Here is a 115,343-nt window from a genome sequence, read left to right as displayed (position 1 = left end):
ACTGGCGCGACGGCGGCGCGAAGCGACGGCACGCGCCTGACTACTTCGTACGGCTGGCCGACGGTCGCGCCCGGATCGTCGACGTCCGCGCCGAGGACTGCCACGTTTGTTGGCACCGGCGCCATGGTTCAGCGCGGCAGCGAGGCCGGCGCGCATGGGGTTGCAACGGCGACAGTCTCGTCGCTTGGTTCGTTGCCGCTTTCACGTGACCTTCGGCGATTTCTACAGACCATCCAGTCGCCTGGTCACTGTGTCGAGTGTCGGCCAAGGAGGACCCTCGCGCAGCAAGCGCAGGAGTTCCTCTCCGAATCGCCTCCCATTCGGAAACTGGTCGCCAAGCTCCCAACGCCACGCGGCGACCATCGCGATAACGAGCTGCCGACACTCGTCCAGCAGCCCTTGGTCAACGCTTGGGTAGTGCTCGCAGACCGCCTCGGGAACATGGGCGAGATCGAACTCGACGGGTCCACGGCAGCACGTCTCAAGGTCGATGAACAACGGGCCGTTCTTCGTGCTGAGCACATTGCCTGGATGCGGCTCGCCGTGGAGCAGCTGCTCCACGGCGCCGCGGTCGTCGATCGCTCGTCGCAGGCTTGCCAGCCTGCCGCTGAGGAACACGCGGTCCGCGTCGGTGAGCTCCGGCGAGCGATCCGGGTCGGCGACAACTTCTTCCGCCTCCGTGATCCGGTCCGTGAACCTCGGGCTCGGCACATCGACCTTGCGCATGTCGGCGTGCAGCTGCTCCAGCGCCTTGGCGTAGTCGACTGGTGAGGTGTGAGGTGTCACGGGCTCGTAGTAGGTCCACAGCGTCACTGCGAAGCCATCGCGCGTGTACACACGCGGGTCCGCCCGAGGCTCCAAGGGACACACCGGGCATCCGATCTCGGTGAGCCGCTGAGCGAGATCGACTTCGAACTGTGCAACCTCTTGTCCCACAGGGGCGACCCGGGCAAAGACGTCGCATGGCGTCAGCCGCAGTGCCAGCTTGTTCGAGTTGTGGAGAACGATTGCATCGTTGGCTGGCAGGTCGAGCGATGCGGCGACCGAAGTCGCAGCCGCGATCGCACGCGTGACGTCGGTCATATCCACCCTCGAATCTTGGCATAGATGAGCGAGGGCGATGCCAACCAGCGTGGCCAGGTGCCAACTGTCGTGGCTCGGCACACCAGCGGAGATCGATCACTCAACCTTCGCTGAGAATCGCTCAACCTTCACTGCAACAGGTCAGCCACTGACCGCTGTCATCCAATCGAGGCGTTTGACAGCGAACCCAGTCGTTTCGGCTTCCTTGCCAGCGAACCCAGTCGTACGAGGTGTCGCGCTGGGGGTGCTGGATGGCCGTACCGGTCGGGGTGGATCTCGCGGAGCCGTACGTCGAGCTGTCGTACGTGGATGCTGTACGCGAGCGTCGGCGGCGTCCGCTGCTGGACTGTGTGACGGCCCGGTTCGAGGACGTGGCCGCCGTACGGCCGTTTCGCTGGGCGCGCGGTGAGCGTCACTTCTCCGGCTGGTACTGGGCGGCAACGACCGGGCAGCACGTCGGTTTCGAATCGTGGCTGGAGCGGGACCGGCTTCTGCTGATGGACTTCGATCCCGAGGTGGCGGGAATCGCCTCGCAACCGTTCTGGCTGCACTGGCACGACGGCGAGCGGGAGCGTCGGCACGCTCCGGACTACTTCGTACGCCGCACGGACGGCTCGGCGGTGGTCGTCGATGTCCGCGCCGATGAACGGATCGAGCCGAAGGACGCGGAAGCGCTCGAGGTCACCCGCCTGGCCTGCGGCCAGGCAGGACGGGGCTTCGAGCGGGTCGGGGTGCCGGATGCGGTGCTTCTGGCGAATGTTCGGTGGCTGTCGCGCTACCGGCACCCGCGGTGCCTGCACGGACCGGTCGTGAACCGGCTCCGGGCAGGACGGACACGGAAGAACCGAAGCTCTACGTGAACCCGCTGGGGCGACACATCAGATCCAGCCCCGGAGCGGCGGGGGCCCCGCCAGGACGCTGCTCGTGCTTCGACCAGTCCAGGCCGCACCCGCGAGCCCGCGTCGGATTCCACACCGAACGGCAGGAGACCTCTGCCCCGGGCTGGCAACACCTGCTGGAGCTGGTCGATGAGGCCGCCGCCGACGGGCGCGAAGAGTTCCGCCCCCTCACCGAGCTGAGCCCGGAAGAGCGGCGGCAGGTAATCACCCTGCCGCCGAGCATCGCCAGGCTGACAGCGGTCAAACACCTGGTGCTCTACGGCAGCAACGTGGTCCGCATCCCCCGCCCGAGATCGGATCCATCACCAGCCTGGAGGACTTCACCCCATACACCTCATACCGACTTCACTGGTTCCCCTACGAGATCACCCGATTGAGAGCCGAAGCTCAGAATGAGAGTGCGGACCCCAACCTGGTAGTGCACTTTCATAGTGTGAACCCCTAGATGAGAGTGATGGGGTCGCCTTCGGGGGGTGCGCGCGTGTCGCCACGGCGACTAGCGCTGGTCACGGCTCCTCGGGCGGGCGAGGCGTTCGAGCGAGCTGATGCGCAGCTCCTCGCACGGCGCGGTCCGGCGTTCATCTCCGTCGACGACACGCGTCTTGGTCCCCGCCGACGCATCGTCATCTCGGCGGCGGAGGTCCAACACTAATGATCACCGGAGTCACCAGGGGGGAGCCCGCAGCATGACCGGCACCACGGAGGCCCTTGGCGGATCGGCTGCAGTCGACGATGCAGCACGAAGCGTCACGCGCCCCTTCTACGTATACGCCGTGCTCGCCAACACGCTGTTCCAGCGCGGCGTATTCGTCCTCTTCCTTTATCAGCGAGGCTTCTCCGCCGGGCAAGTGGCCCTACTGCAGACACTGCTCTACCTGGTCAGCGGGCTTGCGGAGTTGCCGACGGGAGTCATCGCCGACCGAATCGGCAGGCGTGCCAGCATCGTGATCGGCCAGGTGCTGATAGCTGGATGTCTGCTCGGTCAGGTGGCGTTCTCCAACTACTGGGTGTTCCTGGCGCTGTTCATCGGGCAGGGCGTGGGCATGGCATGTGTGTCCGGTTCGGACACCGCCCTGCTGTACGACCTGCTCGTGCGTCGTGGTGCAACGGCCAGCTACGTCAAGATCAAGTCCCGGTTCACCATGCTCGGGACGGTCGCCTCGGGAGCCGCCATCGTCTTCGGCGGCCAACTGCAGCAGATTTCCTGGGGAGTCGTCTACGTCGGTTCGGCGGCGTGCCTCGTCCTGGCCGTGGTGGTGCTGATGTCACGGGTGCCCGAGATCCGCGGCGCGGACGCGGTGGACGAGCAGGACGGAGCCGAGGAGGAGCACGGCGACGCCACAGCATGGCGGGCGATGCTTCGGGTCGCCACGCCGGCGCTCGTGACGCTTGTCGTGGTGTCCGGATTGATGCATGCGACTTTGACGCCGTACATCATTTTTACGCAGAAGACCCTCTCCGATCAGGGAGCGGGCACCGCATTGGTCGGCGTGGTCATATCGGCGGGATTCTTCGCCGGCGGGCTCCCTCCATTGCTGTCGGACCGCGCGGACCGGCGCATCGGGTATCGGGTCATCGTCCCGGTGTCTCTCCTGACGCTCGCCGTGGCGCTCGGCCTGAGCGGCCTCGGCCTTGTCTGGGTCACCATCGCCGCGTTCCTGGCCCTGGTCGGAATTCCCGAGATCACCGCCGTGATCGTGGACAACGTGTTCAACGAGGCCGTGCCGTCGCGCCACCGGGCGAGCCTGCTGTCGATGATCGCATTCGTGGAGTCGGCGCTCATCGGCATCGGCTATCTCGTCCTCGGCGCGCTCATGGACGGGTTCGGCTCCAGTGTGGGCATGGCCACCTACGCCGCGGTCCCCCTGCTGGCATGTCTCCTGTGGCTCCCGGTGCTCTTCCGAGGAGCACGGGTGACCACCGAGATCGAGAAGCCCGCCGACCAAAAGGCATCCTGAAACAGACCATCTCGAGCAACGCCCCTGCCCGATGGCGGGGGCGTCGAAAATGGCCCCTCGAATGGAGCCGGTGCGGAAACGTAGCCGGAAGGGAGTGGCGTGGACGGGCTGGACACGTTGCTGGTCGCTGCCTGCCCGGTGCTGGAGTGGCAGGCCATCGTCCACGACAACAGCGTCGGCGTGATGGCGATCTGAGCTCACACGCAGCGAGAACCCCCTGGTCAGCTCCACTCTCATTTCCCATGCCCCAGAATGGCCTCGATTAGATGTTCATCAAATCAACAGTCGCCAGGTCAGAGGGCATGTCAAGTCTCATCTTCAGCGGCGGCTCTCACCGATGCCGGGCGGTGACGCCGACGGCGGTGTAGCCCGCAGCCTCGTTCAGGCCGGTGGCCAGGCCTCGACGCGAGGGGCCGACGAGGTCGATCTTCATGTTGACCGTCATCAACCAGGTCAGGCCCCGATTGAGGCCGAGCAGCACATTCGCGGCGACGATCCAGCCCCAGGACGGCGCCCAGGCGAGGGCGAAGGGTACGGGGATGCCGATCAGCCAGCCGGCGACGAGCAGCTGTTTGCGGCGGAATCCGGCTGTCAGGGCTCCGGCAGCCAGGTTGGTCATCGCTTTGGCGAGGCCGAAGGCAATGATGAAGGAGAAGACGGCCAGGTCGCTGGTCAGGCCGAAGGTGTCGGTGCCGATGAGCGGAACGGTGGTTCGCTCCAGGCCCACCAGGCCGCCTACGGCGACGTTGACGACGACGAGCAGGGAGAACTGAGGCCAGTTCTCCCGCAGGCCGAGGCGGACCGGACGCCCGGAGGCGTCGGTCGGCGTGGTGGCTGCGAGCGTGGTGTTCACGAGCGGAGTCCTCCGTTGCGTGGCGAGCAGAGGCAGAAACGCGGGCGCCGGGCAGAGGGCCCGGCTCCGTGGGCGGGCGGACCCGCTGGACGCACCTCGGCCAAGCCGCCACGCGCCGCTCCAGTGCGGCATCCCACGTGGTCTTGTTCTGCCGGGAGGCACAGACCTGCAGTTCAAAATACCCCTGCGGGTATCCACAGGCGAGCATCGAGGTGTGCACTCCACTGTGACTCTGGATACCCATAGGGGTATTTGACTTCCCCGCGGGAGTCGACTTACGGTCAAGTGCGTAAATACCCGAGGGGGTATCGAGAAGGGATATACCCCGATGCGTGAAACAGGTCTGGACGCCGCCTTCGTCGCGGGCGGCACGCGGGCTGGGTCCGCACCGGTCGTCCGCTCGTGCGCGGCTCCGACGTGCACGCCGCCTGAACACCCTGGCCCAGGACGGGTCCCGTCACGCCGGGCGTGCAACAGCCCAGCGGCCCAACACCCTCGCACCCACCTCGGGGTGCGCACTCCTCAATGAAGGGATTGCCGTGTTCTTCAACCAGTACTACCTCGACTGCCTCTCCCAGGCGTCGTACATGATTGCCGACGAGCGCACGGGCCAGGCGGTGGTCGTCGACCCGCGCAGGGACGTCTCCGAGTACCTGGCCGACGCCGCCGCGCACGGCTTCACGGTGGTCGGCGTGATCAACACGCACTTCCATGCGGACTTCGTCGCCGGCCACCTGGAGATGGCGGACGAGACCGGCGCCTGGATCGCTTACGGCCGGCGGGCCGAGACCGAGTACCCGGTCCGCACGCTCGCCGAGGGCGAGCGGATCTCCCTCGGTGACGTCACCCTGGAGATCATGGAGACGCCCGGGCACACCCCCGAGTCCATCAGCGTCCTCGTGTACGAGCACGCCGACGACTCCGTCCCGTACGGCGTCCTCACCGGCGACGCGCTGTTCATCGGCGATGTCGGACGCCCCGACCTGCTCGCGTCCATCGGCGTCACCGCCGAGGAGCTCGGCGCGATGCTCCACGACAGCGTCCAGAACAAGCTGATGGGCCTTGCCGACGAGGTGCGGGTCTTCCCCGCGCACGGTGCCGGCTCCGCCTGCGGCAAGAACCTCTCGACCGAGAAGCAGTCGACCATCGGCGAGCAGCGCGCCACCAACTACGCCTGCGCTCCGATGGGACGCGAGGAGTTCGTCGCGCTCGTCACCGCCGGCCAGTCCGCGGCGCCCGGCTACTTCGCCTACGACGCCGAACTGAACCGCAAGGACCGCGCCAGGTACGACGCCTCGGCGGCCCCTCGGCCGCTGACGCCGGCCGAGTTCACCGAGCTGCGTGACGCGGGAGCTGTCGTCGTGGACGCCCGCGACCCGCAGGAGTTCGCCGCCGGACACCTGCGCGGCGCGGTGAACGTACCCGCGGACGGGCGTTTCGCCGAACAGGCGGGCACCGTCCTCGACCCGGCCGACGAGCTGGTCGTCATGGCGCCGCAGAACCGGGAGGAGGAAGTCGTCACCCGTCTCGCCCGGATCGGTTTCGATCACGCTGTCGGTTACCTGCGCAACCCCGACGACGCACTGGAAACGCTGGCCGACGAGGTCACCCCCGCCAGCCGTCTGACCGCCGCGCACCTGCGCACCGCCCTCACCGGCGGCACCCCTCCCCTCGTCGTGGACGTCCGCACCTGCGGCGAACGCGAGGCGAACGGCTTCATCGAGTCGGCCCTGCACATCCCGCTCAGCGAGCTGCCGCAGCGCTCCGACGAGCTGCCCGCCGACCGGCCCCTGGTCCTGCACTGCGCCGGCGGCCACCGCTCCTCGATCGCAGCGAGCCTGCTGCGCCACCGCGGATTCCAGGACGTCTCCGACATCCTCGGCGGATACGCCGCCTGGGCGCTGTCACCGGAGTCGACCGAAGCCGTCGAGATCGTCGGCGCCTGACCGCCCCAGCCCCACCCCTCACTCACCCCCGGGGCCCCGACGGCAGCCAGGGCCCCTCACAACTCCACAGATACCCCTTGGGGTATCTGTGGTCGATCTGAACGGACCTCCCCATGAGCACCACCCCCGCACCCGCCTCCTCCCTCACCTCCACCGTTCTGCACCGCCTCGTCCAGGAAGGACGGGCGCCGCGCCTGCTCGACGTGCGCACCCCCGGCGAGTTCCGTACGGCACACATCCCCGGCTCGTACAACGTGCCCCTGCACACCCTGCGCGAGCACCGGTCCGAGCTCCTGGCCCACCTCGACGAGGACGTCGTGCTCGTCTGCCGCTCCGGGGCCCGCGCCGCCCTGGCCGGGAAGGCCCTGGCCGACGCCGGCCTGCCCAACCTCCGCGTCCTGGAAGGCGGCATCGTCGCCTGGGAGACGGCCGGCGCACCTGTCGACCGGGGCCCCGAGCGGTGGGACATGGAGCGCCAGGTCCGGCTCGTGGCCGGATCGATCGTCCTGACCACCGGCCTCATCGGTGTGTTCGTGCCCGGCGTCCACCTGGTCGGCACCGCGATCGGCGCCGGCCTGACCTACGCGGCCCTCAGCAACTCCTGCACCATGGGTGTCCTGCTGTCCAAACTGCCGTACAACCGCGGGCCGCGCCCCGACATCCGCACGGTGATCGCGGAGCTGAGGAGCACCTCCTGACCGCCCTTGTCGTCGCCGTCTCCCTGCTCATCGGCGTCGGCCTCGGCATCCTCGGCGGCGGTGGGTCGATCCTGACGGTGCCGATCCTGGTCCACCTGGCGCGTGCCGGCGAAGCAGCTGAGCCCGAAGTCCTTCACGTGGTCGAAGTAGTACACCTCGCGCGTCCGCGCCACCATCAGCTTCCCTCTCAGGACCACCACCCCGCCCCACCGTCCAAGATCACCGGATACAGAATGTCCGTATGCCGATAACGAATACGCCGAAAACGGCAACGGTCGACGACGCCGCGCAGATCAGCCGCTCCCTGGCCCTCGCCTTCGACGACGACCCGATGATGCGCTCGTTCTTCCCCGACGACTCCTCGCGCCAGGCTTCGCTGGTCAGTTACTTCACCACGATCTTCACCCGGCAGTACGTCCACAGCAGCGTGTGCGAACGCACCGACTCCGCGGCGGCCTTCTGGGTCCCGCCGGAGGCTCAGGCCAAGGCCGTGCCCGACGCGGAGACCATCCAGGAGCTGCTGAACATTCTCGGCGACCGGGCCGGGCTGTTCAAGAACACCGTCGAGACGGCCGCCGAGCACACGCCCGAGGAACCGCACTGGTACCTGGCGTTGATCGGCGCCGACCCCGCCGCCCAGGGCCAGGGTCAGGGCGCCGCCCTGCTGCGCTCGGGGCTGGCCAAGGCCGATGCGGCGGGCCTGCCCGCCTATCTGGAATCCTCCAAGGCGGCCAACCTCCCCTTCTACGAACACTTCGGCTTCACCGTGCGCGAAGAGGTGCAGCCGCCGGAGAACGGGCCGACGCTGTGGGCCATGTGGCGTGAGCCGCGCCGTCCGGCCGACGCCTAGAACCTTCCAGAGCCCGGCGGCGGATCCGGCCCGGCACTGCCGGATCCGCCGCCCCTGGTGCCCTCATGTCCGTTGCCCTGTCTATGGTTTCGCCCATGGCAGTCCCCGCGATCATCCCCATCGCCCACGAGCCGGACTACCGGACCGACACCATCGGTCGGTACACGGGCGGACAGTTCCTGGCCTCGATCACCTACGCCTTCCCGGACGGGTTCACGCTCGGCGACGGCTGGGAGGAGCACAAGCGCCTCTACACCGTCCTCCACCGGTTCGACCACGAAGGCCGCCACATCGACTCGGAGATCGAGCGCGCGGGCACATGGGCCGAGCAGTGGCAACGCCCGCATGGCGAGGACTCCGTCATGGCGCGGGCAGAGTCGCGGATGGCGGCGCTGCTCGACGGTCTTCCCGGGCGCGAGTACGGGGACATCGCGATCCGGCCCTTCCAAGTGAGGTTCGACGACGTGCTGTTCGGGCTGGTCATCGAACGCCACGACGGCGGCGAGGACGAGAACGACGAGGACGAATGGGCCGAGCTCCACCCCGACGGCCTCGGCTTCTACGCCCCCTGGGACGGCGAGTACGACACCTGACATGCGGGCCCGGACGACGGAGGAACATGAACGAAACCAGCGGGTTCAAGGGCATCTCCCCGACCACCCTCGCCGATCTCCTGGGGCGCGGGCAGGTCATGGACATCGGCATCCGGCCACTGTGGCCCTCGGTCCCGCGGGTCGCCGGCCCGGCGTTCACCGTGCGGTGCCCTCCGGGCGACAACCTCATGCTGCACGCGGCCATCCATCGCGCGGAGCCCGGCTCCGTCATCGTCGTCGAGTCGGGTGACGTGGACTACGCGCTCGCCCTTTGAGAGCGGCCTCCCGAAGGGCGCCGTCGTCACCCCTCTCCAGCCCTCTCCCGCCCCTCCCGTCCCCGTACGGACGCACACCGCGCGCGGTCGCGGCGATCCGGGTGGACCATGGAACGCACGGCGCACACCGGACCCGCTCATTTCATCGGACCCGGCCTGCAACTTCCGCGCCGACACGCGCGAGCGTCACCCGAACACCACACCCCGGCGCAGGTCTCATCTCATATCTGAGATAGCCTTTCGACATGTCAGACGATTACCTCGTACGCATCGGCAAGCTCATCCGTGACGCCCGTCAGCATCGGGGCTGGACACAGAGTCAACTCGCCGAGGCGCTCGCCACCAGTCAGAGCGCCGTGAACCGCATCGAGCGCGGCAATCAAAACATCAGCCTTGAGATGATCGCGCGCATCGGTGAGGCACTCGACAGCGAGATCGTGTCGCTCGGCTACGCCGGGCCCATGCACCTGCGGGTGGTCGGCGGCCGTCGGCTCTCGGGCTCCATCGACGTCAAGACGAGCAAGAACGCGTGCGTGGCACTGCTCTGCGCCTCGCTGCTCAACAAGGGCCGTACGGTGCTGCGCCGGGTGGCCCGGATCGAGGAGGTCTACCGTCTCCTGGAGGTGCTGAACTCCATCGGCGTGCGCACCCGGTGGATCAACGAGGGAACCGATCTGGAGATCGTCCCGCCCGCCCGGCTGGACATGGACGCCATCGACGCGGACGCCGCGCGCCGGACCCGCTCCATCATCATGTTCCTCGGCCCGCTGCTGCACCGCATGGACCGGTTCAAGCTTCCGTACGCGGGCGGCTGCGACCTCGGTACGCGGACCATCGAGCCGCACATGATCGCGCTGCGCCGCTTCGGTCTGGAGATCGCCGCGACCGAGGGGATCTACCACGCCCAGGTCGACCACTCGGTCACCCCCGGCCGCCCCATAGTGCTGACCGAGCGCGGCGACACCGTGACCGAGAACGCGCTGCTGGCCGCCGCCCGTCACGACGGCACCACCGTCATCCGCAACGCGTCCTCCAACTACATGGTCCAGGACCTCTGCTTCTTCCTGGAGGCGCTCGGTATACGCGTGGACGGCATCGGCACGACCACACTGACCGTGCACGGAGTTCCGCACATCGACGTGGACGTCGACTACTCCCCGTCCGAGGACCCGGTCGAGGCGATGAGCCTCCTCGCCGCCGCTGTGGTGACGGAGTCCGAACTGACGATACGCCGGGTGCCGATCGAGTTCCTGGAGATCGAACTCGCGGTCCTTGAGGAGATGGGCGTCGACTGCGACCGTACGACGGAGTACACCGCCGACAACGGCCGTACCCGACTGGTCGACCTCACCGTCCGGCCCTCCAAACTGGAGGCGCCGATCGACAAGATCCACCCCATGCCGTTCCCCGGGCTCAACATCGACAATGTGCCCTTCTTCGCGGCGATCGCCGCCTCGGCCCACGGCAAGACCCTCATCCACGACTGGGTCTACGACAACCGGGCCATCTACCTCACCGACCTGAACCGCCTCGGCGGCAGGCTCCAACTCCTGGACCCGCACCGGGTACTGGTCGAAGGCCCGACCCGGTGGCGCGCCGCCGAGATGATGTGCCCGCCCGCACTGCGCCCCGCCGTGGTGGTGCTGCTCGCCATGATGGCGGCGGAGGGCACGTCCGTACTGCGCAACGTGTATGTGATCAACCGCGGTTACGAGGAGCTCGCGGAGCGCCTCAACTCCGTGGGCGCGCAGATCGAGATCTTCCGGGATATTTGATCGACAAAGGCTGCCGCCCCCTTCCCGACCAGGTGGAACGCTGGTTCGGAAGGGGGCGGCGACGCCTGTGGGACTTCTCTGGGACCTTGCGCCCGAGCGGGGCTTGCGAAGGCAATGTGCGAAGCGTTCGGTGAGGCGAGGGGCGCGCATTCCGGTCACACGCACCCCGCGCCCGCCGACCGTGCTCTTCGCATACCCCCGACCGCAGCGTGGGGCGGGGTGCAGGCCGCCTACTGTCCTCGCCGGTCGGAGGTGTCCCTCGTCAGACGAGCGCCTCCCAGTCGATGATGCCCTCCGCGAGGTCGCGCACGGCGGCGAGGAGGCCCAGCCTGTTCGCCCGTACGCGCGGATCGGTGGCCATCACCAGGACATCGTCGAAGAAGGTGTTCACCGCCTCGACCAAGTCGCCCGTCTCCGCGTTGAAATGCATGAGCGAGATCTCTCCGTGGAGGACCTGCCGGCTCTTGCTCAGCGCGGCGTGCAGGGAGTGCTCGGCCTGCTCCTCGAAAAGGGCGGTGTCGTATCCGGCTTCCACCCCGGCCGGCACGATGCGCCGGACACGCTGAAACGCTGTCAGAACGGTGGCGAACCGGTCGTCGTTCCGCAGGCTCTCCAGCTCTTCCAGCGTGCGCGCGGCCAGCAGCGGCGCCTCGGCCCGCACCAGCACCGCCCGCACATCCGTGGTGGCATGTCCCGTCTCGATCAGCTGCTGTTCGAAGCGGCGCAGCACGAACTGCACCGTGCCGTCCAGCGTCTTCTCCTCGACCGGGACGACCTGGTGTTCGGCCGCGATCGCAAGCCCATGACGGATGGTGAGACCGGCGAGGTCGCCACGGCTGAGCAGGATGTTGACCGTGCCCAGCGCGGAACGCCGCAGGCCGAACGGGTCGGAGCTGCCCGTGGGTTCCGCTCCGATCGCGAAGAGACCGGCCAGCAGGTCGAAGCGGTCCGCCAGAGCCAGCAGCGCACCCGGGAGCGTGGCCGGCAGTGCGTCGCCGGCGGAGCGCGGAAGCTCGTTCTCGAAGAGTGCCTGAGCCACCGCATCGCCCTCCCCCGCCCGGAAGGCGTACTCCCTCGCCATGACGCCCGCGAGGCTCGACAGCTCCGTGACCATCTGGGAACCGAGGTCGAACTTGGTCAGGGACGCCGCCCTCTCCAGCGTCTCGCGATCCGCTCCGGAGATGCCGAGCACGTCCGCAAGCCGGCGGGCGACGGCCGAGATGCGGTCCGCGCGGTCCGCCATGGAGCCCAGCCGCTCCTCGAACGTGAGGAGGCGGGTCTTCTCCTTCATCTCGCCCAGCGGCGTCTCCAGGTCCGCCTTCCAGAAGAAGGAGGCGTCCTCGTACCGGGCACGCAGCACGGCCTCGTTGCCGCGCCGTACGACATCGTGGTCGCAGGATCCGTTGGCCACCGCCACGAAGTACGGCAGCATCTCCCCCTGCTCGTCCACGACGGGCAGGTAGCGCTGGTGCTTCCGCATGACCGTGACGAGAATGTCGACGGGCAGTGCGAGGTACTTCGCGTCGAAACCGCCCAGGATCGGGGTCGGAGACTCGACGAGGTTCGTGATCTCGTCGATCAGTCCCCCGTGACGCTCCACGTCGATGCGTCCGCCCACCTCTGCGGCGAGCCGGGTCGCGCCGTCCACCACGAGCCGCCGGCGCTCGGCCGCGTCCGCGAGGATGCCGTGCCGCTCCAGAAAGGAGAGGTACGCGTCGGCCGTCGGCACCTCGATCGTCGGGGAGGCCACGTCACGGTGCACCTGAGTCGTGCGTCCCGACGTCAAGGTGGACACCGCAAAAGGGATGACCTGCTCTCCCAGCAGGGCCGTGATCCAGCGGATCGGGCGGGTGAAGGCAAGCCCGGGGGCGTTCCACCGCATGTTCTTCTCGGCGCGGAGGCCGGTCACGACCTCGGGAAGCAGCGAGGAGAGGACCTCGTCCGCCGGGCGCCCGACCACCTGACGGGTGAGCGCGACGTGTTCGTTGGCTCCGACAAGGACACGGCCGAGGTCGGCCGGCTCCACCCCGTGGCTGCGCGCGAAGCCGATGACCGCCTTCGTGGGGTTCCCGTCGGCGTCGAAGGAGGCGGAGACCCGCGGCCCGCGCACCGTCTGCTCGTAGTCCGCCTCGCGGGGGTGCACGTCCTCGACGACGGCCACGACGCGCCGCGGGCCGGCTGAGACGGAGATGTCACCGTGCCCCAGCCGGGTAGCGGCCAGCTTCTCCGTCAGCGCGTCCCGCACCGCCTGCGAGGTGCGGGTGACCTCGGCCGGCGGCATCTCCTCCACGCCGATCTCCAACACCATCGTCGCGGGCCCCTGCTCAACGGAGCCCGCGGGCGCAGAAGCCTCGGAGTCAAAAGCCGGAGCCTCGGCCCGGACCTCGGCCGGGGCCGGGGCGGGTGCCTCGGCCCGGACCTCGGCCGGGGCCGGGGCGGGTGCCTCGGCGAGTTCGGCTGCCGGGGCATCGGACACCGCGGGTGCCGAGCTCCTGCCCAGGGGGAAGCCGAGCTCTTCACGGCGTGCGACCCACAGCGCGGCGACCTCGTGGGCCAGGCCGCGCATCCGGGCGAACGCACGCGCCCGCTCGGTGGTGGAAATGGCACCCCTCGCGTCGAGCACGTTGAAGGTGTGCGAGCACTTGAGGACGTACGAGTACGCGGGCACGGGCAGGTGCGCGTCGAGCATGCGGCGCGCTTCGCCCGCGTAGGCCTCGAACAGCGTCCGCTGGGTATCCAGATCGGCTTCGTCGAGGTAGTAGCGGCTCATCTCGTACTCGGTCTGGCCGAAGGCTTCGCCGTAGGTGACGCCGGGGGCGTACACGAGATCCTTGAAATGACTGACGCCCTGAAGCGCCATCAGGATCCGTTCGATGCCGTAGGTGATCTCGACGGACACGGGATCCAGGGCGATGCCACCGGCCTGCTGGAAGTAGGTGAACTGGGTGATCTCCAGTCCGTCGAGCCACACCTCCCAGCCGAGGCCCCAGGCACCGAGCGCGGGAGAGGCCCAGTTGTCCTCGACGAATCGGATGTCATGTGCCGCCGTGTCGATTCCCAGTGCGCGCAGGCTGCCGAGGAAAAGCTCCTGGGCGTTTCCGGGCTCCGGCTTCAGGATCACCTGGTACTGCGTGTGCGTCTGCAGACGGTTGGGGTTCTCGCCGTAGCGGGAGTCGTCGGGGCGGACGCTCGGCTCGACGTACGCGACGCGCCACGGCTCCGGCCCCTGAACCCGCAGGAACGTGGAGGGGTTGAGCGTTCCCGCACCCACCTCGGTGTTCATGGGCTGAACAGCCAAACACCCATGTTCGGTCCAGTACTTGTTCAGCACCAGTAGGGCTTCTTGCATGGTCAACACCGAGATCATTCCTCCACGGACGCGGCACAGGCTCGGAGCACCTCCCGGCCGAAGCACAGGACAGGAGACGTCAGGCCCGCCAGAGTCTACCGATCAGGGTGCCGTCGCTCGTTCGACAGCCACAGGCCCGAACTCGCCTGTGTACCGGTCGCCGTCGTCGTCCGGCAGCCAGGGGTGTTCCCGGTCGGGAAGCATCTCGGTGACCGTCAGTTCCGCGTCGGACCCTTCGGCGGCCCTCCGCACCGTGTCCGAGAACACGTACAACAACAGGGTGGCCGATGAGCGGCCGGGCTGGCTCTGTCTCGACACCAAGAACGTCACCGATCCCCTCCGGCCCAGGGACCAGGTAGAGATCTGCGACCTGCTCATGCCCGACGGCACCCTGGTCCTCGTCGAGCGCGCAAGTGGTTCCGGTCCGCTGAGCCACCTGTTCGGCCGGGCCAGGGTGGCAGTGGAACTGCTCCAGGAGTCCGCCCGGGTCCGTGCAGAATTCGCTGCGAAGGTCACCCGGAGCAGCGGAGGCGACTACGTGCTTCCCTACGACTTCACGCCCAGGCGGATCGTCCTTGCCATGCCGCTCAAGAACCGCGAGAGCCTGACCCCGGATTCCGTCTTCGGCTTCTCCCGGATCACCATGGCCCGGACCGCGAAGGCCCTGGCAGCACGAGGGGTGGCTGTCGAGGTCATCGGAATCCCGGAAGGCGGCATTGACACATTTCCCCTGCCTACGTCTCGTGTGGGGATCGGTGCGGGAGTCCCCGGCTGAGCGTGCGTCGGGCGTCGCGGGCGGCGCTAGTGGCCGATGTCGCGGGCGAGGTCCAGGCCGAGGACGCGGTCGAGATGGGCGAAGGTCTCGAACTTGGCGCCCGGCGGCACATCGGGCCGTTCCGCCACCTCGGCCAGCAGCGCCAGGACGGCGGCGACGTCGAGATTCTCGGTGAGGGCCGAATGCGACTGCTGCAGCAGGTCGGTGGGGATCGGTCTGGACGGCTGCTGCGCCCAGTCGGCGACCGATCGTCGCCAGTCGCGCAGTGTCCGCCGGGCCTCGGCGAGCGCGGGACCGGTGACCGTGACCGGAGTTGCGTAGGGGCGGCCGAGCAGCAGCAGGCGTACCGCCAGTGGATCGGCGGTCTCCGGCATCGTTGGGTCCGGAAGGTCGGCGAGGTCGGGGAGGCCGGGGAGGTCCTCCGTCGGTGGAGCCGTGGCGACGTGGCCCACCTCGATCAGGGCGCCGCCTCCGGCGTCGTCCGGGTCGGTGCCGGCGGCGGCCACGTGGACGTCGGCGGGGCCGCCCAGTGCCGCGTCCGGGCGGTGGGCTCCGACGACCGCGGGGGGATGGATGCCGAGCACCGCCATCACCCGGTCCAGGGCCCGGGCCCGGTCGTGCGTCAGCTCCGGGGTGGTGAGGACCGTGACGACCTGGAGGCCGTTCAGTTCGGCGGTGCGTGCCAGCACGTCGCCGATCAGGGGGACGCGCAGGTGCACGGGGCCGAGCCCGGTGCCGGTGTCCGGGCCCGTGCCGATGTCCGGCAGGTGGACGCAGCTGCGCAGCAGGCGGCGTGGGGCGGCGGGGACTTCCACGAGGTGGCCGGTGCGGGCGTCGGCGATACGCAGCATGATGCGGAGGCTAGTCGTGGGGGCCTGCTGTGCGTGGGAACCCGTGCGGGGCATTCGCGCTTCGTGCGGCGGATGCCCGGAGGCTCCGTGGTCTCGGTTCCCCTCCGTCAGCTGCTGGTCCGGTTCGTCGAAGAGCAGCTCGCCGTGGTCGATCCGGCCGGTGCGGCAGGCGGTTCGGCCCACCAGGTGGGCGGCGACGGGGCCGGTCATCAGCTACTTCAGGATGGCCGCGGTGGGGCTGTGCGTGACCGGTGATGCACTTGTGAGCCCACTTTCTTTTCATTTTTTCACTGTGCCTAATATCTATCTGTCGAAAGTTCTCAACGGATTTGCCCAGTCCTGAGGCTGGCATCAACAAGGAGCACGCCCTGCGCACGCGCGCCTCACGGCGGACCGAGTCGACCACCATGTCGCTGCGGACAGCCCTGCTCGTTCTGGCCATCGTTCCCGGCGTCGCACTGGCCGCCCTCTGGGCCGTCACCAGTGGTCAGACTCTGCTGGACTTCCAGCGCCAGGCTGCTCAGGGGCAGTTGGCGCAGAAGGCCGGCCAGCCGTCCAACATCGTGTACTACAACCTCCAGGCGGAGCGCCGGCTCAGTGCCGAGGCGCTCGCCCGGCACAAGGGCGCCACCGACGAACTCCAGCGGCAGCGCAAGCTGACCGACGACGCCGTCGAGAGCTTCCAGACGCTCTCCGACGTGGCGACCGACGACGCTCCCGCCGAGGTCCGTGACGCGGTGGGCAAGGCCCGCGAGGCCATCAACCAGCTGCCGGCCCAGCGCGCGCTCGTCGACGACGGCGGCAGCGACCAGCAGGAGGCCGTGTACGGCTACTACACGGATCTGATCGCGGTCGACCTCCAGCTCTTCGCGGCGCTCAGCCATGTCGACAACGGCCGGATCACCACGCTCTCGCAGCCGCTGGTCGACCTGTTCTGGACCAAGGAGATGATCTCCCGTTCGGACGCCCTGCTGGCGCGCGGCTGGCCCAAGGGGAAACTGGGCACCGAGGATCTGAAGCAGGTCCGGGAGGCGGTTTCCGGCCAGGAACTCCAGTACTCCACCAAGGTCGTTCCCCAGCTGCCCCCGGACGAGAAGGCGATGTGGGAGAAGATCACCCGCAGCGCGGCCTGGAAGACCAAGACGCAGGTGGAGAACGAGGTGCTGCGTCCGGCCGATGCCGACGCGAAGGGGTTCGTCACCCTCGGCGCCCAGGAGAAGACCTGGCGCGGAGCGATGGACGAGCTCACCCCGCAGATCGAGAAGCTGCTGGAGCACCGCACCGCCAGTGTGGTCGAGGAGGGCAAGGGCAGCGTCATGTCGCTGCTGTTCAAGATGGTGCTGACCACGGTCGTCGGTCTGGTGGCCGTGATCGCGGTCATCTGGACCACCTGGCGCCTCACCCGTAACCTCCGCCGCCGGATCGGCAGTCTGCAGGAGCGGGCCGAGGAACTGGAGAAGGCGCTGCCGGATGTCGTCGAGCGGCTCGGTCAGGGCGAGCGGATCGACGTCGAGGCCGAGGCGCGTGCCATCGAGCACGACAACAAGGGCAGCAAGAGCGACGAACTGACCCAGCTCGGCAACGCGCTCAACCTGGCGCGCACCAGTGCGCTGGCGGCGGCCGTCAAACAGGCCGACCAGCACCGCGGCTTCGAGCGACTGCTCCAGCGCATCGCCCGCCGCACGCAGCAGTTGATCGGCCAGCAGCTGAAGAAGCTGGACGAGCTGGAGCGCAAGCACGAGGACCCCGAGGTGCTCGACGGCCTCTTCGACCTCGACCACCTCACCGCCCGGCTGCGGCGGTACGAGGAGAACCTGGTGATTCTCGCGGGCGGTTCCCCGCACCGGCGCTGGCGCAAGCCGGTTCCGCTGCTGGACGTGATGCGGTCCGCCCAGGGCGAGGTGCAGGACTACCGACGGGTGGTGCTGGACCTCGACGGCAGCCCGTGGCTGTCGGAGCGGGCCGTCGGCCCGGTCTCCCACGTGCTCGCCGAGCTCATCGAGAACGCGCTCAGCTTCTCCCGGCCGCCGAGCCCGGTCGAGGTCAGGGCCGCCAAGGTGAGCCGCGGTCTGGCCATCGAGGTCGAGGACCGCGGCCTCGGGATGGACGAGGAGCAACTGGCGGCGGCCAACGAGCTCATGGTCCGGCCGCCCCGGATGGACGTGCTCGCCCACTCCGACGACATCCGTCTCGGTCTGTACGTGATCGCCCGGCTCGCGGACCAGCACGGTCTGCGGGTGGAGTTCCGCTCCTCGGCGTACGGCGGTACCCGCGTGGTCCTGCTCGTCCCCGACGAGCTGACCGTCGCCGAACCGCGGACCGGCCCGGTCGGTGTGCCGGCCCCCGCCGCACCCGCCGCGCCCGCGGCCCCCGCGGCCCCCGCGCCCGGCGACGCGCTGCCCACCCGCGTACAGGGTCAGGCGCTGGCCGGAGTCACCGCGCTGAACACGGCGGGTGTCCCGTACGCCACCACCGAGCAGCCGTACCCGGCACCGGAGCAGGAGCAGCCCTACCAGCCGGCCGAGCCCCCGTTCGCGGGCCAGGAACCGCCGTACGCGGCACCGGAGCCCGCGAACCCGGCACCCGGCGGGGCGTTCGGAGCACCGGCGAGCCCCTACGCCGCGCCGTACGCCACGCACGAGGACCCCTACGGACCGGCCGGGCAGCCCTATATGACGGCCGCCGGTCAGTACCCCGTGGACCAGCCCCCGTACACGGCGCCCGAGGAGCCGTACGGGAACCCGCAGCAGCCCTACGCCGCCCCGTACTCCTCCGGCGCCGGGGCGGACCGTACGTCCCTGCCGATCCCGGCACCACGGCAGTCCGGTCCACAGGGCGTCCGGCCCGCCCCGCTGCCGGTGTCCGAGCCGGACCACCCCGCGCCGCCGGAGCCGGAAGCCGTCCGCGCCCGGAACACCGAGCACGGGTCCGAGCCGCCCGCGCTCCCCGCCCCCGGTGCGGAACCCCCGTTGCCGCGCCGGGTCCGGCAGGCCAGCCTGGCCGACGAACTGCGCATCGCCCCGGCCGCCCGGCCCGCCGCACCGCAGCCGCCGAGCCGGCCGGAGAACCCGCTGCCACGACCGGAGCCACGCCGGGCCGGAGCCGCGATCGGGGCGTTCCAGCGCCGGTCCCGTGCCGCCCGCGCGACCGACGAGGCACCGCAGCAGCCCGCACCGCCCGCCATCCCCCAGCCCACGAGAGAAGAACGGCCATGACACGCACAACCGCCACCCACCAGGATCTCGACTGGCTGCTCGACGGCCTGGTGGACTCGGTGGCCGAGACCCAGAACGCCGTCCTGCTGTCCGACGACGGACTCGTGGTGAGCCACTCGCGCACCATCGACCGCTCCGACGCCGAACGGCTGGCCGCCATCTGCACCGGCCAGCAGAGCCTGGCCCGCGGCGTCGGCCAGCTCTTCAACGGCGGCGGCGTGCACCAGGTGATCGTCGAGCTGAACGAGCTCTGGCTCTTCATCATCGCCGCCGCCCAGGGCACCCACCTGGCCGTCATCGCCTCCCAGGAGGTGGACGCCGAGATCATGTCGCTCGCCATGCACAACCTCGTGCAGCAGGTCGGCCAGAAGCTCAGCACCCCGGTCCGTGAGTTCGACGCCTTCGGTACCGGGGACGGGCAGCGCGCGTGACCCCGTACTGGGAGGACGAGGCCGAGGAGGACGGGGCGGGCACGATGGTGCGCCCGTACACCATCACCCGGGGCCGGACCGCTCCCGAGCGGGACGACTTCAGCCTCATCACCGTGCTCACGACCGCGCAGGACCCCCGGGACGAGCACGGTGCGCCGGTCCGGCCCGGGAGGCTCCAGCCGGAACACCGGATGATCCTGGAGCGCTGCCGCCTCCCGGCCGCGGTCGCCGAGGTCGCCTCCGACCTCGGCCTCCCGGTATCGGTGACCAAGATCCTGCTGGCCGACCTCGTCGCCCAGGGCCTGCTGCTGGCCCGCGCCCCGCTCTCGGTGGCGCGGGTGGCGGGCGGGGCCGACATGGGCATGCTGGCCGCCGTTCGTGACGGACTCCGGAGACTCTGAACCAAGATGACAAGCAGTCAGGCGGCCCCCGCCGCCGTCAAGATACTTATCGCCGGAGGCTTCGGCGTCGGCAAGACCACCCTGGTGGGCGCGGTCAGCGAGGTCGCGCCGCTGCGCACCGAGGAGTACCTGACCAAGGCCAGCATCGGCGTCGACGACCTGGCCGGCATCGGCCAGAAGGACACGACCACCGTGGCGCTGGACTTCGGCCGGATCACGGTCAGTCCCGAGCTGGTGGTCTACCTCTTCGGCACCCCCGGCCAGGAACGCTTCTGGTTCATGTGGAACGACCTGGTCAACGGGGCGCTCGGCGGTGTGGTGATCGCCGACACCCGCAGGCTGGAGACGAGCTTCGCCTCGATCGACTTCTACGAGAGCCGGGACATCCCGTTCGTGGTCGCGATCAACTGCTTCCACGGCCACAACACCCGTACACCGGACGAGATCAGGGCCGCTCTCGACCTCGACCCGCACGTACCGCTGCTGATCGGCGACGTCCGCGAGCGGCCGTTCGGCCGGGACGTGCTGCTGGCCCTGGTGGACCACCTGATGAGCCTGCCCGTCGCGGCCGGCTGACCGTCCGCTCCCCCGTATCGCCCTTTACCTTTCCCGCTCTGGAGACACCTGAGATGGCAACACCCCTGCGCGTCCTGATTCACGGCGGCGGCATCGGCGGGCTCACCCTCGCCACCGCGCTGGCCCGGCGCGGCCACACCGTCGAGGTCGCCGAGCTCCGTGACGAGGTGGACGCGCTCGGCGTCGGCATCATCCAGCCGTCCAACGCACTGCACGTGATGCGGGAGATCGGGGTCCTCGACGACTGCCTGGAGGCGGGCTTCGAGTGGGAGGTCCTGACCATCGCCGACCCGGCCGGCAACACGCTCGCCGAGATACCCCAGCCCCGGATGGGCGACGCCCCCTCCAACAACGGCATCCCGCGCCCCGCCCTGGCCCGGGTGCTGAACTCCGCCGCCGTCGGCGCGGGCGCGAAGATCCGCATCGGCACCACCATCACCGAACTGACCGACGACGGCCAGGGCGTGGACGTCACCCTGTCCGACGGCTCCTCGGGCCGCTGGGACCTGGTGGTCGGCTTCGACGGCATCGGTTCGCCGCTGCGCACCCGGCTCTACGGGGACCGCTACACCCCCGAGTACACCGGCTTCGCCAACTGGCGGGTGACGGTTCCCCGGCAGCCACAGGTGCGGGGCGTGGTGATGGGCACCGCGGGCAAGGACGCCAAGGCGCTGCTCACCCCGATCACCGAGGAACTGATGTACCTGGGTGCGGTGTTCGCGGAGGCCGAGGACTTCCGGCCGGACCCGGAGCGGGCCCACGAGCAGCTCACGGAGCGGCTGTCGATGTTCTCCGGACCGGTCGCCGAGGCGCTCGCCACCGTGACCGACCCGGCCTCGGTGGTGTACTCGCGGATCTCCCAGGTGACGGTCGAGGAACCGTGGCACGTCGGCCGGGTCGTGCTGGCCGGTGACGCCGCGCACGCCTCCACCCCGCACATCGCGCAGGGCGCGGCGATGGCCGTCGAGGACGCGCTGGTGCTCGCCGAGTCGCTGGACGCCGAGGCCGAGGTGGCCGCGGCCCTCGACGCGTGGGAGGCGCGCCGCCGCCCCCGGGCCATGTGGGTGCAGGCCATGTCGCGTGCGGTGCTCAAGCAGGAGACGGGCAGCGGGACGACGTCCAAGGAGGACGAGCTGCTGAAGGTCGGCATTCCGGGTGCGGCGCACGTGCTGGTGAAGCCGTACTGATCGGCACCGATGCGCGCTGATGCGCGCATGGCCGTACGGGCCCGGATCACCGGGCCCGTACGGTGCGTTCACGGCAGTACGGCCACCCCGTCGATCTCGACCAGGGCCTGCTCGTCCCAGAGCCTGGCCACACCGATGACCGCCATCGCCGGGTAGTCGCGGCCCGCCAGCCGCCGCCAGATCCGGCCCAGTTCCTCGGCCCGTTCGCGGTAGTCGGCCACATCGGTGGCGTACACGGTGACCCGGGCGAGGTCCGTCGGGGCGCCGCCCGCCGCGCCCAGCGCGGTGAGCAGGTTGGTGAGCGCCGTCGCGAACTGCTCGGGCAGATCGTCACCGACGACCTTGCCGTCCTGGTCGAGGGCGGTCTGCCCGGCCAGGAAGACCAGGTGGCCGCCGGTCACGGTGACGGCGTGCGAGAAGCCCGTGGGCGGGGACAGCTCGACGGGGTTGATCCGGTGGACCGGACTCATACGGACGCCTCCCGGCTCGCGTACAGCTCCTTGGCGATGATGGTGCGCTGGACCTCGCTGGCGCCCTCGTAGATCCGTGGCGCGCGGACCTCCCGGTAGAGGTGTTCCAGGAGGTGGCCGCGGCGCAGGGCGCGGGCGCCGTGCAGTTGGACGGCGGTGTCGACGACGTACTGCGCGGTCTCGGTGGCGTACAGCTTCGCCATGGCGGCCCGGCGCGGCACGCCGGACTCCCCCGCGTCGTACGCGGCGGCGGCCGCGTAGACCAGGAGCCGGGCGGCCTCGGTCCGGGTCGCCATTTCGGCGACCTGGTGGGAGACGGCCTGAAGGTCCTTCAGCGGGCCGCCGAACGCGGTGCGGTGGGCGGTGTGCTCCACCGTGGCGTCGAGGGCCGCGCGGGCCATGCCGACGGCGAACGCGCCGACGCTGGGGCGGAACAGGTTGAGGGTGTCCATGGCGACCCGGAAGCCCCGGTCCGGCTCTCCGAGGACGTCGTCGGGGGTGACCGGGACACCGTCGAAGTCCAGCGCCCCGATGGGGTGCGGCGAGAGCATGTCCAGGGCGGTACCGGTCAGTCCGGGGCGGTCGGCGGGGACCAGGAACGCGGTGACGCCGCGGGAGCCCGCACCCTGGGTCGTGCGGGCGAAGACCGTGTAGAAGTCGGCCTCCGGCGCGTTGGAGATCCAGCACTTCTCACCGGTCAGCCGCCAGCCGCCGGGGGTGTGTTCGGCGCTCAGGGCGAGGGCCCCCGCGTCGGAGCCCGCGCCCGGCTCGCTGAGCGCGAAGGCGGCGACGGCGCGGCCCGCCCGCACCTCGGGGAGCCAGCGCTCGCGCTGGGCCGGGGTGCCCGAGCGGACCAGCGGGTGGGTGCCGAGGCCCTGGAGGGCCAGTGCGGTCTCGGCCTCGGTGCAGCCGCGGGCCAGGGACTCGCGGAGCAGGCAGAGGCCGAGGGCGCCGGAGTCCAGCATCCGGTCGAGGAGGCCCGATTCGCCGAGTGCGGCGATCAGGGGGCGGTTGACATGCCCGGGGTCACCTTTCTCCGCGAGGGGGCGCAGACTCTGCTCGGCAAGGGTCCTCAGCTCTTCACACCAGGCGGTTTGTGCCGGTTCGAGCGAGAATGCCGTCATACCGGCACCTCTCTTGTCGCGTCTTCTCGGTTTCTCGTGCCCGTTCTTCGCATCGGCGCTCCGGCCTGTCGTCCTGTCCGTTCCCGTGCTCGTCTTCCCACCTGTTCGAATTCCAGTCCACTCGCCTTATCGCGGACCGTTGACTACCGTCACCCGAACGATACGCTCCAGAGGCGACAAGGGGGCGATCCGTCATGGACCCGAAGACCTCAGCGCACCTCGACACCTTCGCCAGGGAGCACCTGCCACCCCAGGACCAGTGGCCGGAACTGCTCTTCGACCTTCCCGAACTGCGCTATCCGGACCGCCTCAACTGCGCGGCGGAGCTGCTGGACCGCACGGCCGACCGCCTGGGCCCCGACCGCCCCGCCTTCCGCACCCCCGACGGCGGGGTCTGGAGCTACGGGGAGCTGCGGGAGCGGGTGGACCGGATCGCCCATGTCCTCACCTCCGATCTGGGGGTCGTCCCCGGCAACCGCGTCCTGCTGCGCGGCCCCACCACCCCCCGACTGGCCGCCTGCTGGCTCGCGGTGCTGAAGGCCGGCGCGATCGCCGTCACGGTGCTGGACCGGCAGCGGTCCGCCGAACTCTCCACCATCTGCTCCATCGCCCGGGTGAGTCATGCGCTGTGCGACGTCCGGGCGGCCGACGACCTGGTGAAGGCCGAGGTGCCGGGGCTGCGGATCACGGTGTACGGAGGTGACGCCCCGGACGACCTGCTGCGGCTGGCCGAGGCCAGGACCGGGCCGTACCGCGCCGTGGACACGGCGGCGGACGATGTCGCGCTGATCGCGTTCACCTCGGGCACCACCGGACGGCCCAAGGGCTGCATGCACTTCCACCGGGATGTGCTCGCCATCGCCGACACCTTCTCGGCCCATGTGCTCCGGCCCACGCCCGACGACGTGTTCGCGGGCAGTCCGCCGCTCGGCTTCACCTTCGGGCTCGGCGGTCTGGTGGTCTTCCCGCTGCGGGCCGGCGCCAGTGCCCTGCTTCTCGAACAGTCCGGCCCGGCCCAGTTGCTGCCCGAGCTCGCCGCCCACCGGGTCTCGGTGCTGTTCACCGCGCCGACCGCCTACCGCGTGATGCTCGACCGCATCGACGGGCACGACCTGAGCGCGCTGCGCCGCTGCGTCTCGGCCGGGGAGAACCTTCCGGTGGCCACCTGGCGGTCCTGGCACGAGCGGACGGGGCTGCGCATCATCAACGGCATCGGCGCCACCGAGCTGCTGCACATCTTCATCTCGGCCGCCGACGACGCGATCCGCCCGGGCACCACCGGAGTCCCCGTGCCCGGCTGGCAGGCCCGGGTGCTGGACCGCGACGGCCGGCCGGTACCCGACGGCGAGCCCGGACTCCTCGCCGTACGCGGTCCGGTCGGCTGCCGCTATCTCGCCGACGAACGCCAGCGGGACTATGTGGCGCACGGCTGGAACCTCACCGGTGACACCTATGTGCGCGACGCGGACGGCTACTTCCGTTACGTGGCCCGCGCCGACGACATGATCATCTCCTCCGGCTACAACATCGCGGGCCCCGAGGTGGAGGACGCCCTGCTGCGCCACCCCTCGGTGGCCGAGGCGGCCGTGGTGGGCCGGGCGGACGAGCTGCGCGGCCAGATCGTGGTGGCGTACGTGGTGCTGCGCGAGGGCGCGGCGACGGCGGCCGAGGAGCTGCGCGCGTTCATGAAGAACGAGCTGGCCCCGCACAAGTGCCCGCGTGTCATCGAGTTCCTGCCCGCCCTCCCCCGCACCGCCACCGGCAAGCTCCAGCGCTTCCGGCTGCGGGACGACTGACGCGAAGGGCCGGGCAACCGGCCCGAAATACGGGTGTCCCGTTCCACGCACACCCGGCAGGATGAAGCATGACCTGGACCTTCACCGATGACGTCGATGTCTTCCTCGACGCGGCCGGCGCCTCGCTGGCCGCCCGGCCCGCCGAGAACATTCTGGTGCTGACCGTCACCGCGACGCTCCGGCGCGACGGCCCGCGCGCCTACGGCGACGCCGCCCCGCTGCTGGGCTGGTGGCGCGGGGCGGACGGCGAGGTCGCGGGGACGCTCGTGCAGACCCCGCCGTACCCGCCGCTGCTGGGAACCGTCGCCCCGGAGGCGGTCGCTCCGCTGGCCGCAGCGCTCCCCCTGACCGGGATCAACGCGGACCGGGCCACCGCCGAGGCGCTGGCCGCCAACTGGCCCGGCCACCGGGTCGACCAGGAGCAACGCCTCTACCGGCTGGAGACTCTGGTCCCGCCCTCCCCGGCACCGCCGGGCAGGCCCCGGGCCGCCACCGCCGCCGACCGGGAGCTGCTGGTGCGCTGGCATCTCGCGTTCGCCGACCAGGTCGGACAGCCCGGCACCCATGCCGAACGGATCCTGGACGAGCGGACGGCGTCCGGCAGCCTGACTCTCTGGGAGGCCGACGGCGTCCCGGTGTCGATGGCGGGCGTCTCACCCCGGATCGCGGGCACGGTACGGATCGCGGCGGTCTACACGCCTCACGAGTACCGCGGCCGGGGGTACGCGGCCGCGGTGACGGCGGAGATCAGCCGGGCGGCGCGGGAGGCCGGCGCGCAGGAGGTGCTGCTCTTCACCGACCTCGCGAACTCCACCAGCAACGGTGTGTACCAACGCATCGGCTACCGGCCGGTCTCGGACCGGCTGCTGGTCAGCGCGGCGGAGCGATGAGCGGGCCGCCGGAACCCGTCTGGCTGGTCGCCGCGAACGTGGTGCTGTGGCGGCGGTACGGGGAGCAGGGCCAGGAGTTGCGTCCCGGTACGAAGGCGTACCGGGGCGGGGCGAAGGTGTACGTCGTCGACACGTACCCGGGGACGGGGCACCGGCAGCTGACCACGGTGGGACACGGGCGGCACACCGGCCACTGGATCACCATCGACACGGGGACTCGCCATCTGCACACCTTCCGGGCGCAGTTGGTGTACGGCCCGGCTGTGCTGAAGCGGTGCGCCGGCCGGGGCTTCGGCACCCGTGAGGAGGCCGAGGTACTGGCGGCGCTGCTGGAGCGGGTAGCCCGCGAGGAGCGCCACGCCCACCACGGGGCCCCGCACCAGGACGGGTGCCGGTGTCACGAGTGTCTGTCCGTCACCCCAGGGTGAGCCGCGGCTTCGGTGCGTCCGTGCGGCCGGTCGGCGGGGTGCGGCTGCCCGCGCGGTACGGGAGCGGCCAGGGCGCGCCCGGTCCGCCGTAGCCCTGCTCGGCCGCCGCGTGCAGGGTCCAGTGCGGGTCGTAGAGATGGGGGCGGGCCAGCGCGCAGAGGTCGGCCCGGCCCGCGAGCAGCAGGGAGTTGACGTCGTCCCAGGAGGAGATCGCGCCGACCGCGATGACGGGCACGCACAGGGTGTTGCGGATCCGGTCCGCGTACGGGGTCTGGTACGAACGGCCGTACTCGGGGCGTTCGTCGGGCACGACCTGGCCGGTGGAGACGTCGATGGCATCGGCCCCGTGGGCGACGAAGGCACGGGCGGTCTCGACGGCGTCCTCGGCCGTGGTGCCGCCCTCGGCCCAGTCCGTGGCGGAGATCCGGACGGTCATGGGCCGGTCGTCGGGCCAGACGGCACGGACGGCGTCGAAGACTTCGAGGGGGAAGCGGAGCCGGTTGCGCAGTGGGCCGCCGTACTCGTCGGTGCGGTGGTTGGTGAGCGGCGAGAGGAAACCGGAGAGCAGATAGCCGTGGGCGCAGTGGAGTTCGAGCAGGTCGAAGCCGCAGCGGTCGGCGCGCCGGGCCGCCGAGACGAACTGCTCGCGCACGGTGTCGAGTCCGGCCCGGTCCAGGGCGTGCGGGACCTGGTTGACGCCGTCCGCGTACGGGATCGGGGAGGCGGCGGCGAGCGGCCAGTTGCCGTGGTCGAGGGGCTGGTCGATGCCTTCCCACATCAGTCTGGTGGAGCCCTTGCGCCCGGAGTGGCCGAGCTGCACGCCGATGGCCGTGCCTGGTGCGCCCGCATGGACGAAGTCGGTGATCCGGGTCCAGGCGGCGGCCTGTTCGGGGGTGTAGAGGCCGGTGCAGCCGGGGGTGATGCGGCCCTCGGCGCTGACGCACACCATCTCCGTCATGACGAGACCGGCGCCGCCGAGCGCGCGTGCGCCCAGGTGGACGAGGTGGAAGTCGCCGGGGACGCCGTCGGCTGCGGAGTACATGTCCATGGGCGAGACGACGACGCGGTTGCGGAGTTCGAGGCCGCGCAGCCGCAGCGGGGTGAACATCGGCGGGACGCCCGGGGCGCAGCCGAACTCCTCCTCGACGGCGGCGGTGAAGGAGGCGTCGCGCAGCCGCAGATTGTCGTGGGTGACGCGGCGGCTGCGGGTGAGGAGGTTGAAGGCGAACTGGCGGGGCGGCTGGTCGACATAGGTGCCCAGCTCCTCGAACCAGCGCAGGCTTGCCGCGGCGGCCCGCTGGGTCGATTCGACGACCGGCCGGCGCTCGGCCTCGTACGCGGACAGTGCCTGCGGCAGGTCGGGCTGTTCCTCGATGCAGGCGGCGAGGGCGAGGGCGTCCTCGACGGCGAGTTTGGTGCCGGAGCCGATGGAGAAGTGCGCGGTGTGGGCGGCGTCGCCGATGAGGACCGTGTTGCCGTGCGACCAGTGGGCGTTGACGACGGTGCGGAAGGTGAGCCAGGAGGAGTTGTTGGAACGCAGCGTCCGGCCGCCGAGCGCCTCGGTGAAGATCTTGGCGCACCGCAGCGTCGAATGCTCGACCGTGCAGCTGTCGAAGCCGGCGGCCCGCCAGACCTCCTCGCGCATCTCGACGATGACGGTGGAGGCGTCGGCCGAGTAGGGGTAGCCGTGGAGCTGCATCACCCCGTACGCGGTCTCGGCGGTCTCGAAGCGGAAGGCGTCGAGGGCGAAGTCGGCGGCGAGCCAGATGTAGCGGCAGCGGTGGGTGGTGAGGCGGGGGCCGAAGGTGTCGGCGTGGGCGGCGCGGGTGAGGCTGTGCACACCGTCGGCGGCGATCACCAGGTCGTGGGTGGCGGCGAGCTCGGCGGCCGGCGGTGCCTCGGTGCGGAAGCGGAGGTGTACGCCGAGGGACTGGCAGCGCTCCCGCAGGATCCGCAGCAGCCTGCGTCTGCCCAGCGCGGCGAAGCCGTGGCCGCCGGATGCCTGGGTGACGCCCCGGTGGACGATGTCGATGTCGTCCCACCGTACGAATGCGTCCCTGAGGGCCCGGTACACGACGGGGTCGGCGTGTTCGATGCCGCCGAGGGTCTCGTCGGAGAGGACGACGCCGAAGCCGAAGGTGTCCTCGGGGGCGTTGCGCTCCCAGACGGTGATCTCGCGGTCCGGGTCGAGCCGCTTGAGCAGGGCCGCGGCGTAGAGCCCGCCGGGCCCGCCGCCGATGACCGCGATGCGCTTCACGCCGGTCCGGGTCGCACCGGCCGCAGCCGCTTCGGGCACCATCGCGCTACCGGCCCTGCCATTTCGGGGGCCGTTTCTCGGTGAAGGCGGCATGGAATTCCGCGTAGTCCTCGCCGTGCATCAGCAGGGCCTGGGTGGCGGCGTCCATCTCGACGGCGGCGGCGAGCGGCATGTCGAGTTCGGCGGTGAGCAGGGCCTTGGTCTGGGCGAGGGCGAGGGCCGGACCGTCGGCGAGGCGGCGGGCGAGCGCGGCCGCGCGTACGTCGGCCTGGCCCTCGTCGGTCAGCTCGCTGATCAGCCCGATCCGTTCTGCTTCGGGTGCGCGGACGGGTTCGCCGAGCATCAGCAGCCGGGTGGCGTGGCCGAGGCCGACGACGCGCGGCAGCAGGTAGGCGGCGCCCATGTCGCCGCCGGAGAGGCCGACCTTGGTGAACAGGAAGGCGAAGCGGGCCGACGGATCGGCGATCCGGAAGTCGGCGGCCAGCGCGAGCACCGCCCCGGCGCCCGCCGCCACCCCGTGTACGGCGGCGATGACGGGGAAGGGGGTTTCACGTAGGGCCCGCACCACCTGTCCGGTCATGCGATTGAAATCGAGGAGCTGGGCGGTGTCCATGGCGAGTGTCGCGCCGATGATGTCGTCGACATCTCCGCCGGAGCAGAATCCGCGGCCCTCCCCCGCGAGCACCAGAGCGCGCACGCTGCGTTCGCGGGACAGTTCGGCGAGCAGGTCGCGCAGGTCCGCGTAGGCACCGAAGGTGAGCGCGTTGAGTTTCTCGGGCCGGGCGAGCGTGACGGTGGCAACCCCGTCGTCCGTCGTCAGCCGCAGATGGCACCAGTCGTCCGTGTGCGGGGCGGAGCTGGGAAACGGGCTCATGGAGGGGGCTCCCCTTCAGCCGTCGGGCCGCTGCCTGCACCCGAACTTATCACTGGTACGTGACTTCCGTCACGAGAACGCGATAAGTGGAGCGTGAGAACGCAGTGACAAACGTCCCATTCATACCGGTCGGCGGTCCCTTGCCCGTGTCGTTGCGCTTCGTAAGGTTGAAACCGAGAAGTCTTGACTGCCAGAAAGCCCCCAGAAAGCCCCAGAGAGCCCAGGAGATCCCGGGGATCCCGAAGAGTCTCCGCCCTCGTGAACCCGCACCCGCCCTCGCACCCCGGAACGGAAACCATGCCGTGCCCCCCGATGTCCCCCCTTCCGCCTCCTGGCGGATCGCGCTGCCGCACTCGACGGCGGCCGTACCGATTGCCCGTGCTCTGATCCGTACCGCACTCGCGGACATCGACGCACCGGCCGACACCGACACCGCCGAGCTCCTCACCGCGGAGCTGGTCGCCAACGCGGTCGAGCACACCCGCAGCGACGAGCCGATCGAGCTGGTGGTGGAGCTCCTGCCGACCGGCTGCCAGGTCGAGGTCCACGACCGCGACCCCGCCCCGCCTGGCGGGCTCTCCTTCCCCCGGCCCGGCGGCGAGCCGGACCCCTGGCAGGAACACGGCCGGGGTCTGCTGCTGATCCGTACGCTCAGCTCGTCCTGCGGCCACCGCACGACGGAGCACGGCAAGGCGGTGTGGTTCACCCTGCCGTCCCTCACGCCTCAGAGCTGACCCGCCGCCCTCACCGGGCGGCGCCGGCTCCGGCCAGCCGGGAGCGGCTGCGGCCGTAGAAGGCGTACACCGCCGAGCCGACGCCCAGGAAGACCGCGAACTGGACCCAGGTCGCCCAGCCCGTCCCGTACATCAGATAGAGGCAGAAGGCGACGCCCAGGAGCGGGCTCAGCGGATAGAGCGGCACCCGGAACGATCCCTTCACCTCCGGGTTGCGCCGCCGCAGCACGATCACCGCGAGGTTCACCGCGACCATGGTGGCCAGCGCGCCGATGGTCGTCAGGTTCACCACCACGTCGAGCGACGAGAAGGCCGCCGGGACCGCGAAGACGACGGCCACGATCCAGGTGTTGGCGACCGGCGTCGATGTTCGGGGCGAGACCCGCTCGAAGATCCGCGGGATCAGTCCGTCACGGGACATCGACATCAGGATGCGGGTCTGCCCGTACATCACCGCGAGCACGACGGACGCGATCGCGACGACCGCGCCGAAGGCGATGATTCCGCCGCCCACGGTCGAGTCGGTGACCTGGTCGACGACGATCGAGAGCGCCGCCGGCCGGTCGGCCACGGCCTTCGGCCCCAGCGCGCCGATGGCGGCGAGCGCGACCGCGCAGTAGAGCAGGGTGACCAGGCCGATGCAGACCATGATCGCGATCGGGATGTTCCGCCGCGGGTTCCTGACCTCTTCGCCCGCGGTGGTGATGGCGTCGAAGCCGATGTACGAGAAGAAGGCCAGCGACGCACCGGCCGTGACCCCGCCAGCGCCCTGGGCGAAGAACGGCGTGAGGTTGCCGTGCTCGAAGGCCGTGAAGGCGATGACGCAGAACAGGACCAGGATGGTGATCTTGAGGACCGCCATCGCGGCGGTGGCCCCGGCGCTCTCCCGGACACCGCGCGCCAGCAGGGTCGCGGCCATCATGACGACCAGGACGGCCGGCAGATTGATCACGCCGCCGTCGCCGGGACCCGCCGAGAGTGCGGCCGGCAGCTGCGCGCCGAACAGGCTGTCCAGCAGCTCGTTGACGTACTGGCTCCAGCCGACGGCGACCGCGGAGACCGAGACGCCGTACTCCAGCAGCAGACACCAGCCGACGAGGAACGCGACGCGTTCGCCGAGGGTCGCGTAGGCGAAGGAGTAGGAGCTGCCGGAGACCGGGATGGCGCTGCCCAGTTCGGCGAAGGAGAACGCGGTGAAGATGCAGGTGATCGCGGCGAGCACGAAGGAGAGCACGACCGCGGGGCCCGCCTCGGCGACGCTGTCGGAGAGGCCGACGAAGATGCCGGTGCCGACGACGGCGCCGACCCCGAAGCACACCAGCTGGAAGAGCCCCATGGTGCGCTTGAGGCCGTGCCCCTCCAGGTCGGCGCCGGACTCGGCGATCAGCTGGTGGGGGTTCTTGATGCGCCGCCCGGACGGATGCGGGGGGCTCGGTGGGCGCAGCGGACTCACGAGGATGGTCTCTTCTCTGGTGGAGCACGTGGGGGGGGTGTGCCGGGGCTGTGGGGGCTCCGGTGCCACACAAAAAAATGGGGTTCGAGCGTGCGAGCCCGAACCCCACCAAGAGGCAACATATTAGTCGCCTTCACGCATGTTCACCCAATCGGGCGCATGATCATGCAGCGATCAGCCTTTGGCCGCCGGGGGTGCCAGGGTCGCCACCAGAACGGCCTTGATCGTGTGCATCCGGTTCTCCGCCTCGTCGAAGACGACCGAGTGCGCGGACTCGAAGACCTCGTCGGTGACTTCCAGCTCCGCCAGCCCGTAGGCGGCCTCGACCTCCCGACCGACCGCGGTGCCGAGGTCGTGGTAGGCCGGGAGGCAGTGCAGGAACTTCACGTCGGCGTTGCCGGTGGCGCGGAGCACGTCCATGGTCACGGCGTACGGCGCCAGGGCCTCGATGCGCTCGGCCCATACCTCCTTGGGCTCGCCCATGGAGACCCAGACGTCGGTGACGACGAAGTCGGCGCCCTTGACGCCCTCGGCGATGTCCTCGGTGAGGGTGACGGTCGCACCGCTCGCACCGGCCAGCCGGTGGGCCTCGGCGACGATCCCCTCGGCGGGCCAGTACGCCTTCGGCGCGACGATCCGGACGTCCATGCCGAGCAGGGCGCCGGTGATCAGGTAGGAGTTGCCCATGTTGAAGCGGGCGTCGCCGAGGTAGGCGAAGGCGATCCGCTCCAGCGGCTTGTCGCTGTGCTCGGTCATGGTGAGGACGTCGGCGAGCATCTGGGTGGGGTGCCAGTCGTCGGTGAGCCCGTTGAAGACCGGAACGCCGCCCTGGGCGGCCAGCTCCTCGACGGCCGCCTGGCTGTCACCGCGGTACTCGATGCCGTCGAACATCCGGCCGAGGACACGGGCCGTGTCCTTCACCGACTCCTTGTGCCCCATCTGCGAACCGGAGGGGTCCAGACAGGTCGTTGACGCGCCCTGGTCCGCGGCGGCCACCTCGAAGGCGCAGCGGGTACGGGTCGAGGTCTTCTCGAAGATCAGCGCGATGTTCTTGCCGCGCAGCCGCTGCGTCTCGGTCCCCGACTTCTTGGCGGCCTTGAGCTCGGCCGCGAGCTCGATCAGGCCGCGGAACTCCTCGGCCGTGAAGTCCAGCTCCTTGAGGAAGTGGCGGCCTGCGAGGTCTATGGCCATGGGACAGCTCCTGGGTCGGGCGAGGATCGCACGTACAGTGACTCTGGAAGTCTATACGACACCATGCATCGCTATACGGCACGCCCGCCGTCCGTCCGGTGCCCTCCGGCCGCTGGGGTCTTTCGTTTGGATCAGGCCGGACCCCGCGGGCCCGGCATGATCCAAACGAGAGGCCCTACACCGGGTCGCGCACCACCGGACAGCTCATGCAGCGGGGGCCGCCCCTGCCCCGGCCGAGTTCGCTGCCTCGGATCTCGATGACTTCGATGCCCTCCTTGCGCAGAAAGGTGTTGGTGGTGGCGTTGCGCTCGTACGCGACGACGACGCCCGGCTCCACCGCCAGTACGTTGCAGCCGTCGTCCCACTGCTCGCGCTCGGCGGCGTGCACGTCCTGGGTGGCCGTGAGGACCCGGATCGAGTCCAGCCCCAGGGCCTGTGCGATCGCCCGGTGCATGTGCTCGGGCGGATGGTCGGTGACCTTCAGATCCCTGGGCCCCTCGCCGGGCTCGATGGTGTACGAGCGGAGCATGCCCAGGCCGGCGTACTTGGTGAAGGTGTCGCCGTCGATCATCGTCATCACCGTGTCGAGGTGCATGAACGCCCGGCGCTTGGGCATGTCGAGCGCCACGATCGTGCGGGCCGAACCGGCGTCGAACAGTCCGCGGGCCAGCATCTCCACCGCCTGCGGGGTGGTGCGCTCGCTCATCCCGATGAGTACGGCTCCGCGGCCGATGACCAGTACGTCGCCGCCCTCGATGGTGGACGGGTAGTCGTCCTGCCCTTCCGACCAGTGGTGGAAGGCACCCGCGTCGGGGCCGGTGAAGAGGGGGTGGTGGCGGTAGATCGCCTCGAAGTGGACGGTCTCCCGCTGCCGGGCCGGCCACCGCATCGCGTTGATGGACACCCCGTCGTATATCCACGCCGAGGTGTCCCGGGTGAAGAGGTGGTTCGGCAGCGGGTCGAGCAGGAAGTCGTCCAGGTCCATCACATGGAAGCGGACGGAGGTCGGCTCGCTGTGGCCGGCCAGGAACTCCCGCTTGGTCATCCCGCCGACGAGCGCGTCGGCCAGCTCGCCGCTGGGCAGCTCCTCGAAGGCGGCCCGCAGATGCTCGGTGGCGAGCGGGCCGTACTCCTTCTCCTCGAAGACCCGGTCCAGGACGAGCCGTCTGGCCACCGGGATGTCCAGTGACTCACGGAGCAGGTCGCCGAAGAGATGCACCTCCACGCCGCGGTCGCGCAGCACGTCCGCGAAGCCGTCGTGCTCCTGGCGGGCCCGGCGCACCCAGAGCACGTCGTCGAACAGGAGCGCGTCCTTGTTGCTGGGGGTGAGGCGCTTCAGTTCCAGATCGGGGCGGTGCAGGATGACGCGGCGCAGCCGCCCGGCCTCGGAGTCGACGTGGAATCCCATGTCTCCATCCTCACCGTGCGCAGGCGTTTCACTCCCACGAATCGCCAGCGGGTTCTCCGTTCATCGCACCGGAAACCCGCCGGCGATTCCCCGTGCCCTGCGCGACAGGCGTCAGAGCCTCGGGTCGACCGGCTCCGACTCCAGGGCCAGCACCGCGAACACCGCCTCGTGGACCCGCCACAGCGGCTCCCCGTCGGCCAGCCGGTCCAGCGCTTCGAGCCCCAGCGCGTACTCCCGCAGGGCCAGCGAGCGCTTGTGGCCGAGGAACCTGTCGCGCAGCCGCTCCAGGTTCTCCGGGCGGGTGTACTCGGGGCCGTAGATGATCCGGAGGTACTCCCGGCCGCGCACCTTGATGCCCGGCTGGACCAGCCTGCCCCTGCCGTCCCGTACGAGTGCGGCGAGCGGTTTGACGACCATGCCTTCGCCGCCGCGGCCGGTCATCTCCAGCCACCAGTCGACACCGGCGCGCACCGACGCCTCGTCCCCCGTGTCGACGACGAGCCGGCGGGTGGTCTGGAGGAGCCCGGTCGGGTCGTGCTCGACCAGCCGGTCGATCCAGGCCAGCTGCTCGTCGTGCGGTACGGAGGCCAGTGAGCGGCCCTGGACGGCGAGGATCTGGAACGGTGCGAGCCGCACCCCGTCCAGCCCCTGAGTGCTCCAGCAGTACCGGCGGTACGCCTCGGTGAACGCGGCGGCGTCCTCGGCGCGGCCCCGCTGGCGGTCGGCGAGAGCACCGACGTCCACACCGCGGGCCGCGGCCGCCGCGAGGGCCGCGTTGGCCTCCGGCAGGGCGGCGCCGGACGCGGCACCGACCGCGGCGTACTGCGAGCGCAGCAGCCCGCCCGCCTTGAGGGACCAGGGCATCAGCTCGGCGTCGAGCAGCACCCATTCGGTGCCCCACTCCTCCCAGAGCCCGGCGGCGGTGACGGCGGCGCGCAGCCTGCCGAGGATCACCTCGGTGAGCTCGACGTCGTCGAGGAACGGCCGTCCGGTACGCGTGTACAGCGCCCCGGTCGGGCCACCGGCCGAGCCGGAGGCGCCCGGCGAGCCGCCCACACCGAACCGCTCACGGGCGGCGGCCGCGTCCCTGCAGACCAGCGCCACCGCACGTGATCCCATGTGCTTCTCCTCGCACACGACCTCGGTGACGCCGTCCGCCCGGTACTGCGCGAAGGCCTCGGCCGGGTGCTCCAGATAGCCGTCCTCGCGCGAGGTGGCGGTGGGCGCCATGGTCGGCGGGAGGTAGCCGAGCAGCTGGGGGTCGACGGCGAACCGGCTCATGACTTCGAGCGCGGCGGCGGCGTTCTCCTCACGGACCGCGATGCGGCCCATGTGCCGGGTCTCGACGGTCCGGCGGCCCTGCACATCGGCGAGGTCGAGCGGCCGCCCCTCCCGGCCACCGGGTGCCTCGGTGGCCAGCGGCTTGGCCGGCTCGTACCAGACCTGCTCGGCGGGTACGTCGACGAGCTCGCGCTCCGGCCAGCGCAGCGCGGTCATCTTCCCGCCGAAGACGGCTCCGGTGTCCAGGCAGATGGTGTTGTTGACCCAGGACGTGTTGGGCACCGGGGTGTGGCCGTAGACCACGGCGGCCCGGCCGCGGTACTCCTCCGCCCACGGGTAGCGCACGGGCAGGCCGAACTCGTCGGTCTCGCCGGTGGTGTCCCCGTACAGCGCGTGCGAGCGGACCCGTCCGGAAGTGCGGCCGTGGTACTTCTCGGGCAGTCCGGCGTGGCAGACGACGAGCTTGCCCTCGTCGAGCACGTAGTGGCTGACGAGCCCGTCGATGAACTCCCGCACCTGCCCCCGGAAGGCCGGGTCCTTCTCGTCCTCCCGGTCCAGCTGCTCGATGGTCTCGGCGAGCCCATGGGTGGGCTGCACCTGGCGGCCCTTGAGGTAGCGACCGAGCTTGTTCTCGTGGTTGCCCGGCACGCACAGGGCGTTGCCCGCCGACACCATGGCCATGACGCGGCGCAGCACCCCGGGGCTGTCGGGGCCGCGGTCCACGAGGTCGCCGACGAAGACCGCCGTGCGCCCTTCGGGGTGCGCGCCGTCGACGTAGCCGAGCTTGCCGAGCAGGGACTCCAGCTCGGAGCTGCAGCCGTGGATGTCGCCGATGATGTCGAAGGGGCCGGTGAGGTGGCGCAGGTCGTTGTAGCGGCGCTCCAGCACCACTTCGGCGTGGACCGCCTCCTCCTCGGTGCGCAGGATGTGCACCTTGCGGAAGCCCTCGCGCTCCAGTCCGCGCAGCGAACGGCGCAGTTCGCGACGGTGGCGCTGGATGACGTGGCGCGGCATGTCGGCGCGGTCGGGCCGGGCCGCGTTGCGCGCGACGCAGACCTCTTCGGGCAGGTCGAGGACGATCGCGATGGGCAGCACGTCGTGGCTCCTGGCCAGCTGGACCAGCTGCTTGCGGCTCTCGGACTGGACGCTGGTCGCGTCCACGACGGTCAGCCGCCCGGCTGCCAGCCGCTTGCCGACGATTGTGTGCAGGACGTCGAAGGCGTCATGGCTGGCGCTCTGGTCGTTCTCGTCGTCGGCGACCAGGCCGCGGCAGAAGTCCGAGGAGACGATCTCCGTGGGCTTGAAGTGCCTGCGGGCGAAGGTGGACTTGCCGGAGCCGCTGGCCCCGATGAGGACCACCAGGGAGAGGTCGGTCACCGGCAGCGTGCGTGAGGTACTGGTCATGCGGCATTCGCCTCCTTCTCGGTCCGGTCGCTGCTCTGCTTCGTGGTTTCGTTCCGGTGCGGCTTCGCGGTCTCGTCGGCCGCGGTCATCGTGAACACGGCCATCTGCGTGGGCGGCCCCACCTCGGGATCGTCGGGCCCCACGGGGACGAAGTCGACCCCGTATCCGTGCCGCTGCGCCACTTCCCGGGCCCAGTCGCGGAATTCGGCCCTGGTCCACTCGAACCGGTGGTCGCCGTGGCGCACATGCCCGGCGGGAAGGGTCTCCCAGCGGACGTTGTACTCGACGTTCGGCGTGGTCACGAGCACGGTCCGGGGGCGGGCCGACCCGAACACGGCGTACTCCAGCGCGGGCAGTCTCGGCAGGTCGAGGTGTTCGACGACCTCGCTGAGCACGGCCGCGTCGTACCCCTTGAGCCGCTTGTCGGTATAGGTGAGCGAGCCCTGCCGGAGCGTGATCCGGGCAGCCTGCCGCTCCCCCATCCGGTCCAGCTTCAGCCGTCGCGACGCGATGGTGAGGGCGCGCACGGAGACGTCGACGCCGACGATCTCCGTGAAGGCCACGTCCTTGAGCAGGGCCTGCACCAACTGTCCCTGCCCGCAGCCCAGGTCGAGCACCCGGCTCGCGCCCGCGGCCCGCAGCGCGTCGAGGATCGCGGCGCGCCGCTGCTCGGCGAGCGGGACCGGCTTCTCCTCGGTGTCGGTGGTCTCGTCCACGGCGTTGTCGATGCTCTCGACGTCGAGGTCGTCCGACTCGGCGAGCCGCACCAGTTCGAGCTGCTGCATCGCCTGCCGGGTCAGTCCCCAGCGCCGCGAGAGATAGCGGCTGGTGATCAGCTTCTGCTCGGGGTGGGCGGCGAGCCAGCCCTCACCGGCCCGCAACAGCTTGTCCACCTCGTCCGGTGCGACCCAGTAGTGCTTGGCGTCGTCGAGCACCGGCAGCAGGACGTAGAGCTGCCGCAGAGCGTCCGCCAGCCGCAACTCGCCTTCGAGCACCAGCCGTACGTACCGGGAGTCCCCCCACTCCGGGAACTGCTCGTCCAGAGGTACGGCCACGGCGTCCACGCTCGTCCAGCCGAGCGGCCCGAAGAGCTTGCGCACCAGCTCCGCACCGCCGCGGGCCGGCAGCGCGGGCACCTCGATCCGCAGCGGTATCGCCGCCTGGGCGCGCTCGGGCAGAGCGCGGCACACACCGTTCAGCGCGGACTTGAAGACCGCGCTCATGGCGACGGACAGCAGCGAGGACGCCGCGTACGGGCGGTCGTTGACGTACTGCGCGAGCGCCGCGTCGGGAGCGCCGCCCCGGCCCTTGCCCTTGCCGCGGCGCACCAGGGCCACGGGATCCACTTCCAGCAGGAGCGCCGCGGTGCAGCGCTCGGCGGATGCCTCGGGATAGAAGACATGCGCGGTGCCGTGGGAGGTGGAGAACGTCTGCGCCTTCTCGGGATGCTTGTGCAGCAGGAAGCCGAGGTCGGTCGCCGGACGTTCGGGGTTGCCGGTCGTACTGATTGTCAGGAACACACGTCCGAGTATGGTCCGGTCCGCTCTCCTCCCACCAAGTATTTTCACGTGTCCGCGGACTCGTCGGCCGCCGTCGGGCCGAGCAGCCCTGCCAGTTCCGCGACGGTGTCCGGGCCGACCCGGCAGCAGCCGCCGATCAGCCGGGCCCCGGCCTCCGCCCAGGCCCTTGCCCTGCCCGGGTCGAACGTGGGGGCTCCGGCCCATCCCCGGCCCCCCGCGTCCCACCGCTCGCCGCTGTTCGGATACACCACGACCGGCTTCCCGGTCACCTCGGCGGCCACCCGCACCGCCCGGTCCGCATCCGCCGGGTCACAGCAGTTCACCCCCACGGCCATCACCTCGTCGTGGCCCGAGGCCAGCCCGAAGGCCGTCTCCAGCGGCTGGCCCGCCCTGGTCCGCCCGCCCACCACGCTGTACGAGAGCCAGACGGGCAGCCCGCACCCCTCGACCGCCCGAAGCAACGCCTCGGCCTCGTCGACGTCCGGCACCGTCTCCAGCGCCAGCACATCGGGCCCGGCGGCGGCCAGTGCCTCGATCCTGGGCCGGTGGAAGCGCTCCAGCTCCCGGACGGAGAGCCCGTAGCGGCCCCGGTACTCACTGCCGTCCGCCAGCATCGCCCCGTACGGGCCGACCGAAGCGGCGACCCACACCTCCCGCTCCACCGAACCGGCGGCCCGTCGCGCCAGCCGGACACTGCGGGCGAACAGCTCCGCCGCCTCCGATCTTCCGATGCCCCGCCGCGCGAACCCCTCGAAGGTCGCCTGGTAGCCGGACGTGATGAGCACCTGCGCACCCGCACGCACATAGGCGGTGTGGGCCGCCTCGACATGTCCGGGCCCGTCGGTCAGCAAGCGGGCCGACCACAGAGCGTCGGACAGATCGCAGCCCTGCGTCTCCAGTTGGTTGGACAGCCCCCCGTCCAGCACGACCGGCCCCGCCGCGAGAGCACTGCCGAGCGTACGGACGGGTTCCCGGGCGCGCGCGCGGAGGGACGACGGGTCGCCGGACGGCCGGGGGGCGGGGTGCACAGGTGACTCCCTTCGTCCTCTTGCCTTCTTGTCCTTCTGTCCTCAGGCCTCAGGCCTCAGGCCTCAGGCCTCAGGCCTCAGGCCTCAGCCGAGCTGGGACTGGACCTGGGAGGAGATCAGCTCCAGGTGGTCCAGATCCTTCAGGTCCAGGACCTGGAGGTAGATCCGGGACGAGCCGATCGCGCCGTACCGGCCGATCTTGTCGACCACCTCGGCGGGCGAGCCCGCCAGCCCGTTCGCCTTCAGCTCCGCCACCTCGCGCCCGATGACGGAGGCGCGGTGCGCCACCTCTGCGTCGTTCTTGCCGACGCAGACCACCAGCGCATTGGAATACACCAGGTCGTCCGGTGCACGGCCGGCCGTCCTGGCGGCCTCCCGGACCCGGCCGAACTGCTTCTCGCTGTCCTCCACCGATGCGAAGGGGATATTGAACTCGTTCGCATAGCGGGCGGCCAGCCGCGGTGTGCGCGTCGCACCGTGCCCGCCGATCAGTACCGGCACCTTGGCCTGCGCCGGCTTGGGCAACGCGGGCGAATCGGTGAGCTGGTAGTAGGCGCCGTCGAAGCTGAACGTCTCGCCGATCCCGGCCGCCCACAGCCCGGTGATGATCTCCAGCTGCTCCTCCAGCCTGCCGAACTTCTCCTTGGGGAACGGAATGCCGTAGGCCTTGTGCTCCTCCTCGAACCAGCCGGCACCGAGACCGAGCTCGACGCGCCCGCCGGACATCTGGTCGACCTGCGCGACCTGGATGGCCAGCACACCGGGAAGCCGGAAGGTCCCCGCGGTCATCAGGGTGCCGAGCCGGATCCGCTTGGTCTCACGCGCCAGCCCGGCCAGCGTGATCCACGCATCGGTCGGGCCGGGCAGCCCGTCCCCCGGCCCCATGCGGAGGTAGTGGTCGGAGCGGTAGAAGGCGTCGAAGCCGAGGTCCTCGGTCGCCCTGGCGACGGTGAGCAGGGTGTCGTAGCTCGCCCCTTGCTGGGGCTCGGTGAAGATTCGAAGATCCATGCCTCCATCCTGCACCTCCGGACACCGGTCGCCCCTCTCCTCCGGCCTCCCCGCGCGGTCACTCCCGGAGCCCCGCACGGCTGCGGCCGGCCGCGGTCGTACCCGCCGGTCCGCCGATCGCACCGTACGGCCCGTGTGCACCGTACGGGCCGTCCCGCCCCCGGCCGCGCTCCAGATCCTGCTGTCGCTCCCTGTCCTGCTCGTCGAGGCGGCGGAGCATTCCGTGCACCCGGTCCATGGACTCGTCGGCGGCGTCGATCGCTTCCATGCACTGCCAGTAGAGCCCCTGCTCATCGGTCTCGCAGGCCACCCCGACCAGCGCCATCCCCACTTCCCCGAGCAGTGTGCCCAGCCCCGTCAGCGTCGCCCGGGGCTCGGCGAGCTCGGAGAGCTGCGCGGCCCGCGCCACCCCGGCCCGCGCCGCCGGGTGGTCCAGCGCCCCGCCGCTCCGCCCGCCGATCTCGCTCAGCCCGCGCGCCTCGCCCCGTAACTCCTTGGGCCCTTCGGCCGCCAGGCGGCTGCCGATCGCCTGGGCCAGCGCCTGCGCCTGCCAGGCCTCCGCGATGATGTCCGGCGTCCCCCTGCTCTGAGCCAGAGCACGCCGACTGACTCCTACAAGCCGTTCCGCTTCCATGTGTTCCCCCGTCCGTACGAAAAGCCGCTCACCTCATCCATTACCCACAGTGAGGTCATCGGTACCGAAAAGCCAGGGGAATTCGGAAATCTGTGGACACTAACTCGATTGTGGATAAGTCGATCACTCCGAAGAGTGACGGTCACTCGATTCCGGGGAGTCCTGGCGCCCGGGCACCGGGAAGCGGGACTCGTTCCGGTCGATCTTCTCCGACAGTGCCGTGAGCGCGTCGATCCCCAGCACCTCGCAGAACTGCAGCAGATACGCGAGGACATCCGCGACCTCGTCCGCGACCCGGTGCGCCGTCTCGGGCCGCTCCATCACCCGCGCCGATTCCTCCGGCGTCAGCCACTGGAAGATCTCCACCAGTTCGGACGCCTCGACGCTCAGCGCCGCCGCCAGGTTCTTCGGGGTGTGGTACCGCTCCCAGTCCCGTGCGGCCGCGAACGCGGCGAGCCGTCTCTGCAGGGCGCGTACATCGAGTTCTGTCACGGCTCCAGGTCTACCACCGTCACCCCGGGCGTCTCCCCGGCCCCTGCCGCGCCGGGCTCCGTGACCGTCGCGACCAGTCTGAGGTGTCCGGCCGCTCCGATCGACACGGCCAGGGACAGCAGTTCGCGCAACTGCCTGCCGTCCAGGTCACGGTCGAGTCCGTCGGCCAGCACGGTGAGGGTCTGCATGGCCGACGGCACCTCCCCCGCGGCGTCCACCTCCAGCACCCCGGGGCCGGTGAGCAGCACGAGAGCGAGCGCGAGATATCGCAGTTCGCCGTCCCCCAGCCGTCCGACCGGGGTGGCCCGCCCCCCGCCCCGCCCGACCGTCGCCCGCAGCGATCCGTCCATGAGCCGCTCGACGCCCAGCGCGGTCACCGGCCCCGCGCATCCGGCGTGCGCCGCGGCGACCAGCCGGGCATGGCGCTGGGCGCACTGCGTGTGCGTACGCTCCAGCACCGCCGCGAGGTTGTCGCAGCCGCGTCGCAGCCTGCCGTCACCGGCCCGCACGGGGGCGCGCATCCACTGCGGCTGCGGTTCGCACGCGAAGACCGACCGCAGGGCCACGACCATCTGTTCGGCGGCGGCCAGCACCCGTAACTGCCCCTCGGTCCGGCCCGCGACCCGCAGCGGCAGCAGTGCTGTGCCGAGGCGGTCGTCCGGAAGCGGCGCACGCGTCACCGGTACCGCCCCGGCGGTGTGCCAGGCCGCCTGGACCGTGGAGCGCCCCGGGTCGCGCAACGCGGTGGTGAGCAGGGTCTCGCCGCCGCCGGTGAGCCGTTCGCCGACAATCCGGAGAGCGGGCTCCGCCTGGACGGCGACGTCGAGCCGCACCGGTCCCGCCGGGCCGTCCGCCGTGCAGCCGATCCGGAAGCCGCGGCGGCCCTGCGCGTCGGCCGCGGCCCCTTCCGGCACACAGCCCGCCGGGTCCGGGAACACCTCCTCCAGCGGGTCTCCGGCGCCCAGCCGCGCCAGCGCCTCGTACGCCCGCAACGCGCTGGACTTTCCACTGCCGCCGGGCCCCGTGAAGAGCGTGACCGGGCCTACGGGGAAGGCGGCGCCCCGATGCGAGGCGAAGGAGGACAGCCGCAGCTCGGTGACGACGGGTCCGGCAGGGCGCTCCGGCCCGTACGGAGGCCGCGCGGCCTTCGTACGGGCCGGCGTGCGGGCGACAGCGGGCGCGCCGGCGGGCTCGGAAGGGCCGGTCGGCAGTGGCGGGGTGGTTTCCGGGCGGAGTGCAGTCATGGGCGGACGGTATGCGGGCCACGGACCGGCGAACCGTTCCGCCTGAACGACCTTCCTACGATCGGAGTACGTGAACCGGCTCGCCCCCGCCCGCCCGGGCCACCCAGGCCTTAGGAACCGGGAAGGCCCGCCGCCGTGACTCCCTCGACCTCCATGCCGACCGGCGACAGCAGGAAGACATTCCGGTCGACCCGGTGCATTCCGCTGCCGAGGCCGAAGACCACCCCGCTGGTGAAGTCCAGGATGCGCTTGGCGACATCCGTCTCGGCGCTGGTCAGGTCGAGCAGTACCGGGATCTGGGCGACCAGGTACTCGGCCACCTCCCGTGCGTCCGCGAAGACCTGCACCCGCAGCACGACGAGTCGCCGCTGCTCCGACGCCGGGCTCTCGTCGGGGACCGTGCGGTGATCCACCCTGGACGGCCACTCGTTGCGGCTGCGCAGAGGTACGACCTGGGCAAGCCCCTCCCACTGCTCGTCCGTGACGTCGTACCTGTCGTACCTGCTCACCGGACCACCCCGTCTGTGCTTCGGTTGGCGTTGCGCCGGCTGCGCTCGCTGTTCATCGGGCAATTCTCTCGCCACTCACCCGTTCGGCGTACCACCGACACGGTTCATGGCCCGTTCGACACCGCCGGCGCCCCGTCCGCGGCATCCCCGGCGGCCCTGAGCCGGTGCGCTTCCGCACTCATGTCGACGGGGGTGAACCGTACCGGAAGCCGGACCAGCGCACGGTGGAAGGGTCCCGGACGCCACTTCAGCTCGCCGACCGGAACGGCCAGTTCCGCATCACACAGCTGACTGGTGAGCTGCTCGATCGCGGTCATGGCGATGAGCAGCGCCGGCTGCTTCGCCGGGCACCGGTGCGGACCCGCGGACCAGGCGAGGTGGGCACTGGCCCCGGAGCGGACCGCGAGGTCCGAAGGACCGTGCGTGGAACGGGTGTTGGCCGCGGCGTAGGAGACCAGGAGGAGTTGTCCGGCGCGCAGTCGCACGCCGTGGAACTCGGTGTCGTGCCGCGGGTAGTGGGCCGAGAGATTGGCCAGCGGCGGATCCTGCCAGAGGACCTCGTCGATCGCCTCGTACGCCGTCATCGCGCCGCCGTGCAGCGAACCGGCGTAGCGGGCGTCGGTGAGCATGTGCAGCAGTGCGTTGCCGATCAGATTCGTGGTCGGATCGTGGCCCGCGCTCATGATGAGGGTGATCTGACGCACAGTCTCGTCGTTGTCGAGATTCGCCGGGTGGCCGAGGAGGTACGAGGTGAGGTCGCGGCGCGGCCGGGCGCGCCGGTCGGCGACCAGTGCGGTGACGACCTCGACGAGGTCGGCGTACGCGGTGGCGGCGTTCTCGGCCGAGTTGAACATGCCCGCGATGCCGTTGACGATGCGTTCGGCGTCGCCCGGCTCCACGCCGAACCAGGTGACGAAGACGTGCAGTGGAAGGCGTCGGGCGTACTGGGCGATGAGGTCGCCGTTTCCGGTGGCGGCGAATTCGCCGATGAGCCGCTGCGCGACCCGGGCGACCTCGGCCCGCAGGACGTGCGGTTCGATCAGGGCGAGGCTGTCGTTGATGGCGTCGCGGTAGCGGGCGTGCACGTCGCCGTCGCTGAAGAGCGCGGTGGGCCGGTAGCCGAGCATCGGCAGGACCGGCGAGTCCTCGGGGACGGTGGCCTGCCAGGCGCGCGGGTCCTTGGTGAAGGTGTGGGTGTCGCGCAGCAGATCGACGGCGGCCTGGTAGTCGGTGACCAGCAGGGCGTCGATGCCGGGGGCGAGCCGGACGGGCGCGAGCGGGCCGTGTCGGCGCAGGCGGCGGTAGTGGCTCTGCGGGTCGGCGGCGAATTCCGGTCCGTACAGGGCGAGAGGCCGCGGCGGCTGTGCGTACGGTGTCATGACGGGTCCTCGGGCCTGGGCATCCGGGTGAGCACGTGCTCGGCCAGCGCGATCAGCGCGTCGATGCTGCCGCGGCGTTCGCGGGCATCGCATTGCACCAGCGGGGTCCCGGGCGCGAGGTCGAGGTGTTTGCGCAGGACCTCGTCGGGGTGGGAGGGGGCGTCGGGGAAGCGGTTGACCGCGACCGCGTACGGCAGCCCCTGCTCCTCGACCATGTCCATGACCGCGAAGGAGTCGGCGAGCCTGCGCGTGTCGACCAGGACGAGTGCGCCGAGCGCACCGCGCGCGATGTCCTCCCAGAGCGGCAGGAAGCGCTGCTGGCCGGGGGTGCCGAACATGTAGAGCACCAGGTCGTCCAGGACGGTGAGCCGGCCGAAGTCGATGGCGACGGTGGTCGTGGTCTTGTCCGGCAGCCCGGCGGTGTCGTCGAGCCGGGTGCTGGACTGGGTCATCGCCTCTTCGGTGTGGAGCGTGGCGATCTCCGACAGCGTCCGGATCAGGGTGGTCTTGCCGACGCCGAACGGACCCGTGACGACCAGCTTCATCAGGGTCCGGGCCGCGGGCGGCAGATAGCCGATGCCGGTGCGGTCAGTGGAGGGAGCGGAGTCCAACGAGCAGCCTCTCGACGAGCGACCGGTCGATCTCCCCGGCACTGGGGATGGGCGGTCGGGTGTGCAGATGTCCGGCGGCCGCGAGGTCCGTGGCCAGGAAGACGGTGGCGCTGACCGGCAGGTCCAGGTGGGCCGCGCACTCGACGACGGTGAGCGCCCCCGGTTCGAGCAGCTCGCACAGTCTGCGCTGTTCCGAGCCGGTGTCCGGGGGCAGCTCGGTGTCGGCGCGTACGAGTACGTCGAGCCGGTCGAGCGCGGGACCGGCGGGCCGGGTCCGGCCGCCGGTGACCAGATAGGCGGGTATCAGACGGCGCCCCGGGCCGGAGGTCATGGCCGGGCGGCGGTGTCCGGCCGGCGGGCGGGTGCGTTCATCGCCCGGGTCAGGGCGGTGACCTGCACCTGCATCTGGTACGCGATGTCGCCGAGCTTGGCGCCGGGTTCCGCGAACAGGGCGAGCGTGGTGTTGTTCCCGGCCGGTACGACGATGGCGAAGCCCTGGTCGGACTCGACGACCGTCTGGGCCAGGCGCGGTGCCTCGACGTCGGTGAACGCCGTGGTGAACGCGCGTGCCGCGGCGTGCAGCGTGGCGGTCATCGCGGCGACGCGTTCACCGGAGGCCCGGTCAAGGCCGGGCGACGCGCCCTCGACGAGGCCGTCTCCGGTGGCGACCACGGCGTGCTGGACTCCGGGCAGCTCCAGCAGCGGGGTCAGCACCCATGCGAGGTCACCGGTGGTGGAAGTGGGGGCGCTCACGTCTGGTCGTCTCCTTGCTCGTCCCGGTCGTCCGGGTGGTCGTGGTCGTCCGGTGCCGGTGCGAATGGCCGCCCGGCGACGCTCCTGCCGTTGAGGGTGCCCTGCTGGAGTGCCGCCCAGGAAGCCCCGGCCTGCTCCGGTGTACGGGGCACCTGTTCGCGGTCCGGGGCTGCGTCGGCGTGCGCGGGGCGGGCCGGGGCCGGAAGCGGGGCGCGTCGGCGCCGGCTGGGCAGCGCGGCAGCCTCCCCGCCGGCGGGTTGCGGCACAGGGGCGGTCTCCTGCTCGGTCGGGGCGGGATGGGCGGAAGCGGCCTGCGCCTGCACCGGTTTCGGGGCGAGGGCGGAGAGGCTGCGGTCCTCCTCCATCACGGTCAGCAGATGGGCGGGGACGCGCAGGATCGTACGCATGCCGCCGAACGGCGATGCCTCGATGTGGCAGTTGAGGCCGTACTGCAGCACCAGCCGGCCGACGACGGCGAAGCCGGTCTGCGGCGGATCGCCCAGCTCGGTCAGCAGGACCTCGGGCGGGCCCGCCAGCAGGGCCCGCGCCCGGTCGAGCGCGTCGTCGTCCATGCCGATGCCCGCGTCGTCGACCACCAGGAACGCGCCCCGGCCGCCGCTCTGCTGGACGGTGACCTGGACATCGGTGTCGGGGTGCGAGTAGGCGGTGGCGTTGGCCAGGAGTTCGGCCAGTGCGATGGCGAGGGGTTCGGCGGCGCGGGCGACGAGCGCGAGCCGTTCGTCGCGCAGATGGTTGGCGACCTTGATGCGTTCGTAACCGGCGACCCGGGACTGGGCGCCGAGCACGATCTCGACGAGCGGCGAGTTCTGGCGGGCGAGGCCGGGCCAGGCGTCGCAGAGGACCGCGGTGGCCTGGGTGCGTCGCAGCGCCAGCTCGTTGCGGAAGTCGAGTTGCAGGATCCGCGGGTCGTCGTACTCGTGCTGGAGCTCGTGCAGCAGCTGCTGGGACTGGTTGAGCAGGGACTGGATCTTGGCGGAGGTGCCGCGCATCGCCGCGCGGGCGGCCGCGTCGACACGCCCGCGCTCCTCGACGACGGCCTTGCGGGCGGCCTGCACCGCCTCGGTGAGCAGGCGCGCGGAATCGCCGTCGACCTCGGCCGCCTCGCGCAGTCCGGGGACCTTGGCGGTGGGGTGGGAGAGGGCGAGCGCGGCGGCGGGTATCCGGTTGCGGGCCAGCTGGCGGATCTCGTCGGTGAGGGCCGCGGTACGGGCGGCGGCGGCCTTCGACTGCCGTTCGGCCAGCTCGGCGCGGGCCAGGGCGATGTTCTCGGCGCGCGCCGAGTTCTGTGCGCGGACCGCTGCCGCCACGGCAGCGGCGACGGCGATCACCGCCACTATCCATCCCATGCCGTCACCGCGTTTCTGTTGTCGGATCGGTCTTCCGGCCGAAGCGGCGGCACAAGCCCCGCCTACTGCTCCGCGGGGCGGGCCGGCTCATGCGGCCCCTCCAGTTCTCGAGCGACCACGGCGACCTCGGTCATCACCTGGAGCACGCCGGGCAGTTCGGAGCCGTCGAGCTGCCGGTACTCGCTGCCGATGGTCACCACCAGCCGTTCGGGAAGGCCCAGTTCCGGGTACCGCCCCTCGCCGATGACCCGGCGGGCGGCCTCGACGGCGGGAATCCCCGCCGTGTGGAAGGCGTGGGCGCGCTCACGTACGTACTCCAGGTACACGATGTGGTCGCGGACCCCGGCCCGGTCGAGGAGCGGGCCGTGTCCCGGGACGACGGTCTCGGCGCCGGTGGCCAGCACCCGTTCGCAGGCCGCGATCAGGTTGCTCAGCGGGCCCGCCCAGTGGACCGGGTGGTCGCCCGGCTGCTCCGGGGTGGAGGAGAAGATGATGTCCCCGGTGAAGACGGCGCCCTGCGCGGGCAGATGGACCATCAGGTCGCCGGTGGTGTGCGCGGACGGCAGCGCGGAGATCTGGACCGGGTACTCCCCCAGCGTCAGTTCGAGCTCGCCGGTGAAGTAGGTGGTCGGCACCACCGGTTCGGTCTGCGACCAGTCGAAGGGGCCGAAGTGCCGGGCGAGATAGCCACCGAGCGGGGTGGCCGGATCGCCTGTGGCGACGAGCGCGTGCTGCTGCTTCGGCGTGGGTTCGTAGTGGATGTGCTCGCGGGCCTCGCGGGTGGCGATGATCTCCGCGTCCGGGAGCACGCCCGCGCCCCAGAAGTGGTCCCCGTTCGCATGGGTGACGATCACCCGGTCGATGCCGACGCCGTCGGGCAGCCGCTTGGTGGACTCGGTCAGGAACTGGCCGGCCAGCACGGCGTCGTACGGGGTGTCGATCCAGAGCGCGCCGCGGGGCGAGACGAGCAGACCGCAGTTGGCCAGCCCCCAGCCCCGTTTCGGCGGGAGCCATGCGTAGAGGCCCCGCCCCAGGTCAACGACGTCTCCACCCGTGATCGACATGGACGCGATTATGCCGACCGAATTCCGGCCACGCGTTCGAGCTCGGCCACCCCGAGATCCTATTGGCGCAAAATGATCGCTCGCACGCCCCGACGACGAGGGCGTGGTGACCCTGCGAGACCGGCGCACCCCATCCCCACCTGCCACCTTCCGGACAACTCTCCCCAATTCACCCGTCGGCGACACGCGTCGCACCAAGCACCCGTCGAGCGGCCACCAAACCGGAAAGAGCCGATTACCCACCGAGCATGGCCGAAAATAGTCGCACAGGGACCTCCGGGGACAGTGCCGGAAGGCACTGCCCCCGGAGGTCTCCCGAGCGTCGTACCGGCCGCCGGACCGCCCCTAGCGGACCTGGCCGCCCTCGAAGTAGGCGATCAGCTCCGGGTCGAGGGCCGGCACCTCGAAGGGCGCACCGCCCTCACGCAGGGAACGGGTCGCGAGCACACCGGCGGCGACGCTCATCCGGGCGGCGACCGGCGAGGTGTCGGTGACGCCCCCGTCGCGCACGAACCGGCAGAACTCCTCCATGATCCGGCTGTCCCCGCCGCCGTGCGAGCCCTTGGCCTCCGGCAGCCGGTAGGCGATGTCGGCCTCGGCGCGGTATCCGGCGGTGATCGCCGAACCCTGTCCGGGGTGGTGGGCGGAGGTCGCGATGGAACGGCGCAGGCCGAGCCCGATGACGCCGAGTCGCAGGTCTGACACGGGGGTCTCTTCTGTCTGTGCGTGCGGGTGGTGCGGGCGGAGAACACTGATGCGCGGCTGCTTGCCGGCGAGCGAGACCTCGGACTCGGCGCGCATCATGTACTCGGGGCCGGCGGCCAGGAGGGCGAACGCAGCGGTGACCGTGCGACCGTTGCTCCCTCGCGGTGACAGCCACATGGTTCACGACATGCATCCAGATGGCAAGAGTTGTTCATTTAACACGGCTAACAAACATTTAAGGACATTGAACAGTCTGGGACGTTCGTTTCGGCCGCGCCGCAACCCGTGATCGAGCGTCAGAGGCAGGGCACGGGCACGGAGGGCACGGGAAAGGAGCAGGGAGGACGCAACAGGGGTTCGACGACAATCACCGAACCTTCTCAGCCGCTTGATCGCGGTCCGGGATGCGCCTTCGTACTCGACCGCGTGTTGCCGGGCACAGGACGCAGCCTTCTCGGACACCAGCTGTGAACGGGCCGCGGAAGGCCGATCAGCGGTGGACAGCGCCCCGCGCCCAACGACCTCGCCGGGGACGCACCGGGTCACCTCACACGGCGATGACGGTGACGCCGGCCTCCGTGAAGCGGGCGGTCGCCTCGGGCGTGATCCCCTTGTCGGTGACCAGGAAGTCGACCTGCCCCAGATCGCAGACCCGGGCGAAGGCCCGCTTGCCGATCTTCGAGGAGTCGGCGGCCACGACCACCCGTTGCGCCTGCTGGGCGAGCAGGCGGTTGATGCTGGCCTCGCCCTCGTGGTGGACGTACGCACCGCGCTCGGTGTCGATGGCGTTGACGCCCAGCACGGCGACATCCAGCGTGATCTCGCCCAGCACCCCGCTGGCCAGCGGGCCGGTCAGCTCGTACGACTGCGGCCTGGCCACTCCGCCGGTCACCACGATCTTGATCTGCGGCCGGATCACCAGCTCGTTGGCGATGTTGAGGGCGTTGGTGACCACGGTCAGGGTCGGCTGGCCGCCCATGTGGGCCGCGCTGTCGCCGACGACGTCGGAGCGCACCGCCAGCGAACGGGCCACCTCGGTCAGTGTCGTGCCGCCGGTCAGTCCCACCACTTCGCCGACCGCCACCAGTTCGGAGACCGCGCGGCCGATGGCCTGCTTCTCCGGGGCGTGGCGCCCGGTCTTGTAGCGCAGGGCCAGTTCGTAGCTGACGCCGTGCGCCACCGCGCCGCCTCGGGTGCGGGTGAGCAGCTGCTGCTCGGCGAGCTGATCCAGGTCACGGCGGATGGTCGCGGCCGAGACGTCCAGCGTGGTGGCGGCGTCCTCGACGTCCACCCGGCCGTTCTTACCGACAAGCTCCAGCAGCGCGTTCCACCGGGCATCCCTGGACAAGGCAACTCTCCTTACGAACCCGGGCTTCGGGCACACATCCCCTTGGGTACGGTCACCGGACAGCGCAAAGCGTCGCACAAGGCTCCGCCCAGTCAAGCATCCTGCAAACAGAATGCTTGATAATGCTCGCAGGTCGCGTATAACGTTCGCAAACGAGCATCCCACCACGAGTACGGAGTGCAAAAGTGTCATTTGTCGAGATCGAGACAGCCAGCCAGCCGGAGTGCTGGCGTCGCGCCGCCGAGCTGGCCCAGACGCAGTCGGCCGCTCTGCCCGCCACCGGCGAGCGCATCGCGGTCGTCGGCTGCGGCACCTCGTTCTACATGGCTCAGGCGTACGCCGCGCTCCGCGAGGGGTCCGGTCAGGGCGAGTCCGACGCCTTCGCCGCCTCGGAGTTCCCGTTCGGCCGGGGCTACGACCGGGTCGTCGCCCTCACCCGCTCGGGAACCACGACCGAGGTGCTGGAGCTGCTCGACCGTCTGCGTGGTGCCACCCGCACAGTGGCCATCACCGCCGACCCGAACACCCCGGTCATGACGGCAGCCGACGATGTCGTCGTGCTCGACTTCGCCGATGAGCAGTCCGTCGTGCAGACCCGGTTCGCCACCACCGCGCTCACCCTGCTCCGCGCCCACCTGGGTCTGCACACCGAGGACGTGGTGCGCGACGCGGAGACCGCGCTGGCCGAGCCGCTGCCCGAAGGCCTGGTGGACTGCACCCAGTTCAGCTTTCTCGGCCGCGGCTGGACGACGGGGCTCGCCAACGAGGCGGCGCTCAAGATGAAGGAGGCGTCGCTGTCCTGGACCGAGTCGTACCCCGCGATGGAGTACCGCCACGGTCCCATCAGCATCGCCACCTCGGGCACCGCGACCTGGATGTTCGGTGCCGCCCCCGAAGGTCTTGAGGAGCAGGTGCTGGCGACCGGCGCCCGCTGGGTGGAGAGCGGGCTGGACCCGCTGGCGGAGCTGGTGCGGGTGCAGCGTCTGGCGGTCGCCCGCGCCGCCGCCCGCGGTCTGGACCCGGACAGCCCCCGCCACCTGACGCGCTCGGTCGTGCTCACGGACGCCTGACCGGCCGGTGCACATCGTCGAGCGCACCTTCGGTAATCCCGGCGAAGGCGCTCGCGAGGCTGCTCGCGGAACCCCTCATGAAGCCCTGTGCCAGGGCGTTCGCGAGGGGTTTCTCGCCAGGCCCGCGGGCGGGCCGGTATCCGGCTGCGAGGTCGGGGTGCTGGTGCTGTCCGGGTCCAGCGGACGCATCGAGGAGGAGCGGTGCCGGCTCCTGGCCCGGGAGGGCATGGCCGCCCTCTCGATCCGCTGGTTCGGGGGCTCCGGTCAGCCGCCGGGCATCTGCGAGGTCCCGCTGGAGACGTTCGAGTCCGCGATCGGGGTGCTCCGCGCGGGCGGTGCGCGGCGGATCGGCGTCCTCGGTACGTCCAAGGGCGCGGAGGCCGCCCTGCACCTGTCGGTGCTCCTGCCCGGTGTCGACGCCGTGGTGGCGCTCTCGCCCACCTCGGTGACCTGGGCGAACGTGGGCCCCGGCCGGGACGGGCAGGCCCGGCCGTACCGGTCCTCCTGGACCTGGCGCGGTAGGCCGCTGCCGTTCGTCCCCCTCGACGACTCCTGGGCACCGGCGCCGGGACGGCCCGAGGGCGGTCCCGTGGCCGTCCTCGGCTGGTACGAGCAGAGCCGGCGGACGTACGCCGACCGCGTCGACGCGGCGGGAATCCCGGTGGAGAGGTCCGGTGCCGAGCTCGTCCTGGTCGCGGGCGGCGACGACGAGATGTGGCCTTCGCTGCGCTCCGCCGAGGAGCTGGCCGCCCGCCGCAGAGCGGCCGGGCTGCCCGTACGGGTCGTCAGCGGCCCTGACGCGGGCCACCGCCCGCGGCTGCCGGGCGAGGGCCCTGCGCCCGCCTCCACGCAGTTCCTCTACGGAGGTTCGACCGCGGCGGACGCGGCACTCGGGGCGGCCGCCTGGCCCCACATGCTCGACGCGCTGCGCGGCACACGCGCTCCGGCCGAAGGTGCGTGAGGCGACCGACGACCCGCGGGGAAGCAGGCCATGCGTGGGAAGGCCGGCGGTCGTTGCGTCCGCCGGCCCGGGCTCTCCCACGGCACCGCCGTGGTCAGGACTCCTCGAAGTAGGCGTCCAGAACCTCGTCGAGTTCCGCCGCCCACTCCTTGAGGCTGCTCCTGGCCGGTGCCTCGACCTCGGCGTTGAACCACCGGCGGGTCGACATGTGGACCGTCACGGTGAACCGGCGGCCGAACCGGGGGGTCTTCACCTCGACCGCGCCGATCTCGTCCCACCGGAACTCGGCCTCCTGGTCGTCCAGCCGGAACCGGACGCCCTCACGGTCCACGGTGATGGAACCGCGGCGGTCGCTCACCTCGAACGAGGGTCCGTCCTCCGCCTCCTTCTCGTCCGCCGCGGGGGCCTTCCCCGCGTCGGACTCGGCTTCTGCGGCGTCGGACTCCCGCTCCTCCGTCGCGTCCGGCACCGTCTGTTCCGGTTCCGTCTGTTCCGGTTCCGTCTGTTCCGGTTCTGTCTGCTCCAGGTCTGTCTGCTCCAGGCTCGAATCCGGTTTCCCGGCCGTGACGGGGGCCGTGAGACCGGGGATGAACGCCGGGTCTGTCCCTGCGGCGTATCCGGGCTGAGTGTTCGGATCTATGCGCTGCTCCACGGCGGGCAGTATGGCCGACGAAGCTGTGCCGGGCCAGCGAGCCCGCCGCGGAACGGCCGTGGGAGCCACAGAAGGACGAGGGATATGACGCCGAGGGGGCTACGACACCGCTCCCCGTGCCGCCAGGATTTCGGTCACCTGCTCCAGCGGAAGCGCCGGTACGTGGTGTCCGGCCCGGCCGGTCATCGAGTGCGCACCGGTGAGCACATTGAGCACCGCCTCCTCCACCGACTCGACCACCGCGCCGTAGAAGGGATCCATCCGGCCCCAGGGCACGAAGCGCATCGACTCGTACGGCGCACTGCCGTCGTCCTCGGGAAACGTACTGGTCAGCGCGGTCGGGTTGGCCGTGGAGAAGGCCAGGAAGAGGTCTCCGGAGAAATGACTGCCGGTGGTTCCGGTACGGCCCAGGCCGAGCGTCACCCGACGGGCCAGCGCCTTGCACTGACCCGGCAGCAGCGGCGCGTCGGTCGCCACCACCACGATCACCGAACCCGCGCCGGGCGGCACCGGGCGCTCCCCGTCGGGCTCCGCCACTGAGGGCTGCGCCTCGACCGGGTCGGTCAGCTCGCGCCCCACCGGCACACCGGCCACCACCAGTTCGCGCCGTGAACCGAAGTTCGCCTGGACGAAGACGCCGACGGTGTACCGGTCCTCGCCGTACTCCACCACGCGCGACGCGGTGCCCGAGCCGCCCTTGAAGCCGTAGCAGCGCATGCCCGTCCCGCCGCCGACGCATCCTTCCTCGACCGGGCCGGACGCCGCCGCCTCGATCGCGGCGGCCGCGTGCCGGGACTCCACGGCCGGACCGTGGATGTCGTTGAGGTGGCCGTCCCAGGTCTCCGTGACGACCGGCAGCAGCCACTCGGGCGCCATGCCACGGCAGTTGGCGCGCACCCACTCGACCACGCCCCGGTGCACCGGGCCGACCGCGTACGTATTGGTGATGACCACCGGAACGGCGAGCGAGCCGCTCTCCTCGATCCACGCGGTCCCGGTCATCTCGCCGTTGCCGTTGAACGAGTGCCAGCCGGACGCGCAGGGGATGCCCACCCCGTCCCGGCCGCGCGGCAGCAGCGCGGTCACTCCGGTGCGTACGTCGTCGCCGTCGACGAGGGTGACGTACCCGACCTCGACACCGGGCACGTCCGTGATCGCGTTCCACGGCCCCGGCTCACCGGTCAGGGGAATGCCCAACTCACGTGCGCGCTTGCGGTCTTCGCCCGGGTGATCTCCGCTCATGCGGACAGAGGTTACGGGAACGCCTACCCGCCGCACAGCCCCTGGGTGCCGGGGGCCTTCTCGATGACGATCGCGGTCAGCAGCAGCCCCTTCTCGGACAGCCAGCGGCCGTGGAAGGCCGCGGGGACCGCCGGCACCCCCGTCCCCGGCGCCGACCGCAGGTCGCAGGCCAGCAGTTCGGCGGTGAAGCTGCCGTCGAGACGGAGCTCGATGTCGGCCTCCTCGAAGCCCAGCCACCGATGGGTGAGCGGGAACCACGCCTTGTAGACCGCCTCCTTCGCGCTGAACAGCAGACGGTCCCAGTGGATCCCCGGGTGTTCCAGGCGCAGTTCGCGCTCGCGTCGCTGTTCTGTCGCCAGGGCGATGCTGTTGTGCACGTCGCCGGGCAGCGGCGCGTGTTCCTCGGCATCGATGCCGACGGTGAGCGCATCCGGCCGGTGGGCCACGACGGCGGCGCGGTAGCCGGTGCAGTGGGTCAGGCTTCCGACCGTGTTCTCCGGCCAGAGCGGTGCGCCCCGTTCGCCCTTGAGGATGGGGACGGGAGCTATGCCCAGCGAGCCGAGCGCGCGGCGGGCACAGTGCCGCGTCGTGGCGAACTCCTTGCGCCGCTTCTCCACGAAACCACGGGTCAGCTCCTCCTCACCGGGCAGCAGCACGGCACCGGGCAGGTCGGAGAACGCTTCTGCCACCGCTACCCGGGACGGCAGGATTTTCTCGATCATGATCTCCCCTTACCGGCTGGACTCCCCCATCCTGCCTGGTGTCGGGCGTTCTCCCCACCGTCCGATGGCACGAACGCCGACTCCACAGTGTCGCATCGGACACAGCGCCGCCGTCAGCGCCCTCCTCGCCATCCTCCGCCTTCTTCAGGACTCGGCGAGCCTCGGCCAGCGGATCCGCGTGGCGCACAGGGCCACGAGGATCGCCGAGGCGGCGACGGCGCCCATTCCCCGGACCAGACTGCCGGCACTCGCGATGAACGCGATCGTGCGCTGCCCTCACGGGGCCGCCGAGCGGACCTGGGCGAACACCCGAAAGGCGTCCCCCACCAGGCCAATTGCCCTGCAGTGTACGCCTGTTGGATCGCTTCCCTTCACCCGGCCGCAACCCGGCCGTGCCTCGCCCGATCTACGGCCGGGCGCCGGCCGGAGCCTCGCGCAGGGCAGTGGCGACGGTCTCCAGAACCTCGATGGGGCGCAGCAGATCCCCGTAGCCGATCGGCGGCCTGCCCGTGCGGACCATCTCCAGGAACGCTTCGAGGCCGGGCACGCAGTAGTCCGCGCCCGGGACCAGGGTCTGCTGGGCCATGCTCTCCCGGGTGAACGTCATTGCATGGAAGGGGATCTGGTCCGTGCTGCCCGGCTTGACGAGGTTCACGACGACGCGGGTGTCACCGGCCGTGAACGACGCGACGACCGTGGTGTCGGTGATGTCCGTCCGAACGCCGGAGATCTCGCCCGGAGCGAGCCGGAGGGCGATGTCCACCGCATGAATGCCGTAGAAGAAGATCCCGCCGTGGTCGCCGGCCGGATCGGCGGGCCCGGAGACGACGACCAGTTCCGGCTTCCCTCCCGCGATCGACCGGGCCGCCAGCGCGTCGGTGCCGGGAATCCACCGGAGCGCCGAGGACGAGGTGAGCGGCGCGTCATGGGCGCGCGCGGTATCGATCAGGGCCCGGGCGTCCTCGACGGTGCGGGCGAGGGGCTTGTCGACGAACACCGGAAGGCCCTCGGCCAGAAAGGGAATCGCCTGGTCCCGGTGGTGTGCGCCGTCCCGGTCCGCGACGACGACGGCGTCGACCAGCCCCAGCAGCTCCGCGGGCCCGTCGACGATCTCCGCGATCCCTCCGGTGGCCGCCAGCGCGTCGTTGCGCCGACCGCGTCCACCACTGAGCGCCACGACGCGCGCGTCGCCGCCCGCCCCGTCGACGTTGAGGTGGCGCACGATCTGGTCGACATGGCTGTTGTCGGTGCCGACGATCCCGATGCGCATCCGGAGAGCTTTCCCTTCGAGGTGACAGGCCTGTGGAACCACACGCTCTTGGGCGTGAGGGGCGCCCCTGCGCAGCGCAGAACCGATTCTCCCACGGGGGACGAACGGGGGACGGAGCAGCGCCTCGGTCCACCTACCTGTCCCCGCGCCCATACCCATGCCCTGACGGCCCGTCCGGCACCTCGTGCCGACGCGGCCCAGATCGAGATCGTGCCCCGTCTGATTTCACCGGCTGTCGCCGGCTCCGACATGGAACCTCGTCAGCGCAAAGAGGATCACGAGGTGCTGTGACGTAGCGCACGCCGTTGGGACATGAAGGCCCGGGCATGGTCGGCGAGCGCGGCGAATCGGCTGGCCAGCACGTCGAGCGCCAAATGCGTCTTGGCCGGATCCGGCTCCTCCTCGGCAGCCAGGGCGAGAAGGGCGCGAAGCTGGGTGACGATGTCGTGCAGGGCCACGGCCTGGAGGGCTCCGCGACGCCCGAGCGCCTCGTCATAGGCGGACAGCGCCTCCTCGGCGGCTTCTCCGTCCCGCGTGAGCTGGTGGATGAATCGCTTCCGGTAGAAGTCTTCGACCGCGGTCACACGGGCGGTGTCGGGGTCCGCCCGCAGATTGCCCCAGCCGACGAGCTTGTCGAGCACGCCGGCGACGGCATCCAGCTCGGCGCGACGGATGTCCGCCGGCAGTGCGGCGTGCACGTCCTCGGGCCGTAGGTGGACCGCGAACCGTTCCTTGGCCGTCGGGACGCCCGCATCACGTGGCGGTAGAGCGGGGCGTTCGGCACGGTGAGGTGAGCGAAGGGGCCGAAGCCCGACGGCTCGGGATGGGCGGCCTGCCCCGTACCGGACCTGCTGTCGGACACCGCCGATACCCTTGCCCGTACGCACGCGACCATCGCGCGACCTTCGGCAGATCTTCGAGGTGGGGACCAGAGTGAACACAACGCCGCTGAGCCCGGACGATCCGGCCGAGCTGGGCGGGTTCACGCTGCTGGGACGGATCGGCCACGGCGGCATGGGCCAGGTCTACCTCGGCGAGTCCGCTGCCGGTGAGGCCGTCGCGGTGAAGGTGATCAAACCCACGGTCGTCGATTCGGAGACCCGGCAGCGGTTCGCCCAGGAGATCGAGGTCCTCAAGACGATCTGGGGGCCGCGCGTCGCCGCGTTCGTGAAGGCCGACACGGAGTCGGAGCAGCCGTGGCTCGCGACCGAGTACGTGGAGGGCCCCGACCTGCGTCGGCTCCTCGACACTCGCGGTGTCCTGTCGCCTCTGGCGGCCGCTTCGCTCGGAGCGACCCTTGCCGAGGCGCTGGCCGGAGTCCACAGCCAAGGGCTGCTGCACAGGGACCTCAAGCCGGCGAACATCCTGCTCGGCCCCAACGGCCCCAAGATCATCGACTTCGGCCTCGCCGTCTTCGCCGAGTCCAGCGCCTCCCTCACCGCGCCGAACATGGTGATGGGCACCCCTGCCTGCATGTCTCCGGAGCAGGCGAACGGAGAGAAGCCGCTGACGGCCCCGGTGGACGTGTACGCGCTCGGGGCGGTGCTGCTCTGCATGACCACGGGCCACTATCCGTACCAGGCCGATCACGTACAGGTGCTGTTCAGTCACATCGTCGACCCCGACAAGGCCCCCGATCTGTCGGGAGCCCCCGAGGAACTGGTCGGTCTCCTGTCGTCCATGCTCCGGCACGCGCAGCACGACCGTCCGACGATGGACGAGGTGGTCACCCAGTGCGTGGCGGTCATCAAGGCGCACGGGGCGACCGTTGCCCAGGCCCGACGGCAGCTGGCCTCCCTCACCACGGTCGCGTACGAACCGCCGGAGCCCTCCCCCGTACCGGCTCCCGCCCCGCCGCCCACGGATGCCGAGGCCTTCGCCGAGGTGTCGACCCTCCTGGCCCCGAACCCGGTGGCCGTGGCGCCGACCGTCCCGCTGCCGCAGCAGTCCGCCGCCCCCGCCCACCCGCCGGGCTACACCCCGACGGTAGCGGTGACCACCCCGGACGCCGAGCCCACAACCGAAGCCGCGCCGCAGCCCACGCCCGCGCCGCCTGCCGGCCCGCGCCGTTCCGCCGCCGCGCTCCGGATCGCGGCACAGTTGCGGGAGACGTACGCGTCGACAGCGCCGTTCTGAGCGGGCCGGCAGGCAGCGAGGCGCCAGGGCGGGCCGGACAGAGGTGACCGTCGCCCCTTGTCCCGGGCCGTGGCCCGCACGAAGATCTACACAGTTCAGCAGCTATCAGGAGGTATCGCGGGTGACCGCCCAGCAGTCCAGTCGGCAGTCCGCCCCGGGCACCGGTACGAGTCTCCCGCCCGGCGCCCAGATCGTCGTACGCGATGAGGAATGGCTGGTCAAGAACGTCACCCGGACCGATCACGACGGCGATCGCATCGAGGCCGTCGGGATCTCCGAGTTCGTCCGCGATCAGGAGGCCGTCTTCTTCACCGGCCTGGAGCGCACCCGCGACGGCGTGCCCGGCATCGAGCTGATGGACCCCGCCAAGACCACCCTGATCAGCGACGACTCGCCGAACTTCCGCCGCAGCCGGCTCTTCCTCGAAGCGATCCTGCGCAAGACCCCACTACCCCAGTCCGAGCGCGGTCTGGCCCTCGCCGACAGCTTCCTGCTCGACTCGCTCCCCTACCAGCAGCGGCCCGCGCAGCTCGCGCTCTCGGGCCGGAACCTGCGCCCCCGCATGCTGATCGCGGACGTCGTCGGCCTCGGCAAGACCCTGGAGATCGGACTCACCCTCGCGGAGCTGATCCGCCGCGGCCGCGGTGAGCGGATCCTCGTCGTGACCCCGCAGCACGTTCTGGAGCAGTTCCAGCACGAGCTGTGGACACGGTTCGCCATCCCGCTGATCCGCCTCGACTCCGCGGGCATCGAGCGGATCCAGCGGGAGATCCCGGCGGGCCGAAACCCCTTCACGTTCTTCAAGCGCGTGATCGTCTCGATCGACACCCTCAAGAACACCGATCAGTACAAGCACCACCTGGAGCACATCCGGTGGGACGCCGTCGTCATCGACGAGTCGCACAACCTGATCAACCGCGGTTCGCTGCGCAACCAGCTCGCGCAGCTCCTCGCCCCGCAGACGGACGCCCTCATCCTCGCCAGCGCCACCCCGCACAACGGCAACGCCCGCTCGTTCGCCGAGCTGATCGCACTGCTCGACCCGGCGGCGATCCGTGACCCGGAGCGGTACTCGGCCGAGGACATCAAGCACCTGTTCATCCGCCGCACCAAGGTCAGCGCCGAGGTACGGGAGAAGATGTCCGGCCAGTGGGCCGACCGGGGCCCTTCCGAGTCGGTGCACTGCCCGGCGACCCCGGCCGAGGAGAAGATCTTCGAGGAGCTGGCCCAGGTCTGGCTGCCCGCCGAGGGCCGCTCGGTGAGCGAGGTCCCACTCTTCCCGTACACGCTGCTCAAGTCCTTCCTCTCCTCGCACGCCGCCCTGAGCTCGACGGTCGAGACCCGTATCAAGACGCTGGAGAAGAAGAACGACCCGGACGCGACGGCCACCGAACTGGCCGCTCTCCAGCGTCTGCGGGAGCTGACGGCCGGTCTGACCTCGCAGGATTCGGCCAAGTTCGCTGCTCTCGTCGAGCAGTTGAAGGCGATCGGGGTCGGGCCGCGCAGCGAGACACGAGTCGTGGTCTTCTCCGAGCGCGTCCAGACCCTGGAGTGGCTGCGGTCCGCCGTGCCGGCCGCACTCGGTTTCAAGGGCAAGGCCCTGAAGGAAGCGGCCCGTGTGATGCACGGCGGCCTCTCCGACGAGCAGCAGATGCAGTGCGTCGAGGACTTCGGCCTCGCCGACGCACCCGTACGCATCCTCTTCACCGGTGATGTGGCCTCCGAGGGTGTCAACCTCCACCGGCAGTGCCATCAGCTCATCCACTACGACGTTCCGTGGTCGCTGATCCGCATCGAGCAGCGCAACGGCCGTATCGACCGTTACGGGCAGGTCCACAAGCCGCAGTTCCGCGCCCTGATCCTGACCAGCGAGGTGGACGGCGCGAAGGACGACCGCACGGTCGCCGAGCGTCTCCTTGAGCGGGAGGACGAGGCACACCGCTCGCTCGGCACGGCGGAGGCGGTCTCCGGCCTGTACCGCGCGGAGGCCGAGGAGAAGTCGCTGATCCAGGACCTCCTCAAGGGCCGCACGGTCGACGAGTCGCTCCAGCACACCGCCGATGAGGCGGGCGGGGCGGACGACTTCCTGGCCGACTTCTTCGCCCAGGTCGACGACGTGTCCGCCGAGCCCGCCTCGGAGGCCTCCACGTCCGCGTCTGCGCCGGACGAGTCCTCGGCACCGCCGAAAGCCCACGTGCCCCGTCTCTTCACGACCACGCGCGAGTTCGTCGACGAGGCGGTACGGGAGGTCTTCCCGGACGCCCAGCAGTCCCTCGGGATGGACCGCGACCCCGAGAACGGCCTGATCTCCTTCAAGCCCCCGGTCGATCTGGTGCACCGGCTGAAGGCGCTTCCGCCCGACTACCGCCGCGAGCAGCGCCTGAGCGAGCGCCTGCTGGTCACCCTCAACCGCAAGCTGGCCGACCGCGCCCTCGTACGGGCCCGCGAGTCGGGCACCTCCAGCTGGCCGGAGATCTCCCTGCTCACCGACCTCCACCCGGTGGTGGAGTGGCTGACCGACAAGGTCCTCGTGAAGCTGGGCCGCCAGGAGGCCCCGGTCATCACGGCCGACGTCGAGGCCCCCGTGTACCTCGTTCAGGGCATCTACTCCAACGCCCTTGGCCGCCCGACGGTCGTGAAGTGGATGGCCGTCACGGGCGAGGACGTCACGGACGACATGGTGGGGACACTGCGCGAGGCGGGCATCGGCCCGACGATGGCCAACCCGTTGCGACCCCACGACGTGGACGGCCTGCGGGCCGGCATCCCGACGGCCCTGGACGCCGCCGAGGCCTTCCTCTCGCGCCACAGCTCGGAGTGGGACAAGGCGCTCCTCGCCCCGATCGAGGAGTACCGGCAGCGCCTGGGCCAGTGGGAACAACCCACCCTCGCGGGCGAGGAGACCAAGGACGACCTCTCCCGCCTCGCCGACTCCCTGCTGACGACGGGCCGCCCGATGCTGCGCGTCCTGGCCGTCCTCGACTCAGCCCACGGCTCCGCCGCGCACGCCTAGGAGAATCCCCATGACGTACGACTCCCTGGTCAACCGCGGTGACTACTTCTCCGCGCACTACCTGGCCGAGGTCTTCCCGAAGGACCTCAAGTCCGGGCTCCTCGCGGCCTGGAGGACCCGCGAGGAGGAGGCCAGGTCCTCGTCCTCCGACTCCGACTCCGAGCAGGAACCGGACCCGGACGCCCTCCCGGTCACGCCCCGCCTGGGTCTGCGCGCCCTGCGCCGCCCGTACTTCCGTACCCGCGCCTTCTTCGCGGAGGCGGCGGTCACGCCCGACGACGCGACGACGTACGACGCACCCGAGTGGCGCGAGCGCGCGACCTCCCTCAACGCCTCCGTCCTCCGCGCCCTCGGCTACGACGCCAAGCCCCGGACCCTGACGGTGTCCCGGGCGGACCACACCTACGAGATCCCCGTCGCGCACGCCGAACAGGGCCTCGTGGCCGTCGACTGCGGCTGGGCTGCCGAACCCGACGCGGCCCTGGACCCGGACGGCCCCGGCCGCCTCCTCACCCCCGTACAGCTGGACGCGTCCAACTCCCTCCGTACGGGCTCGAAGCTGGCCTCGTTCCTCTTCGCGAGCGAGGACGCACCCCGGTACGTGCTGCTGCTCGCCGGCGGCGTGATCGTCCTCGCGGACCGGGCCGCGTGGGGCGAGGGCCGCTACCTGGCGGCCTCCCTGGACACGGCCCTCGACCGCAACAACACCAAGGACGGCCAGGAACTCGACACCCTGGCCGCCCTGTTCGGCGCGGACTCGCTGCGCACTCCGGAGGAGGGCGGTGAGAACCCTCTCGCCGGGCTCGTCGACAAGTCCACGAAGCATGCCGTGGGCGTCTCGTCCGAACTCCGGGACGGCCTGCGCGAATCCGTGGAACTCATCGCGAACGAGGTCCTGGAACGGATCACCAGCCATGACGGCGTCCGCCTGGAGGACGTCAAGGAACTCCCGGAACTCTCTCGGCAGCTGACCCGCGAGTCGCTCCGCTACCTGTACCGCATCCTGTTCCTCCTGTACGCGGAGGCCCGCCCGGAGCTCGGCATCCTTCCGTCCGACTACCCCGAGTACCACCAGGGGTACGGCCTCGGCCGCCTCGGCGAGCTCGTCGCGGAGCGGGACCTGGTGGGCGAGAAGGCCCGCGAGGGCGTGTACCTGTACGAGTCCCTGGACCTGCTCTTCAGCAAGGTCCAGGAGGGCTACCGGCCGCGCCGCACGCACGGGGTGAGCGCCAAGGATTCCGAAGACGTCGGCCTCCGCTTCGAACCCCTCCACTCGAAGCTCTTCGAACCGGAATCGATCCGCCTCATCGGTGCGGAGTCGGTCAAGGACCCCCGCCACGACGACGACTCGGACGAGCGCCCGCGCTACCTGGACACCCGCCTCCGCAACGCCACCCTGTACAAGGTCCTGCGGAAGCTGATGCTCACCCGGGGCAGAAAGGGCGAACGAGGCGGCTTCATCTCGTACGCGCAGCTCGGCATCAACCAGCTGGGCGCCGTGTACGAAGGGCTGATGTCGTACGCGGGCTTCATCGCCGGCGAAGAGCTGTACGAGGTCGCGAAGAACGGCGACCCGAAGGACGGTTCCTGGCTGATCCCGTCCTCGAAGGCCGACGAGTACGCCGATTCCGTTTTCGTGTGCCGCCGGGACGAGGAGACGGGCGCCGATGTCCGGGTCCGGTACCGCCCGGGCTCGTTCGTCTACCGTCTCTCGGGCCGCGACCGCCAGACCTCGGCCTCGTACTACACGCCGGAATCGCTGACGAAGGTCACGGTCCAGCTGGCGTTGCAGCACCGCCTGGACCAGGACGACACGGTCACGGAGGCCCGGGAACTCCTGGACTGGAAGATCTGCGAGCCGGCCCTCGGCTCGGGCGCGTTCCTGAACGAGGCCATCAACCAGGTCGCGGCCGAGTACCTGCGCCGCCGCCAGGAGGAGACCGGCCAGGCGATCGACACCGAGCAGTACCCGGTGGAGCTCCAGAAGGCCAAGGCGTACATCGCGCTGCACAACTCTTACGGCGTGGACCTCAACTCGACGGCAGTCGAGCTGGCCGAGGTCTCGCTGTGGCTGAACACGATGCATCCGGGCATGGAGGCGCCGTGGTTCGGCCTCCACCTGCGGCGGGGCAACTCCCTGATCGGGGGCCGTAGAGAGATCTACGGTCCGGAACGCCTGAAGAAGGGCGGCTGGCTGGGCGCCACGCCGGAACGCTTCCCCCTCAAGGATGCTGGGTCGGGCCTGCCGTCGGGCTCGGTCCACCACTTCCTGCTCCCGGCGAAGGAGTGGGGCGCGGTCGCCGCCGAGAAGGAGGCGAAGGCCCTGGCCCCGGAGGAGGCGAAGGCGCTCGGCGCCTGGCGCAAGGCGATCACGAAGTCGCCGAGCGCGAAGCAGACGGCCCGGCTTCAAGGGCTTGCGCGTCGGGCGGAGTACCTGTGGCAGCTGGTGGTCCGCCGCCTGGAGATCTCCGAGCGGGACATCAGCCGCAAGATCGACGTCTGGGGAGCGGAGCCGGAGTGGCTCCGCCAGCCGGTGGAGGCGGTCCAGCGCGAGGATGTCTTGGCCGACCTTGAGGCGGTGGACACCCCGTACTGGCGCCTGAAGACGCTGATGGACGCGTGGTGTGCGCTGTGGTTCTGGCCGGTCCAGGAGGCGTCGCTGCTGAATGGCACGAATCCTCGCTACCGGCAGGCGGCGGAGCTGGCGGAGCAGTCGGCCGCGTATGAGTTGGCCGTCTCGGGGACGGAGGACGACGAGAACGCCGGCGTCCTGATGTCCTGGGAGGAAGAGGCCCTCCCCGGTTTCGGCACGGAGGCCAAGCAGCTCTCCCTCACCCAGGAGGCCGTGGCCAAGCGTCGGATGGGCCGCCGCAAGGAGTCCATCGCTGAGCGGCGCCGCGAGGTGATCCCGCTGGCGAACCTGGACGACTGGCTGGACTTCGCGGAGTCGCTGTTGGGGACGCAGGACGTTCCGGCGGAGTCGCTGATCGCGGAGTTCGAGTCGCTTACGGAACTGACGCCGTACGAGGACGCGCTGCCGGACTTGATGGGTATGGATCGGTCATATTGGCTGGAGTCCCGCTTCCCGTGGGCAGCCCAATCGAAGGACATCGCCACCCAGCAGGGCTTCTTCCACTGGGAGTTGGAGTATGCCCAGGTCTTCGAGCAGGGTGGCTATGACTTGCAGGTGGGTAACCCGCCGTGGGTACGTCCACGATGGCAGGAAGATCTGGTTTTGGCGGAGTCGGAGCCTTGGTTCGTGCTCGCGGAGAAACCAGGGGCGGCTGAGTGGCGGCTGCGCAAGGACGAGGTGCTGATCACTGACGAGAACAGCCGGACCTCATTCCTTGGTGAGTTGGCGGTCCATGCCGGGTTCGTTGCTGCGCTGGGCAGCCCAGCCGTGTATCCCATACTCGTAGGAACCCAAGGCGACCTTTACCGGGCGTTCATGGCGCAGGTGTGGCGGCATGTGGCGCAATGCGGCATCGCGGGACTACTCCACCCGGATACGCACTTCGGCGGTGTGCGCGAGGGCACAATCCGGGCCGCCGCATACCGGCATCTGCGGGTACACGCACACTTCGTCAACTCAGCCAACTGGGCCTTCGAAGATCTCAACCGGTCGCAGGAATTCGCGATGCACATCTACGGAACGCCTCGCGACCCCGATTTCCTGCACCTTAGCGAACTGCGCGACGCGGAGGCGCTGCCCGCATCACTGGCCCATGACGGACACGGCGAGGCGCCCGGCATCAAGCACAACGGCTCCTGGGACATCCGGCCGCATAGCGAGCGCGTAGTGCATGTGGACACGGATCTGCTGGCCAGCTGGCAGACCCTCACAGACTCGGCCGGTCCGGCGGCGCAGACTCCCCTGCTGTACCCCGTCTTGCGCAGCGAGCAAGGAGCCATCGAGGCTCTCGCTGCACATCGCGGCAGCCTGGCCGACTACCAACCGCTGATCACGAGCCGATTCCACGAAGCCAGCGCGAAGCATGACGGGCTGATCCACTGGGGAAACCAGACTGTCTCGTGTCTCTCGGACGTCATCCTCCAGGGGCCACACTTCGCGGCGGCGCTTCCCTATTCCAAGGAGCCGAGGATCCCCTGTCGCAGCAACAGGGACTGGGATCTGCTCGCCACGACGGAGCTGTCCGAGGACTACGTTCCGGTGACCAACTACGTGCGCGCCACGGACGAGACCACGTATCTCACGGCCCAGGACTCCTGGCGCGGAGCGCCGTCCACCTCGTACTTCCGTCTGGCCTGGCGGGTCATGATCCCCTTCGACAGCAGCCGCTGCCTGCACGCAGCCCTCATCCCGCCTGGCCCCGCCCATGTCCATACCGTGCACTCGGCAGCCTTGACGGACGAGCGCCTGACCGCCCTCAACGCGGGCTTCTGGGCGACGCTGCCGCTCGACTACCTGCTGCGCATCACCGGCCGCTCGCACCTCCAGGTCACCGAGGCCGCCAAGATGCCAGCGCCCAACCCGAAGCACCCCCTGGCCCCCGCACTCCTCCTCCGCACTCTCCGACTCAACGCCCTCACCATCCACTACGCCCCCCTCTGGGCGGAACTGTTCGACCCCCGCTGGGCAGGATACGAAGACTGGGCCAATCCCCACTGGTCCCGACTGCATCCCCTCGCCGCCGACCTCAAGCCGACCTGGGAGTACGCCACCCCGCTCCGCACGGAGTACGAGCGCCGCGCCGCGCTTGTAGAGCTCGACGCCCTGGTCGCCGTCTGGCTCGGCATCACCGCCGACCAACTCGTCGCGATCTTCAGGTCCCGCTACCCGCAGCTGTACAACTACGAGTCGGTGACCTACTTCGACGCCAACGGCAGCAAGATCGCGGGTGACTTCAATACCTACGGCCACGGCCAGACAAAGGAGGACTATCTAGCCCTCCTCGACCATCTGGCCAGCCCCGCCACCACCCCACCGCCCGAGGGATACACCGCGCCCTTCTACAAGGCCGACCGCGAGACCGAGATGCGGGCCGCGCACGCGCACTTCTCTGCTCGGGTCGACGCGGAGATCGCTGCCGGCCGGTGGACGCCGCCCGCGAGGGCTGACGCGTAGGAAGACGAACGGGCCGCGCCAACCGAGGTTGACGCGGCCCGCGTTGTCGTACAGGTCAGTGCGCCGCGAATGCGACGAACGTCGCCCACTGCTCCGCATCGAAGCTCAGCATGGCCCCGGCCTTGTTCTTCGAGTCGCGGACGTGGGTCGAACCGACGGCGTTCGCCACCTCCACGCACTCGCCACCTGCGCCACTGCTGTAGCTGCTCTTGAACCAGGCCGACTCCGGCACAGGCCGCACAGGCTCCGTCGTGTTCATACCTCTCCCAGCGCCTTCTCGATGACGTTCAACGACTCACGTGGGGTGAGCGCCTGAGCCCTGAGGAGCCCGTACTGCTCCTCGAACTCCCGCACCGGCTTGCGCTCGGTGTACAGACGGCTGTCCTGGTGCGCTTCCACGTAAGCCATCCTCCGCGCTTCCTTTGTCTCGATCAAGGTGAACGAACCACCGAGCCCCGCATGTTCCTCAAGGCGGGTCGGCATCACCTGGATCGAAACATTGCGCCGCTGGGCGGCCAACAGGATCTGCTCCAGCTGCCCCCTCATCACTTCCCGGCCGCCAAGGGGGCGCCCGAGCATCGAATCCTCGATCACAAAGCTGATGGTGGGCATCGGCATCCGCGAGAAGATCGCCTGCCGCTCCAACCGGGCCGCGACCCGCTCCTCAATCGTCGCCTCGTCCAGCAACGGCAGCCACATCGCGAACACCGCCCGCGCGTACTCCTCCGTCTGCAACAACCCCGGCACCGCCTGCACCGCGTACACGTGCAGCTCCACAGCCTCCTTCTCCAGCTTCGCCGCGCCCCGGAAGAACGCCGGGTACTGCGCCCGCGCCACCTCCTCCTTCATCTCCTTCAAGATGCCGCGCGCCCCGAGCAACTCATCCGCCTGGTCGATGAACTTCCCCGGCGGGATCCGCCTCCCCTGTTCGAACGCCGCGATGGTCGACGCCGAGTACCCCGTCATCGCTCCGAACTCCGGCCGCTCCAGCCCCGCCCACTCCCGGAACCGCTTCAGCTGCCGCCCGAACACCTGAAGGATGCCCGTCGCCCCCTGCTCGGCCTCGTACCCGGCTTCCGCCTGCTGATCGTCCATGATCCGCGCCTCCCACGCCCAACGCCCCGGCCGTCCCGCCGGTCACGCCCCGCACCGCCGACACCCTCCGCACCGACGCATACAACCCGCACCCGTCCGCGCGTCACTCCTGGTCAACGTTACTCACGCAACGCCACCGTTGGCGGCATGAAGTCCACAACTCACCCCACCCAGCCCGCGCACGAACCCAATGCTCCCGCCCAGGAGTTCGACATGCGTTTCACTTCCACCCCACGCGGCGCACGGCTCGCCCGGCGCCTCGTCTCGCACCGTCTCCACGAGTGGGGCCACCCGTACAACACGACCACCAACGACACCGTCACCCTCCTCGCCGCCGAACTCACCGCGAACGCCGTACGCCATGGCCATGTCCCCGGCCGGGACTTCCATCTCCGCCTCACCGTCGACGCGGACGCCGACGCCACAACCATCCGTATCGAAGTCACCGACACCCGCACCGAGCGGATTCCCGCCCTCGCCTCCCCTACGCCGGACGCCGAGGCCGGCCGTGGTCTGCTCCTCGTGGCGGCCCTCGCCACCCACTGGGGCACCACACCCCGCGTAGCCGCCCCCGGCAAGACCGTCTGGGCGGAGATCAGCACTCCCCCAGACCGGTGATCCCATACGCTGCCGTCCGTGGTCTACGCAATCTCCCTCTCCGCGCAGAACTCGACGACATCGACTGGTAGTTGCAGCTGGACCAGTTCATGGGCAAGACCATGGGGGCTCCGTCACCATCGCGGCAGAGCTCGGGGACGGCCGCCACCCTGGGGAGACCGTGCGGGAGCGCCAACGGCGTGCCCACTCCCGTAAGGCCGGTAAACGCCAGGCCACAGAGTCGCCCCCGGATCCGGCCCCGGTGAAGCCTCGAAGGCGTGTGCCCGAGGGCCAGTTGTCCTTGGAGCTCGACGAGGACTTCGCGGCCTGACGGAGTCAGCCGTCCTTCGGTAGGCGCTCGTACGAGAAGGTGCACCGGACCCGGCCGTCGGCCGCAGGAACGAGGCGTACCTGCTCGGCGGGCATCTGCATTGCCGTACCCGCCGGCTCGTCCCAGAGCGACACCGTTCCTCCGGCCTCCCCGAACGACAGGTACGGGCGCTCGGGCTTCAGAACACCACCCCGACTGCCGAGTTTCGCCGCGGGAACCGTCGGCTCGACGCACATCCACTCCGGTTCCACCCCGAAGTACGAAGGTGGCACCGTCTTCCGAGCCGCGGCCGTACGGAAGTCCTCCACCGCCTCCCGCGCCGATTCCAGCGCCCCCAACCCACACACCAACACCACCGTTACCTGGGTGAGCACGTACAACGGAACCCCCAGCCGCTCGACGGGGCTGACGAACGGTGCGTGCACGTGCTTCGCGATGCCCCAGAGGGCCGGGACGAACAGGGCATAGCTGAGCAGACTCAGCAGCTTCACCGCCGACGCGGCCTGCCAGATCCCGGGGACGCCGAGGTCATCGGGTGTCACGCCGAGACTGTCCGCGTACAGCGCGTGCAGCACCGATCCGGAGGCCACCACAAGGGACACGGCAGCAGTGAAGACGAGCGGCGCCGCCCAGGCGAGCCATTCACCCCACGTCCACTGGCGGACCAGCAGCCAGATCCCTCCCACCGTCGCCGTGACGGCGAAGACCGACAGCATCTCCACCGGAGTCCAGCCTCTGCCGTCCCCCGTACCCGCGCCGAGGGAGACGGCGAGGAGGTACACCGCCATCACACCGCACACGAGGAGACTCCCCACGCGGCCGCCGACCGCGAACAGGCCATATGCAAGCCGGGCTCCCCCGACGAAGCACAGCACCGCGATGCCGGCCCACGCCCATGCCCGCACACCGCTGTGCTGCCGGGCGACCGCCGCGCAGAAGGCCATGGCGAGCAGCCAGACCACGACGCGGAACGTACGTTGCCGACCATCCTCCTCGCGACGCGGAACGATGTGGCTTCGCTCCCGACCGTAGAACGGCCGTACATCGACGGCAGCCCCGGGAGCGGAACCTCCGGGCAGGTTCATACGGGAGAGCCGACGGGCTTCCGATGCCGTACCCGTGACCACCATTCCGGTGTCGCGGTAGCCGCACCTCTCCGAGATGCGCGCACGCGACACTGCGGCCGCTCGGCTCAATCTCGCCATCCATGTCAGTGGTCTCGGGGCGGGTGCGCGAGGTGGTCTGTGATCAACCGTATGCGCCCACCAACCAGTCAGCTGCTCCCGGTCCCGGTCCACCAGCTCGCAGCGCCGGGCGTACATCTCCAGACCGGCCGCCCGTGCCAGCTGCTCCACCCGCCAGGCGGCCGCCCGCTCGGTGCGCCGGTTGCGGGCTCCGAAGAACCGCACCTCGACGGAGTACAGCCGTGCCGAGGGAGCCTCGCGCAGCACCCCCCGCGACGCGCCCTCACCACGCGTGAACCCAGTGACGACCGGCCAGCCCCGCTGGTCGAACACCCGCTCCGCCTCGTCCCAGTCGCGTTGCTCCCCCCGTACCTCGACGAGCACCAGCACACGCTGGTCATAGCGTTTCCCCAGCACCAGCTCCCCCTCTCACCGGGCTCCGAAGGTACAGCGACCTACGATGTGACGGTCACGGTGGAAGGAAGCCACTCCTACGAGGGAACGGACACGAAGACATGTCACCGGAGGACAGCGGCAGCAACCGCGCAGCCCAGCCGAAGGACCAGCTGTCCCTGTACGGCCGCTATCTGGACGATGCGTCCGCCGAGGACAGCGGGGGCTTCCTGGTGGAGATCGGGGCGGGCGGCCGGAGCACCGATGTCGAGCTGGAGCAGCCCGACGAGGAGCCGGACATTGCGGATGAGCGGATCACGGCACCGTACGACCCGTCCAAGATCGAGATCCAGACCCTCAACCCGACGATCAACCTGCTGATCTCCCGGCTGGTCAACGGGATGATCGATCTCGCCCCGGACTTCCAGCGCAAGGCGGGCATCTGGTCGGACGAGCAGCAGAGCCGGCTGATCGAGTCCCTGCTCCTGCGCATCCCCATCCCCTCCTTCTACGCCTCCGAACTGACCGACAGCTCGTGGGCCCAGGACAGTTCCTGGGCCATCGTCGACGGAATCCAGCGCCTCACCGCCATCGCGCGGTTCATCGCACCCGAAGCACTGGCGGAGGCGGGGATAGATTCGGGTCCGCTCAAGCTGCGCGGGCTGGAGTACCTCAAGGACGACTTCGAGGGCAAGGGGTACGACGATCTGTCGGGGCGTATGCAGATCCGTCTCAACGAAAGCCAGGTCGTCGTCCACCTCATCCGCCCGGGGACTCCGGAAGAGGTCAAGTTCAACATCTTCGCGCGCATCAACACCGGTGGCCTCCCGCTGACCCGCCAGGAGATCCGGCACGCGCTCGTCCCCGGCCCGGCACGGCAGCTCCTGTCCTCGCTCGCCGAATCGCCGGAGTTCGCCTCGGCCACCAGCTACGGCGTCTACAGCGAGCGGATGGCGGACCGCGAGATGGTGCTGCGCTACCTCGCCTTCCGGCTCACCGACCCCAACCTGTTCAGGAGCCAGGACTTCGACCAGTTCCTCGCTCTCACCATGCGCCAGGTCAACCGCCTCACCGAGGACGAGCGGGAGGCTCACGCCCACGACTTCCGGCGGGCCATGATCACGGCTGAAGAGATCTTCGAAGGTCATGCCTTCCGCAAGCAGTTCCCTGGTCAGACTCGGCGCTCACCGGTCAACAAGGCCATCTTCGAGACAGTTTCCGTGAATCTGGCCGTTCTCTCGGACCGTGAACGATCTGCGCTGGTAGCGTCCCGCGAACAGGTGGTCGAGGGCTTCCAGCAGCTCATGACCGACCGGAACTTCGAGCGGGCCGTGTCCGTGGGCACCGGCGACCGGGTCAAGGTGGTCGACCGCTTCGCCAAGGTCCGCGAACTCTTCCGCACCGTCCTGCAGACCAACGGGGGCAGCAACCAGTGATCGAACAGTTGTCGCTGACCAACTTCAAGGCGTTCCGGTCCGCCGACATCCGGCTGGCCCCGGTCACACTCCTCACCGGCCTCAACTCCTCGGGCAAGAGCACGGTCCTGCAGTCCCTGGCGCTGCTCCGTCAGTCGTACGACTCGGGCATCCTCATGTCCACCGACGGGGACACCGACAGCCACGGGGGTTTCCTCCTCGACGGTGACCTCGTGGAGCTGGGCACGGGCCAGGACCTCCTGCACGAGGACTTCACCACCGAGCGGCCGGGCACGGACCCGCTGATCTCCGTCGTGTTCGAATCTGCCGACAAGGAGTCGTACGCCTGGTCCGCCCGGTATGCGCCGGAGCAGGACGTACTTCCGCTCGAAAGCTCCACACGCCCGGCGGACTGGGGTGATGTCCCCCTGTTCTCCCGGCGCTTCCAGTACCTCAAGGCCGACCGGATCACGCCGGCCACCACCTATCCCCGGTCTCACCATCAGGCGATCGGCCGCGGCTTCCTCGGGGCACGCGGCGAGCACGCCGTCAACTTCCTGCGGCACCACGCGCAGGACGTCGTACCGGACGGCCACCCGCTCCGACACCCGGAGGCCGGCGGCCACACCCTGCTCGACCAGGTCGTCGCGTGGATGCAGGAGCTGTGCCCCGGGGTCAACCTCGAAGCCTCGGAGATTCCCGGGATCGACTCGGTACGTCTCAGCTTCGGGTTCGGCGGCACCGCCGGCCTGGACTCCACCCGGCGTCGACGCCCGACGAACGTCGGCTTCGGTCTCACGTACGCCCTCCCCATCGTCGTGGCGTGTCTCACCGCCGGGCCCGGCAGCCTCATCCTGCTGGAGAACCCCGAGGCCCATCTCCACCCGCGCGGCCAGTCCCGTATGGCCTCTCTCATCGCCGCCGCGGCGTCCGCCGGCGCGCAGCTCGTCGTCGAGACCCACAGCGACCACGTACTCGACGGGACCCGGCTCGCGGTCAAGCAGGGGCGGCTCGCGGCCGGGGATACGGCGGTGCACTTCTTCCGGGGCAACGGGGCCGGCGTGGAGATCATCACTCCGGCGGTTGCCGAGGACGGATCGCTCTCCGAATGGCCGGAGGGCTTCTTCGACGAGTCGGAGAACACACTCGACCAGCTGTTGGGCTGACCGCCCGCCTGTCAGTTCCGGAAGCCACAAGGGGGGCGCTTCATGGTGCTCATGTTCTTCAACGAGAAGTCCTGCGTCTCCGACTGCTCGCAGGACGAGGCCGGGCAGGCCATGCGCGATTTCGTGAAGGTCTGCCAGGCGGTCAGGCGGGTGGACAACGGAGCGAGTCTCGTCAGTGAGGTCCGGCTGGAGGACCTGGAGATCGCTCCCGGCTACTACCTCGCCCAGTGGCGGAACGAGAGCCAGAACCGAGACCACTGGCGGTTCATGCGGCTGCTCAACCGCAAGTCCCCGCACTCCACGGTGCTGCCGGCCCCTCCCGAGGATCAGGAGGTCGAGTACCGTCACGACGGCGACCGGGTTCTCGGGCTCGCCGCCGCCCATCTCATGGACACGCTGGCCGTCAGCCTTCCCACCGCCCGGCCCTGGGAGGCCTCCTGGCTGAGTGTCGAGTACGTCCTCGTCGACGAGGACGAGGTCCAGGAGGACAGCGCGGAGGTCCGGCACGCCTCGACACCCGAGCACGTGGCGGAACACGCCGACTGGATACGCGAGAGCGCGGCGAACGCCGTCACCTCCGGCGCGCAGCTCTGGGAGGAACGCGAAAGTCTCTTCGCCTCGCTCCAGTTCGCCCCTGGCGTGGAGGACGACCTGAGGAACCTCCCGGGTGTCTCCGTGCCCTCGGTCCGGACTGCGCTTCTCGGGCTCAACACAGCGGCCGAGGCCTGGAAGCCCGGGGATTCGGAACCGGTCTGGCCCATCAAGGTGGTCCCCGAGAGCGATACCCGGATCAATCTCGGGCTGTGCAACTTCACCGACATCGACGGAGCCAAGCGGCTGTTCAGCCTCCACACCCGGTTCCGGCCGAGGCCCGGCCGCATCCATCTGAGGGTGGTCACCGAGGAGGGCCGCGTGCGTATCGGCTACATCGGCCGGAAGCGCCTGGCGGAGGACGTGCCTCGCAGCTCGCGGTGAGCTACCGCTATGCGCTGCCCGGGCGACGCCAGAGGTCGATGTCCTTCTTCCAGGCCTTGTTGCCGCCACCCGTCGGGCACCGCGTGTTGTAGCAGCGCCAGTACCAGTTCTCCTTCGCACCGCGCCTGATCTCGATGTCGTCCTGCCCGCACCGGGGGCACTTCGGCGGGCGGGCGAAGATCTCGGCATGCTCGTGAGTGAGGATCTTGCGGGCGAAGCAGGCGCCGCGCATCGTGACCATCACCTCGCGGGTCCAGCTCTGCGACAGGGCGTTGAGGCTGCCGAGCATCACGGTCCTTTCGTCCACGACGACGATCTTCTGGTGCATGACGTGCATCGGTACGACCGTGTGGACGACCGCACGCAGGTCCTCGACGAGAGACAGGTTCGCCGGCTTCTTCTGGAGCTGGTCACTGGGGTCGCGGACGAAAACGGTCACCCGTACGCCTCGGTCGACCGCCGCGCGCAACTCCGGGAGGATCATGCGGACGCGCCTGGCCACCCAGGGGGTCCACAGCCACAGGGATGTCCGCGCGCTTCTGATGGCTGCGACGAAGGACGCGTAGAACGTCGTCTCGTCGTCGACATCACTGACCTCCACGTGCCGTGAGAGGACCTCCGCCAGACGGTCGCCGAACTCCCCGCGTGGCACGTTCAGCTCGGGCGGCGTGATCAGAGACTTGGCGGGGAGAACCCGCACTCCGGACGTGCCGATGAGGGCGTCCAACTGTCCGAACGGGGAGTCCGGCGCCTTCCGTGCCACCTCCCGGATGCGTGTGCCGCTCGCGATGACGTACACACGAGTCTGTACGCGGGTCATGGCCACGTTGAACAGCCTGATCCCGCTGCGCATCCAGTCGCTCGCCTCCGGTGCGCGCGATGCCTTCGCCATCCACAGCGGCCGGCTGTGTTCACCCTCGACCGTGTCGAAGACGACGATGGGGAACTCCCGGCCCTGGAACCGGTGCGCGGTGCCGACCTCGGCGCTCGGACCACCATCCCGTTCGACGTCGCGCAGCGCCTCCAGCGTGGCCTCGGCCTGGTCTCCGTACGGGGTCACGACGCCCGTGGTCTCGCCGTCCCCGCCGTGCAGATCGATCAGGGCCCGGGAGATGAGCGGGCCCGCGGGCCACCAGCCCTTGCTCGGGCCCGTGAGATGGACATGGGCGAGTTCGTGGAGCCCGTCGGTGTCGATGAGAACGATCTCCGGGTCCTCGGAGCTCCTGGAGCTCCGTACGACGGGGCCGGCCTTGAGCACACCACCGTAGGCCAGGCCGTTCACGAGGCCCATCACGGCACGGCCGAACCGGTTCTGGGTCACCAGGGTCGTACAGGCGGGGTGTGTCCGCGCCGCCGCCGGGTCGGTGATGCCGCAGTGCTGGAACACGTCCGGAACCAGCCAGCGCTGGATGTCGGGGCGCCTCTTGTCCTTCAGCGCTCGGGGGACGACCGGGCCCAGCTGCATGAAATCCCCGAGGAGCACGGCCGTCTGCTGGGCGTGGGAGACGGCGAGCAGAACCTCGGGCAGGGAAGCGGCGCCGACCTCGTCGATGAGGACCACGTCGTAGTGGCCGGAGAAGACATGCCGGTTGGTGCGGAAGCGGGCCAGGGTCGTGGCCACGAGACGGGCGTTCTTGATGATCTCGCCCTGCGTGTCGCGGGCGAGCCGCTCGTACTCCTCCTGGATCTCCTTGTGCTGCTGCTCCAGCGCTCCCTTCCGGGCCGCTTCGGCGGCGACGACGGAACGCAGCGTCGCGGCCTTCCTGTGCCTGGCCGGCCAGGCATGCTCCTCCGCGGTGGCAATGAGCGCCTCGGCGAGGTGTGCGCGCTCGGCTTCGTCCTCGGCCGTGGCGAGAGCCGTGCGCAGTTCGCCCATGGACCGGGTCAGGGTCTGGTAGCGGGTGGCGGCGTCTCGCACCGCCGTGTCACGTCGGTCGATCTCGCTGCCGGAGAAGGGGATCGCGCGTGTCATCTCCTCGGTCTGCCCAGCGATCCGGGCCCGGCGACGATCCGCGACATCGCGAGCCTTGAGGGCATGGTCGTGCGCGTCCCGGTATTGGACTCCCGCTTCACCACATGCGGCTTGAGCCTCAGTTCGCTCAGCTCGTGAGCGCAGCTTGGCGAGCCCTGTCCGATTCTCGACCTCGCGTAGGACACGCTGCGTCTGGCGCAGCCGCTCCTGGCTCTGAAGAGCGGCGGACTCGGCTGCCGTGGCCGCGTGCTCCACCCTGTCCGCCTCGTCGAGGAGGGCGTCGACCTGCTTCCAGAGGTGGCGGGAGTCCTCGGCGTCGTCCCGGTCCTTCAGCGCCCTGTTCAGGTCCTGTTCGGCCGCCGCCAGGGTCTGGCCGACCTCCCGGGCGGCCTTCCTCAGTTCCGTCACCCGTACATCGCGCGACGCCGCATCACCGAACGGCTCGGTCACCAGGGCCCTGGCCTGTGCATAGGCCTCCGCATCGAACCGTACGAGGCTCGCCTCCAGCTCCGCCAGATCCTCCGCGCGGCTGCGGATGCCCAGCAGTTCCGCCGACACCCGGGCACGCCGGCCCTCGACGTCGGCCAGCCGGGCCCGGACCATGAGGGGAAGGGACACCTGCGGGTCGTCGGCGATCTCCTTGAGCTGGGGCGGGCCTACGCGGACGATGTCGCCAGGGCTGTGGCGATGTCCTCTCAGGACGCCCTTCAGGGCGTTGTCCACGGCGATGTTGGTCGCGGAGACGAGCAGGACCTTCTTGCCCGCGGCGATCAGATCGCCGATGGCCAGTGTGAGCACCATCGTCTTCCCTGTGCCGGGTGGCCCCCACACGAGGCGTACGCCGGTCCCCAGGCAGGCCCGGTACGCCTCCGCCTGTTCGGGGAAGAGGCCGGCCGGTGCCTCGGTCCGGGCAGGCTCTCCGGCGGGGCTGCCGGAAGCGAGCAGGCTGCCGAGCGGAGTTTCCCCCAACCCGGCGATGCCGTCCCTCAGGGTTTCCAGCAGAAAGGTGGGGGGCTGTTGCAGAACCCAGAGGAAGGGGTCGACCGGGTCCGCGAACTCGGCGACCCCGACGGTCAGCGACGAACCGCTCTGCATGGTTTCGGTGACGGCGAAGCCGGCTTCCACACCCGATTCCTCGGGCCCGGCGAGGCGCAGGCTTTCGAGCTGGTCGGGGTTGAGTTCGGTGCCGCGCAGATCCACGGCATAGCGGCCCGGCTCGCCGGCCCGGGCCGCGCGGCCGATCCTTCGCCACCGCGGGCGCTGACCTGCTCCTCCTTCCACGGCGATCCATTCGTCGACCGCCGTGGTGATCTCCTCGCGCCAGCCCAAAGCTCCCCCTTCTCGGCTCGCGAATGGTAGATCTTGCGGAGGTCCCGGCACCTCCCTTTACGTGAAAGCCGTGGCCTCCACAGCGGGAATGGAAAGGTTCGAGACTCGGATCGGTTCCTATTCGGCCATGTCCCGGTCTTCGTCAACCGGACTACGGACCCGCCTGTCCGAGGCGACATATACCGTTGCCACAGCTCACCGACCTGGCACGAGGCGAAGGAGAACGTCGTGAGGCCCACGCTGGCCGCAGCACAACTGCGGGGCAGTCTCACCCAGTACCTCACGACGACGTACGCGCTCACCGACGAGGACACGCGGCGGGCGCTGGAGCGGTTCCTCGAGCATCCCGAGACCGGGATGTTCCGCGGTCCCTATCTGCGGATCAGGACCCCCTTCCACAAGGCCGATGCCGGCTGGGAGAAGCACCTGGAGTGGAACCCGGGATTCACCCCGTACCGGCATCAGGCGAAGGCGTACGAGCGGCTGAGCACGCTCCACGGGCCCGCCCTGCCGACGCTGGTCACGACGGGGACTGGTTCCGGGAAGACCGAGTCGTTCCTCGTCCCCGTCCTCGACCACTGCCGCCGCGAGAAAGCCCTCGGCCGCCGCGGGGTCAAGGCCGTGCTGCTCTATCCGATGAACGCGCTCGCCACCGATCAGGCCGGCCGCATCGGCGACTGTCTCTCACAGCCGGACCTGGCGCAGGTGACGGCGGGGCTCTACATCGGCGACCGGCCGGACACCGACTTCCGCCGGGTGATGACGCGGCGCGAGGAGATGCGGCAGTCGCCGCCCGACCTGCTCATCACGAACTACAAGATGCTCGATCTGCTGCTCCAGCGGACCGAGGACCGCGCGCTGTGGCAGGACTCCAGGATCCAGTACGTGGTGCTGGACGAGTTCCACACCTACGACGGGGCGCAGGGCACGGACGTCGCCATGCTGCTGCGCCGCCTGGCGATGACCACGGGCCGGAGCGAGCCCGGGCGTCCCCTCGGTTCGATCTGCCCGGTGGCGACCTCGGCGACCCTCGGCGAGTCCGGCCCCGGGGCCGGCCCCGGCTCCATCCTGGAGGTGGCGGCGCAGGTCTTCGGGATGCCGTTCTCCCCGGACGCGCTGGTGGGCGAGGAACGGATGACGCCCGAGCAGTTCACCGGACCGGTGAACTACGGGCTGCCCGAACCGCCTTCGCCCGAGGAGGTCATCGCCTGCTCGGGCGGCCCCGACGTGGTGTCCCGTCCGGACAAGCTCGATCTCAACGCCCTGGCGGCACGGATGCTGGGACAGCAGGGCCTGTCCGCCTTCGAGATCGGACGGCTGCTCAAGCAGCACGACTTCACTCAGGGGGTGCTGTCCCTTCTCGACGGGGACCCGCTGAGCGAATGGGAGCTCCGCGACCGCCTCGGCCGGTTCGGGTACACCTGGGGCCGGACCGCCCGGGAGAATCCCCGCCTCGCCCTCGCCGCGCTCGCGCGGTTCGTCGCCCTGCTGTCGGCCGCCCGTGATCCGGAGTCGGACGAGCGCCGCCCGCGGCCCCTGCTTCACGTGGAGACCCACCTGTGGGTCCGGCCGGTCGGCCGGATCGTGCGCGGAGTCGGCCCCGGCAAGCCCGAGTTCCACTGGTACGAGGACGATCGCGCTCGACGCTCCGCCCTGCCCGCGACGCCCCCTGAGGGCGACGAGGAGCCCGAAGCCGGTCAGATCGGGTACGTGGCGCGCTCGCATCGCGCGCAGTCGGCGATCGGCGCGGACACCGCCGTGCGACAGGCGAGCATAAGGCTGCCCGCCGTGTACTGCCGCAACTGCGGCCGCTCCGGCTGGGCGGCCGTCTCCCCGGAGGCCGATCCCCAGCAGCTGGTGATGGCCCACGACAAGATCTGGCGCGCCAGCGTGGGGCGGGAGAAGCGGCGGGTCCGCTATTTCATCGCCGCCACGCCTGCGGAACAGGAGGACACACTTGCAGCGGTCAACCAGTCCCGGCCCGCGGCGGGAGGCGGACAGCCACCGGCGCTGATCCTGGACGGTGCTCAGGGTACGTACCGGCTCCCGGTCGCCCAGGACGCCGGGAACCTCCAGGACGCCGGCTTCGTCCTGGCGATCACCGAGAAGAAGACCGCCGACCGAGCCGCCGTCGATCAGCGCTGCCCCGCCTGCGACACCGACAACGCGATGCGTTTCCTCGGCACTCGGCCGGCCGCACTGGCAGCCGCGACGGTGACCCAGCTGTTCACCGGCCAGGAGGTCGCGCTCGAAGCGGAGGAGCGCAAGACCCTCCTGTTCAACGACTCGACCCAGGACGCCGCCCACCGCGCGGGTTACGTGGCGAACCGGTCGTTCACGTTCTCGCTGCGCTCGCTCCTCGCGCGCAACCTGGACGAGTCCGGCAAGCCGTCGGCTCTCAACGACCTGATCGGGAACGTGCTCGACTCCGTCGAGGATCCACAGGCCCTCGCCGCCGTCGTCCCGCCCGACCTGTATGACGAGCCGGGCGTGGACCGGCTGCTCTCCGGGCGGGGCACGGGCGACCTTCGGACCTGGAAGCTCATCGGAGAGCGGCTCGCCTTCGCCACTGTCATGGAGTTCGGACTCCGTTCCCGGCAGGGCCGCACCCTGGAGCTGACCCGGACGGCGGTCGCCGAGGTCGTCATCGAGGATCAGCACCGGATCACCGTGCTCGCCCGCGACGTGCACATGGCCCTGCCCGGTCAGCTGCTCGGCACCGGCCTGCCGACGGCCGAGCGCTATCTGGCCTTCGTCCGCGGACTGCTGGAGCGGGTCCGGCTGCGCGGCGGGGTCCGGCACCGGTGGCTGGAGCCGTGGATGAAGGACGCCGGGGTGACCCGGTTCAAGATCTGGGGCGGCCGGCCCGACGGCATGCCGGCGTTCCCCGACAGTGTGGCCGCGCCGCGCTTCCTGCTCGATGGCGACAAGGGCAGGTCCGACTTCGACTCGATGACAGCCCGCGCCGGCTGGTACCAGGACTGGGCGCGCCGGTGCCTGGGCCTCGACGCCCCCGGAGCGGCCGAGTACCTCCGCAGGCTGCTGCCCGTCCTCGTCGACGAGGGGCTCCTCGCGGTGCGGACGGCACAGGACCGGACGACGAAGGTCTACGGCCTGCAGCCCGGCCACATCGAGGTGCGGCTGCTCGAGGACGACATCGTCAACAAGGCCTTCGTCGCCTGTGAGGCGTGCGGCTGGCAGCAGGTGGTACATCCCTCCCGGCGGACCCGCTGGTACGGCCATCCTTGTCCCCGGTACCGGTGCCGCGGGCGGATCACCGCACCGCAACCGGGCCAGGCCACGGTGCCGGCCTCCGGTTCCACCAGCTTCGGCGGCCCCCGGCCGCGCGACTACCGCGATGACTACTACCGGCACCTGTACCGGACGGGTAGCACCTTCCGGGTGGTCACTGCCGAGCACACCGGCATGCTCACCCGGCCCCAGCGGGAGCGCGTGGAGCGGGCCTTCCGCGACGGCACCCACTACACCGACCCGAACGTGCTGTCGTGCACTCCGACTCTGGAGCTCGGCATCGACATCGGAGACCTGTCCGCCGTCCTGCTGGGATCGCTTCCGAAGGGCCCTGCCAACTACGTGCAGCGAGCGGGCCGCTCGGGCCGCAAGACGGGCAACGCCCTGGTGGTGGCCTTCGGCGGCCGCCGGGCCCGCGATCTGTACTACCTCGACGAGCCGCGGGAGATGATCGCCGGGGACATCGTGCCGCCCGGCTGCTACCTCTCCGCGGTGGAGATCCTGCGCCGCCAGTACACGGCGCACCTTCTGGACCTCGCGGCCCGGGGCCGGCTCACGACGAGCGACGGTGAGCCGCTGCAGCCCGCGCCGCGCCTGGTGTCGGCGCTGTTCGGCAGCACGGCATGGTGCCAGGAGCTCGCGGACGCCGCCCTCGCCCATGGCGCCGTGCTCGTCGAATCGTTCCTGGACCTCTTCCCCTCCCTCCCGGGCCGGCCGGACACCGGGGTCTCCGACCAGGCCGCCGAAGAGCTGCGCACGTACGCGTGCGGTGGCATCGTGCGCGCGCTCCAGGAGGCCGAGGAGGAATGGACCGGCCGCGGTGAGGAACTCCGGCGCCGGATCCACGCCATCGACACGGCGATGGACCAGCTCGTACGCAGCGATCCCGAGCAGGAACGCGAATGGCGCGAGTTGCGCGCCGAGCGCTACGCGACGGGCAACCTGCTGCGCGACCTGAACCAGACCAGTGCCCACGGAGCCCTCGTCGAGCTCGGTCTCCTGCCCAACTACACCCTCTCGGACACCACCACGCAGTTGGAGGCCACCCTCTACTGGACCGAGCAGCCCGAGGCCGAAGGGGCCAAGAAGAGTTACCACAGCGAGGTCCGGGACTACGAGCGCTCACGCCGGTCCGCGCTGTCCGAACTGGCGCCCGGAAACAGCTTTTACGTCAACGGCTACAAGCACGTCGTCCGGGCCCTGGACATCGGCAGTCCGGAGCGTCGTGCCTGGTCGGTGTGGCGGCTGTGCCCCGCGTGCGGCTACATCCGTACGGAGAACGCCCAGGCCGATGCCTCGCCCTGCCCCCGGTGCGGCGGCCGGGAGATCGCCGACGCCGGCTGTGTCCAGCGCGTTCTCGAACCGAAGCGGGTCATGTCGCGCGACAAGCGGGACGACGCCCGGGTCCGCGACGACAAGGACGAGCGCGACAGCAAGAGGTACGCCGTCCTCACGACGGTGGACATCGACCCCGTGCATCTGGCCACGGGCTCCTGGCGCCACGACACCGCCGTCTTCGGCGTCGACTTCACCCGCCATGCGGTGGTGCGCACGCTGAACCTGGGCCTCGACCGCCAGGACGGCAGCAGCACCGTGCCCCTCGCCGGGGCCGACGTACGGATCAACCCGTTCTACGTCTGCACGAGCTGCGGCGGCGCCACCTCCGAGGGACGCCCGGTCGTGGACCACCACCAGGACGCACTCACCGAATCCCTTGCCGCGGCGACCAGGGCCAGCGCTCACCACCAGCTGTGGTGCCCGCGCCGCAAGGTCCGTACGAGCACCCCGGAAGGCCAGGGGAAGGGGGAGGACGTCCCCCTGCTCCTGGCCCACGAGCTGACCACCGAGGCCGTCCGTATCCTGCTTCCCGCGTCGGTCGCCCGTGTCAAGGAACGCCTCGCGTCCTTCACCGCCGCCCTGTTCGTGGGCATCGCCGCACGCTACGGCGGCGACCCGGACCACATCGACATCACCGCCGCGTCCATGCCCGACGGCAACGACCCGGAATGGCCTCGTCGTTTCCTCGTCGTCTACGACCGTCTGCCGGGCGGCACCGGCTACCTGCACCGGCTCGCCACCTCCGACGGCTTCCGCGAAGTGCTGCTGAGGGCTCGCGAGGTGATCGACAGCTGCCCGTGCATCGAGAAGGGCCTCGACGGCTGCCACCGCTGCCTGCTGCGCCGCGTACCGGCCGGCGACTACGACAAGGTCAGCCGCAACGAGGTCCGGCAGATGTTCGACGAGCTGCTGGGAGCCGACGGCGGCGACTGGGCCACCTCACCGGTCACGGCCACCCACCAGATCCCGCTGGAGCGGCAGGCCGAGAGCGATCTGGAGGTCATGTTCCTGGAGACCTTGGGCGAATGGGCGAAGCAGCCCTCGGCCAAGGCCAGCGCGGACGCCTACACGACCACGGCCGGAACGTACTCGCTGGACCTGCGACTGACCGGCGTCGACGGGGCCACCGTCAGCTGGCGGGTCTCCCAGCAGCGGGTCCTCGACGGCACCCGCCCCGACGTACTCTTCGAGCGCACCGACGCACCCGGTCCGCGGATCGCGCTCTACCTCGACGGATACGAGTTCCATGCCGGGCCGAAGCACAAGGACAGGCTGGCCGACGACGCCGTCAAGCGCACCCGGCTGCGCGCCGACGGGGTGCGGGTCTTCCAGCTCACCTACTACGACGTGAAGGAGTGGCGGACCCGGGTCCGTGACACGGGCTACGCGAGCACGGGGCCGGAGCACCCGGTCTGGGTGCCGTACGGCGAGCAGGGCCAGAAGCGTGCCCGTGACTACTACGCGGGCGTGCACGGCGGCCTGCCGGGCGAGCTGTCCGCGAACCTCTGGGTGAATCCGGCTGACCTTCTGATCGCCCATCTGCGTGCCCCGGACGCTTCCTTGTGGCAGCAGCGCGCCGAGGCCGCCGTCGCGGGGCTGCTGGGCGCCGGAGCCCGGATCGCCGCACTGCACCCTCAAGCGGTCGGCGAGCAACTGCTCACCGCGCTGCGGGGCGGCGCCCCGCAGGGGCCCAAGGGACCGGTGCAGCTGCTCTCCGCGGTCGACGCCGCAGGATGCGTGGTCACGGCTACCGCGGACGGTCGGCACCGGCCGCCGGTGTGGACCGCGCTGACCCTGCTCGACGACAGCGACCGGGCCCTCTCGGACGAGGCCGGGCACAAGCGGCGTTGGCAGGGCTGGCTCTACTGGAGCAATGTGCTGCAGTTCCTGGAGCACGGAGGCGGTGACAGTGTCCAGTTGACGGCCAGCCTGCTGGAGGGCTTCACCACCGACGGCCTCGCCGTCACCGGGGGCTCGGGCTGGCTCGAATCCCAGCGGGTCGAGCGGCCGGCCGCCGTTGCGGCGAGCCCCGCCGGAGACCTGGCAGTAGGGCCGCCCGCCCCGGTCATCCCCACATCTCGGCCGGCCCAGTCCTCCGACACGGCTCATGACACCGGCTGGGAGCAGGTACTGGAGTTCCTCGACCCCGATGAACCCGGCCTGCTCCCCCTCAGCCAGGGGCTTCGCGCGCTGGGCGTGGTGCCGCCGGAAGCCGGCTACGAGCTGGACGAGCACGGTTGGATGGCCGAACTCGCCTGGCCCTCCGCCCGGATCGCAGTGGTGACGGCCCACCGTCCGACCGACGGGGAACGGGATCACGATGCGGAGGACCGGGACAGGGCCTTCGCCTCGGCAGGCTGGTGGATCCGCACAGCCGCCTCCTGCACCCCGCTGGACATCAAGGACCTCCTCGCCGCGGCGGAGGGCGAAGACACGAACGACGGAGACCAGCAGCGATGACGACCACGGGCGTGACCCTGCGTCTGCTCGACAAGGCGGACAAGGAGATCCTGAGGCTGCCGCGTGCGGTCAAGGGCGCGATCTACGACTTCCAGCACAAGTTCAAGGAGAACCCTCAGCTCCGGGGCCTGCGGCTGAAGCAGCTGGAGGGCCACGACCGGCTCTGGTCGGCCCGCGTCAATGACGAGTACAGGGTCCTGCTGCTGCGTCTGGCGGACACCGACTGGCTCATCGTCTCCGTCAAGCACCGCAAGGAGGCGTACGAGAAGCTCGACCGGCTCTCGTACGGCATCAACCGGATCACCGGCGGCATCGAGTACGTCGATCTCCAGATCGTCGAGGAGAGCGTCCTTCGCCGAGCAGCGGCTCCCGGGCCCGCCGCCGAGCCCGCCCCGGCGCCCGCGCCCGCCCCCGTCCCGCTGTTCGCCGCGTTCTCCGACGAGCAGCTCACCGACCTCGGCGTCGCGGGACCGCTCGTACCGGTCGTCCGGACCCTGACCACCGAGGATCAGCTCCTCGGTCTGGCGGAGTACGCCCCTCAGCTCACCGCGGAAGTCCTGCTCGCACTCCACGACGGTGCGTCGTACGACGCGGTGCTGGAGCAGATCACCAGTCCCGTCTCCGTACCGGACCCCGTCGACACCGACGACTTCAGGGCCGCCGCCGAGCGGCCGGCCACCATGGTCACGACGACGGACGAGGCGCTGCGCGAAGCCCTGGAGGGCGGCGACTTCGGTCGGTGGAAGGTATTCCTCCACCCGACCCAGTCCCGGCTCGTCGAGCGCGAGTACTCGGGTCCCGCCCGGGTAGGGGGCGGGCCGGGCACCGGCAAGACCATCGTGGCCCTGCACCGGGTCAAGCACCTGGTGGACCGGCTGCCTCCCGGCCGTAACAAGCCCGTCCTCCTCACCACGTACAACAAGAACCTTGCCGCCGACCTCAGGTCCCGGCTGCTCCAACTGGGCGGCGAGAAGCTGTTGGCGCGCGTGGAGATCAGTCACGTCGATCAGCTCGCGCTGCGCGTCGTGCGCGAGGCCGAGCCCGGAAGCGCCAAGCAGACTCTCGACGAGAGCCAGGCTCTCCGTGAGTGGCGTGCCATGCTCGACGAGCTGGGCGAAACCGGGTGGGACGTCCAGTTCCTGCACGACGAGTGGTCGCAGGTCATCCTGGGCCAGGCCGTCGTCTCCCGGACCGAATACTTCCGTGCGCGGCGAGCCGGCCGGGGCAAGAACATCGCGCGGGCCGAGCGCGCCGAGATCTGGCAGCTCGCGGAGCGGTTCACCCAGCGACTCGACCGCCTCGGACGGCAGACCTGGGAACAGGTCGCCGAGCGTGCGGCCCGGCTGGAGATGGACCGCGAGCGGCGGATCCAGAACGTCGAGCGTCAGCGGGAGGAGGCGGGCGGTCTTGACAACATCCATCTTCAGGCCGGCTCCGCGGGCTGGCTGCGGCACCGCTTCCAGCACATCGTCGTCGACGAGGCACAGGACCTGCGGGCCGCGCACTGGAAGCTGCTGCGGGCGATGGCGCCGCGTGCCGCCAACGACATCTTCCTCGTGGGCGACACACACCAGCGCATCTACGGCAACCAGGTCACGTTGGGAAGCCTCGGTGTCCACATCCGCGGACGCTCGGCCAAGCTGACATTGAGCTACCGAACGACCCGGCAGATCCTCGGCTCCGCACTCGGTGTGCTCAGCGGCGAAAGCTTCGACGACCTGGACGGCAGCAGCGAGGACCTGGCCGGGTACAGGTCCGTCCTGACCGGAAGCCTTCCGCAGTTGCACGGTTGCGACGACTGGGAGTCCGAGCAGGAGTCGATCGCCGCGCTCCTCGCCGACTGGATCGCCCTGCCGACACCGCCCGGGCAGATCGCCGTCTGCGTTCCGACCAACGCCATGGCGAGCGAGCTGGCTTACACCCTGCTCGCCCACAAGGGGATCAAGGCCGTCGAGATCGGCCCTGAGGGCCCCCGTGGAGACGAAGGCGTCCACATCGGCACGATGTTCCGCTTCAAGGGACTCGAGTACCAGCGCATGGTCATCGCGGGGGTTCGGGACGGACTCGTGCCCCGGGAGGCGGTCACCCGCCTACGGAACGCCGATGCCGTCCGCTACCGGCGCGAGCTCCAGCGGGCCCGCTCGCTGCTCTTCGTTGCGGCCACCCGGTCCCGGGACAGCCTCGCCATCTTCTGGCACAGCCGTCCGAGCCCGTTTCTCGAACCGCTCATGCGCTTGCCCGCTTCATGAACACACCGGGCGGCTGAGCCGCCCTGGAGCAGGAGAGTCTCAGGGCGACTCAGCCGCCCGGTCCTCCGGGCCCACTCACGGTTTCTGCGTATCCGCTTTCGGTGCTCCTGGCGCTCCCACAGGTAGGCGAGGCCCATCTGGTCTCACTCGCAGACCGCCTCATCGACCACGACTGCAACGAAGTTCGCTTCACTCGTGCGGATCTGGACGAGCTGGACCGCACCTATGCCCTGCCCTGCGGTGTGTCCGCTCGAACGAGCACTGAGGAAGTCGCGCCGCTGTTCAATGGGAGGCCATAGGGTCATTTCCACATGCCACGACCGCATCAATCGCCGAGGGGGGCCGCGATGCAGGCTGACTGGCTGTTCCGGCGACCAGGGTCGACGAAGCACATAGGGGCACCCCCAGCAGCACTCGGCAAACCGGAGGTGCCGACCGTCCGGTGGGGACGGCTCAAACGGTGAGGTTGCGCAGCCGCGCCAGGACGGCTTGCCGCTCCTCGGTGTTGTCGCTCCAGCCCTGTGCCCAGGCGAGCGCCGAGCCGCCCCCCGACTCCCGCAGGTGCGGGTCGGCTCCATGGCACAGCAGCAGCTCGACGAGGGGCAGGTTGGCCTTGGCGGTGGCTGCGGCGAGTGGCAGTCCGCTGCGCCACCCCCGGGATTCGGCGTTGGGCGAGGCCCCGGCCGCCAGGAGCAGCTCGGCACAGCGGTTTTCGCCTTGGACGGCGGCGAGATAGAGCGGTGTGGCTCCGTCAGGGTCGCGGGCGCCGGGATCGGCCCCTTGGGCGAGGAGTCGCTGGAGAAGGCCGACTCGTCCGTCACCGGCAGCCGCGGCAAGCCGCTTCGGCAGCTTCTTACGCTTTCTGTTGTTCACGTGTTTCCACGGGCGCGGGGCCTACCGCCTGGAGCTGCGGAAGGTGCAGTGGTGCGCCCGGTACCCCTTTCCGTACTTCTTGCTGATCTGGGCCTGTACATCTCGCTGGGCGGACTTTTCGGCCTCCGACTTGCTCTTCCCCTTTCCGTTGCCCTTGAGCTGCTTGTCTCCGTGGTCGCCACTTCCGATCTTCTCGACACCACAGACGGCGGTGGAGTACCACGCCTTGGGCTTTGCCATGGTGGCGCCGGAGGCTTCGGCGGTTCCGGTGAGGGCGAGCAGAACGCATGCCACTGCTGCGGTCCAGCAGGCGATGGACTTCTTCACGGTGCCTCGCTTTCGGTCGGTGGTGGGCGTGGGGGGCGCCCGGCGGACACGATGGCATGCGCAGAGGATGAGTTTGTGCGGCCGTTCAAGGCTGGAGTTGACGCGCGGAACGGTTCTTCGCCCGTTGTCACGGGGGTGGGCGACTCCTACGGGGCGTGGTGGTTTCACACCTTCGCGTGAGGTGGACCGAGGGTCCGTTCGCATTACCTCGGGCCGGAAGCCCGCGACCAAGGCCGCGGCCGACTTTGCCTGACTGGTGGGACTGCCGTGACAGCGGCGTGGGACCGCACGGGAACGTGGTCGCAGTCGCACACCCCCACGTCGCGCGCGACGCTCCGACCGCCCGCGACCTGCGATCAGTTGGGCAGTGCCGAATTACGCGGAGATACTCGGATCCTCTGCCACTACAGATCTAGCTAGTGGCTGTGGGAACGAGGTGGTGGGCCGCTGCCGACGCAGGCCGAGGGGCGGGGCCCCATTCCGTCACGAGCAAGGGCCTCCAGGGTCAGTCTGTCCGCTCGATCCGCTACACGAAGGGAAATAGGCCGAGCGACCCGTTCCGGCAACAAAACCCCAGGTCAGGAGCCCTTCGTAGCCGGCTCCAGAATCGCCACGCACTCCACATGGTGCGTCATCGGAAACAGATCGAACGCCCGCAGCGTCCGCACCCGGTACCCGCCGTCGCGGAAGTACGCCAGGTCCCGTGCCAGCGCCGCCGGGTCGCACGCAACGTACGCGATGCGGCGGGCACCCAGGCCCGTCAGGTGTTTGACGACCTGCTTGCCGGCGCCGGCGCGGGGCGGGTCGAGGACGATCAGGTCGCACTCGGTGATGCCGGTACGCGGGAGGATCTGGTCGACCTTGCCGTGTTCGATGCGGACCCGGTCCAGGTCCTTGAGGTTGTGGCGGGCGTCCTCGACGGCGCGCTTGCCGGACTCGATGCCGAGGACGGCGCCCTTTTCGCCGATGCGCTGGCCGATGGCGCCGGCGAACAGGCCGACGCCGCAGTAGAGGTCGAGGGCCATGTCGTTCTTGCGAGGCAGGAGGCCCTGCATGACGGCGCGGACCAAGGTGTTGGCAGCCTGCGGGTGGACCTGCCAGAAGCCGCCGGAGCCGACGCGGTAGGTGCGGTCGTCGGCGCGCTCGCGGACGAAGGCCCGGCCGTGCACGCGGTGGACGCCGCCGTCGCGCTCGTCGACGCGCATCACCGAGACGGGCTTGTCGAGCTCGACCAGGGGCAGCCGGCCGCCGGGCCTCGGGGTGAGGATGACCTGGCGGTCGTGGGAACCCGTGGCGGCGATGGCTTCCACCGTGGCCATGCCGGGCCAGTCCCGCTTCTCGATGCCGAGCTCCGTGACGCCGGGGGCCGCGATCAGGCAGCGTTCGACGGGCTCCACGTCGTGCGAGCGGTGCTTGCGCAGGCCGACCTTGCCGTCCTCGTCGATGGCGTACTGGACGCGGGTGCGCCAGGCGGGAACCTCGCCCGCCGGGAGCTTGTCGCCCTCGGCCGGCATGACCGTGCCGTCCCAGCCCGCCTCCTCGGGGGTGAGGCCCGCGAGGCGCTGGAGCTGTTCGGCGATCACTTCGCCCTTGAGGCGGCGCTGGGCGCCGGGCCTGGCGTGCTGCCAGTCGCAGCCGCCGCACCTGCCGGGGCCGGCGTACGGGCAGGGCGCCTCGACGCGGTCCTTGGACGCCTCGATGATCCGTACCGCGTCGGCGCGCAGGAAGCGGGAGTCGCTCTCGCCGTCGGTGACCCTGGCGATCACCTTCTCGCCGGGGAGCGTGTGCCGCACGAAGAGGACCCGGCCCTCCGAGGTGCGGGCGATGCAGTGGCCGCCGTGTGCGACGGGGCCGACCTCGACCTCGTACTCCTCCCCGACCAGCGACGACGTGGGTTCGTTCTGCATGAGGGGGTGGCTCCAGAGATCAAGGGGAAACGGCCGGACAACAACCTACGATTCTACGTGGGTGTCGTCCGGCCGTTTACCACGAGCGGGCGGGCAGGCAGGTGGACGGTGCGGTCAGGCCTTGCTGCTGGGTTCCTTGGGCCTGCGCTCCACGGGGCCGCGGCGCACCGAGCCCGGCGCGTTCCACTCGGCGCGCTTCCTGGCGCGCTTCTTGGCCGCCTCGGAGGACTCCAGCTGATACGGCACGGAGGTCACCATGACGCCCGGGGTGAACAGCAGCCGCCCCTTGAGGCGCAGGGCGCTCTGGTTGTGGAGGAGGTGCTCGTACCAGTGGCCGACCACGTACTCCGGGATGTACACGCTCACCACGTCGCGCGGGCTCTCCCGGCGCAGGCTCTTCACGTAGTCGATGACCGGCCGGGTCACCTCGCGGTACGGGGAGTCGAGGATCTTCAGCGGGATGTCGATGCCGCGCCGCTCCCAGTCGTCCTTGAGCGCCTTGGTCTCGGCCGGGTCGACGCTGATGGAGAGCGCCTCCAGCCGGTCGGAGCGGATCAGCTTGGCGTAGGCGAGGGCGCGCAGGGTGGGCCGGTGGAGCTTGGAGACCAGGACGATCGAGTGGACCCTGGAGGGCCGGATCGTCTCGTCGGACGGGGTCTCGTCGGCGGCGATCTCCTCGGCGACCCGGTCGTAGTGCTTGCGGATCGCGGTCATCGTCGCGAAGAAGATGCACATGCCGAGCAGGGCGACCCAGGCACCGTGGGTGAACTTGGTGACCAGGACGACCACGAGGACGAGGCCGGTCAGGAAGGCGCCGAAGGCGTTGATCGCACGGGAGCGGATCATGTGGCGGCGCTTGTCGGCGTCCTTCTCGGTGCGCAGGTGCCGGTTCCAGTGGCGGACCATGCCGGTCTGGCTGAGCGTGAAGGACACGAACACGCCGACGATGTAGAGCTGGATCAGCCGGGTCGAGTCGGCGCCGTAGATGACGACGAGCAGGGCGGCCGCGCCGGCGAGCAGCACGATGCCGTTGGAGAAGGCGAGGCGGTCGCCGCGGGTGTGCAGCTGGCGCGGCAGGTAGCGGTCCTGGGCGAGGATCGAGCCGAGCACCGGGAAGCCGTTGTACGCCGTGTTCGCCGCGAGGAACAGCACCAGGGCGGTGGCTGCGGCGAGCACGATGAACAGGAAGCTGCCGTTGCCGAAGACGGCCTCGGCGACCTGCGTGATCACCGGGTCCTGCACATAGCCGGGGCCGACCGGCACGCTGCCTTTCAGCAGGTCCTGCGCCGGGTTCTCGGCCATCCGGACGTCGGTGACCAGGGCGAGGGCGATGATGCCGACGAGCATGGTGATGGCGAGCACGCCCATCATCGAGAGCGTCGTCGCCGCATTCTTGGACTTGGGCTTGCGGAAGGCCGGGACGCCGTTGGAGACCGCCTCGACGCCGGTGAGCGCGGCACAGCCGGAGGAGAAGGCGCGCAGCAGCAGGAAGACAAGGGCGAAGCCCGCGAGGCCCTCCTGCTCCGCCTTGATGTGGAAGTCGGCGGTGGGCGCCTGCATGGTGTCGCCGAGCACGAGAGCGCGGAAGGCACCCCACGCGATCATGATGAAGACGCCCGCGACGAACACGTACGTCGGAATCGCGAAGAGCGACCCGGACTCCTTGACGCCGCGCAGGTTCATCAGCGTCAGCAGGACGATCACCGCGACGGCGCACAGCACCTTGTGCTCGACCACGAACGGGATCGCCGAGCCCAGGTTCTCGATGCCGGAGGTGATGGAGACGGCGACGGTGAGGACGTAGTCCACGAGCAGCGCGCTGGCGACCGTCAGGCCGGCCTTGGGGCCGAGGTTGGTGGTGGCGACCTCGTAGTCGCCGCCGCCGCTGGGGTACGCGTGCACGTTCTGCCGGTACGACGCCACCACGGTGAACATCACCACCACGACCGCCAGGGCGATCCACGGGCTGAAGTGGTACGCCGACACGCCCGCGACAGACAGGACGAGCAGAACCTCGCCAGGCGCGTAGGCAACGGAGGACAAGGCGTCGGAGGCGAAGACGGGGAGGGCGATGCGCTTCGGCAGGAGCGTTTCTCCGAGCCGGTCACTGCGCAGTGCGCGCCCGATCAGGATCCGTTTGGGCACGTCGGTCAGTTTGGACACGCAGAGGATCGTAAGCGCTTTGTATGGAAGCCGCAGACCCACCACCCCCGTGGCCCTGCAATCTCCTGCGCTCGGACGAGAAAAGCCACGAAATCCTTAACGAAATCCTTGCACTCAGGCGTCCGCGAAAAGGGCGCTGTAACCATTCAATGCGGGCTGGCCGCCGAGATGTGCGTAAAGGACGGTGGAATCGCGGGCGATCTCGCCGCGGGCCACGAGGTCGGCCATTCCCGCCATCGACTTCCCCTCGTACACGGGGTCGGTGATCATGCCCTCGGTACGGGCGGCGAGCCGCATCGCGTCGAGGGTCGTGTCGTCGGGGATGCCGTAGGTGCCCGCGTGGTAGCGCTCGTCGAGTTCGATGTCGTCCACGGTGAGCTCCCGGCGCACCCCGATGAGCCGTGCGGTGCCGGCCGCGATCCGGGCGATCTGCTCGCGGGTACGGGCGGGCTCGGCGGAGGCGTCGATGCCCAGGACGCGCCGCGGTCGGGCGCCCGCCTCCTCCAGCGCGGCGAAGCCCGCGACCATGCCGGCCTGGGTGGAGCCGGTCACCGAGCAGACCACCACGGTGTCGAAGAACACGCCGAGCTCGTGTTCCTGCTCCGCGACCTCGTACGCCCAGTTCGCGAAGCCGAGCCCGCCCAGCGGGTGGTCGGACGCGCCCGCGGGGATGGCGTACGGCTTGCCACCACCCTCCTCCACCTCGCGCAGCGCCTGCTCCCAGCTCTCCTTGACGCCGATGCCGAACCCGGCGCGCACCAGGCGGACGTCGGCGCCGGCCAGGCGGCTGATCAGGATGTTGCCGACCTTGTCGTAGACGGCGTCGGGCCACTCGACCCAGCTCTCCTGCACGAGTACGCACTTGAGACCGGCGCGGGCGGCGACCGCCGCGACCTGGCGGGTGTGGTTGGACTGGACGCCGCCGATGGACACGAGGGTGTCGCAGCCCTTCGCCAGGGCGTCGGCGACGAGGTATTCGAGCTTGCGGGTCTTGTTGCCGCCGTAGGCGATGCCGGAGTTGCAGTCCTCCCGCTTGGCCCAGATCCCGGCGCCGCCGAGGTGCTCGGTGAGCCGGTCGAGCCGGTGCACCGGCGAGGGACCGAAGAGGAGGGGGTAGCGGTCGTAGGAGGAGAGGGACGGGGAGGCGGACGTGGTGGTGGTCATGCGGGCTCCCTGGCTCGGTGGTGCGGCGGAGTGCGGAGTGGGGTGCTGCGGCGGCCCGCTCGTCGGGCCGCCGGGCTACTCGGGCGGTTCGTCGGCGAGTTCTTCGAGCGCGCGCCAGATCTCGGCGGTGATCCGGGCGGCGGCTACGGCATCGCGTCCCGCGCACGCCTCGATCAGCCGCTCGTGCAGCTCCGCCGAGCCGTGCGCGGAGCCGGCCGTGCCGAACTGCCGCCACTCCAGGCGCCGGATCAAGGGGGTGTAGCGCTCGACGGTGGCGGCCACGGCGCGGTTGCCGCAGGCGGTGACCAGGACGTCGTGGAGCCGGTCGTCGGCGCGCAGCGCTTCCGCCACGTCGCCGCGGCCGGTCGCGTCCCGGAACCGGTCGTTGGCCGCGCGCATCGCGGCGACGTCCCCGTCCCTGAGGCGGGGCACGGCGGTCCTGGCGGCCAGTTCCTGCATGGCCCGTACGACGGCCGCCGCGTCCCGGACGTCGCGCGGCACCAGCCGGGTCACCCGGGTGTAGCTCTGCGGCTTGGCCTCGACGAGGCCCTCGCCACAGAGCCGGGACAGCGCGTCGCGGACCGGGGCGCGGGAGAGTCCGAGGCGTTCGGCGAGGTCGGCGTCGCGGACCGGGGCACCGGGCGGGAGGTCGCCGCGGACGATGGCGTCGCGGATCGCCTCGTAGGCGGTGTCCCGCAGCAGGGTCCGTCGGACGGGGCGCAGGGTCTCCATGAACTGACATGTTAGATGTCTGTGCACTTCGTACTCAAGGGTCCGTCCGTCGGCAGCCGCGAGCGGCGGCCTGCGGCGGCCACCGGGCGGGGCACGGCGAAAGCACACTCGGATGAGGCTTCGCGCTCCGGGCCGCATAAGCTCATCCTGGGCAACGGGACACACCGTTGCCCCGTTGTTTGCCCGGCAAGCTGAGAAAGAAGTGTGAGCAGGGTGTTTTCGCAGGTCAGCCGGACGACCAGGACTGCGAGGTAGGCGCAAGGTGCACATCGTCATCATGGGCTGCGGGCGAGTAGGAGCCGCTCTCGCGCAGACCCTGGAGCAGCAGGGGCACACGGTCGCCGTCATCGACCAGGACCCGACGGCGTTCCGACGCCTCGGGTCCGGATTCGGCGGACGGCGCGTCACGGGTGTCGGCTTCGACCAGGACACCCTCCGCGAGGCGGGTATCGAGGAGGCCGGTGCGTTCGCCGCGGTGAGCAGCGGCGACAACTCGAACATCATCGCCGCCCGGGTGGCCCGCGAGATGTTCGGCATCGAGAATGTCGCGGCGCGGATCTACGACCCCCGGCGCGCCGAGGTCTACCAGCGTCTCGGCATCCCCACGGTCGCCACCGTGCGCTGGACCGCGGACCAGATGCTGCGGCGGCTGCTGCCTTCGGGCGCCGAACCGCTGTGGCGGGATCCGAGCGGCGGTGTGCAGCTCGCGGAGGTGCACACCACGCCGTCCTGGATCGGCCACAAGATCAGCACCCTGCAGGAGGAGACGGGCGTCCGCGTGGCGTTCCTCACCCGGCTGGGCGAAGCCATACTGCCCACCTCGCAGACGGTGCTGCAGGAGGGCGACCTGGTCCACGTGATGATGCGTACGGACGAGATCGCGAAGGTCGAGGCGGCCTTCGCCGAGGGTCCTGAGGAGGGCGGTCACTGATGCGTGTCGCGATTGCCGGGGCCGGCGCGGTGGGCCGTTCCATCGCGGGCGAGCTGCTGGAGAACGGGCACGAGGTGCTGCTCGTCGACAAGGCGCCGACGGCCATCTCCGTGGAGCGGGTGCCGATGGCCGAGTGGCTGCTGGCGGACGCCTGCGAGATCACCTCGCTCGACGAGGCGGCGCTCCAGCGCTGCAACGTCGTGATCGCCGCGACCGGCGACGACAAGGTGAACCTGGTCGTGTCGCTGCTCGCCAAGACCGAGTACGGCGTGCCGAGGGTCGTCGCCCGGGTCAACAACCCGAAGAACGAGTGGCTGTTCAACGAGGCCTGGGGCGTCGATGTGGCGGTCTCGACGCCGCGTCTGATGTCGGCCCTGGTCGAGGAGGCGGTGAGCGTCGGCGATCTGGTCCGGCTGCTGCGCTTCAGCCACGGTGACGCCAACCTGGTCGAGCTGACGCTGCCGCCGGAGTCGGCGCTGGCCGGCACCCGGGTCGGCGAGGTGGCCTGGCCCGAGGACACCTCGCTGGTCACCATCATCCGTGGTCAGCGCGTGCTGACACCGAGCACCGAGGAGACCCTGGAGGCCGGCGACGAGCTGCTGTTCGTGGCCGCGCAGGCGCGCGAGGAGCAGTTGGAGGACCTGCTGTCGGTGCGCCGGGGCGACTCGGACGACTGACCCGTGGGCGCGGACGGCGCGGACGCGGGAAGGGCCCGGAACCGTATGGCACGGTTCCGGGCCCTTCCGTATGTCCGGCGAGCGCGGTACTCGGAACGCCCGGCTCAGAACTCCTGGTTGCGCGCGGCGGCCGCGGCAGCCTTGCGCTCCTTCTCGGCCTGCTCCTCGGCCTCCATCTCGGCGAATACATCGATGGGCGGCGGCGCCTTGGCCAGGAAGACCCAGGTCAGATAGACCGCGAGCAGGAACGGGGGGATCTTCAGGGCGACCAGGACCCAGCCGAACTGGGTGGTGTCGGCCCACCAGTACAGCGGGAAGAGGATCGCGCACTTGGCGAGCAGGATCAGTCCCCAGGCGTAACTGGCCTTGGCGTACGCCTTCTTGCGGCCGGGGTTCCTGGTGCGCCAGGAGAGGTTCTCCTTGAACACCGGCCCCAGGATCAGACCGATCAGCGGCACCCCGGCGAGGGTGGTGATCAGGTAGGCGAGGGCCAGGCCGAGTGTGTAGAGCATGCCCGGCAGATAGAAGTCCTTGGCATTGCCCGTCATCATCGCGAAGACCACACCGAAGGCCACGCCGAAGACACCGCTGAAGGCGTGCTTGACGGTGTCCCTCCGGATCAGCCGTACGACGACAAGGACCAGGGACACCGCCAGGGCCGCGATGGCCGAGAGGTGCAGATCCTTGTTGAACGTGAAGATGGTGACGAACAGCAGCCCGGGGACGACTGTCTCCACCATGCCCCGGGCTCCGCCGAACGCCTCGAAGAGCGCGGCCTCGGTGACCGCCTTCGCGTCGGTCGCCTGCTGGTCGGTGCGGGTGGTGGGGTCCGTGTCGGACGTCGGCTTGTCGAGAGACGTCACCGGCTACTCCTTGCCGAGCGGTCGGAGTTCGTATTTGGGGTTGAACAGCACCCGGCGCCCGTGACTCATGGCGATCCGGCCCGAGGCGATGAGCTTGCGGCCCGGTTCTATGCCCACGATGGAGCGACGGCCCAGCCAGACGACGTCCAGCGGCGCGGTGCCGTCGAAGAGCTCGGCCTCCAGGGCGGGCACTCCGGCGCGCGGCCGCAGGGTGACGGTCCGCAAGGTACCAGTCACCTTCACGATCTGGCGGTCGGTGCATTCGGAGATCCGCGTGCAACCCGAGGCCTGCGCGTCCTCCTGCAGCTCCTCGGACTCGAGGTCCTCCTGGGAGCTGGACAGCCGGTCGAGCATCCGCCGGAAGCGGCCCGACGGCTTCTCCGCCTTGCCGGGCTTGTCGGATCGAGGAACAGCACTCATACCCGAAGGGTACCGGTCCCGGCTGCTCCGGGCGGGTGTCCCCGGTCTCACTCGGACGAGTGACCGGGGAGAGTCGCGGAAGAGCTCCCTGCGCCCCGTTCAGCCGCGCTCGAAGCGGTATCCCATGCCCGGCTCGGTGACGAAGTGCCGGGGGTGCGAGGGGTCGGCCTCCAGCTTGCGCCTCAGCTGGGCCATGTAGACCCGCAGATAGTTGGTCTCGGTGCCGTACGAGGGCCCCCAGACCTCCTGGAGCAGCTGCTTCTGGCTGACCAGCCGGCCGCTGTTGCGGACCAGGACCTCCAGCAGGTGCCACTCGGTGGGGGTGAGCCGTACGTCGCGTCCCGCGCGGTGGACCTTCTTCGCCGCCAGGTCGACGGTGAACCCCTCGGTCTCGACGATCACGACGTCGTCGGAGCCGTGCTGCCCGACCGGCTCGGCGCGGCGGACCGAGGCGCGCAGCCGGGCCAGCAGCTCGTCCATGCCGAACGGCTTGGTGACGTAGTCGTCGGCGCCGGCGTCCAGGGCCTCCACCTTCTCGTCGGAGGTGTGGCGGGCGGAGAGCACCAGGATCGGCACCCGGGTCCAGCCGCGCAGCCCCTTGATCACCTCGACGCCGTCCATGTCCGGCAGCCCGAGGTCGAGGACGACGACATCGGGGTGGCGGGCGGCGGCGAGCTGGAGGGCGGTCGCGCCGTCGGGCGCCGCGTCCACCTCGTACTTGCGCGCCTTCAGGTTGATCACGAGGGCGCGTACGATCTGCGGCTCGTCGTCGACCACAAGCACCCGGGTCATGGGGGCCCTGCCTTTCTGCTGTACGGCGATCTCTCGGGACGTACCGGAGATCATGAGGTGAACTGCGTGGTCATGAAGTGTTCCGCGTGGTCATGAGGTGACCCGCGCGGACAGGTCGGGGCTGACCGGAACGTATCCCGATGCCGCCTTGAGGGTCAGCACCATGGTGAGGCCGCCGCCGGGGGTGTCCTCGGCGTCCAGCGTGCCGCCCATGGACTCCACGAAGCCGCGGGCCACGGCGAGCCCCAGTCCGACGCCCGCGCCGCGCGGGGCGTCGCCGTAGCGCTGGAAGGGCTCGAAGATGCGCTCCTTGGCGTCGTCCGGGACTCCGGGGCCGCGGTCGGCCACCCGTAGCTCGACGCGTTCGCCGAGCGCGCTGGCGGCCACGGTGACGCGTTCCGCGTAGCGGCTGTACTTCACGGCGTTCTCGACGATGTTGGCGACGGCCCGCTCCAGCAGCCCGGGGTCGACCTCGACCATCGGCAGGGTCTCGGGGATGTCCAGGTCGACGCTGTCCTCGGGGACACCGCCGAGCGCCATCGGGACCACCTCGTCGAGGTCGATCTCGCGGATCAGCGGGGTGACGGTGCCGGTCTGGAGCCGGGACATGTCCAGGAGGTTGCCCACGAGGTGATCGAGGCGGTCGGCGCCGTTCTCGATGCCCTCCAGGAGTTCGGCCTGGTCCTCCTCGGACCAGGCGACGTCGTCGGAGCGCAGGGAGCTGACGGCGGCCTTGATGGCGGCGAGCGGGGTACGCAGATCGTGGCTGACGGCGGCGAGCAGTGCCGTCCTGATCCGGTTGCCCTCGGCGAGCCGCCGGGCCTCCTCCGCCTCGTCGACCAGGCGCTCCCGCTCCAGTACGACGGCGGCCTGCGCGGCGAACGCGCCGAGCACCCGCCGGTCCTCGGCGGGCAGCACCCGCCCGGAGAGCGCCAGCGCCATGTGGTCGCCGACGGGCATGTCCACATCGGCGTCCTCCGGCCGGGCCACCGGTCCCGGCCCGACGCTCCCGGCACAGGTCCACGGGTCGACGTCGCTCTCGCGTTCCAGCAGGGCGACGGACTCCATGCCGAAGGTCTCGCGGACCCGGTCGAGGAGCGCGTCCAGCGTCGTCTCGCCGCGCAGCACACTGCCCGCCAGGAAGGAGAGGATCTCCGACTCGGCGCGCAGCCGGGCCGCCTGATGGGTACGGCGGGCCGCCAGATCGACGACCGAGGCGACCGAGACCGCCACCGCGAAGAAGATCACGATGGCGACGAAGTTCTCCGGGTCCTGCACCGTCAGGGTGTGGGTGGGCGGGGTGAACCAGTAGTTCAGCAGCAGCGAGCCGGCGGCGGCCGAGGCGAGGGCGGGCAGCAGTCCGCCGATCAGGGCCGCGACGACCGTCATGAAGAGGAAGAGCAGGACGTCGTTGGCGAGCCCGGGGCCGTTGCCCAGGCCGCTCAGGAGCAGCGTGAGGAGGGCCGGGCCGCCGACCCCGACCAGCCAGCCCCAGATGATCCGGACCCGGCCCAGCCGGGCACCGCGGGCTATGGGCAGGCCCCGTCCCTTGGCGACCTCTTCGTGGGTGACGATGTGGACGTCGAGGTCGGGCCCGGACTCCCGGGCGACGGTGGCGCCCACGCCCGGCCCGTAGATGTACTGCCAGGCCTTGCGGCGGCTGGAGCCGAGGACGATCTGCGTGGCGTTCACCCCGCGGGCGAATTCGAGGAGCGCCGACGGTATGTCGTCGCCGATGACATGGTGGAACGTGCCGCCGAGGTCCTCCACGAGGGTGCGCTGGACGGTGAGTTCCTTGGGGGAGGCGGAGGTCAGCCCGTCGCTGCGGGCGATGTAGACGGCGAGGATCTCGCTGCCCGAGCCCTTGGCCGCCATCCGGGACGCGCGGCGGATGAGCGTACGGCCCTCGGGGCCGCCGGTGAGTCCGACGACGATGCGTTCGCGGGCCTGCCAGGTGGTGCGGATGTTGTGCTCGCCGCGGTACTGCTGGAGGTACTCGTCGACCCGGTCGGCGACCCAGAGGAGGGCCAGCTCGCGCAGTGCGGTCAGGTTGCCGGGGCGGAAGTAGTTGGACAGCGAGGCGTCGATCCGGTCCGGCTTGTAGATGTTGCCGTGGGCCATCCGGCGGCGCAGCGCCTGCGGCGACATGTCGACGAGTTCGAGCTGGTCGGCCCTGCGGACGACCTCGTCGGGGACGGTCTCGCGCTGTCGCACGCCGGTTATCGCCTCGACGACGTCACCGAGCGACTCCAGGTGCTGGATGTTGACGGTGGACACCACGTCGATGCCGGCCTGGAGGAGCTCTTCGACGTCCTGCCAGCGTTTGGCGTTGCGGGAGCCCGGCACATTGGTGTGGGCCAGTTCGTCCACCAGGGCGACGGCGGGGGCGCGCTCCAGGACCGCGTCGACGTCCATCTCGGTGAAGAAGGCGGAGCGGTACTCGATCTCGCGGCGCCGGACCTGCTCCAGGCCGTGCAGCATGACCTCGGTGCGCGGCCGGTCGTGGTGCTCCACGAAGGCGACGACGCAGTCGGTGCCCCGCTCCACGCGTCGATGGGCCTCGGAGAGCATCGCGTACGTCTTGCCGACGCCGGGTGCCGCACCCAGGTAGATCCGAAGCTTGCCGCGTGCCATGGCCCCATTGTCTTCTCTTGAACCGGCTGCGTCCGATGCGGCAGCCGCTTCGAAGCTACCCCGCGCATTGTCGACAAATGGGGCGGGGGGTGGGGCGAGGGACCGAATTGACAGGATTCTGACGCCCCGGACGGGCTTCGGAGGGACTTGGGGCGCCCCTCGGAAGCCCCTCCCCCGGCTCCGCTACGCGTGCTCGACGATGTGTCCGTCGCTCAGTTCCAGCACCCGGTCCGCCAGCCCCAGCAGCTGGGGGTCGTGCGTCGCCACCAGCGCGGTGACGCCCTCGCTGCGCACCACCGCCCGCAGCAGCTCCATCACCGCGAGCCCGGTCTCCGCGTCGAGCTGACCCGTCGGCTCGTCCGCGATCAGCAGGGCGGGCCGGTTGGCGAGCGCGCGGGCGATCGCGACGCGCTGCTGCTGGCCCCCGGAGAGCTCTCCGGGGCGCTGGGCGGCGTGGTCGGCGAGGCCGACCAGGGAGAGCAGCAGCGCCACCCGCTCCTCGCGCTCGCGCGGGTCCGCCTTGCGCAGCCGCATGGGCACGCCGACGTTCTCCGCCGCGGTCAGGATCGGGATCAGGCCGAACGACTGGAAGATGAAACCGATCCGGTCCCGGCGCAGCTCCAGGAGCCCGTTCTCGCCGAGCCCGGCGAGGTCCGTGCCGTCGACGGTGATCCGGCCGCCGTCGGGGCTGTCGAGCCCGCCGAGCAGGTTGAGGAGGGTCGTCTTGCCCGAACCCGAGCGCCCCTTGAGCGCGACGAGCTCGCCGCGCGGCACCTCGAAGGACACCCCGCGCAGCGCGTGCACGGCTCCGGCGCCGGAGCCGTACGAGCGGTGCAGGTCCTCGACCCGGACCATGGGCCCGCCTGCCGGTTCCTCGGCGACTGCGGTACCGCCCTGCCCCTCGGTGCCCGTCCGGCCGGTGCTCTCGGTCATGTCTCTCCCCGTACGTGCTCGGTCTCGTCGGCCGCCAGTATGTGCAATGCGCACAGGGCTGGACAATGCCCAGCGGCTTTCGGACGTCCGATGCGGTCGTCCCGGCGGTGGCTCGGCCCGCCACACCCTTTGTCGAAGTACTACCGCTCCCCGACAACTTCCCGACAACTTTCTGACACCGCCCGACCAGCCTGGCCGAGGTCCACCGGGGCGAGCGCCCCGGCCTTGAAGTGCCCCGTCCTCGAAAGGGTGCGCATGACGTCACGCAGAAGCCTTCCCCGGCTGGCGGCCGGAGTTCTCGGGATCTCCCTGACCCTGTCCGCCGTCCCCGCCGCCGCGAAATCGCGGCCCACCGCCGCCCCCACCGTCTCCGAGCAGCAGGTGATGCCCCATCTGCGGGCCCTGCAGCGCATCGCGGACCGCAACGGCGGCAACCGCGCGCACGGCACGAAGGGGTACGCGGATTCGGTGGCGTACGTGAAACGCGCGCTGGACCGGGCGGGCTTCCGTACCCGGCTGGTCCCGTTCACCCACGCCGGGGCCACCGGCGACAACCTGATCGCCGACTGGCCGGGCGGCGACCCGGACCATGTGGTGCTGACCGGGGCCCACCTCGACAGCGTGAAGGAGGGCCCGGGGATCAACGACAACGGCTCGGGTTCGGCCGCGGTCCTGGCCGCGGCCCTCCAGGTGGCCAAGTCCGGTCTCAAACCCGAACGGCACCTGCGGTTCGCGTGGTGGGGCGCGGAGGAGCAGGGCCTGATCGGCTCGGAGAGCTACGTCAGCGGGCTCTCCGGGGCCGAGCGCCGCAGGATCGATGTCTATCTCAACTTCGACCAGGCCGGCAGCAGGAACACCCGGCAGTGGCTCGTGGTCCACGACGACGAGCACGGCGAGACCGAGGCCCAGCAGGCGTTCGAGGCGTGGTTCGCCGAGCGGTCCATCCCGACCTTCGACATCGGCGTCGGTGGTTCGGACCACGAGTCGTTCGGCAACGCCGGCATCCCGTCGTCCGGCTTCAGCACCGGCATCTCCGACTGCATCCACGAGGCCTGCGACGACCTCGCCAACGTGGATCCGAAGACGGAGACGACCAGCGCCGACGCCATCGTCGGCGTGCTGTGGAAGCTCGCCGCCACCACGCCCCGGCACTGACCCCCGATCCCCAGGAACGAGACATGCGCAGACTCCCGAACCGACTGAACCGACGCCGCAGGACCGTCACCACCCTGGTGGCCGCGGTCGTGAGCGGCTCCGTGCTGGCCACCGTCCCCGCCTCGGCCGCCGTCGGCGGACCGGGTCTCGGCGACCCGTACTTCCCCGACGACGGCAACTCCGGCTACGACGTCTCCCACTACGACGTCCGCATCTCCTACGACCCGGCGCACACCGACCGTCTGGACGGCGACACCACCGTCACCGCCCGCGCCCTGACCGGCCTGGACCGGTTCGGCCTGGACCTCAAGGGCTTCACCGTGGCATCGGTGGAGGTGGACGGCGTACCGGCGAAGACCTTCTCCCGGGCCGGCGCCCATGAACTGCTCATCACCCCGGCCCGCCCGGTGGCGAAGGGCGCGACGTTCGAGGTCCGGGTGAAGTACGCGGGCAGGCCGGACCCCGAGGGCTGGCACACCCTGCGCAACGGCGGCGCGAACGTGGCGGGCGAGCCGCACTCCGCGACCTCCTGGTACCCCGCCAACGATCACCCGTCCGACAAGGCCACCTTCGCCCTCACCGCGACGGTCCCCGACGGCTGGACGGCCGTCGGCAACGGACTGCCCGGCCCGGAGAGCCTGAGGGACGGCAGAAGGACCTTCCGCTGGTTCGAGGACCGGCCGATGGCCACGTACCTCAGCACGGTCGCCATCGACCGGTTCACCGTCCACCGGGGCCGGACGGCCGCCGGAACACCGGTCATCACGGCGTACAGCCCGGACGCCGTCATCGACCCCGAGGCGGAGGCCCAGCAGACGGAGATCCTGGACTTCCTGGCCTCGAAGTTCGGTCCGTACCCGTTCTCCTCCGCGGGTGCCATCGTCGTCGGGGCCTCGAAGGAGCCGTCCAACGGCCCCCTCGCCCTGGAGACGCAGAGCCGCCCCACCTACGGCTCCATGCTCTTCGACGCCTCGATGGTCCACGAGAACACCCACCAGTGGTTCGGTGACAGCGTCTCGTTCAAGGACTGGCGGGACGGCTGCGCCGCCGAGTGCTTCGCCCAGTACGCGGGGCAGTTGTGGGAGGAGCACAAGGGCGCCGACCTGGACCAGGACTACTACCGGTCCGAGGTGGAGGAGTACCGCAACGACCCGTCGTTCTGGTCCGTCAAGCTCTACGACCCGGGACCGGGCAAGGAACTGGACCCTGCGCTGTACTTCAAGGGCTCGCTGATGCTGCACGCCCTGCGCCGCACGGTGGGCGACGAGGCGTTCTTCCGGACGCTCCGGACCTGGACCCGCGACCACGCGTACGGCAATGCCTCGTTCCGGCAGTTCGAGGCGCTGGCGGCCAAGGTCTCGGGCAAGGACCTCAAGGGCTTCTTCGCCGCGTGGGTGGACGGCACGGTCCTCCCGCCGCAGAAGTACCTCTACCCGGGCACCTTGGGCACGCCGGCCCGGTGAACGGGCGAGCGAGGCGCGGGGTCCGGCCCCGCGCCTCGCTGCTCGCGCTTCCTCAGGCCCCGTCGACCAGCTGCTTGAGGGCGATGTTGAGCTGGAGGACATTGACCCTCGGCTCTCCGACGAAGCCGAGGATCCGGCCGTCGGTGTGCTGCTCGACGAGCTTCTCCACTTGGGCGACGGGGAGGTGGTTCCGCTCGGCCACCCGGCGCACCTGGAGCTGTGCGTAGGCCGGGGAGATGGCCGGGTCGAGGCCGGAGCCGGAGGACGTGACGGCGTCGGCCGGCACGTCCGAGGGGCTGACCGGGTGGCCGGGGACGGAGTTGTCCTTGACCACGGCGGCCTTGGCGGCGGTGACCCAGTCGATGAGTTCCTTGTTGTCGCCGGAGCGGTTGGTCGCGCCGGAGAGGATCAGCTTGTACTGGGTGTTGACGCTGTTGGTGCCCAGGCCGTTGGAGGGGCGCGGCTGGAACCACTTGAGGTCCGGGGCCGCGGTCTCCTGCCCCTTCTTCAGCGGCAGGTCGTAGCGCTGGCCGATGAGTTCGGAACCGACGACCTTGCCGTTCGCGGTGATCTCGGAGCCATTGGCCTGGTCGGGGAAGACACCCTGGGCGACGCCGGTGACGGCGAGCGGGTAGAGCACGCCGCAGACGACGGTCAGCACGAGCAGGGCGCGCAGCCCGGCCCAGAGCAACCGGGCGGTGTTTGCTACGGAGTTGTTCATGGCAGGTCAGCCGATTCCTAAATTCAGTGCAGCCCGGGTACGAGGGAGATGACCATGTCGATGATCTTGATGCCGATGAACGGGGCGACCAGACCGCCGAGTCCGTAGATCCCGAGGTTGCGCCGGAGCATCGAGTCGGCGCTGCTGGGCCGGTAGCGCACGCCCTTCAGGGCGAGCGGCACCAGCGCGATGATGATCAGCGCGTTGAAGATCACGGCCGACAGGATCGCGGACTGGGGCGAGGACAGCTGCATGATGTTCAGCTTGTCCAGGCCGGGATAGACCACGGCGAACATCGCGGGGATGATCGCGAAGTACTTCGCGACGTCGTTGGCGATCGAGAACGTCGTCAGCGCACCGCGGGTGATGAGCAACTGCTTGCCGATCTCGACGATCTCGATCAGTTTCGTGGGGTTGGAGTCCAGGTCCACCATGTTCCCGGCCTCCTTGGCGGCCGAGGTGCCGGTGTTCATGGCCACGCCGACATCGGCCTGGGCGAGCGCCGGTGCGTCGTTCGTGCCGTCGCCGGTCATCGCGACGAGCTTGCCGCCCCCCTGCTCGCGCTTGATGAGGGCCATCTTGTCCTCGGGCGTCGCCTCGGCGAGGAAGTCGTCGACGCCGGCCTCCTCGGCGATGGCCTTCGCGGTCAGCGGATTGTCGCCGGTGATCATGACCGTCTTGATGCCCATCCGGCGCAGCTCGTCGAACCGCTCCCGCATGCCCTCCTTGACGACGTCCTTGAGGTGGATGACGCCGAGGACCCGGGCGCCGTGCTCGTCCTCCAGGGCCACCAGCAGCGGCGTGCCGCCCGCCCCGGAGATCGTGTCGGTGAGCGCCTGCGCGTCCTGCGAGACGGTGCCGCCGCGCTCCTTCACCCAGGCGACGACCGAACCGGTGGCCCCCTTGCGGACCTTGCGTCCGTCCACGTCGACGCCCGACATGCGGGTCTGGGCGGTGAAGGCCACCCACTCGGCCTGCCGCAGCTCGCCCTGGTGGCGCTCGCGCAGCCCGTACTTCTCCTTGGCGAGCACGACGATCGAGCGGCCCTCCGGCGTCTCGTCGGCCAGCGAGGAGAGCTGGGCCGCGTCCGCCAGTTCGGCCTCGGTCGTGCCCTTCACGGGTACGAACTCGGCGGCCTGCCGGTTGCCGAGCGTAATGGTGCCGGTCTTGTCGAGCAGCAGGGTCGACACGTCACCGGCGGCCTCGACGGCACGCCCCGACATGGCAAGGACATTGCGCTGGACGAGGCGGTCCATGCCGGCGATGCCGATCGCGGAGAGCAGTGCGCCGATGGTCGTCGGGATCAGGCAGACCAGCAGCGCGGTCAGCACGATCATCGACTGCCGCTGCCCGGCGTAGATCGCGAAGGGCTGGAGGGTGACGACGGCGAGCAGGAAGACGATGGTGAGGGACGCGAGGAGGATGTTCAGCGCGATCTCGTTGGGCGTCTTCTGCCGGGCGGCGCCCTCGACCAGGGCGATCATCCGGTCGATGAACGTCTCGCCGGGCTTGGTGGTGATCTTGACGACGATGCGGTCGGAGAGCACCTTCGTGCCCCCGGTGACGGCGCTCCGGTCACCGCCGGACTCCCGGATGACCGGGGCGGACTCTCCTGTGATCGCGGACTCGTCGACGCTCGCGACGCCCTCGACGACATCGCCGTCGCCGGGGATGACGTCACCGGCCTCGCAGACCACCAGGTCACCGATGCGCAGCTCGGTGCCGGGCACCCGCTCCTCGTTCTTGCCGATCAGCCGCCGGGCGACGGTGTCGGTCTTGGCCCTGCGCAGCGTGTCGGCCTGCGCCTTGCCGCGTCCCTCGGCGACCGCCTCCGCCAGGTTGGCGAAGATCGTGGTCAGCCACAGCCAGGCCGTGATCGCCCAGCCGAACCACTCGCCCGGGTCCAGGCACGCCAGCACGGTCGTGAACACCGAGCCGATCAGCACCACGAACATCACCGGGGACTTGACCATCACCCGGGGGTCGAGCTTGCGTACGGCGTCGGGGAAGGACCGGATCAGCTGCGCCGGGTCGAACAGGCCCCCGCCGACACGTCCTTCGCTCTGGTGGCCCGTGGGCGCGTCCTGGTGCGGTGCCCGGGTGGGGGTGACAGTGGACATCGAGTCCTCTTGCTCCGTACGAGTGGTCATGACGCCAGCCCTTCGGCCAGCGGCCCCAGCGCCAGGGCCGGGAAGAAGGTCAGCCCGGTGATGATCAGGATCGTGCCGACCAGCAGTCCGCTGAAGAGCGGCTTGTGCGTGCCCAGGGTGCCCACGGTCGCCGGTACGGGCTTCTGCTCGGCGAGCGAGCCGGCCAGCGCGAGGATGAACACCATCGGCAGGAACCGGCCGAGCAGCATCGCGAGACCGATCGTGGTGTTGAACCACTGCGTGTCCGCGTTGAGCCCGGCGAACGCCGAACCGTTGTTGTTCGCACCCGAGGTGTAGGCGTAGAGGACCTCGGAGAATCCGTGGGCGCCGGTGTTGGTCATCGAGTGGGGCGGGGTGGGCAGCGCCATCGCCGCGGCGGTGAAGCAGAGCACCAGCGCCGGGGTGATCAGGATGTAGCAGGCCGCGAGCTTGATCTCGCGGGTGCCGATCTTCTTGCCGAGGTACTCCGGCGTACGTCCGACCATCAGCCCGGCGATGAACACCGCGATGATCGCCATGACGAGCATGCCGTAGAGGCCGGAACCCACGCCTCCGGGCGCGATCTCGCCGAGCTGCATGCCCAGCATCGTGATCCCGCCGCCGAAGCCCGTGTACGAGGAGTGGAACGAGTTCACCGCACCCGTCGACGTCAGCGTCGTGGCCACCGCGAAGATCGACGAGCCACCGATCCCGAACCGGGTCTCCTTGCCCTCCATCGCCCCGCCCGCGATCTCGAACGCGGGCCCGTGGTGGGCGAATTCGGTCCACATCATCAGGGAGGTGAAGCCCAGCCAGATGATGCCCATCGTCGCGAGGATCGCGTAACCCTGCTTCAGCGAACCGACCATCCGGCCGAACGTCCGCGTCATTGCGAACGGAATCACCAGGATCAGGAAGATCTCAAGAAGGTTGGACAGCCCGTTGGGGTTCTCGAACGGATGGGACGAATTGGCGTTGAAGTAACCGCCGCCGTTCGTGCCCAGCTCCTTGATGGCCTCCTGGGAGGCCACGGCGCCGCCGTTCCACTGCTGCGAGCCGCCCATGAACTGCCCGACCTCGTGGATGCCGGCGAAGTTCTGGATCGCGCCGCAGGCCACCAGCACCAGCGCGCCGACGGTGGCGATCGGCAGCAGGATCCGTACGGTGCCACGCACCAGGTCGGACCAGAAGTTGCCGAGCTCACCGGTGCGGGAGCGGGCGAAGCCGCGTACGAGGGCCACCGCGACGGCCATCCCGACGGCGGCCGAGACGAAGTTCTGCACCGCGAGGCCGCCGGTCTGCACGACATGGCCCATGGCCTGTTCGCCGGAGTACGACTGCCAGTTGGTGTTGGCGACGAACGACGCCGCCGTGTTGAACGCCTGGTCCGGATCGATCGAGGCGAAGCCGAGCGAACCGGGCAGCGCGCCCTGGAGCCGCTGCAGCAGGTAGAGGAAGAGGACGCTCACCGCGGAGAAGGCGAGCACCCCCCGCAGATACGCGGGCCAGCGCATCTGCGTGTTCGGGTCGGCGCCGACGGCCTTGTACATCCACTTCTCGACGCGCAGGTGCTTGTTCGAGGAGTAGACGCCGGCCATGTAGTCGCCGAGCGGACGGTACGCCAGCCCCAGCGCCACGACGAGCGCGAGAACCTGGAGCACACCAGCGAGGACGGGGCTCATATCGCGCTCAGAACCTCTCCGGGTACAGAAGGGCGAGGACGAGGTAGCCCAGCAGGGCGACGGCCACGATCAGGCCGACGATGTTCTCGGCAGTCACAGCTTCGCCACCCCCTTGGCGACGAGAGCCACCAGCGCGAACACCGCGATCGTGGTGACGACGAAGGCCACATCGGCCATCGTGTGCTCCTAGATGAGGTACGGATTCTCGGACCTCTTGAGCAAACCTCTCGCCACGGGTGTCCTGGCCTGCGTTGATGTCTTCCTTACGGGGAACGGCGGGCCTTTGACGGCGCACATACGTGCCCTATACGCGCCCCATACGCGCCCCTTTTGCGCGCTGTCCGGAACCCGTCTTGCGCACGGCCCGGTGCCTTCTCCCGGACGCAGAACGGCCGGTGGGCCGCACCCCCTCGAAAGGGGATACGGCCCACCGGCCGAAGCTGTGCCGGGCGGCTGCCCGTGCCCGCTCAGCGCACCTCGGTGATCTCGGGTCCGCGCTGGAGCTGGCCCATGCCACCGGAGAACTTCGAGCTCTCCTGGCTCTCCTGCTGGACCCCCTCGGGGACCATCTGGGCGTCGTTGGGCAGCTTGAGGACGACCGGGTCGCGCGGAGCCATCGGGCCCTCGCCACGGACGACCACGGTGTCCCGGAAGATCGTCTCCAGCAGCCCGGCGGCCTCCGGCTGCACGGCGCCCTGGCCGGAGATCACTCCGCGCAGGAACCAGCGCGGCCCGTCGACGCCGACGAAGCGCACCAGCTGCACGCCGTTCGTCCCGTCCGGGAGCTGTACCGGGACCTGGGCACGCAGCTCCCAGCCCAGCGGGCCCTCGACCTCGTCGATGATCCCGCCCTGCTGGGTGATGCCGGCCGCGATCTCCTCGCGGACCTCGCCCCAGATGCCTTCCTTCTTGGGCGCGGCGAAGGCCTGCAGCTGGATGGCGCTGTCGCGCAGCACCACGGTCGCGGCGACGATCGCGTCACCGGCCACCTCGACGCGCAGCTCCATGCCCTCGACCCCGGGCACGAAGATGCCGCCCAGGTCGACCCGGCCCTCGCCGGGCTGGGAGACCTCGGAGACGTCCCACGGCCCGTCCGGCCGCGGCGCCGGCGGGAGATTCACCCGACGCGAGCCGCTGGCGGCGCCGTCGGTGTCATCGGGCTCGTCGACGACCTGCTCGGCCTCGCGCGCTTCGTCCGCCACGTCCTCGGCGGAACCACTCTTCTTGCGACGTCCGAACACGTCACTGTCCTTCCCGGTCGGGTACGACCGAAGCGTAGCTGTTCCCGCCCTGGGTAATCCCGCCCCTGACGCCATCAACATCACCGGAAGAATGCCCTCCGGTGGATCCGAAGCCTCCCTCGCCGCGGGCCGAGCCGGGCAGCTCCGCCACCTCGTGGAAGCGCACCTTCTCGACCTGCTGGACGACCAGTTGGGCAATCCGGTCGAACCGCTCGAACCGCACGGGCTCACGCGGGTCGAGGTTGATGACGATCACCTTGATCTCTCCACGGTACCCGGCATCAACCGTCCCCGGGGCATTCACGAGGGCGACTCCGCAACGCGCGGCGAGGCCGGAGCGCGGGTGCACGAACGCGGCGTATCCGTCGGGCAGCGCGATCGACACCCCGGTGGGCAGCACCGCCCGCTCGCCCGGGGCGAGCACGGCGGCCTCGGTGGTCACCAGATCGGCTCCGGCGTCACCCGGGTGCCCGTAGGCCGGGATCGGCACGTCCGGGTCGATCCGGCGGATCAGTACGTCCACGGGCCGGCGCATCAGGGGTTCACCTCGAAGGCTCGGGCGCGCCTGACCTGGTCCGGGTCGGCCATCGCCGCCCGGATCTCGGCCGGGCGGCCGTTCTCGATGAAGTGGTCGACCTTCACCTCGATGAAGAGGGCCTCGGCCCGCACCGCGACGGGCCCGTCCGGGCCGCCGATCCGGCCGGTCGCCCGGGAGTAGATCTTCCGGCCGTGCACCGCGGTGATCTCCGCGTCGAGGTGCAGCACGGTGTCCACCGGCACCGGACGCACGAAGTCGGTCTCCAGCCGTCCGGTCACGGCGATCACCCGCAGGAGCCAGTTCAGCGAGCCGAGCGTCTCGTCCAGCGCGGTGGCCAGGATGCCGCCGTGCGCCAGCCCCGGGGCGCCCTGGTGGGCGGCCTTCACGGTGAACTCGGCAGTGACACTGACGCCGTCACCGGCCCGCGCCTGGAGGTGCAGCCCGTGCTGCTGTCCACCGCCGCAGCCGAAACAGTGTTCGTAGTGCGCGCCGAGGAGTTCGCCGGGGGCCGGGGCTTCGGGGTGCCGGACCGGTTTCACCGCGTCGGCCGGGGGCTTCAGAGCCGCAGATGTTCCACTCACAGGCGCAGACCTTACCCGCGCGGCTACCCGCGGGTCGCACCGTGCCAAGCTTGGGTCCATGCAGCCTTCCACCCCGCCTTTCGACGAACGACTGACCGCACCCCGTTCATGGTGGCTCATCGCCCTCCTGGTCGGCATCGCCTGCGCGCTGATGCTGCTGCCGCTCGGCACCCTGCCCCTGCTGGCCGGCCTGGCGGGCGGCACGGCCCTGTCGGCGGTCGCGGTGAGCTCCTACGGCTCGGCCAGGATCCGGGTCGTGGCGGGCGCCCTGGTCGCCGGCGACGCGCGGATTCCGGCGACGGCGCTCGGCGAGGCCGAGGTGCTGGACGGGGAGGAGGCACGCGCGTGGCGCACGTACAAGGCGGACGCCCGCGCGTTCATGCTGCTGCGCAGCTACATCCCGACGGCGGTCCGGGTGGAGGTCACCGACCCGCAGGACCCGACTCCGTACGTCTATCTGTCGACGCGCGAGCCGCAGGCCCTGGTGGCGGCGCTCACGGCCGTACGCGCCTAGCTTCCTTCTGCGGGGGGTCCTGGCGGGCCGCCCAGGGCGTTCCAGGCCTCCGGCTCGCCCGGCAGGGCCTTGCGGGGGCCCACCTGCCGCTCCAGCGGAGGCAGCTCGGGGAGCCGGTCCCAGGGGACCTGGCGCTTGCGCAGGTCCTTCCTGACCCGTTCGGCGAGTTTTCTGGTGTCGCGCCGGTTCATCACCGCGCCGACGGCGGCGCCGACCATGAACGGGACCAGACTCGGCAGATCGCGCGCCATGCGCTTCGTGATCTGCTGGCGCAGCTCGCGCTTCATCTGACCGCCCAGCGCGGCGTTGACCGTCGTGGGGTGGGACACGTCGATTCCGCGCTCCTCCGTCCAGGACGTGAGGTAGGCGGTGGAACGCTGTCCGAGCCCGCCCGGCGGGCGCTGTCCGTAGACCTCGTGCAGCTCGGCGACGAGCTTCATCTCGATCGCGGCCACACCGGTGACCTCCGCCGCCAGCTCGGCGAGCATGGCGGGCGGTACGGGCATCATCGCCGCCGCGCCGATTCCGGCGCCGACGGTGGCGCTGCCCTTGCTCGCGCCTGCGACCAGCTTGTCGGCGAGCTCCTCCGGGCCGAGGCCGGGGAACTGCTTGCGCAGGGTGGCGAGATCGCGCACAGGGATGCGGGGAGCGTTCTCGATGATCAGGTCGGCGATATGACCGATCGCTGCCTTGGCACTCTCCCCGCTCTTGCGTACGCCCCGTTTCACTGAACCCAGACGGCCTGCCCCGGTCACGGGCTCCGTCCTGTCGACCTGTCCGGCCCCATCGGCCGTGTCGACTTCTTCGGCCGCCGCGACAACTGCTTCGAGCGAGGCCGACCGGCCTCGCTCGTCGTCCCGCTCACCCGGGGAGGGTGGCAGGGCGGACCGCTCGGCAGGCGCTGCTACGCCTTCTGCCGGGCCTGTGCCGCCCTGATACGCCTCCGACGACCTCTTGCGCCGCAAGCGCCGCTTCCGGAACGGTGTGTCGCCTGCCACGGTCGGCGCGACCTAGTCGCAGTCGCGGCAGATCGGCTGGCCGTTCTTCTCTCGTGCCAGCTGGCTCCTGTGGTGCACGAGGAAGCAGCTCATGCACGTGAACTCGTCGGCCTGCTTGGGCAGGACCCTGACGGCCAGCTCCTCGTTGGACAGGTCTGCGCCGGGCAGCTCCAGTCCTTCGGCCGCGTCGAATTCGTCGACGTCGACGGCGGACGCCGTCTTGTCGCTCCGGCGAGCCTTGAGTTCTTCGAGGCTGTCCTGGTCGACGTCGTCATCGGTCTTGCGTGGGGTGTCGTAATCCGTTGCCATGTCGCTCTCCCCCTCTGGGTGTCTGCGGTGTCTCAGCGCACGTAACGCGTGAGAGGCCGGACTTGTGCCCGACCCGAGGCGGAGATTTTGCCTCACATCAAGGTCTGTTACTCAATCGACACCCAATAGGACCGCTCGGGAGCGGCCGACTTGGGTGGCGATGGGGACCGTACACGGTCCCGGTGTCGCGCTCCACGGGCGCCACCCCGTGTACTTCCCGTGATATCGGGCCCCGAAAACCCCGACTTTTGCGGGTTTTCGGGTGGCATCCCTGATCACGGAGCGTTGACGGCCATAAATTCGCTCCTGTGATCGATCACACACGGACGATCCGGGCACAGGTCCCGAAAATTCCGCTCAAAGCGAACAAAGCAATTCGAGTACGGATCGCTCCGTCCGGCCTCTCAGGCCGGCAGTGAGACACGCATCACAAGACCACCGCCTTCACGGGGCTCCGCGATGATACGGCCGCCGTGTGCGCGCGCCACGGAGCGCGCGATCGACAGACCGAGCCCGACCCCCTTGTCGCTGCCCGTTCGTTCCGTACGGAGCCGCCTGAAGGGCTCGAAGAGGTTGTCGATCTCGTACGCCGGCACCACCGGGCCGGTGTTCGAGACCACCAGCACGGCCTGGCCGCCCTGGAGCTCGGCGGTGACCTCCACCCAGCCCTCCTCGGGGACGTTGTAGCGCACGGCGTTCTGTACGAGGTTCAGCGCGATCCGCTCCAGCAGGACGCCGTTGCCCTGGACGACGGCGGGGGCCCGCTCTCCGCGGATCTCCACACCGCGCTCCTCGGCCTCGCCGCGCGTCTGGTCGATCGCGCGCGAGGCGACCTCCGCGAGGTCGACCGGTTTGCGCTCGACGATCTGGTTGTCGCTGCGGGCCAGCAGCAGCAGGCCCTCGACCAGCTGCTCGCTGCGCTCGTTGGTGGCCAGCAGGGTCTTGCCGAGCTGTTTCAGCTCCGGCGGGGCCTGGGGGTCGGACAGGTGGACCTCCAGCAGCGTGCGATTGATCGCGAGCGGTGTGCGCAGCTCGTGCGAGGCGTTGCCGACGAACCGCTGCTGGGCGGTGAAGGCCCGCTCCAGGCGGTCGAGCATCTCGTCGAAGGTGTCGGCGAGCTCCTTCAGCTCGTCGTCCGGGCCGTCCAGCTCGATCCGGCGGGACAGATCCGTTCCGGCCACCCGGCGGGCGGTGCGGGTGATCCGGCCCAGCGGCGAGAGCACCCGCCCGGCCATCGCGTAGCCGAAGGCGAAGGCGATGACGCTCAGGCCCACCAGGGCGAGCAGCGAGCGGTTGAGGAGTGTGTCGAGCGCCTGCTGCCGCTGATGGTTGACGCAGGAGTTCATCGCCGCGTTGAAGGACTTCGGCGATGCCTTCTCGGGCAGGTTGCAGACATCGCTGGTGACCTGCCCGTTGACGATCTCGAAAGGCAGCTCGCTGCCCACGTGCAGGGCCTGCGCGGCCAGCATGTAGATGATCGACAGCAGCAGGATTCCGGCGATCAGGAACATGCCGCCGTAGAGCAGCGTGAGCCGTATCCGGATGGTCGGGCGCAGCCAGTAGGGGGGCTCCTGCTGTTTGGGCTCCCAGGTGGGCTTCGGAGGCGCCGTCGGCGGCGCGGGAACGGAGGGCATCGGCCGTCAGATCCGGTAGCCGGAACCGGGCACGGTGACGATGACCGGCGGCTCGCCGAGCTTCCGGCGCAGCGTCATGACGGTCACCCGGACGACATTGGTGAACGGGTCGGTGTTCTCGTCCCAGGCCTTCTCCAGCAGCTGCTCGGCCGAGACGACCGCGCCCTCGCTGCGCATCAGGACCTCCAGCACGGCGAACTCCTTCGGCGCGAGCTGGACCTCCGTCTCGCCCCGGAAGACCTCGCGCCGGTTGGGGTCGAGCTTGATGCCGGCCCGCTCCAGGACGGGCGGCAGGGCCACCGTCGTACGCCGGCCGAGCGCCCGCACCCGTGCGGTGAGCTCGCTGAAGGCGAACGGCTTGGGCAAATAGTCGTCGGCGCCGAGCTCCAGGCCCTCGACCCGGTCGCTGACGTCCCCGGACGCGGTGAGCATGAGCACCCGGGTGGGCATGCCCAGCTCGACGATCCGCCGGCAGACGTCGTCGCCGTGCACCAGAGGGAGGTCCCGGTCCAGCACCACGACGTCGTAGTCGTTGACCTCGATGCGTTCCAGGGCCGCCGCACCGTCGTACACGACATCGACGGCCATGGCCTCCCGGCGCAATCCGGTGGCCACCGCATCGGCGAGCAGTTGCTCGTCCTCCACGACGAGTACGCGCACGGCGCTGTCCTTCCTTAGAAACTTCAGTACGTGTCGAAGCGCCCACGGTCCGTGATCCGGACATCCGTCGGCACTGGTCTGTGCGGCTCCATCCTGCCCGCAACGCGCATAAACCGGCGGTAAGACGACTCTGCCCCACCTGGGGCTCAGCGGAATTCACCGGATTTTCCGTCCAGTTGAGGTTTCTCCGGCCCCGGGCCCGGGGAGGACGAATTCACACCCGCGATCACGCCTTGAATGTGGCGTACCACAGGCCACTCCGTCCCCGGAGAGCGCGTGATCACCCGCCCTACCGCCTCCGTGCGGAGGGAAACCCCGGGCACACCCCCGTGCCACCGACCCACGATGAGGGGGCGCATTATGGACGCTTTCACCGCAGGTCTGCTGCAGCGGATCAAGACCACCGAGCACGACCTCACGAGAGCCCGGGAGACGGGCGACGACTTCCTCGCGGATGTCGAGCAGAGCGAGCTGGAGGACCTTCACCGCCTCGCCGCCGAGCACGGCGTCGAGATCGGTGCCACCAGCGTCTGAGTACGCACATGTGAAGGGCCCCTGATGCCATGACCGGCGTCAGGGGCCCTTCACGCGTGGCTAGTCGTGCCAGGCGCCGAACTCCTCCAGGAGGGCCTGCAACGGCTCGAAGACGCCCGGCGTCGCGGCGATCGTCAGATCACCGTCGGCGGGCCGCCCGGGGCGCCCGCCGG

The 115,343-nt window shown here is 70.2% G+C and carries 91 protein-coding genes and 4 pseudogenes (2 of these 95 cut by a window edge); 36 read left to right on the top strand and 59 right to left on the bottom strand.

Annotated features, from left to right (window positions below; genetic code table 11):
• Window positions 1-98, top strand: a pseudogene (locus BT364_RS42265) (TnsA-like heteromeric transposase endonuclease subunit); its annotated part reaches 250 nt to the left of the window's first position; the annotation flags it as partial.
• A gap of 124 nt (window positions 99-222) precedes the next feature.
• On the opposite strand, the gene BT364_RS16625 reads toward BT364_RS42265, so the two are convergent.
• Window positions 223-1,083 (bottom strand): phosphotransferase, encoded by an 861-nt coding sequence (locus BT364_RS16625; RefSeq protein WP_072486044.1) that lies wholly within the window; start codon window positions 1,081-1,083, stop codon window positions 223-225.
• A 251-nt stretch (window positions 1,084-1,334) separates the two neighbouring features.
• On the opposite strand from BT364_RS16625, the gene BT364_RS16620 reads away from it, so the two are divergent.
• Both BT364_RS16620 and BT364_RS16610 read left to right on the top strand, forming a co-directional pair.
• Window positions 1,335-1,943, top strand: coding sequence for a TnsA-like heteromeric transposase endonuclease subunit (locus tag BT364_RS16620; protein ID WP_079179496.1), 609 nt, complete (start codon window positions 1,335-1,337; stop codon window positions 1,941-1,943).
• A 725-nt stretch (window positions 1,944-2,668) separates the two neighbouring features.
• Window positions 2,669-3,940: an MFS transporter gene (locus tag BT364_RS16610; protein WP_177328144.1), complete on the top strand. Its 1,272-nt coding sequence runs from the start codon at window positions 2,669-2,671 to the stop codon at window positions 3,938-3,940.
• Window positions 3,941-4,271: 331 nt separating this feature from the next.
• On the opposite strand, the gene BT364_RS16605 is transcribed toward BT364_RS16610, so the two are convergent.
• The gene (locus BT364_RS16605) at window positions 4,272-4,793 is read right to left on the bottom strand and encodes an MFS transporter (RefSeq protein ID WP_218172437.1); all 522 of its coding nucleotides are present in this window, start codon (window positions 4,791-4,793) and stop codon (window positions 4,272-4,274) included.
• A 539-nt stretch (window positions 4,794-5,332) separates the two neighbouring features.
• Here BT364_RS16605 and BT364_RS16600 point away from each other — a divergent pair.
• From BT364_RS16600 to BT364_RS16575, 6 genes and pseudogenes are all read left to right on the top strand, one after another.
• Window positions 5,333-6,739 carry an MBL fold metallo-hydrolase gene (locus BT364_RS16600; protein ID WP_072485945.1) on the top strand — a complete coding sequence of 469 codons (1,407 nt, stop codon included), beginning with the start codon at window positions 5,333-5,335 and terminating at the stop codon, window positions 6,737-6,739.
• 113 nt (window positions 6,740-6,852) lie between these two features.
• Entirely contained in the window at window positions 6,853-7,437 is a 585-nt protein-coding gene (locus BT364_RS16595; protein ID WP_072485944.1) for a rhodanese-like domain-containing protein, read from the top strand.
• Window positions 7,438-7,678: 241 nt separating this feature from the next.
• On the top strand, window positions 7,679-8,287 hold the full coding sequence (locus BT364_RS16590) for a GNAT family N-acetyltransferase (RefSeq protein WP_072485943.1): 609 nt from the start codon (window positions 7,679-7,681) through the stop codon (window positions 8,285-8,287).
• Between the two features lie 95 nt (window positions 8,288-8,382).
• Window positions 8,383-8,880 (top strand): hypothetical protein, encoded by a 498-nt coding sequence (locus tag BT364_RS16585; RefSeq protein ID WP_072485942.1) that lies wholly within the window; start codon window positions 8,383-8,385, stop codon window positions 8,878-8,880.
• A gap of 26 nt (window positions 8,881-8,906) precedes the next feature.
• A pseudogene (locus BT364_RS16580) lies at window positions 8,907-9,149 on the top strand (RraA family protein); the annotation flags it as partial.
• Window positions 9,150-9,400: 251 nt separating this feature from the next.
• Window positions 9,401-10,930: a helix-turn-helix domain-containing protein gene (locus tag BT364_RS16575; protein WP_072485941.1), complete on the top strand. Its 1,530-nt coding sequence runs from the start codon at window positions 9,401-9,403 to the stop codon at window positions 10,928-10,930.
• Window positions 10,931-11,192: 262 nt separating this feature from the next.
• On the opposite strand, the gene BT364_RS16570 is transcribed toward BT364_RS16575, so the two are convergent.
• Window positions 11,193-14,279: a glycine--tRNA ligase gene (locus tag BT364_RS16570; protein WP_072486042.1), complete on the bottom strand. Its 3,087-nt coding sequence runs from the start codon at window positions 14,277-14,279 to the stop codon at window positions 11,193-11,195.
• Here BT364_RS16570 and BT364_RS16565 point away from each other — a divergent pair.
• Window positions 14,278-15,054 (top strand): TIGR04141 family sporadically distributed protein, encoded by a 777-nt coding sequence (locus BT364_RS16565; RefSeq protein WP_079179495.1) that lies wholly within the window; start codon window positions 14,278-14,280, stop codon window positions 15,052-15,054. The genes BT364_RS16570 and BT364_RS16565 overlap by 2 nt on opposite strands.
• 953 nt (window positions 15,055-16,007) lie before the next feature.
• Here the strand turns inward: BT364_RS16565 and BT364_RS39190 are convergent.
• A pseudogene (locus tag BT364_RS39190) lies at window positions 16,008-16,118 on the bottom strand (monovalent cation/H(+) antiporter subunit G); the annotation flags it as partial.
• 116 nt (window positions 16,119-16,234) lie between these two features.
• On the opposite strand from BT364_RS39190, the gene BT364_RS16555 reads away from it, so the two are divergent.
• The 5 genes from BT364_RS16555 to BT364_RS16535 are packed head-to-tail and all read left to right on the top strand — an operon-like array spanning window position 16,235 to window position 21,715.
• Window positions 16,235-19,120, top strand: a complete 2,886-nt coding sequence (locus BT364_RS16555; protein WP_256259876.1) for a sensor histidine kinase — start codon at window positions 16,235-16,237, stop codon at window positions 19,118-19,120.
• On the top strand, window positions 19,117-19,551 hold the full coding sequence (locus BT364_RS16550; RefSeq protein WP_072485938.1) for a roadblock/LC7 domain-containing protein: 435 nt from the start codon (window positions 19,117-19,119) through the stop codon (window positions 19,549-19,551). Before BT364_RS16555 ends, BT364_RS16550 begins: the two co-directional genes overlap by 4 nt.
• On the top strand, window positions 19,548-19,952 hold the full coding sequence (locus BT364_RS16545) for a DUF742 domain-containing protein (RefSeq protein ID WP_371268595.1): 405 nt from the start codon (window positions 19,548-19,550) through the stop codon (window positions 19,950-19,952). Before BT364_RS16550 ends, BT364_RS16545 begins: the two co-directional genes overlap by 4 nt.
• Before the next feature lie 6 nt (window positions 19,953-19,958).
• Window positions 19,959-20,528, top strand: coding sequence for a GTP-binding protein (locus BT364_RS16540; RefSeq protein WP_072485937.1), 570 nt, complete (start codon window positions 19,959-19,961; stop codon window positions 20,526-20,528).
• A gap of 53 nt (window positions 20,529-20,581) precedes the next feature.
• Entirely contained in the window at window positions 20,582-21,715 is a 1,134-nt protein-coding gene (locus tag BT364_RS16535) for an FAD-dependent monooxygenase (protein ID WP_072485936.1), read from the top strand.
• Window positions 21,716-21,783: 68 nt separating this feature from the next.
• Here the strand turns inward: BT364_RS16535 and BT364_RS16530 are convergent, their stop codons facing one another.
• Window positions 21,784-22,185: a RidA family protein gene (locus BT364_RS16530; RefSeq protein WP_072485935.1), complete on the bottom strand. Its 402-nt coding sequence runs from the start codon at window positions 22,183-22,185 to the stop codon at window positions 21,784-21,786.
• Window positions 22,182-23,309 carry an acyl-CoA dehydrogenase family protein gene (locus tag BT364_RS16525; protein ID WP_072485934.1) on the bottom strand — a complete coding sequence of 376 codons (1,128 nt, stop codon included), beginning with the start codon at window positions 23,307-23,309 and terminating at the stop codon, window positions 22,182-22,184. The genes BT364_RS16530 and BT364_RS16525 overlap by 4 nt, the downstream gene beginning before the upstream one ends.
• Window positions 23,310-23,503: 194 nt before the next feature.
• Here BT364_RS16525 and BT364_RS16520 point away from each other — a divergent pair, with 194 nt between their 5' ends.
• The 3 genes from BT364_RS16520 (at window position 23,504) to BT364_RS16510 (ending at window position 26,423) form a co-directional block, all read left to right on the top strand.
• The gene (locus tag BT364_RS16520; RefSeq protein WP_072485933.1) at window positions 23,504-25,105 is read left to right on the top strand and encodes an AMP-binding protein; all 1,602 of its coding nucleotides are present in this window, start codon (window positions 23,504-23,506) and stop codon (window positions 25,103-25,105) included.
• A 68-nt stretch (window positions 25,106-25,173) separates the two neighbouring features.
• Window positions 25,174-25,995, top strand: a complete 822-nt coding sequence (locus tag BT364_RS16515; RefSeq protein WP_072485932.1) for a GNAT family N-acetyltransferase — start codon at window positions 25,174-25,176, stop codon at window positions 25,993-25,995.
• Entirely contained in the window at window positions 25,992-26,423 is a 432-nt protein-coding gene (locus tag BT364_RS16510) for a hypothetical protein (protein WP_072485931.1), read from the top strand. Before BT364_RS16515 ends, BT364_RS16510 begins: the two co-directional genes overlap by 4 nt.
• Here BT364_RS16510 and BT364_RS16505 read toward each other — a convergent pair.
• Both BT364_RS16505 and BT364_RS16500 read right to left on the bottom strand, forming a co-directional pair.
• Window positions 26,410-28,722, bottom strand: coding sequence for a bifunctional salicylyl-CoA 5-hydroxylase/oxidoreductase (locus BT364_RS16505; RefSeq protein WP_072485930.1), 2,313 nt, complete (start codon window positions 28,720-28,722; stop codon window positions 26,410-26,412). The two genes, BT364_RS16510 and BT364_RS16505, sit on opposite strands and share 14 nt — an antisense overlap.
• Window positions 28,723-28,726: 4 nt before the next feature.
• The gene (locus BT364_RS16500) at window positions 28,727-29,554 is read right to left on the bottom strand and encodes an enoyl-CoA hydratase family protein (protein ID WP_072485929.1); all 828 of its coding nucleotides are present in this window, start codon (window positions 29,552-29,554) and stop codon (window positions 28,727-28,729) included.
• A gap of 302 nt (window positions 29,555-29,856) precedes the next feature.
• On the opposite strand from BT364_RS16500, the gene BT364_RS16495 reads away from it, so the two are divergent.
• Window positions 29,857-30,288: an ATP-binding protein gene (locus BT364_RS16495; RefSeq protein WP_072485928.1), complete on the top strand. Its 432-nt coding sequence runs from the start codon at window positions 29,857-29,859 to the stop codon at window positions 30,286-30,288.
• A 10-nt stretch (window positions 30,289-30,298) separates the two neighbouring features.
• Here BT364_RS16495 and BT364_RS16490 read toward each other — a convergent pair whose 3' ends face one another.
• From BT364_RS16490 to BT364_RS16400, 19 genes and pseudogenes are all read right to left on the bottom strand, one after another.
• Complete coding sequence (locus tag BT364_RS16490) at window positions 30,299-31,741, bottom strand: amino acid permease (protein ID WP_072485927.1); 1,443 nt, start codon at window positions 31,739-31,741, stop codon at window positions 30,299-30,301.
• Between the two features lie 174 nt (window positions 31,742-31,915).
• On the bottom strand, window positions 31,916-32,932 hold the full coding sequence (gene argF, locus BT364_RS16485; protein ID WP_072485926.1) for an ornithine carbamoyltransferase: 1,017 nt from the start codon (window positions 32,930-32,932) through the stop codon (window positions 31,916-31,918).
• 175 nt (window positions 32,933-33,107) lie between these two features.
• Window positions 33,108-34,340, bottom strand: coding sequence for an arginine deiminase (locus tag BT364_RS16480; RefSeq protein WP_072485925.1), 1,233 nt, complete (start codon window positions 34,338-34,340; stop codon window positions 33,108-33,110).
• Window positions 34,341-34,451: 111 nt separating this feature from the next.
• Entirely contained in the window at window positions 34,452-37,025 is a 2,574-nt protein-coding gene (locus BT364_RS16475) for a polynucleotide kinase-phosphatase (RefSeq protein ID WP_072485924.1), read from the bottom strand.
• A complete protein-coding gene (locus BT364_RS16470) occupies window positions 37,022-38,545 on the bottom strand; it encodes a 3' terminal RNA ribose 2'-O-methyltransferase Hen1 (RefSeq protein ID WP_072485923.1) in 1,524 nt (507 codons plus the stop codon). The genes BT364_RS16475 and BT364_RS16470 overlap by 4 nt, the downstream gene beginning before the upstream one ends.
• 44 nt (window positions 38,546-38,589) lie before the next feature.
• Window positions 38,590-39,573: a homocysteine S-methyltransferase gene (gene mmuM / locus BT364_RS16465; RefSeq protein WP_072485922.1), complete on the bottom strand. Its 984-nt coding sequence runs from the start codon at window positions 39,571-39,573 to the stop codon at window positions 38,590-38,592.
• An 84-nt stretch (window positions 39,574-39,657) separates the two neighbouring features.
• Complete coding sequence (locus tag BT364_RS16460; protein WP_072485921.1) at window positions 39,658-40,581, bottom strand: LLM class F420-dependent oxidoreductase; 924 nt, start codon at window positions 40,579-40,581, stop codon at window positions 39,658-39,660.
• A gap of 58 nt (window positions 40,582-40,639) precedes the next feature.
• On the bottom strand, window positions 40,640-41,215 hold the full coding sequence (locus tag BT364_RS16455) for a DUF6099 family protein (protein ID WP_072485920.1): 576 nt from the start codon (window positions 41,213-41,215) through the stop codon (window positions 40,640-40,642).
• Window positions 41,216-41,338: 123 nt separating this feature from the next.
• Window positions 41,339-41,707: a nucleotide pyrophosphohydrolase gene (locus BT364_RS16450; protein WP_072485919.1), complete on the bottom strand. Its 369-nt coding sequence runs from the start codon at window positions 41,705-41,707 to the stop codon at window positions 41,339-41,341.
• Window positions 41,704-42,951, bottom strand: a complete 1,248-nt coding sequence (locus tag BT364_RS16445) for an AAA family ATPase (RefSeq protein ID WP_072485918.1) — start codon at window positions 42,949-42,951, stop codon at window positions 41,704-41,706. The genes BT364_RS16450 and BT364_RS16445 overlap by 4 nt, the downstream gene beginning before the upstream one ends.
• Window positions 42,952-43,061: 110 nt before the next feature.
• Window positions 43,062-43,460 (bottom strand): cell division protein SepF, encoded by a 399-nt coding sequence (locus tag BT364_RS16440; protein WP_072485917.1) that lies wholly within the window; start codon window positions 43,458-43,460, stop codon window positions 43,062-43,064.
• A gap of 104 nt (window positions 43,461-43,564) precedes the next feature.
• Complete coding sequence (locus BT364_RS16435) at window positions 43,565-44,839, bottom strand: cytochrome P450 (protein ID WP_256259873.1); 1,275 nt, start codon at window positions 44,837-44,839, stop codon at window positions 43,565-43,567.
• Window positions 44,836-45,450, bottom strand: coding sequence for a GTP-binding protein (locus BT364_RS16430; RefSeq protein WP_072485916.1), 615 nt, complete (start codon window positions 45,448-45,450; stop codon window positions 44,836-44,838). The genes BT364_RS16435 and BT364_RS16430 overlap by 4 nt, the downstream gene beginning before the upstream one ends.
• Entirely contained in the window at window positions 45,428-45,781 is a 354-nt protein-coding gene (locus tag BT364_RS16425; RefSeq protein ID WP_072485915.1) for a DUF742 domain-containing protein, read from the bottom strand. The genes BT364_RS16430 and BT364_RS16425 overlap by 23 nt, the downstream gene beginning before the upstream one ends.
• Window positions 45,778-46,203: a roadblock/LC7 domain-containing protein gene (locus BT364_RS16420; protein WP_072485914.1), complete on the bottom strand. Its 426-nt coding sequence runs from the start codon at window positions 46,201-46,203 to the stop codon at window positions 45,778-45,780. Before BT364_RS16420 ends, BT364_RS16425 begins: the two co-directional genes overlap by 4 nt.
• Window positions 46,200-47,570 (bottom strand): ATP-binding protein, encoded by a 1,371-nt coding sequence (locus BT364_RS16415; protein WP_072485913.1) that lies wholly within the window; start codon window positions 47,568-47,570, stop codon window positions 46,200-46,202. The genes BT364_RS16420 and BT364_RS16415 overlap by 4 nt, the downstream gene beginning before the upstream one ends.
• Window positions 47,571-47,632: 62 nt before the next feature.
• Window positions 47,633-48,634: an MBL fold metallo-hydrolase gene (locus tag BT364_RS16410; RefSeq protein ID WP_072485912.1), complete on the bottom strand. Its 1,002-nt coding sequence runs from the start codon at window positions 48,632-48,634 to the stop codon at window positions 47,633-47,635.
• Between the two features lie 345 nt (window positions 48,635-48,979).
• Window positions 48,980-49,246 (bottom strand): annotated as a pseudogene (locus tag BT364_RS16405) (gfo/Idh/MocA family oxidoreductase); the annotation flags it as partial.
• A 640-nt stretch (window positions 49,247-49,886) separates the two neighbouring features.
• Window positions 49,887-50,687: a DeoR/GlpR family DNA-binding transcription regulator gene (locus tag BT364_RS16400; protein WP_072485911.1), complete on the bottom strand. Its 801-nt coding sequence runs from the start codon at window positions 50,685-50,687 to the stop codon at window positions 49,887-49,889.
• Between the two features lie 185 nt (window positions 50,688-50,872).
• Between BT364_RS16400 and BT364_RS16395 the strand changes: the two genes are divergently transcribed.
• Together BT364_RS16395 and BT364_RS16390 are read left to right on the top strand one after the other, a co-directional pair.
• A complete protein-coding gene (locus tag BT364_RS16395) occupies window positions 50,873-51,757 on the top strand; it encodes an SIS domain-containing protein (RefSeq protein WP_072485910.1) in 885 nt (294 codons plus the stop codon).
• A 163-nt stretch (window positions 51,758-51,920) separates the two neighbouring features.
• Window positions 51,921-52,718 (top strand): acyl-CoA thioester hydrolase/BAAT C-terminal domain-containing protein, encoded by a 798-nt coding sequence (locus BT364_RS16390; protein ID WP_256259868.1) that lies wholly within the window; start codon window positions 51,921-51,923, stop codon window positions 52,716-52,718.
• Between the two features lie 94 nt (window positions 52,719-52,812).
• On the opposite strand, the gene BT364_RS16385 is transcribed toward BT364_RS16390, so the two are convergent.
• The 5 genes from BT364_RS16385 to BT364_RS16365 all read right to left on the bottom strand — a co-directional run bounded on the left by BT364_RS16385 (window position 52,813) and on the right by BT364_RS16365 (window position 57,302).
• Window positions 52,813-53,370, bottom strand: a complete 558-nt coding sequence (locus tag BT364_RS16385; protein WP_072485909.1) for a hypothetical protein — start codon at window positions 53,368-53,370, stop codon at window positions 52,813-52,815.
• A gap of 99 nt (window positions 53,371-53,469) precedes the next feature.
• Window positions 53,470-54,612 (bottom strand): DmpA family aminopeptidase, encoded by a 1,143-nt coding sequence (locus tag BT364_RS16380; protein ID WP_072485908.1) that lies wholly within the window; start codon window positions 54,610-54,612, stop codon window positions 53,470-53,472.
• 23 nt (window positions 54,613-54,635) lie between these two features.
• Window positions 54,636-55,334: a 4'-phosphopantetheinyl transferase family protein gene (locus BT364_RS16375; protein ID WP_072485907.1), complete on the bottom strand. Its 699-nt coding sequence runs from the start codon at window positions 55,332-55,334 to the stop codon at window positions 54,636-54,638.
• A gap of 406 nt (window positions 55,335-55,740) precedes the next feature.
• The gene (locus BT364_RS16370; protein WP_072485906.1) at window positions 55,741-56,604 is read right to left on the bottom strand and encodes a Gfo/Idh/MocA family protein; all 864 of its coding nucleotides are present in this window, start codon (window positions 56,602-56,604) and stop codon (window positions 55,741-55,743) included.
• Window positions 56,605-56,879: 275 nt separating this feature from the next.
• Window positions 56,880-57,302 (bottom strand): DUF2397 family protein, encoded by a 423-nt coding sequence (locus BT364_RS16365; RefSeq protein WP_256259864.1) that lies wholly within the window; start codon window positions 57,300-57,302, stop codon window positions 56,880-56,882.
• 235 nt (window positions 57,303-57,537) lie between these two features.
• Here BT364_RS16365 and BT364_RS16360 point away from each other — a divergent pair, with 235 nt between their 5' ends.
• The 3 genes from BT364_RS16360 (at window position 57,538) to BT364_RS16350 (ending at window position 66,839) form a co-directional block, all read left to right on the top strand.
• Entirely contained in the window at window positions 57,538-58,740 is a 1,203-nt protein-coding gene (locus BT364_RS16360; RefSeq protein WP_072485905.1) for a serine/threonine-protein kinase, read from the top strand.
• 121 nt (window positions 58,741-58,861) lie between these two features.
• A complete protein-coding gene (locus tag BT364_RS16355; RefSeq protein ID WP_072485904.1) occupies window positions 58,862-61,753 on the top strand; it encodes a DEAD/DEAH box helicase in 2,892 nt (963 codons plus the stop codon).
• A gap of 10 nt (window positions 61,754-61,763) precedes the next feature.
• A complete protein-coding gene (locus tag BT364_RS16350) occupies window positions 61,764-66,839 on the top strand; it encodes a restriction endonuclease (protein ID WP_072485903.1) in 5,076 nt (1,691 codons plus the stop codon).
• A 55-nt stretch (window positions 66,840-66,894) separates the two neighbouring features.
• On the opposite strand, the gene BT364_RS16345 is transcribed toward BT364_RS16350, so the two are convergent.
• Entirely contained in the window at window positions 66,895-67,098 is a 204-nt protein-coding gene (locus tag BT364_RS16345) for a DUF397 domain-containing protein (RefSeq protein ID WP_072485902.1), read from the bottom strand.
• Complete coding sequence (locus BT364_RS16340; protein WP_072485901.1) at window positions 67,095-67,934, bottom strand: helix-turn-helix domain-containing protein; 840 nt, start codon at window positions 67,932-67,934, stop codon at window positions 67,095-67,097. The genes BT364_RS16345 and BT364_RS16340 overlap by 4 nt, the downstream gene beginning before the upstream one ends.
• A gap of 147 nt (window positions 67,935-68,081) precedes the next feature.
• On the opposite strand from BT364_RS16340, the gene BT364_RS16335 reads away from it, so the two are divergent.
• On the top strand, window positions 68,082-68,552 hold the full coding sequence (locus tag BT364_RS16335; RefSeq protein WP_371268594.1) for an ATP-binding protein: 471 nt from the start codon (window positions 68,082-68,084) through the stop codon (window positions 68,550-68,552).
• Between the two features lie 315 nt (window positions 68,553-68,867).
• Here BT364_RS16335 and BT364_RS16330 read toward each other — a convergent pair whose 3' ends face one another.
• Window positions 68,868-70,463 (bottom strand): NnrS multi-domain protein, encoded by a 1,596-nt coding sequence (locus tag BT364_RS16330; RefSeq protein ID WP_256259860.1) that lies wholly within the window; start codon window positions 70,461-70,463, stop codon window positions 68,868-68,870.
• A gap of 98 nt (window positions 70,464-70,561) precedes the next feature.
• On the opposite strand from BT364_RS16330, the gene BT364_RS16325 reads away from it, so the two are divergent.
• Genes BT364_RS16325 through BT364_RS16315 form a run of 3 tightly spaced genes read left to right on the top strand, consistent with a single transcriptional unit; the run spans window position 70,562 to window position 73,995 of the window.
• Window positions 70,562-71,875 (top strand): DUF262 domain-containing protein, encoded by a 1,314-nt coding sequence (locus BT364_RS16325; protein WP_079179492.1) that lies wholly within the window; start codon window positions 70,562-70,564, stop codon window positions 71,873-71,875.
• Entirely contained in the window at window positions 71,872-73,020 is a 1,149-nt protein-coding gene (locus BT364_RS16320) for an AAA family ATPase (RefSeq protein ID WP_072485899.1), read from the top strand. The genes BT364_RS16325 and BT364_RS16320 overlap by 4 nt, the downstream gene beginning before the upstream one ends.
• Window positions 73,021-73,062: 42 nt before the next feature.
• Entirely contained in the window at window positions 73,063-73,995 is a 933-nt protein-coding gene (locus BT364_RS16315; protein WP_072485898.1) for a hypothetical protein, read from the top strand.
• A gap of 7 nt (window positions 73,996-74,002) precedes the next feature.
• Here the strand turns inward: BT364_RS16315 and BT364_RS16310 are convergent, their stop codons facing one another.
• Window positions 74,003-77,296 (bottom strand): AAA domain-containing protein, encoded by a 3,294-nt coding sequence (locus tag BT364_RS16310; RefSeq protein WP_072485897.1) that lies wholly within the window; start codon window positions 77,294-77,296, stop codon window positions 74,003-74,005.
• A 228-nt stretch (window positions 77,297-77,524) separates the two neighbouring features.
• Between BT364_RS16310 and BT364_RS16305 the strand changes: the two genes are divergently transcribed.
• Both BT364_RS16305 and BT364_RS16300 read left to right on the top strand, forming a co-directional pair.
• Window positions 77,525-84,346, top strand: a complete 6,822-nt coding sequence (locus BT364_RS16305; protein ID WP_072485896.1) for a DEAD/DEAH box helicase — start codon at window positions 77,525-77,527, stop codon at window positions 84,344-84,346.
• Entirely contained in the window at window positions 84,343-86,595 is a 2,253-nt protein-coding gene (locus tag BT364_RS16300) for a UvrD-helicase domain-containing protein (protein ID WP_072485895.1), read from the top strand. Before BT364_RS16305 ends, BT364_RS16300 begins: the two co-directional genes overlap by 4 nt.
• A gap of 453 nt (window positions 86,596-87,048) precedes the next feature.
• On the opposite strand, the gene BT364_RS16295 is transcribed toward BT364_RS16300, so the two are convergent.
• The 6 genes from BT364_RS16295 to BT364_RS16270 form a co-directional block, all read right to left on the bottom strand.
• Complete coding sequence (locus BT364_RS16295; RefSeq protein WP_072485894.1) at window positions 87,049-87,468, bottom strand: ankyrin repeat domain-containing protein; 420 nt, start codon at window positions 87,466-87,468, stop codon at window positions 87,049-87,051.
• 21 nt (window positions 87,469-87,489) lie between these two features.
• Window positions 87,490-87,795 (bottom strand): hypothetical protein, encoded by a 306-nt coding sequence (locus BT364_RS16290; protein WP_143166500.1) that lies wholly within the window; start codon window positions 87,793-87,795, stop codon window positions 87,490-87,492.
• A 578-nt stretch (window positions 87,796-88,373) separates the two neighbouring features.
• A complete protein-coding gene (locus BT364_RS16285) occupies window positions 88,374-89,702 on the bottom strand; it encodes a class I SAM-dependent RNA methyltransferase (protein ID WP_072485892.1) in 1,329 nt (442 codons plus the stop codon).
• A gap of 114 nt (window positions 89,703-89,816) precedes the next feature.
• Complete coding sequence (locus tag BT364_RS16280; protein ID WP_072486036.1) at window positions 89,817-91,865, bottom strand: APC family permease; 2,049 nt, start codon at window positions 91,863-91,865, stop codon at window positions 89,817-89,819.
• A 114-nt stretch (window positions 91,866-91,979) separates the two neighbouring features.
• Window positions 91,980-93,029 carry a 1-aminocyclopropane-1-carboxylate deaminase gene (locus BT364_RS16275; protein ID WP_072485891.1) on the bottom strand — a complete coding sequence of 350 codons (1,050 nt, stop codon included), beginning with the start codon at window positions 93,027-93,029 and terminating at the stop codon, window positions 91,980-91,982.
• A gap of 75 nt (window positions 93,030-93,104) precedes the next feature.
• Window positions 93,105-93,761 carry a GntR family transcriptional regulator gene (locus BT364_RS16270; protein ID WP_072485890.1) on the bottom strand — a complete coding sequence of 219 codons (657 nt, stop codon included), beginning with the start codon at window positions 93,759-93,761 and terminating at the stop codon, window positions 93,105-93,107.
• Window positions 93,762-94,023: 262 nt separating this feature from the next.
• On the opposite strand from BT364_RS16270, the gene BT364_RS16265 reads away from it, so the two are divergent.
• The gene (locus BT364_RS16265) at window positions 94,024-94,692 is read left to right on the top strand and encodes a potassium channel family protein (protein WP_072485889.1); all 669 of its coding nucleotides are present in this window, start codon (window positions 94,024-94,026) and stop codon (window positions 94,690-94,692) included.
• Complete coding sequence (locus tag BT364_RS16260) at window positions 94,692-95,369, top strand: potassium channel family protein (RefSeq protein WP_072485888.1); 678 nt, start codon at window positions 94,692-94,694, stop codon at window positions 95,367-95,369. Before BT364_RS16265 ends, BT364_RS16260 begins: the two co-directional genes overlap by 1 nt.
• Window positions 95,370-95,473: 104 nt before the next feature.
• Here the strand turns inward: BT364_RS16260 and BT364_RS16255 are convergent, their stop codons facing one another.
• The 5 genes from BT364_RS16255 to BT364_RS16235 all read right to left on the bottom strand — a co-directional run bounded on the left by BT364_RS16255 (window position 95,474) and on the right by BT364_RS16235 (window position 101,011).
• Window positions 95,474-96,232 carry a DUF3159 domain-containing protein gene (locus BT364_RS16255; protein WP_072485887.1) on the bottom strand — a complete coding sequence of 253 codons (759 nt, stop codon included), beginning with the start codon at window positions 96,230-96,232 and terminating at the stop codon, window positions 95,474-95,476.
• Window positions 96,233-96,235: 3 nt separating this feature from the next.
• Window positions 96,236-96,652 (bottom strand): OB-fold nucleic acid binding domain-containing protein, encoded by a 417-nt coding sequence (locus tag BT364_RS16250; protein WP_072485886.1) that lies wholly within the window; start codon window positions 96,650-96,652, stop codon window positions 96,236-96,238.
• Between the two features lie 99 nt (window positions 96,653-96,751).
• The gene (locus BT364_RS16245) at window positions 96,752-97,444 is read right to left on the bottom strand and encodes a response regulator (protein ID WP_072486035.1); all 693 of its coding nucleotides are present in this window, start codon (window positions 97,442-97,444) and stop codon (window positions 96,752-96,754) included.
• 90 nt (window positions 97,445-97,534) lie between these two features.
• Window positions 97,535-100,078 (bottom strand): sensor histidine kinase, encoded by a 2,544-nt coding sequence (locus tag BT364_RS16240; RefSeq protein ID WP_072485885.1) that lies wholly within the window; start codon window positions 100,076-100,078, stop codon window positions 97,535-97,537.
• 183 nt (window positions 100,079-100,261) lie between these two features.
• The gene (locus BT364_RS16235; protein WP_072485884.1) at window positions 100,262-101,011 is read right to left on the bottom strand and encodes an ABC transporter ATP-binding protein; all 750 of its coding nucleotides are present in this window, start codon (window positions 101,009-101,011) and stop codon (window positions 100,262-100,264) included.
• 255 nt (window positions 101,012-101,266) lie between these two features.
• Here BT364_RS16235 and BT364_RS16230 point away from each other — a divergent pair, with 255 nt between their 5' ends.
• Together BT364_RS16230 and BT364_RS16225 are read left to right on the top strand one after the other, a co-directional pair.
• Complete coding sequence (locus BT364_RS16230) at window positions 101,267-102,166, top strand: M20/M25/M40 family metallo-hydrolase (protein WP_072485883.1); 900 nt, start codon at window positions 101,267-101,269, stop codon at window positions 102,164-102,166.
• Between the two features lie 23 nt (window positions 102,167-102,189).
• Window positions 102,190-103,629: a M1 family metallopeptidase gene (locus tag BT364_RS16225; RefSeq protein ID WP_072485882.1), complete on the top strand. Its 1,440-nt coding sequence runs from the start codon at window positions 102,190-102,192 to the stop codon at window positions 103,627-103,629.
• Window positions 103,630-103,681: 52 nt separating this feature from the next.
• Here BT364_RS16225 and BT364_RS16220 read toward each other — a convergent pair whose 3' ends face one another.
• From BT364_RS16220 to BT364_RS16190, 7 genes are all read right to left on the bottom strand, one after another.
• A complete protein-coding gene (locus tag BT364_RS16220; protein ID WP_072485881.1) occupies window positions 103,682-104,350 on the bottom strand; it encodes a potassium-transporting ATPase subunit C in 669 nt (222 codons plus the stop codon).
• A 23-nt stretch (window positions 104,351-104,373) separates the two neighbouring features.
• Window positions 104,374-106,500 (bottom strand): potassium-transporting ATPase subunit KdpB, encoded by a 2,127-nt coding sequence (gene kdpB, locus BT364_RS16215; protein ID WP_177328143.1) that lies wholly within the window; start codon window positions 106,498-106,500, stop codon window positions 104,374-104,376.
• Window positions 106,497-108,161: a potassium-transporting ATPase subunit KdpA gene (gene kdpA, locus BT364_RS16210; protein WP_072485879.1), complete on the bottom strand. Its 1,665-nt coding sequence runs from the start codon at window positions 108,159-108,161 to the stop codon at window positions 106,497-106,499. The genes kdpB and kdpA overlap by 4 nt, the downstream gene beginning before the upstream one ends.
• Before the next feature lie 7 nt (window positions 108,162-108,168).
• Complete coding sequence (kdpF, locus tag BT364_RS16205) at window positions 108,169-108,258, bottom strand: K(+)-transporting ATPase subunit F (protein ID WP_037701211.1); 90 nt, start codon at window positions 108,256-108,258, stop codon at window positions 108,169-108,171.
• Between the two features lie 370 nt (window positions 108,259-108,628).
• Complete coding sequence (locus BT364_RS16200; protein ID WP_072485878.1) at window positions 108,629-109,402, bottom strand: DUF3710 domain-containing protein; 774 nt, start codon at window positions 109,400-109,402, stop codon at window positions 108,629-108,631.
• 1 nt (window position 109,403) lies between these two features.
• Complete coding sequence (dut, locus tag BT364_RS16195) at window positions 109,404-109,937, bottom strand: dUTP diphosphatase (protein ID WP_072485877.1); 534 nt, start codon at window positions 109,935-109,937, stop codon at window positions 109,404-109,406.
• Window positions 109,937-110,521 (bottom strand): PaaI family thioesterase, encoded by a 585-nt coding sequence (locus BT364_RS16190; RefSeq protein WP_072485876.1) that lies wholly within the window; start codon window positions 110,519-110,521, stop codon window positions 109,937-109,939. Before BT364_RS16190 ends, dut begins: the two co-directional genes overlap by 1 nt.
• Window positions 110,522-110,579: 58 nt before the next feature.
• Between BT364_RS16190 and BT364_RS16185 the strand changes: the two genes are divergently transcribed.
• Window positions 110,580-111,035 carry a DUF3093 domain-containing protein gene (locus tag BT364_RS16185; protein ID WP_072485875.1) on the top strand — a complete coding sequence of 152 codons (456 nt, stop codon included), beginning with the start codon at window positions 110,580-110,582 and terminating at the stop codon, window positions 111,033-111,035.
• Here BT364_RS16185 and BT364_RS16180 read toward each other — a convergent pair.
• The 4 genes from BT364_RS16180 to BT364_RS16165 form a co-directional block, all read right to left on the bottom strand.
• Window positions 111,032-112,033: a hypothetical protein gene (locus BT364_RS16180; protein WP_072485874.1), complete on the bottom strand. Its 1,002-nt coding sequence runs from the start codon at window positions 112,031-112,033 to the stop codon at window positions 111,032-111,034. The two genes, BT364_RS16185 and BT364_RS16180, sit on opposite strands and share 4 nt — an antisense overlap.
• 12 nt (window positions 112,034-112,045) lie before the next feature.
• Window positions 112,046-112,342 (bottom strand): DUF4193 domain-containing protein, encoded by a 297-nt coding sequence (locus BT364_RS16175; protein WP_003965732.1) that lies wholly within the window; start codon window positions 112,340-112,342, stop codon window positions 112,046-112,048.
• A gap of 404 nt (window positions 112,343-112,746) precedes the next feature.
• Window positions 112,747-113,976, bottom strand: coding sequence for a sensor histidine kinase (locus BT364_RS16170; RefSeq protein WP_072485873.1), 1,230 nt, complete (start codon window positions 113,974-113,976; stop codon window positions 112,747-112,749).
• 6 nt (window positions 113,977-113,982) lie between these two features.
• On the bottom strand, window positions 113,983-114,636 hold the full coding sequence (locus tag BT364_RS16165; protein ID WP_072485872.1) for a response regulator transcription factor: 654 nt from the start codon (window positions 114,634-114,636) through the stop codon (window positions 113,983-113,985).
• Between the two features lie 360 nt (window positions 114,637-114,996).
• On the opposite strand from BT364_RS16165, the gene BT364_RS41540 reads away from it, so the two are divergent.
• Complete coding sequence (locus tag BT364_RS41540; RefSeq protein ID WP_177328142.1) at window positions 114,997-115,170, top strand: hypothetical protein; 174 nt, start codon at window positions 114,997-114,999, stop codon at window positions 115,168-115,170.
• 60 nt (window positions 115,171-115,230) lie between these two features.
• Here BT364_RS41540 and BT364_RS16160 read toward each other — a convergent pair whose 3' ends face one another.
• Window positions 115,231-115,343, bottom strand: the 3' portion of a protein-coding gene (locus BT364_RS16160; RefSeq protein WP_072485871.1) for an inositol monophosphatase family protein. 706 nt of this gene lie beyond the right edge of the window; only the last 113 of its 819 coding nucleotides appear in the window; its start codon lies off the right edge, out of view — the gene reads right to left on this strand; the stop codon is at window positions 115,231-115,233.

It is taken from the genome of Streptomyces atratus, from assembly GCF_900119365.1.
Classification (GTDB): Bacteria; Actinomycetota; Actinomycetes; order Streptomycetales; family Streptomycetaceae; genus Streptomyces; species Streptomyces atratus_B.
Note: the sequence above shows the minus strand (reverse complement) of the source record. Positions and strands in the feature narration are given on the sequence as shown.

What these genes read in the sequence shown, in the direction of transcription:
- BT364_RS16625 (WP_072486044.1), bottom strand. Translation starts at nt 1,083, where the DNA reads ATGACCGACGTCACGCGTGCGATCGCGGCTGCGACTTCGGTCGCCGCA.
- BT364_RS16620 (WP_079179496.1), top strand. Translation starts at nt 1,335, where the DNA reads ATGGCCGTACCGGTCGGGGTGGATCTCGCGGAGCCGTACGTCGAGCTG.
- BT364_RS16610 (WP_177328144.1), top strand. Translation starts at nt 2,669, where the DNA reads ATGACCGGCACCACGGAGGCCCTTGGCGGATCGGCTGCAGTCGACGAT.
- BT364_RS16595 (WP_072485944.1), top strand. Translation starts at nt 6,853, where the DNA reads ATGAGCACCACCCCCGCACCCGCCTCCTCCCTCACCTCCACCGTTCTG.
- BT364_RS16590 (WP_072485943.1), top strand. Translation starts at nt 7,679, where the DNA reads ATGCCGATAACGAATACGCCGAAAACGGCAACGGTCGACGACGCCGCG.
- BT364_RS16585 (WP_072485942.1), top strand. Translation starts at nt 8,383, where the DNA reads ATGGCAGTCCCCGCGATCATCCCCATCGCCCACGAGCCGGACTACCGG.
- BT364_RS16575 (WP_072485941.1), top strand. Translation starts at nt 9,401, where the DNA reads ATGTCAGACGATTACCTCGTACGCATCGGCAAGCTCATCCGTGACGCC.
- BT364_RS16565 (WP_079179495.1), top strand. Translation starts at nt 14,278, where the DNA reads ATGGTCAACACCGAGATCATTCCTCCACGGACGCGGCACAGGCTCGGA.
- BT364_RS16570 (WP_072486042.1), bottom strand. Translation starts at nt 14,279, where the DNA reads ATGCAAGAAGCCCTACTGGTGCTGAACAAGTACTGGACCGAACATGGG.
- BT364_RS16550 (WP_072485938.1), top strand. Translation starts at nt 19,117, where the DNA reads ATGACACGCACAACCGCCACCCACCAGGATCTCGACTGGCTGCTCGAC.
- BT364_RS16540 (WP_072485937.1), top strand. Translation starts at nt 19,959, where the DNA reads ATGACAAGCAGTCAGGCGGCCCCCGCCGCCGTCAAGATACTTATCGCC.
- BT364_RS16535 (WP_072485936.1), top strand. Translation starts at nt 20,582, where the DNA reads ATGGCAACACCCCTGCGCGTCCTGATTCACGGCGGCGGCATCGGCGGG.
- BT364_RS16530 (WP_072485935.1), bottom strand. Translation starts at nt 22,185, where the DNA reads ATGAGTCCGGTCCACCGGATCAACCCCGTCGAGCTGTCCCCGCCCACG.
- BT364_RS16525 (WP_072485934.1), bottom strand. Translation starts at nt 23,309, where the DNA reads ATGACGGCATTCTCGCTCGAACCGGCACAAACCGCCTGGTGTGAAGAG.
- BT364_RS16520 (WP_072485933.1), top strand. Translation starts at nt 23,504, where the DNA reads ATGGACCCGAAGACCTCAGCGCACCTCGACACCTTCGCCAGGGAGCAC.
- BT364_RS16515 (WP_072485932.1), top strand. Translation starts at nt 25,174, where the DNA reads ATGACCTGGACCTTCACCGATGACGTCGATGTCTTCCTCGACGCGGCC.
- BT364_RS16510 (WP_072485931.1), top strand. Translation starts at nt 25,992, where the DNA reads ATGAGCGGGCCGCCGGAACCCGTCTGGCTGGTCGCCGCGAACGTGGTG.
- BT364_RS16505 (WP_072485930.1), bottom strand. Translation starts at nt 28,722, where the DNA reads ATGGTGCCCGAAGCGGCTGCGGCCGGTGCGACCCGGACCGGCGTGAAG.
- BT364_RS16500 (WP_072485929.1), bottom strand. Translation starts at nt 29,554, where the DNA reads ATGAGCCCGTTTCCCAGCTCCGCCCCGCACACGGACGACTGGTGCCAT.
- argF (WP_072485926.1), bottom strand. Translation starts at nt 32,932, where the DNA reads ATGGCCATAGACCTCGCAGGCCGCCACTTCCTCAAGGAGCTGGACTTC.
- BT364_RS16480 (WP_072485925.1), bottom strand. Translation starts at nt 34,340, where the DNA reads ATGGGATTCCACGTCGACTCCGAGGCCGGGCGGCTGCGCCGCGTCATC.
- BT364_RS16475 (WP_072485924.1), bottom strand. Translation starts at nt 37,025, where the DNA reads ATGACCAGTACCTCACGCACGCTGCCGGTGACCGACCTCTCCCTGGTG.
- BT364_RS16460 (WP_072485921.1), bottom strand. Translation starts at nt 40,581, where the DNA reads ATGGATCTTCGAATCTTCACCGAGCCCCAGCAAGGGGCGAGCTACGAC.
- BT364_RS16455 (WP_072485920.1), bottom strand. Translation starts at nt 41,215, where the DNA reads ATGGAAGCGGAACGGCTTGTAGGAGTCAGTCGGCGTGCTCTGGCTCAG.
- BT364_RS16445 (WP_072485918.1), bottom strand. Translation starts at nt 42,951, where the DNA reads ATGACTGCACTCCGCCCGGAAACCACCCCGCCACTGCCGACCGGCCCT.
- BT364_RS16435 (WP_256259873.1), bottom strand. Translation starts at nt 44,839, where the DNA reads ATGACACCGTACGCACAGCCGCCGCGGCCTCTCGCCCTGTACGGACCG.
- BT364_RS16425 (WP_072485915.1), bottom strand. Translation starts at nt 45,781, where the DNA reads ATGACCTCCGGCCCGGGGCGCCGTCTGATACCCGCCTATCTGGTCACC.
- BT364_RS16415 (WP_072485913.1), bottom strand. Translation starts at nt 47,570, where the DNA reads ATGGGATGGATAGTGGCGGTGATCGCCGTCGCCGCTGCCGTGGCGGCA.
- BT364_RS16410 (WP_072485912.1), bottom strand. Translation starts at nt 48,634, where the DNA reads ATGTCGATCACGGGTGGAGACGTCGTTGACCTGGGGCGGGGCCTCTAC.
- BT364_RS16380 (WP_072485908.1), bottom strand. Translation starts at nt 54,612, where the DNA reads ATGAGCGGAGATCACCCGGGCGAAGACCGCAAGCGCGCACGTGAGTTG.
- BT364_RS16375 (WP_072485907.1), bottom strand. Translation starts at nt 55,334, where the DNA reads ATGATCGAGAAAATCCTGCCGTCCCGGGTAGCGGTGGCAGAAGCGTTC.
- BT364_RS16370 (WP_072485906.1), bottom strand. Translation starts at nt 56,604, where the DNA reads ATGCGCATCGGGATCGTCGGCACCGACAACAGCCATGTCGACCAGATC.
- BT364_RS16350 (WP_072485903.1), top strand. Translation starts at nt 61,764, where the DNA reads ATGACGTACGACTCCCTGGTCAACCGCGGTGACTACTTCTCCGCGCAC.
- BT364_RS16345 (WP_072485902.1), bottom strand. Translation starts at nt 67,098, where the DNA reads ATGAACACGACGGAGCCTGTGCGGCCTGTGCCGGAGTCGGCCTGGTTC.
- BT364_RS16340 (WP_072485901.1), bottom strand. Translation starts at nt 67,934, where the DNA reads ATGGACGATCAGCAGGCGGAAGCCGGGTACGAGGCCGAGCAGGGGGCG.
- BT364_RS16335 (WP_371268594.1), top strand. Translation starts at nt 68,082, where the DNA reads ATGAAGTCCACAACTCACCCCACCCAGCCCGCGCACGAACCCAATGCT.
- BT364_RS16325 (WP_079179492.1), top strand. Translation starts at nt 70,562, where the DNA reads ATGTCACCGGAGGACAGCGGCAGCAACCGCGCAGCCCAGCCGAAGGAC.
- BT364_RS16315 (WP_072485898.1), top strand. Translation starts at nt 73,063, where the DNA reads ATGGTGCTCATGTTCTTCAACGAGAAGTCCTGCGTCTCCGACTGCTCG.
- BT364_RS16300 (WP_072485895.1), top strand. Translation starts at nt 84,343, where the DNA reads ATGACGACCACGGGCGTGACCCTGCGTCTGCTCGACAAGGCGGACAAG.
- BT364_RS16285 (WP_072485892.1), bottom strand. Translation starts at nt 89,702, where the DNA reads ATGCAGAACGAACCCACGTCGTCGCTGGTCGGGGAGGAGTACGAGGTC.
- BT364_RS16275 (WP_072485891.1), bottom strand. Translation starts at nt 93,029, where the DNA reads ATGACCACCACCACGTCCGCCTCCCCGTCCCTCTCCTCCTACGACCGC.
- BT364_RS16270 (WP_072485890.1), bottom strand. Translation starts at nt 93,761, where the DNA reads ATGGAGACCCTGCGCCCCGTCCGACGGACCCTGCTGCGGGACACCGCC.
- BT364_RS16260 (WP_072485888.1), top strand. Translation starts at nt 94,692, where the DNA reads ATGCGTGTCGCGATTGCCGGGGCCGGCGCGGTGGGCCGTTCCATCGCG.
- BT364_RS16250 (WP_072485886.1), bottom strand. Translation starts at nt 96,652, where the DNA reads ATGAGTGCTGTTCCTCGATCCGACAAGCCCGGCAAGGCGGAGAAGCCG.
- BT364_RS16245 (WP_072486035.1), bottom strand. Translation starts at nt 97,444, where the DNA reads ATGACCCGGGTGCTTGTGGTCGACGACGAGCCGCAGATCGTACGCGCC.
- BT364_RS16240 (WP_072485885.1), bottom strand. Translation starts at nt 100,078, where the DNA reads ATGGCACGCGGCAAGCTTCGGATCTACCTGGGTGCGGCACCCGGCGTC.
- BT364_RS16235 (WP_072485884.1), bottom strand. Translation starts at nt 101,011, where the DNA reads ATGACCGAGAGCACCGGCCGGACGGGCACCGAGGGGCAGGGCGGTACC.
- BT364_RS16230 (WP_072485883.1), top strand. Translation starts at nt 101,267, where the DNA reads ATGACGTCACGCAGAAGCCTTCCCCGGCTGGCGGCCGGAGTTCTCGGG.
- BT364_RS16225 (WP_072485882.1), top strand. Translation starts at nt 102,190, where the DNA reads ATGCGCAGACTCCCGAACCGACTGAACCGACGCCGCAGGACCGTCACC.
- BT364_RS16220 (WP_072485881.1), bottom strand. Translation starts at nt 104,350, where the DNA reads ATGAACAACTCCGTAGCAAACACCGCCCGGTTGCTCTGGGCCGGGCTG.
- kdpB (WP_177328143.1), bottom strand. Translation starts at nt 106,500, where the DNA reads ATGACCACTCGTACGGAGCAAGAGGACTCGATGTCCACTGTCACCCCC.
- kdpA (WP_072485879.1), bottom strand. Translation starts at nt 108,161, where the DNA reads ATGAGCCCCGTCCTCGCTGGTGTGCTCCAGGTTCTCGCGCTCGTCGTG.
- dut (WP_072485877.1), bottom strand. Translation starts at nt 109,937, where the DNA reads ATGCGCCGGCCCGTGGACGTACTGATCCGCCGGATCGACCCGGACGTG.
- BT364_RS16185 (WP_072485875.1), top strand. Translation starts at nt 110,580, where the DNA reads ATGCAGCCTTCCACCCCGCCTTTCGACGAACGACTGACCGCACCCCGT.
- BT364_RS16175 (WP_003965732.1), bottom strand. Translation starts at nt 112,342, where the DNA reads ATGGCAACGGATTACGACACCCCACGCAAGACCGATGACGACGTCGAC.
- BT364_RS16170 (WP_072485873.1), bottom strand. Translation starts at nt 113,976, where the DNA reads ATGCCCTCCGTTCCCGCGCCGCCGACGGCGCCTCCGAAGCCCACCTGG.
- BT364_RS41540 (WP_177328142.1), top strand. Translation starts at nt 114,997, where the DNA reads ATGGACGCTTTCACCGCAGGTCTGCTGCAGCGGATCAAGACCACCGAG.